Below are 107,285 nucleotides of genomic sequence, written 5' to 3'. Positions count from 1 at the left end.
TCCCCGACGCTCTTCCGTTCTGCGCCCACCCCGTGCGGGGTGGGCGCCGTCGGCCCCCCGGCCGTTGCCGGCCCCCGGTCCTCACTCCCCGGTCGAGAACTCCTCCTCGTAGTCGACGTTCTCGACGATGTGCACGCCCCCGACGTGGACCTCGAAGCTGCTGGTGTACTCCCACTCCCGCTCGTCGGCGGCGGCGGGGACGGCCGACGCGAGGGAGAGCGCGGCGAGGGCGAGGACGGCGGTGACGGCGAGGCGACGCATGGGTTCCTCCACTGTGGTGTGGTGCGGACTGGTGTGGGACGCATTCCACGCCCCGCGCCGGTCACACGGTGGTTCACCCGAACCGGTGGCCGCCCTCGGCCCGTCGGCGCGGCACCGGGTGCGGACCCGGTGCCGTCCGGTAAAGGACTCGCCCGTACCTGTGGCGGCCTCAGTCGCCGCTGGTGTAGCGGATGCGCACCCACAGCGGCAGCACGAACCAGCAGAGCAGGTACCAGAGCAGGACGCCGGAGACGAGCCACGGCACGTACGGGTCGTGGGTGGCCACCCTGAGGATGAGGAACAGCGCCGACGTCAGGGTCGCGAGGAGCAGGATCAGTCCCGTGAAGGTCAGCCGGGACGCCCAGACGACTGCCTGCGGCTTGATGCGCCGGCCGGAAACGATCCGGTGGAACGGGACCGGTCCTATCAGAGCGCCGGTGGCGAGGGACCCGAGGACGACGGTGACGATGTAGATCGTCTTGTCGGTCTGCTCCAATCCCTGGAACAGCGGTGTGAAGGCCACCGTGAGGAGGAATCCCAGGAGGATCTGCACACCGGTCTGGGCGACCCGTATCTCCTGGATGAGTTCCTGCCAGCGCCGGTCCGCGCGTTCGACCTCCGTCTCGGCCCGGCCGTCCGGCCTGTCGTCGGCCCGCTGGCCGGGCACTGCGGCCGTGCCGCCGGCTCTCTCGCCGTACGTCTCCTCGCGCCGCTCGTCCGTCGGCGTCGCGCCGTTCCTTCCGGCGTCCATGGACATCTCCTCCTGCGAAGATCGGTTCGCCGCGCCCGTCGTCCGGAGCGCGGTAGGGGGTCGGGTCGTACCCGTCCCGGGTCAGGTGCGGCGCGGCGCCCACCACCGGCGCCTGCGCCGCGGGTGCACCGCCCTGCCCAGACGGCGGCCCACCAGGGCGTAGCCGAGGAGGGCGCCACCCGTGTTGAGCAGCACGTCGTCGATGTCGAAGGCGCGTCCCGTGATCAGGGCCCCCTGGACCAGCTCGACCAGGAGCATCGTCACCACCGTCAGCAGCGCGATGCGGACGAACCCGCGGGTGCGCGGGGACACGACCGGCAGCAGCAGGCCGAAGGGCACGCCCAGGAGCACGTTTCCGCCGAGCTGCTTGACGGTGTCGCGGAAAGCCGGCTGGGAGAGGTAGGCCCGGATCGAGTCGCCCGGCCGGAGGTTCGTATGGGTGAGCACCTCCGAGGCCGGTGACGGCTGGAGGGTCAGCCGGGCGAGGACGACGCCGAACGCCACCATCGCCGCGAGGGCCAGGACCGTGACGAGGACGCGCATGACGGGGCCCGGCCCGGTTCGCGGGGCCTCCGCCTTCTCCGCGGGCGCCTGTGGAGTCGCTTGCTCCGGCTGCTCGGCCGTGGTGCGGCGCCATCCGATACGCGGCGTCATGAATCCCCCCAACTCCGTACTGCTCCAGGAAGATGCGCGTACCCCGGAAGGACGTTCGGACACGCGTCGGCGCACGGTTCCCCGGTGGGGTCCGTGCGCCGACGGCGGGGCGGTCGACGGGCGTTACGAGGCGTCGCGCACCGATCCGGTGAACTCCGGTCCGGGACGCGGCTCCCAGGTCTCGTCGTAGGTGATCAAGCGGCCGCGGAGGAGCTCCTCGGGTTCCCTCAGCCGGTCCGCGACGGTGGGGACGGTCACCTCCGTGCTCGTCCGCCCCGCGGGGACGGTCACCGGCAGGGACGGCCGGTCCACGACCGAGGAGAGCGGCCGGGCGGGATCGGGGGCCTCGCCGAACAGCTCCTCCAGCCAGCGGCGGTCGACGTCGGCGGTGGACAGCTCCGCGCCGCCGGCGAGGGGCAGCAGGGCGAGCTCGCCGGCGACGTCCGCGTCGGCGGCGGAGGAGAGCGTGACCCTCCAGGTCAGCGCCTTGCCTTCGGTGACGTCGTCCGCGACCGGGGTGAGGGTGACGGTGGGCATGGGGTCGTCGTCGCGTGCGGTCACCCCGCCGTGGTGCGAACCGACGACCGCACCGCGCACCGCCTTCACGAACACCTCCTGCGAACGGTCGTGGCCGTAGCGGTCGTTGCCGCGGACCGCGAAGGGCACGTCGACGGAGCCGCCGCCCGGCCGGACGGTGACGGTCCGGTGGACGACCTCGTCCGTGCCCGGCCGGGGTACGAAGAAGCGGACCTGGCCGCTGCCGCTTCCGGTGACGCGCACCGGGACACGGTAGGTCCGGACTCCGGAGTCCCCCTCGTCGACCGTGAGGCGGCCGATGTCGACGCGGGGCATGAGGGCGGGGCGGACCGCCGGGGTGCCCGGGCGCCACCCCCAGGCGTCCATGAGCCAGGCCCGGCCTTCGCGGCTGCGCGGGGTCAGTTCGAGGGTCGTGACCCGGGTGAGGTCGAGGCCGGTCCGGGCGGCGGCGGACAGCGGGACGCGGATCTCGCGCGCCCAGTGGGAGGCGGTCCGCTCGCTGCCCGGGAGGCCGTCGACGCCGGCCCGGCCCAGCAGGGCACGGCGGCCCGAGGTGTCGACGAGGGCGACGTCGAGCCGCGTGCCGGTGGAGCCGGGCGGGACGATCACGCGCAGGGCCAGGGCTTCGCTGCCGGCGAGGGAGAAGGGGCGCGCGGCGCGTACCGCCGTCGGGGCGCCCGCGTTCGTCCACCGCATCGCGATCGCGTCGCGGCCCGGCTCGGGCGAGGTCTCCCACGAGGCGAAGTGCGGCGACTGGCCGCCCGCGTCCGGCGGAAGGCAGGCGCGGGCCGGGTCGGGGTGGACCTGGGCGCAGGTCCGGCCGCCGGACACGGTGGCCGAGGGGCCGGGCAGGAAGGCCGGGGTGCGGTGGGCGCCGACGGCGTGGGTGAGGACCAGGGCGGGGTCGGCGGAGGGGGCGCGCCGGCCCGTACCGTCGAGCAGCGGACGCACCCGGTCGTCGCCGGCGACGAACAGCCGGGCCGACGCGGCGATGTAGGTGGCGCCGGCGGCCTGCTGCCGTTCGGCGGTGAGCCGGGTCCTCGTCCCCGGCGTGCAGACCGGGTCCGGGGTGTCGTCGGACCAGAAGTCGTCGTCGGCCGGTGCCTGGGCCTGTCCCGGGGTCCACTCGCTGTTGAAGAAGTTGTGGTTGGCGCCGACCATGTAGACCGCGCTGTGCAGCGCGGCGCCGCGGCCGACCCCTCGGGTGCCGTCGACGTAGATCTCGCCCTGGAGGTCGGAGACGTCCCCGTCGCAGCCGGGGAGGATCGTGGTGGAGGGGACGTCGGGGACGGGGTTCTGACCGAAGACGGTGGGGCCGATGAGGACGTTGCCGCGGATGGTCCAGCGCACGGGTCCCCGGTGGCCGTCCTGGTCCGCGGGCGGCGGGTAGAGGCTGTCGAGCGCGGCCCGGTTGACGCCCTCGCCCCCGCGCGAGTGGCCGACGAGCAGCACCCGTGACAGGTCGGCGGGCGAGGCCGCGCGGACGGCGGACGGGGCGCCGGGGCGGCCGGCGGCCCACTGCGCCCAGCGGGACAGATGGAGCCGTACCAGCGACGAGCGGGCCTGCGCTCCCCCGTCCTCGGCGAGGTGGTCCTGGCCGTTGATTCCGTTGGCGGCGATGGAGACCGTCACGTATCCCTGCGAGGCCAGGAGCCGTTGGGCCCGCAGATAGCCCTGGTGGCTGGGGACCGGCCGGGCGCCGGGCGCGCACGGCCAGTCGCCGGTCACCTCTCCGGCGGTGGTGTAGCAGGTCGCGTGCCGGCCGTGGAGGAACAGCGCCAGCGGACGCCGCCCGGGCGCGCCGGCCGGCCCGACCACGGTGGCGCGCATCTCGACGGGGGCGGGGAAGCCCGGCAGGCGCACGGGGTCGAGGGTGTACTCACCGCCGACGGTGCGGAAGCGGCCGGGGAGTCCGGGGTCGACGGGGTGGGCCGGCGCTTGCCCCCGGGGCGTGGCGGGCGGCAGGGCACGCGCGGACGGACGGCGGGGGGCGCCTTCGGCGTCGGCCGCGTCCAGGCGGCGGCCGCCGGCCGTCACGCGCAGCTCCGCGACCGTCCGGATCGGGGTGTCGCCGAGGGTGAGCCGGTACGTCCGCCGGTCACGCGAGGCGGTCGGCCGGCCGAGTGGACGGTCGCCGGCGTGGAACTCGATCCGGGCGTCGCCCATGGGCACCGGCTCGGGCGCGGTCCAGACGAGCTGCCTGTCGGCGCCCGTTCCGGTGAACCGCCAGCCCTCGGGCGGGTTTTCGGCGTGGTACGGGGTCCGGGGCGCTGTCGTGCGGGGCCCGGGGGACGGCTGGGCGTGCGCCGGTCCCGGCGCCGCGGCGGTCAGCGCCAGTAACGCCAGTGCCGTGGTCACCGCGCGTGTGACACGTATCAAAGCGGTCGTCCTCATCGTCGGTCACGTCGAGGCGCGCCGCAGTCGCCCGGGGCGCCTCCTTCGCCTCGGAGGAGGGCAACCGGCGTGCGGGGGTTGCCTGGTGTGACGCGCGAGGTGCGGAAGCGGCCGGGCGGGACGGCGGGGCTCCTTCACCGCCGTCCGGCCCGGGGCGGCGGGGCTCCTTCACCGCCGTCCGGCCCCGGGCGGCCGGTGGCGGGGCGGCCGGCCGCGGTGCGGAGGGCGGGACCGCGAGGCCCCCGCCCCGCACAGGGCGCGTCAGGTGCGGGGCGCGTCAGGCGTACGGGTCGAAGGGGACGGCGGGCGGCTTCGCCTTGGCGAGGTGGGAGGCGAAGTTGCCGTCCTTCAGGCCGAAGACGGCGCTGCCGAAGTCGGCCTGGACGAGCTTGTCCCGCACGGTCGGGGGATAGCCGTTCCAGCCGACCAGGGTGGGGAACTGCCAGACGTGGTCGTGGTTCTCGGGCGGCTCGTCGTTGCCGTTCGCGGCGCGGAAGCAGTGGGTACCGATGCCGTCCTTGTGGTAGACGATCTTGGGGTGGGTGCCGTCCCACCGGATCCGGTCACGCGCGTGGACGGTGAAGGAGCCGTGGGCGGAGGTCGAGACATAGCGGGCCACGCCGTCCTGCACCCACACCACGACGTGCTCCCAGTCGTGACGGTGGCCTCCGAGCCCGCTGCCGGCGACCGCCTGGTCCTTCTCGAAGTACAGGCCGTAGATGATCGCGCACCAGCCGTTGTTGCACGCGGAGCGCGCGTATCCGTTGGTGTTGCGCAGGTCCCCGGCGTCGCGGCACTGCCCGTTGACGGCGCCGGACGGCTTGAGGCCGCCGTTGACGGTCCCGTCGGGTCCGATGGCGGGGGTGGGATAGCAGCCGTCCGTGTCGTAGTCGTAGGCGGGCTGGAAGGTCTGCTCGAGCCCGTCGGCGTTGCCGGGCAGGGACGGTGGGGGCGCGGCGAGCGCGCTGCCGGGTACCGCGAGGACCAGGGTGACGGACGCGCCGAGGGTGAACGCCAGTCTGCGGATCCGCGAACTCGTCTTCAAGCGGGGCCTCCTGAGGAGAACGACAGGGTCGCGGCTGACATGCCCATATCAGCAATGTCGAACCGCGATCCCCGAGCCGTTCTCCCCGGGGGCTCCCCCGGCAGACGGCCGGCCGGTGGCGGCCCCCCGCGGGGCTGCCACCGGCCGGCCGGCGCGGAGCCGTCACATGGGGTCCGTCATGCCGCCCATCTCCGCCTCGCGCTTGCTCTGCTCCTGGAGCCGGCGGGCCCGGTCCTTGAGCCGCTGACGCTCGTCCGGGTCGGTGGCACGGTCGGCGGCCTGCTCCATCTCCTGCGCCTTCTGGCGCAGCTGCTGCACGCGGCCGCCGGACTCTCCTGCAACGCTCATGATCACTCCTGGGATCTGGGGGGTGAGCGGATGCCCTCAGAGAAGCAGCGGCCGTTCACCCGCGCATCCCAGAGCGTCACCCACCGTCATCGCGCCAGGACAGCGGGGGCGCCCGCGGGTGAGGGCCGCCGCCCTCACGCGCCCGCGGGTGAGGGCCGCCGCCGTCAGGCGAAGGCCCTCGCCAGCCGGAGCAGCCCCTCGCCGATCTCCTCGGGCGAGTGCGTCGTGAACGAGAGGCGCACCGCCCCCTTGTCGGGTGCGCCCGAGTAGAACGGCGCCCCCGGCACGTACGCGACCCGGTGGCCGACGGCGGTCGTCAGCAACTCCGTGGCGTCGTACCCCTCCGGGAGGTTCACCCAGACGAACATGCCGCCTTCGGGACGGTTCCACCGGCTGCCCACCGGCAGCGCCGCCGGAAGGCCGGCCAGCAGGGCGTCCCGGCGCTCACGGTAGACGGTGCGCATCGTCCCGATGTGGGCGTCCAGGTCGCTGTCGCGCAGATAACGCGCGGCGGCCGCCTGATCGATGGTGGACGTGTGCAGGTCGGCCGCCTGCTTGGCTATCACGCACGAGCGGCGCAGGGCGGCGGGCGCGCGCAGATGGCCCAGGCGCAGCCCCGGCGCCATGACCTTGGAGAACGAGCCGAGCAGGACGGTGCGGTCGGCCGCCGCGGGGAGGAAGGCGACCGACTGCACCGGGTCACCGTCGTACCGCAGTTCGCCGTACGGGTCGTCCTCGACGATCCAGAAGCCGTGGCGCGCCGCGGCCTCGGCGACGGCGGCGCGGCGGGACCCGGGCAGCGTACGGCCGGTGGGGTTCTGGAAGGTGGGGATGAGGTACAGCATCGTGACCCGCTCCCGTCCGGCGATCTCCTCCAGAGCGGCGGGGATGATCCCGTCGTCGTCGGTCGGCACGGGGACGACACGCGCGCCGGCGAACCCGAAGGTCTGCAGGGCGGCGAGATAACAGGGGTCCTCGACCAGCACGACGGCGCCCGGCTCCAGCAGGGCGGTGGCCATCAGCGTGAGCGCCTGCTGGGAGCCGGTGGTGATCACCAGGTCGTCGGCTTCCGTGGGCAGGCCCCGCACCGTCAGCCGCTCGGCGACGGCGGAACGCAGATCCGCGTCCCCCTCGGTGGTGGAGTACTGCAGGGCTCGCCCCGGGCTGTCCGTCAGGACCCGGTCGTAGGCGGAGCGCAGGCCGGGGACGTCGAAGAGTTCGGGGGCGGGAAGGCCGCCGGCGAAGGAGATGACGTCAGGGCGGGCGGTGAGCGCCAGGATCTCCCGTACGGGCGACGCGGCGACTCCCGCGAATCGGGAGGCGGTCGGAGGCAGGGGCGCGGCGGCGACAAGAGGATGCATGATGCAATCATACGGAGCCGGGCGCCCCGAGGCGGGGTGTCACGGGTTCTACTCCCTTGCGTAGCAGTGGACTTGGTCGGCGCTCCGGCGGAGCACGCGCCTCCGCAACGGCGCCTCCCGCGCGCGGCTGACACCTCGGAGACCGCCGGCCACGGGCCGCGCCGGCGACGCCGGGCCGGATCCGCCGGACGGACCAGCGGACGCCGCCCCCGCCGCGTGCGCGGCGCCCGTCGGGCTGCGCGGGCGGCGGGGCCGTGGTCGGATCTGCTCATGGAGCGAGCAGAAGGCAACGACCGGGCCCCCTCGACGACGGCCGCCCAGCGACGCGCCGCCCGGCTGGCCGTCGCCCAGCGCGCCACCGGACCCGCCGATCTGGCGCGGCTCCTCGACATGCTCGACCTGCGCCAGGGCGACGATCCCCGCTACCTCGGCGACGAGGCCGAGCCCTCGCCGTACACCGCCGATCCGGCGTCGGCCGGTGGTTGTCAGCTCTGACGCGCGGAGGTATATAGGCAGGGTGTCCGACATGTGCATCCCGACGTGTGGGAGGTCAGCATGCCTGCGCACGAGGACGCGCTGCTGCGTCAGGTCCAGGAACGCGGCGCCTACGCCTCACCGGACGAGGCCGAACGCGCCATCCGTGTCGTGCTCGCCCTGCTCGGCGCCCATCTGGTGGGCGAGGTCCGGTCCGAACTGGCCGAGCGGCTCCCCGAGACCGTGGCGACGGTGCTGCTCAACCCCCTCCAGGCACGTGAGCCGCTGCCGCCGGAGAGGTTCGTCCGGGCCACGGCCGCGTGGATCGAGGGGGCCGACGAGACGACGGCGCCGTCCGACGTCCGTGCGGTGCTCGGCGTCGTGGCCGACCTGGCCGGAGACGATCTGATGAGCCGGATCCTCCTCCAGCTGCCCGTCGGCTACGACGTGCTCTTCGGTCGTCCTCAGCCCGTCTGATCGGGCCGGGCGCCGCCCGCGGGCCGCCGAGCGCGATAATGGCTCCAAGGGTCCGGCGGTCCGTGGGGACGGCGGGACGGGGAGGAAACCGGCCGCGACGCTGGAGGTGCCTCCGTGACGAATGCTAGCGATCGGGCGGATGGCGCGGACGCGGCCGGCGGCACGGATCCGCACGACGCCGCCGATCCGCACGACGCCGCCGGTCCGGCGGACGGGACGCCCCGGTACGCCGCCGCGGATCCCGCCGACGGCACGGATACGGCCGGGGGTGCGGCCGCCCCCACCGCACACCCGACCGCCGCCGCGCTGGACCAGGCGCTCGCGCAGGCGGCCCGCAAGACCGGCGCGTCGATCGGCGCCGTCTATCTCCTGGACCCGGACGAGCGGGTCCTGCACCTGGAGACGCTGTGCGGCGCGCCGATGGAGTTCGCCGCTCCTTGGGCACGCGTCCCGATGAACGCCCCCGCCCCGGTGGCCGAGGCCGTGCGCGAGAACCACATGGTCTGGGTGGGCAGCCAGCAGGAGATGGCCCGCTTCTACCCGCGTACGGCCATGGCGCTGCCCTACCCGCTGTCGCTCGCCGCCGCTCCGGTCACCGGCAGTCGGCCCTGGGGGTCACTCCTGCTCATGTGGCCGCCCACCAGGCCCGCGCGCATGAGCCGCCGGGAACGCGGCCACATCGCCTCCCACTGCCGTCGCCTGGCCCGGCTCCTCGACGAGGCCCTCGAGTCCGGCGGACCGGTCGAGGGGGGCGCCGCGCCGCCCCGCGTCATCCCGGTGGAGGCCGGGGGCAGGCCCGCCGGCCCCGCCCGGGCGGCCGCCGACTTCGCCGAGCGGCTGCCGGGCGGTTCCTGTTCGCTGGACCTGGAAGGACGCATCAGCTACGTCACCTCCGGAGGGTGCGAACTGCTGGGCCGCGACGCCGCGCAACTGCTGGGAACCCTGCCGTGGCTGTCCCTCCCGTGGCTCGACGACCCGACCTACGAGGACCGCTACCGCGCGGCGGTGATCAGCCGCGAACCCGTCTCCTTCACGGCCTGCCGCCCGCCCGACCGCTGGCTCGACTTCCATCTCTATCCGGACGCCAGCGGCATCAGCGTGCGGATCGTCCCCACGGGCGCGCAGCCTCCGCCCTCACCGGCCCCGCGGCGTTCGACGCGTACCGCCACGCCCGCCCGCGCGGGGCAGCTCTACCAGCTCATGCACCTGGCCGCCGCCCTCACCGAGGTCGTGGGCGTCCAGGACGTCGTCGACCTGGTCGCCGACCAGATCATGCCGGCCTTCGGCGCGAACGGCCTGGTCCTGTCCGCCGAGGACGCCGGCCGGCTGCGGATCACGGGGCACCGCGGCTATCCCCCCGAGGCCATCGAGCGTCTGGACGGCCTGCCGATGGACACGGAGTTCACGCCGGCTGGGCGCACGCTCTCGACCGGCATCCCCTCGTTCTTCGCCGACCCCGAGGAGCTGCGGCGGATCTACCCGGAGGCGGCCCCGGTCAGCGGCAAGCAGGCATGGGCGTTCCTGCCGCTGATCATCTCCGGCCGGGCGGTCGGCTGCTGCGTCCTGACGTACGACCAGCCCCACGCGTTCTCGGCCGAGGAGCGCGCGCTGATGTCCTCGCTCGCCGGACTCGTCGCGCAGGCTCTGGACCGCGCCCGGCTCTACGACATCAAGCACCAGCTCGCCCACGGCCTCCAGCAGGCGCTGCTGCCGCACACCCTTCCCCTGGTCCCGGGCCTCGATGTCGCCGCCCGGTATCTTCCGGCCACCCGGGGAATGGACATCGGCGGCGACTTCTACGACGTGATCCGGCTCGGCGGCAGCGCCGCCGCGGCCGTCATCGGCGACGTCCAGGGGCACAACGTCGCCGCCGCCGCGCTGATGGGGCAGGTGCGGGCGGGCGTCCACGCCCACGCCACGCTCGGCACCGCTCCCGACATCGTCCTGTCCGCGACCAACCGGCTGCTCACCGACCTCGACCCCGGCCTCTTCACCAGCTGTCTCTACGCCCACCTGGACTTCGCGGAGGGTCATCTGCGGGTCGCGAGCGCCGGCCATCCGCCGCCCCTCCTGCGGCAGCCGGACGGCCGTACGGCTCCCCTGGAGATCACACCCGGCCCGCTCCTGGGCATCGACCCCGACGCGGTCTACCCCGTCGCCGACATCCCGCTGACGCCCGGGCTCGTGCTGGCCTTCTACACCGACGGTCTCGTCGAGACGCCGGGCACCGACAGCGACGAGTCCGTCGCCCGCCTCTCCGCGTGCCTGTCCCGGGCCGCCGACTCGGACCTGGACCTCGTCATCGACACGCTGCTGCGGCAGGTGCGCCCGGCGCGGGACCGCACGGACGACATCGCCCTGCTGCTCCTCCGGACGCAAGGCGGCGCGGGATGACCCTCCCCGAGGAGCGGGCCGGCCGGGGTGGGCGTTCCCGGGCGCGTCGGGCGGGCGAGCGGTTGGCGCGTCCCCGGGAGCGTCCACCGCGGCCGGCCCGGCCACAGGGGCGGCGTCACACCCCGTCGGGCGACTCGTCGAGGGTGAACAGGGCTCCTTCGGGGTCCCGCAGGGTGGCCCTCCGCCCGTCGCCCCACTCGGTGTCGGCGCCGCTGACGACGCTTCCGCCGCGGTCGACGGCCACCGCCCTCGCCGCGTCGAGGTCCCGGACCTTGAAGTGGACGAGCCAGCGGGGACGGCGCTGCGGCTTGGGCGCACCCGCCTCGACCGGCCCGCTGTTGAGCCGCGCGACGGGTTCACCGGCGCGTCGCAGGACGACCTGGTCCTCTTCGTAGAACACGTCGCAGCCGTGGTCCTGGGGCTCGCCCCATCCGAGCACCTCGCCGTAGAAGACCGCGGCGTCGAAGGCGTTCCCGGTGTGCAGCTCCAGCCACGCGGGGGCCGATCCCTCGCCGACACGCCAGTCCGAGTGGACTCCTCCCTCCCAGATGCCGAAGACCGCTCCTTCCCGGTCGGCCACCAGGGCGGCCCTGCCGCGCGGCGGATAGGAGACGGGGCCCACCCCGATCGTCCCGCCTCGCTCGCGCACCCGGGCGACGGCCGCGTCGGCGTCGTCGACCGCGAAGTACGCCGTCCAGGCCACCGGGACGGCCAGCTGTCCGGCGACGGCGCCGATGCCCGCGACGGGCACCCCGTCGCGCTCGGCGACGGAGAAGGCCCGCCCGAAGCTGCCCTGCCGGAAGGTCCAGCCGAGGACCGCGCCGTAGAAGTCCTCCGCCGCCCGCAGGTCCCGCGCCACGAGGCTCAGCCAGCACGGCGCGCCCGGCACCTCCGCGGCCCTCACCACCATGCCCTGCCTCCTTCCGTCACCCGTGCGTCGCACGGGCACCCAGTCCGCCTCGGGTCCCGGGCAATCGGTATGCATCGGCTGCCCCGTCCGCCCTTGGTGCCCCACTCGCGTCGCCTGCCTCGCCCGTGCCCCCGTGGGGGCTTCCCATGCCCGCCCGGGCCGGCTGTCGTCACGAGGGCGTCAGGGGCCGGGCGGACGGAGGGCCGCTCAGGACGTCCGCGGTCCTCGTGGTCACGAAGAGGCGCTGGACCAGTGAGGACGTGACGTTGACGACGCGCAGCGAGGCCCCTCGGGCACGGGCGTACCGGCCGGCCCGGAGCAGGACGGCGAGGCCCGTGCAGTCGCAGAAGGCCACGTCCGTGAAGTCGACGTCGATCAGGCGCGCGCCGTCCGAGAGCGCGGTCGCGAGGGCCTGGCGCAGCTCGGCCACCGTGTCGATGTCGATCTCGCCCGCGACGGTCACGGTGGTGCGGGAGCCGCTCCGGGTGAGCGCGGTCTTCAGCGCGGGTGCGGTGTCCATGGTCGTGGCCTTTCGCTCCGGCCGGCCGTGGTCGTGCGCGGTGGTGTCTCCGTTCTAGCACGTCATCCAAACGACGACAAACAGGGCGTCATCGGACAGATGACGGAGCCGTCCGGGCCGGCTCGCGGCGCCGGCCGTGAAGAGTTCGCGCGGATTTCCTACCGAGGGGTAGGCCGACCCGGGGGCCTTGTTATACGTTCCGTCTAACAGCTTGCTAGATGCGACATCTAACAAGTGCGATGGCATTCGCCGATCTCTCGAGTCAAGGGAGCCGCAGCATGACAAGCAGCACCGTCCGGCCGGGGAACGAGGACCTGCGCCTCGAGCAGGACGTCGCCCGGCGACTGCTCGATTCGGCCGCGAAACTGTCGTACGACCCGGCGGTCGAGGTGGACTGGGACACCCCCCTCGACAAGGACTTCCACGGCGCGAGCCCCGAGTGGAGCACCCTCTACGGCACGGCGTACTGGAACGAACTGACCGACGCGCAGCGCAAGGAGCTGACGCGGCAGGAAGCCGCCTCGGTGGCCAGCACCGGCATCTGGTTCGAGATGATCCTGCAGCACATGGTCCTGCGCGACATGTACACCAAGGACCCCACGGACCCGCGCTTCCAGTGGGCTCTCACCGAGATCGCCGACGAGTGCCGGCACTCCATCATGTTCGCCCGCGGCGCCGCGAAGCTCGGTGCGCCCGCCTACCGGCCGCCCCGGATGGTCGTCGAACTCGGCCGGGCCTTCAAGACGCTCGCGTTCGGCGAGGCGGCGTACGCCGCGATCCTGGTCGCCGAGGAGGTCCTCGACGTCATGCAGCGCGACTGGATGCGCGACGAGCGGGTGGTGCCGTTCGTCCGCACCATCAACAACATCCACGTGGTGGAGGAGTCGCGGCACATGAAGTTCGCCCGCGACGAGACCCGCAAGCGCCTCCGGCACGCCGGTCCGGTGCGCCGGCAGATCCACGCCTTCGTCATCGCGGTCGCCTCGTACTTCATCGTCACCAGCATGGTGAACCGCGACGTCTACGCGAACGCCGGCCTCGACGCGCGGCGCGCCCTCGCCGAGGCGAAGGCCAACGAGCACCACAAGTCCCTCATGCGGTCCAGCTGTTCGGGACTCATGGAGTTCCTGGCGTCCGCCCGCCTGCTCACCAGGCCGGCGCTGGCCTTCTACAAGCGCGCCCACCTGATCTGACCCGGCCCGGGCCGACCGCCCGCACGACCCCACCGCCCCCGACGACGACCCGAGCCGACGGATGACGAGATGACCTACGCCATCACCCAGACCTGCTGCAGCGACGCCACCTGTGTCGCGGTGTGCCCCGTCAACTGCATCCACCCGACCCCGCAGGAGCGCGCGTTCGGCAGTACGGAGATGCTCCACGTCGACCCGAAGACGTGCATCGACTGCGGCGCCTGCGCCGACGCCTGCCCGGTCGACGCGATCTTCCCGGTGGACAGCCTGTCGGGGCCGCAGAAGGAGTACGCCGCGATCAACGCGGCGTACTTCGCGGACAAGGACCCCGAGCCCGTGGACGCGGGTCCCACCTTCCACGCCTGGGGCGGCCCCACCTTCGAGCGGAGCCTGCCGTCCGACTTCGCGCCGATCCGGGTCGCGGTCGTCGGCACGGGACCGGCCGGCATGTACGCCGCCGAGGACCTGCTCCTGCACACCAACGCCGAGGTCACGCTCGTCGACCGGCTGCCGGTGGCCGGCGGGCTCGTGCGGTACGGCGTGGCGCCGGACCACCCCGCGACCAGGAAGGTGGGGGACGCCTTCGCACGCTTCCACACCCATCCCCGGGTGCGGATGCATCTGGGGGTGGAGGTCGGCAGGGACGTCACCGCCGAGGAGCTCGCCGCCCACCACGACGCGGTGATCTACGCCGTCGGCGCCCGCGCCGACCGCAGGCTCGGCATCCCCGGCGAGGACCTCGCAGGCAGCGTCTCGGCGACCGCGTTCGTCTCCTGGTACAACGCCCACCCCGAGGCCGCGCCCGACGCGGTCGACCTCTCGGCCGAGCGGGTCGTGGTGGTCGGGAACGGCAACGTCGCCCTCGACGTGGCCCGCCTCCTCGTCATGGACCCGGCGACCCTCGCCCGCACCGACATCGCCGACCACGCGCTCGCGGCCCTGCGCGCCTCCAGGGTGCGCGAGGTGGTGCTGCTGGGCCGGCGCGGCCCCGAGCACGCGGCGTACACCGCGTCGGAGGCGCTCGCGCTCCGGCATCTGCCCGGGGTGGACCTGGTCGTGGACGACCACGATCCGCGGACCGGCGCGGCGATCGACGCCGCCGAGGACGGCGACAAGGCCGCCCTGCTGCGCGGCGTGACCCGCACGGCGGTGGACTGGTCCCGGCCTCCGGCGCCGGGGCGGCGCCTCGTCCTCCGCTTCCACTCGGCGCCGCTGGAGATCCTGGGCGAGAGCGCGGTCACGGACGTACGGGTGACGGACCGCCAGGCGGAACGCGTCATCCCGGCGGGCATGCTCCTGCGGGCGGTGGGCTACCGCGGTGTGCCGGTGGCGGGACTCCCCTTCGACGAGGCGACCGGCACCGTGCCCCACGAGCGGGGCCGGGTGACCGGACTCCCCGGGACGTACGTCGTCGGCTGGATCAAGCGCGGCCCCTCGGGCGGTATCGGTGCCAACCGGGGCTGCGCCGCGGAGACCGTCGGTACGCTCCTGGCCGACGCGGTGGCCGGCGCCCTTCCCCCGGCCACCCGGACCGCGCGGGCGTTCCGGCGCCTGGCCAGGAGCCGGGCCCGTCACGTCGTCGACGCGCGGGGGCTCGCCGCCATCGACCGCGCCGAGCTGGCCCGTGGCCGCGCGGACGGCCGCCCTCGGGTCAAGCTCGGCACCCTTCCCGAACTGGTGGCGGCTGCGAAGGGCACCCGCGGACGGCTGCGCGGCTGAGGCGCCCCGAAGGAGGTGCCTCGCACCCTTGGCCGGGGGCGCGGGGCCCCGGCCTTGGATAGGGTGCCGTTCGATATCGGCGCGCGGTACGGGGGACACGAGTTGATGAGCGGTCAGCAGCCGGACCGGGGCAGCGCCCCGCAGGTCTTCCAGCCCCTCGGGGGAGACGATCCGGCGACGATCGCCGGATACCGCATCGCGGCCAGACTCGGCGCGGGCGGCATGGGCAAGGTGTACCTGTCGTACACACCCGGCGGCCGGCCCGTCGCGATCAAGGTGATCCGGCCCGAGTTCGGCGAAGACCCCGAGTTCCGGCGCCGGTTCGCCCAGGAGGTGCAGTCGGCGCAGCGCGTGCAGGGCCTGTTCACCGCGCCCGTCATCGACGCCGACACCGACGGCACGCACCCGTGGCTGGCCACCGCGTACGTCCCGGGCCCCTCGCTCGCCGACGCGGTCGTCGCGCACGGCGCGCTGCCCGTCGAGACGGTCCTGCTGCTGATCGCCGGCATGGCCGAGGCGCTGCAGGTCATCCACGGCGCGGGCATCGTGCACCGCGACCTCAAGCCGTCCAACGTGCTCCTCGCGGCCGACGGACCCCGCGTCATCGACTTCGGCATCGCCTACGCCGCCGACGCGACGTCGCTCACCGGCAGCGGGGTCACCATCGGCACGCCGTCCTTCATGGCGCCCGAGCAGGCGGCGGGCCGCAGGGTCACCCCGGCCACCGACATCTTCGCGCTCGGCCAGGTGGCGGCGTACGCGGCGACCGGGACCCCGGCCTTCGGCGAGGGCACCTCCCACGGCGTGCTCTACCGCATCGTCCACGAGGAGCCCGACCTCGGCGCGGTGCCCGGCCGGCTGCGGGAGCTGGTGACCCGCTGTCTCGCCAAGGACCCCGAGGCAAGGCCGGCCATCGCCGAGGTCATCGCCCTGTGCCAGTCCGCCAACGCCGAGACGGTGCTGCGCCGCCCCGAGGACTGGCTCCCGGGCGCGGTCGCCGCCGACATCACCGTACGCGCGGCGGCCCCCGCGCCCGTACAGACCCCGCCGCCGCCCACGGTTGCGCCGACGTCCGCCGCGTACTCGCCCACCGTGCAGGCCGGTCCGGCCGGTCCGGCCGGCCCTCCCCCCGGCTACGGCCCGCCCGTGGCGCACCAGCACCAGCCCCCGCCCCCTTCACCGGCCCCCGCCCGCTGCGCCCCTCCCCCGGCCGGGTACGCGCACGCCTACGCGCCGACCCAGGCGGCCCATCCGGGGCAGCCGGCACCCCTGGCACCGGGGCGGAGCCGGAGCCGGCCGCCCCTCTACGCACCGCCCCCCGCCGCGCGGAACACGGGCGGCAGGACGGCGGCCATCGCGCTCGCCGCGGCGCTCGTCTTCGGTCTCGTCGGCGGCGTGACGGCGTACGCCCTGCTCAAGGACGAGGGTCGCGAGACGGCCCAGGGCGGCGGGACACCGCCGGGGACCGGGGCGGGCAAGGGCGGCGGGCAGACCGTCGGGACCGAGCCGACCGCAAGGCCCGACCCGAAGCCCGACGTCCACAAGGGCATCGACCTGACGGCCGGATACCACCTGACCCTCGGGGACGGCAGCCTGCGTCCCCAGATCGGCGAGGACGGCGGCTACGAACTGTCGTACGACACCGGTGGCTATCTGGACGCCGAGAGCCAGGACGGGAACCTGGTGCTGCTCGACCCCGACCAGGAGGGTTCGCTCGCCACCTGCCGCGCGGAGACCCGGTTCACCAAGGACGTCTACGTCAACAAGCTCTCCGAGGGCCGCCAGGTGTGCGTCACGACCGGCACCGGCCACCTGGGGCTCGTCACGGTGAGGGGCTTCTCCGCCGAGGACTCGCCCAGCACCTATCTGACCCTGGACGTGACCGTCTGGCGCAACGCCGTCGCCTCCGGCGGCTGACCCCTCCGGGGCACCACCGGGACCGGCCGCGGGCCCGCCCTACGGGGCGGGCTTGCGGGCCTCGATGAGGAAGCGCGCCGTGTGGGCCACGAAGGGCCCGTCCGACTCGATCCGGTCGTGCAGCGCGCGCAGCCGGTCGCGGTACGCCTCGACGGTGAAGCCGGGCACCATCCAGATCACCTTGCGCAGGAAGTAGACGACGGCGCCGATGTCGAGGAACTCGGTGCGCAACCGCTCCGAGCGGACGTCGACGACCTCCAGGCCCGCGGCCTCCGCCTCGGCCGCGGCGTCGTCCGGGTGCCGGCCCCGCCGCACCTCCTCGGGCTGTGGCCCCAGGAAGTACTCGACGAGTTCGAACACGCTCGCCGGCCCGACGTGCTGGGAGAGGTAGACGCCGCCCGGACCGAGCACACGGGCGATCTCCCCCCACCACGCCTTCACGGGATGCCGGCTCACGACGAGGTCGAAGGCCCCGTCCGCGAAGGGCAGCGGCGGCTCGTCCGGGTCGGCCACCACCACCGCTCCGCGCGGGTGGAGCAGCGCGGTGGCCTTGGCGACGTTGGGCGGCCAGGACTCCGTCGCCACCATCGTCCTCGGCAGGACGGGGACGCCGGCGAGGACCTCCCCGCCTCCGGTCTGGATGTCGAGCGCCGCCGTGGCACGGGCCAGGCGCTCACCCATCAACCGCTGGTAGCCCCAGGACGGCCGCTCCTCGGTGGCCCTCCCGTCGAGCCAGGAGAAGTCCCACCCGTCCACGGAGACCGTGTCGGCCTCCGCCACCAGTTCCTCGAACGATCGCCGTGTCATCCGGCCATTCTGCCCGGCCCCCCCGCCCTCGGAGGCTTCGGCCCGCCACCGCCCGCGCGACGGCGGCGGCGGGCCGCGTGATCCTCCGCACACGGCCACGGAGACCGCGCGGGCTCGTGTTAGCGTCCCGCCGTGATCTACCAGGCCCTGACCGGACCCGCGCCGCACAGCGCAGTGAGCGGCGGCTGCCCGTACGGCCCGGCCGGCGCCCCGGGTACGGGCGCACCCCCGATCACGGCCCCCGCCTCGGGCCCGGCCTCTTCCCTCGACGGGCACGGACTGCTCGATCTCTTCGGCGACGGCTTCGTCCGCGACCCGTATCCGTGGATGGACACGCTCCGCCGCGAGTCGCCGGTCCACCACGACCCCGGCACCGGTCTGTGGCTGGTCAGCCGGCACGCCGACATCCGGACCGTGCTGCTCGACCAGAAGGCGTTCCTCCCCGACAACGCCCAGCACGCGGTGACCCCCCTCGGCGTCCCGGCGCTGCGGGTGCTCGCGCGCGCCGGCTTCCGGGTGCGTCCGGCCCTGGCCAACAACGGCACCGACAGCCATCCCGGGCTGCGCCGGGTGGTCACCCGCTTCTTCAACGCCCACCGGGTCGCGGCGGCGGTGCCGCTGATCGAGCGGATCGCCGACGAACTGCTCGACGGGGTGCGGGCGCGCCTCGGCGCCACGGGCGGATGCGACCTCTTCTCCGCCTTCGCCCAGGTGCTTCCCTGCCGGGTGATGATGGAACTCCTCGGGGTCGACGCCCTCGACGCGGCGACCCTCGCCCGGTGGAGCGACGCGTCGCTGGAGCTGTTCTGGGGGCGGCCGACTCCCCAGCGGCAGCTCGAACTGGCGGAGCTGGTGGGCGAGTTCCACCAGTGGCTGACCGCGGCGGTGAACGGCGAGGCGGTGCCCGAGGACAGTCTCATGGGCGCCCTGATCCGCCACCGGCTGCCCGACGGACGGCCTCTGGACGTCCAGACCGCCGTCGGGGCCTGCTTCTTCGTCTTCGTCGCGGGCCAGTCGACCACCGGGCAGCTGATCTCCACGGTGCTCCGCGGCGCGCTGGCCGAACCGGGGCTCTGGCCCCGGCCGGCGCACGAGGAGCCGCTGGCACCGGCCTGGGTGGAGGAGGTGCTGCGCCGCGAACCGCCCGTCACCACCTGGCGCCGGGTGACCTCGCGGCCGGTGGAGCTGGGCGGGGTACGGCTGCCCGCCGGCGCCCTCCTGCTGCTGATGCTCATGGGGAGCGGCTCCGACCCGGAGGTCTTCGCCGATCCGGCGCTGATGCGTACGGACCGGGCGGAGGTCCGCCATCACCTCGCCTTCGGGGCGGGCCGTCACCGTTGCCCCGGCGCGTCCCTGGCCCGGACGGAGGCGGCCGTCGCCCTGCGCGCGGCGGCCCGCCGCCTGCCCGCCGTCCGCCTCGCCCCGGCGGACCCGCCCATGCTCGGTCTGCTCTCCTTCCGGGCCCCGCTGCGCATCGACGTGGTGGCCGGACCGGCCTGAGCGGCGGGTGGGGCACGCCACCCGGCACCCCGCCGACGAGCACCACGCCAGGGGTGCCGCCGACGGACGGGCGGACCGGCGCACTTCGGGGCTTCTCTGCCCGGGTGCCGACGGAGGGCCGCGCCGCCGCGCTCCTCCACGGAGGGCGACGGCGAGGCCCACGAGGGGGCCCGCCCCCAGGAGGCGGGCCCGTGTCGCGCTACCGGTCGGCCGTCAGACCGCCCGGGACCGGCGCGTAGCCGGCGGGCCGGGTGGTGAACGTGCCCCGGCCCTGGGTGCGTCCGCGCAGGCGGGACGCGTAGCCGAAGAGCTCGGCCAGCGGGACCGTGGCGGTGACCACCGCGGTCCCGGCCCGTGTGGTGGAGCCCGAGACCCGGCCGCGCCGTGCCGCGAGGTCGCCGAGGACTCCGCCGACCGCGCCGTCGGGCACGGTGACGGTGACCTCGACCACCGGTTCGAGCAGCGTCATCGCGCTGGCCCGCAGGGCTTCACGCAGGGCGAACCGGGCCGCCGTCCGGAACGCCATCTCCGAGGAGTCCTTGGAGTGGGTGGCCCCGTCGGTCAGCGTGACCCGCACCCCGGTCACCGGATGACCGCCGAGGGGGCCCTCCAGCAGCGCGTCACGGCAGCCCGCCTCCACCGCGCGGACGTACTCCTGCGGCACGCGCCCACCGGTGACGGTGGAGCCGAACACGAACCCCTCGGCACCGGCGCCGGCCGCACCGCCGGCCCCGTCGGGCGCTTCCCCCAGCGCTCCGACGTCGAGGACGACATGGGCGAACTGCCCGGCCCCTCCTTCCTGTTTGACGTGCCGGTGGACATGGCCCGACACCCCGCGCACGACGGTCTCGCGGTAGGCCACCCGCGGTCTGCCGACGGCGATGTCGACGCCCTGGGCCCGGCGGATCTTCTCCACCGCGACCTCCAGGTGCAGCTCGCCCAGGCCCGACAGCACGGTCTGCCCGGTTTCCGGGTCGGTCCGGACGGCGAGGGAGGGGTCCTCCTCGGCCAGCCGGGCCAGCGCGGACGCCAGCCGCTCGGTGTCCAGGCTCCGGCGCGCCTCGACCGCGACGGAGACGACCGGCGCCGCCACGGCCGGCGGCTCGAGGAGCAGCGGCGCGTCGGGCGCGCACAGGGTGGCGCCGGGGCGGGCCGCCTTCAGCCCGACGACGGCGACGATGTCACCGGCCCCTGCCCGGTCCACGTCGGTGTTCCGGTCCGCCTGCACGCGCAGGATCCGTCCCACGCGCTCGGTGCGTCGTGCGCCGACGTCGAGCACGGTGTCCCCCTTCCCGATCGTTCCGGCGTAGACACGCAGGTAGGTGAGCCGCCCCGTGGCGGTGGAGTGCACCTTGAACACCAGGGCGGCGAACGGCTCCGCCGGGTCGGCGGCCCGTTCGGTCTCGGCGCCGTCGAGCGTCCCGCGCACCGGTGGGACGTCCAGCGGCGACGGAAGGTACGCCACGACGGCGTCGAGGAGCGGCTCCATGCCCCGGTCGCGGTAGGCCGAGCCGCACAGGACGACCACGCCCTCCCCGCTCCGGGTCAGGTCGCGCAACGCGGTGACCAGGGTCTCCGCGCCGAGCGTCGACTCCGCGCAGAACTCCTCCAGCGCGGCGGGATGGAGTTCGGCCACCGCCTCCTCCAGGGCTCGGCGGCGGCGGAGGGCCTCCTCCCGCAGACCCTCCGGCACGGGGCCCTCGGTGGAGGAGTCGCCGCCGGCGGCCCAGACGAGGGCGCGCAGGCGGAGGAGGTCCACCACGCCGGTGAAGCCGTCCTCCCGGCCGATCGGCAGCTGGACGACCAGCGGGACGGTGTCGAGCCGGTCCCTGATCGAGGCGACCGCGGCGTCGAGGTCGGCGCCCGCCCGGTCCATCTTGTTGACGAAGGCGATCCGCGGCACCCGGTGACGGTCGGCCTGCCGCCAGACCGACTCGCTCTGGGGCTCGACACCCGCGACGGCGTCGAAGACCGCGACGGCGCCGTCGAGAACGCGCAGCGAGCGTTCCACCTCGTCGGAGAAGTCGACGTGCCCGGGGGTGTCGATGAGGTTGATCCGGTGGTGGTCCCAGTCGCAGCTGACCGCCGCCGCGAAGATGGTGATGCCGCGGTCGCGTTCCTGCGGGTCGAAGTCGGTGACGGTCGTGCCGTCGTGGACCTCGCCCCGCTTGTGGGTGGCGCCGGTCAGGTAGAGCATCCGCTCGGTGACGGTGGTCTTGCCGGCATCGACATGGGCGAGGATGCCCAGGTTCCGGACCTGCCGCAGGGAGGTGCCGGTGAAGGTGGTCGTCTGGCGTCGAACGTCGGTACGCACGGCCCAAGGCCTTTCGCTGTCATGGAGAACAGGGCGGCGCGATTCCCGGACGAAGGGGGCCTGAAGCGGTGCCGACGGCGCCCCGGGGCAGGGGCATTCGCTCGTCGGGTCCGCTCGTCCGCGTGACCGCCCGCCGGCTTCGTGCCGGGGGCGTGGACGGGGTCAGGAGTTCGTCACGGGCTTCCGGTGCGGGCCGCGCGGCCGGCACCGGGACGACGAGGACATCAGGATCACGTCGTACCGTGACCGGGGGACGACGACATCGGTGCGGTGGCGCACGGTCGGTCTCCCCTCACTGGTCCCGGCGCGGGCCGGGACGTCGGCGGCGCGTGCCGCGAGTGTAGGGAGTCGGACCGGGACTCGGACACCGGTTTTTCCGGGAAGCCGTAGGGCGGCGACGCGGCGCGGCCGGGAGGAGTCCTGACGGTGGGTCAGGCGACGCGGACGGTCGGCAGGAGAAGGGCCGCCCAGACCGTCTTGCCCCGGGGCGCGGCGGGTTCCCAGGACCAGCTGTCGCTCAGCGCCTCGATCAGGTGCATGCCGCGTCCGCCGGTCCCCAGGTCCTCCACGGGCCGCGGACGGGGCGGTACGGGGCTGGGGTCGGTGACGGCGGCGACGAGGTGGCGCGAGTGCAGCGAGAGCCCCAGCCACACGGGGTACTCGGTCTCCTCCACGGCGCTCTCGGGACAGCCGAGCGCGTGGCGCACCGCGTTGGTGACGAGCTCGGTGACGACGAGCTCCAGGTCCGCCGCCAGCGCGGGCAGGACCCAGCCCTCCAGCGTCAGCAGGACGAACCGTCTGGCACGTGACACGTTCTGCGGGCGTCCGTCGAGTCCGCACGCGGCGAAGCCGAGAGGTAGGTCCGCTTCACCTCGTGCGCGAGCGGACACGGGATCGAGCGCTAAGGCCGACCTGTGAGTGATCACCTGTCATGTCTCCCTGCGAGCCCCGGAGTTCGATGCTGCGGCGGTCTGTGAGGAACGAGTATTGTCGAGGGCACACCGAAAGTGCAATTGCATCTGGGATTGCAGTCGTGCGATCTCGTGGACGGATGTACGGATGCCGTACGGATCAGGAGGGCCCATGGCCGCGGAACTGTTCAACGGGATGAGGGCGAGCGCGCTGGCCCCGGTCAGCTGGGTCAAGAGCCGCCACAGCAACGCCACGGGCAACTGCGTGGAGCTGGCCACCCTCCCCGACGGCGGGGTCGCGCTGCGCAACTCGCGGGACCCCGAGGGGCCCGCGCTGGTCTATACGCGCGACGAGATCGCGGCGTTCATCGCCGGTGCGCGCGACGGGGACTTCGACTTCGCAATCGGCTGAAAACCGCCGCTGCGATCCGCGTCCCTGGCCGGACGTCGCCCCTCCCGGCTAACCTCGTCCCCTCATGAAGATGCGGGAGCGCGTGATGGCCGGAGCCGAACCGAGTTCGCCCCTGTTCGTCCCTTCCATCGGGACGGTCGAGAACAACCCCACCGCACTCAAGCTGATCCTCGGCGGCAAGCTGCGCGAACTGCGCGTGGCGGCGGGCCTCGAACCGGCCGACGTGGACGCGCGGCTGGGCTTCTCCCGTTCCAAGACGAGCCGGATCGAGCTGGGACGGCACGGCTGCAAGCCGGCCGACGCGATGGCGCTTCTCGCGCTGTACGGAGTGACGGACGGCGCCCGCTCGGAGGAGTTCCTCCGGCTGGTCCGGCAGTCTCGGCAGGCCGAGTGGTGGCGGTCCTTCAGCGACGTGCTCTCGGACTTCTTCGCACCGCTGGTCGCCCTCGAAGGGGCGGCGGCGCTGATCCGGTCCTACGAACCGTTCTACGTCCCGGGGCTGCTCCAGACAGCCGCGTACACGCGCGCCGTGGTGCGGTCGGGGCCGGGCCGCCTCCTCCCCCACGAGGTCCAGCGCCGGATCGAGCTGCGCCAGGAGCGGCAGCGGCAGCTCGACAGGCCGGGCGGGCCCCGGCTGTGGGCGGTGATCGACGAGTCGGTGCTGCTGCGGAGCGTCGGCGGCCCGGAGGTCATGCGGGGCCAGCTGGAGCACCTGGTCGACCTGATGGGCCGGTCCCGGGTGACGCTGCAGATCGCGCCGCTCGACGTGACGGCGGCGATCGGCGTCGGTACCGGCGTGACGTATCTGCGGTTCGCGCTGGGCGATCTGAAGGACGCCGTCTACATCGAGCACCTGACGGACAGCACGTTCAGTCAGAAGCCGGCCGACGTGGAGCAGTACCGGGACATGCTCGACCGGCTGAGCGCGTGCGCGCTGACTCCCGCCCAGTCCCTGGAACGGGTCAAGGACCGCCTCGGCCTCCTGTGAGGGCGCGGTCCGGCGGGCGGCCCGGGGCCGCCCGCCGACGTGCGTCACAGCCGGGCGACGCCGCCCCATTCGAGCCATTCGTCGCTGGGCTGCACCGGCGCCAGGTCGCTGTCCGGCCGCCAGGTCGACACCTCCACGAGCCCCGGCGGGAGGATGTCGAGGCCGTCCAGGAAGCCGGCGACCTCGCTCTCCTCACGGACCCGGCCCCAGTGACCGCCGGTGGCCTCCGCCATGAAGTCCGTCACGAACTTCCTGATCTCCGGGCGGTCGCTGACGAGCTGGCACACTACGAGGAAGCTGCCCGGCGCGAGGCGGTCCGCGACCCGGCGTATCAGGCCGGCCGGGTCGTCCTCGTCCGGGATGCAGTGGAGCACCGAGACGAAGAGCGCGGCGACGGGCTGGTCGAAGTCGATCAGACGCCGGGTCTCCTCGTGACCGAAGATCCCGTCGGTGTCCCGCATGTCGGCCTGGATCACGGCCGTCCTGTCGTTCTCCTCCAGCAGGGCCCGCCCGTGGGCCAGGACGATCGGGTCGTTGTCGACGTACACCACCCGTGAGGACGGGTCGACGGCCTGGGCGACCTGGTGCACGTTGTCCTGGGTGGGCAGGCCGGATCCGTGGTCGACGAACTGCCGGATCCCGTACTCGGCCGCGAGCATCCGTACGACACGGCGGAGGAAGTGCCGGTTGTTCACGGCGAGGACCTTGGTGCTGGGAACCTGCTCCAGCAGCTGCTCGCAGGCGTCGCGGTCCGACTGGTAGTTGTCGTCGCCTCCCAGGAAGTAGTCGTACATACGCGCCACACTCGGCACGTTGGTGTCGATGGCGTCCGGGCGCCACGACTTGCCTTGCATCCAGTCCTCACCCGTGTCTTCGCTCGGAGGGAAACCCAGGTCGACCATGCTAGGGACCGCCCGTGGGCCCGGTACAGAAGTCCGCCAGGACCGGCGGCCCGAAGCGCGGGTTCCGGCCAGGGAAGAAACCGAGCCGTACCGGCGCAAACGCTCGTCCTCGGCCGGGGCACGCCCGAGCCGATGCCCCGGGCCGTGGAGCGTCTCGGCCGTCACTCCATCGGCGGGCGGCCCGGGTTTCCGTTTCCCCGATGCGGTTACTGGAGATCCAAGGACTCCCCACCCCGAAGGACGGACACCGTGACCCGACCGAGGATCCTCGTCGTGGGCGCCGGCTTCGCCGGAGTCGCCTGCGTCCGGCGGCTTGAGCGGCGACTGGCCGGCCGGGAGGCCGAGATCTCGCTGCTGACACCCTTCTCGTACCAGCTGTACCTCCCGCTGCTCCCCCAGGTGGCCGCGGGCGTGCTGACACCCCAGTCCGTCGCCGTGTCGCTGCGCCGCAGCGAGCGGCACCGGACCCGGATCATCCCCGGCGGCGCGATCGGCGTGGACGCCAAGGCAAAGGTCTGCGTGGTCCGCACCATCACCGGCGAGATCGTGAACGAGCCGTACGACCACCTCGTCCTGGCGCCCGGCAGCATCACCCGCACCTTCGACATCCCCGGTCTCACCGAGCACGCCCGCGGGATGAAGACCCTCGCCGAGGCGGTCTTCATCCGCGACCACGTGATCGCCCAGCTCGATCTGGCCGACGCGGGCCAGGACGAGGCCGAACGCGCGGCCCGTCTGCAGTTCGTGGTGGTCGGCGGCGGCTACGCCGGAACGGAGACGGTCGCCTGCCTCCAGCGCCTCACCCACACCGCCGTCAAGCGCTACCCCCGGCTGGACCCGAAGCTGATCAAGTGGCACCTGGTGGACATCGCGCCCAAGCTGATGCCCGAGCTGGGCGACAAGCTCGGCAGCGCCGCCCTCGACATCCTCCGACGGCGCGGGATCGAGGTCTCGCTCGGGGTGTCGGTCGCCTCCGTGGACGACAACGACGTCACGCTCACCGACGGCCGGGTGCTGCCCTGCCGCACGCTGATCTGGACGGCCGGTGTCGCCGCCAGCCCGCTGATCGGCACGCTGGAGGCGGAGACGCACAAGGGCCGCCTCGTGGTCGGCGCGGACATGACCGTGCCCGGCCTGGACGGCATCCACGCCCTCGGCGACGCCGCCGCCGTGCCGGACCTGGCCAAGGGCGACGACGCCATCTGCCCGCCGACCGCCCAGCACGCGCTGCGGCAGGGCCGGAAGGTCGCCGACAACCTCGTCGCCGCCCTGCGCGGGCAGCAGACCTTCCCGTACGTCCACAAGGACCTCGGCCTGGTGGTGGACCTGGGCGGCCGGGACGGCGTCTCCAAGCCGCTCGGGGTCGAACTGCACGGCATGCCGGCCCAGGCGGTGGCCCGCGCCTACCACTGGTCGGCGCTGCGCACGAACGTCGCCAAGACCCGTGTGATGACGAACTGGCTGCTCAACGCCGTCGCCGGTGACGACTTCGTACGGACCGGATTCCTGGCGTCCAAGTCCGGGACGCTGCGGGACTTCGAGTACACCGACGCCTATCTGACGCCCGACCAGGTACGGGCCCACACCGCCTCGATGCGGGCGGGCAGCGGCTGATCCGCGTCGCACGGCACCACGATCACCGGTCTCAGAAGACGGAGAGGCCGGTGATCGTGGTGAAACGGTCGAGCGCCGCCACGCCCGCGACGGAGTTGCCCCGCTCGTCGAGGCCCGGGCTCCAGACGCAGAGCGTGCACCGGCCCGGGACGACGGCGATGATGCCGCCGCCCACCCCGCTCTTGCCGGGCAGCCCCACCCGGTAGGCGAAGTCCCCGGCCGCGTCGTAGGTGCCGCAGGTGAGCATCACGGCGTTGACCTGTTTGGCCTGGCTGCGGGTCAGCAGGCGCGATCCGTCGGAGCGGATGCCGTGGCGGGCGAGGAAGCCCGTGGCGAGCGCCAGGTCGGCGCAGGACGCGGCGATCGAGCACTGGCGGAAGTACTCGCGCAGGAGCGTGGGCACCGGGTTCACGATGTTGCCGTAGGACGCCATGAAGTGGGCGAGTGCGGCGTTGCGGTCGCCCCGGTCGGTCTCCGAGGCCGCCACGTCCCGGTCGAAGTCGAGGTCCTCGTTGCCGCTCTCGGCGCGCAGGAAGTCCAGCAGGCAGCCCGAGGCGTCCCCGCTGAGCCGGTGCAGCCGGTCGGTGACGACGAGCGCGCCGGCGTTGATGAACGGATTGCGGGGGATGCCGTTCTCGTACTCCAGCTGGACCAGCGAGTTGAAGGGGTTGCCGGACGGCTCCCGTCCGACGTGCTCCCAGAGGGCGTCTCCCTCGCGGGCCAGACAGAGCGCGAGAGTGAAGGCCTTGGTGACGGACTGCGTGGAGAAGGGCTGCTGCCAGTCCCCCACCCCGTACACCGTGCCGTCGAGCTCGGCCACGGCCATCCCGAAGCGTCCGGGGTCGGCTGAGGCGAGCGCCGGAATGTAGTCGGCGGGCCGGCCACGGCCGCCGAGGCTCTCGATCTCCTCGGCGATGCGCTCGAGGACGGGCATGAAGGACTGCAGCATGATCACCATTGTGCGGTCACTCCGGCCGGAGCGTCCGCCACAGGAAGGTGTGTTCGAGGGCGTCGTTGAAGGCCGTCTGCGCGTGGTCGGCGGCTCCCGCGTGACCGCCGGACAGCGTCTCGTGGAAGAGCACACGGTGACCGAGCTCCCGCAGCCGGGCGGCGGTCTTGCGGGCATGCGCCGGGTGGACGCGGTCGTCCCTGGTCGAGGTGGTGAGCAGCACGGGCGGGTAGGGGCGGTCCGCGCGCAGCCGGTGGTAGGGCGAGAGGCCGGCCAGATGGGGCCGGTCGGCGGGGTCGTCGGGATCGCCGTACTCGGCGGTCCAGCTGGCTCCGGCGAGGAGCCGGTGGAAGCGCAGCATGTCCAGGAGGGGGACGTGGGCCACGATCGCGCCGAACAGCTCGGGGCATGCGACGAGCATGGCGCCCATCAGCAGGCCGCCGTTGCTGCCGCCGGTGATCCCGAGCCGGTCCGGGGTGGTGACGCCGCGGGCGTGCAGGTCGCGGGCGACGGCGGCGAAGTCCTCGAACGCGCGCTGCCGGTGCGCCTTCAGCGCGGCGCGGTGCCAGTCCGGCCCGTACTCCCCTCCGCCTCGGATGCCCGCCACCACGTAGGTGCCGCCGCGCGCCAGCCACGCCCGGCCGCGGACGGCGTCGTAGTGGGGGGTGAGGGCGACCTGGAATCCGCCGTACCCGGTGAGGAGGGTGGGCCCGGGCCGGGCGGAGCCGGACTCCGGGCCGACCACGGTGTAGGGCACGCGGGTGCCGTCGGCGGAGGTCGCGAAGTGGCGGCGGACGGAGAGCCCGGACGTGTCGAACCGTTCCGCCGCCCGCTTGACCGCCTCGCTCTCCGCGCCGATCTCGCCCCGGTACAGGGTGGCGGGCCTGAGGTATCCGGTGATCGCGAGGAAGTACTCGTCGCCGGTGTCGGGGTCGGTGTCCGTGAGGGTGGCGGACGCCATGGGGGGCACCTCCGCCATCGGCCGGCGTTCCCACCCGTCGGGCCCGGGCGTGAGGACGTGCACGCGACCCTCGACGTGGTCGAGGGTCTCCGTGATCAGGTGGTGGCGCGTCCAGGCGTGGCCGATCAGGGCCGTGTGCTCCTCCGGGGCGTGCAGCAGGGCCGGCTCGCGCTCCCCCGCCATGAAGCCCTCGAAGTCGAAGGCGAGCAGGGCGCCGGCCGGGTGTCCCAGCCAGGGGGAGGTGAGGGTGACCAGCAGCCACCGGCGGTGGACGGAGCACTCGGCGTCGTCGGGGACGTCGATCCTCCGGAGCGTGTCCCCCTCGCCCAGCAGAAAGGTCTCCTGGTGCCAGAAGTCCTTGTGGCGGGCCACGAAGTCGCGTTCGAAGCCCGGCGTCGGGTCGTGCCAGGCGGAGACGGAGAGGTCCGTCTCCGCCGCTTCGTAGAGGAGTTCGGCCTCGGCGGGAGGGGTGCCGCGCCGCCAGCGTCGTACCGTACGCGGATAGCCGGCGGCGGTCATCGAGCCGGGGCCGAGGTCGGTACCGAGGTAGAGGTGGTCGCGGTCGATCCAGGAGACGCTGGTCTTGGCCTCGGGGAGCCGGAAGCCGTCGTCCACGAAACGGCGGGTGAGCAGGTCGAACTCCCGCACCACCACGGCGTCCCCGCCCCCGCGCGAGAGGCTCAGGAGCGCGTGCCGGTGCTCGGGGGCCAGCGTCCCCGCGCCGTGCCAGGTCCAGTCCTCGCCCTCGGCCGCGGCCAGGGCGTCCAGGTCGAGGAGGACGTCCCACTCCGGCTCGTCCTTGCGGTACTGCTCCAGCGTGGTGCGGCGCCACACTCCGCGGGTGTGGCCGGCGCTCTGCCGGAAGTCGTAGAGATACGCGCCGCGGCGGCGGGTGTACGGGATCCGGTCGGGCGCGTCGAGGACCTCGCGCAGTTCGGCCGTCATGGCCTGGAACCCGGGATCGGCCGTCAGTTCCGCGACCGTCTCGGCGTTGCGCTCGCGGACCCAGGCCAGCGCCGCTTCCCCCTCGGTCTCCTCGAGCCACAGATAGGGGTCGGCGCCCGCGTCGATGCCGCTGTCGGTGTCGGTGTCGGTCACGCGTCGGCGGGGACGGCAGCGGCCGGGGCGGGGGCGTCGAGTTCCCAGGAGTGGCGCTTGAACTCGCGGAGGAAGTCGGGGTGGTCCTCCCAGTGGCGGGCGACACCGCGCAGCACGTCCCAGTTGTGCTCCAGCGCCTGGTCGATGATGTCCCGGGTGGTCCGGTCGGCGGTGGCCCGCTGCTCGGCGAGGCCCTTGACGGCCGCGGCGGCCCTCACGGTGTTGAGCAGCGCGCGCAGGGAGCGGGAGGTGTCGTCCATTCCGAAGCCGTGCTCGCTGCCGGTCTCGGCGTCGAACAGCGGGCGCAGGCGCGCCTCGATGAACGCGGTGACGCGCTCGAAGTGCTGGGCGTCCATCAGGTCTTCCTCTCCTGGGGCGGGCGCGGGTCGGCCCGCCCTCCCGGGTGGTTCGCGGGTGGGGCACGGCGCGCGGCGGGGGCCGGTTCCCCGGCCGCCGGCGGGCGCGTCGCGATTATCGCGCGTCGCGGCGCGGGCCGGGCGAAGGGGGCCGCCCCGGTCCGGTCGGCGCCGTCGGCCGGTGGACGGGGACCGGGCCGGACGGGAGGTGCCTCACGGGCGGCCGCGAGAGACGGGCGTGGCCCGGAGCGTCCGCTTCGGGGTCGAGCGCACGCCACGCGGGGGTGCCGCGCGGTACCGGCCTCCTGTGCGTGCCCCGGAGCGTGGGCGCCTGGGGCGGGGCCCACGGGTGGGCGCCTCGCGGGATGGGCGCCTCGCTGACGAGCGACGCCGCTGCGCGTCACAGCCGCAGCGGCGTCGCTCGGACGTCGTCCCAGAGGCCGTGCGCCTCCGCCGGGCCCTCGTCGCGGTCGGCGGGGACGGACCAGACATGGACCGGACCGCCGGTCCGGCCGTCGAGCTGCTCCCAGCCGGGGTCCCCGTCGGTGGCGAAGGCGGCCCAGGCGCGGACCATGCGGCGCGAGAGGGCCCGGTCGTCCGCGTCGGCGGGGCCGCCGGTGAGGAAGTCGACGCCGACGGCGTCCAGCGTGCCGAGGGCGAAGGGGACGTCCGCCGCGTGCCAGGCGCGGACCGTGGTCCCGTCGGCGCGGGTGCGGCGGCGGTCGAACCGGGAGAGGCGCGTGCGGCCGCCGGCGCGGGCATGGGACCGCGCGAGGCGCGCGGTGTGAGCGGCGAACAGCGCGTCCCCGGCCAGCGCGAGGTAGATGTCCAGGACCGGCCGGCCCGTCATGAGGGCGCGGTAGCGCTCGACGAGGTCGTCGGGGAGGTCCCAGTGCGCGGTGAAGCGCGCGAGGTCGTCCTCGGTGGTGGCCGGGGGCATGCTGCCGACCTGGTGCATCAGCCAGTACTCCTCGGTGGTGTGACATGCCAGGAGGTCGATGTCGCGGCCGGCGCCGTCGGCGAAGGCGTCGAACGGGTCCGCGGTGAGGAGTTCACCGTCGAGGACCGGTCCGTAGATGACCGTGTCGTAGTGGAGCGGTCCGGAGTCGGGGTCGGCGGCGTACCGCGCCACGACGCGGTCCGAGGCCGCGACGAGCGTCCGGGGGGGCGCGGAGAGCAGGCCCTCGGCGGTGAACGGGACTTCGGCGGCGTCGGCGACCTGTCGCGCGAGGCCCGCGGCGAGGTCCGGCGGGAAGGACGCGTCGGGGACGCTGTGCGCGATGGCGCGGTGGAAGAGGCCGTCGGCTCGTCGGCTGCTCATCAGGCAGGCCACCGCCCCGGCGCCGGCGGACTGCCCGGCGACGGTGACGTCGGCCGGGTCTCCGCCGAAGGCGGTGATGTGGTCGCGTACCCATTCCAGCGCGGCGATCAGGTCGAGCAGTCCGCGGTTGTCGGGGAAGCCGGGCACGTGGCCGAACCCTTCGAAACCGAGGCGGTAGTTGCAGGTCACCACGGTCAGACCGGCGCGGGCGAGGGCGGATCCGTCGTAGTCGGGCTGAGCGGAGGAGCCGAAGGTGTAGGCGCCGCCGTGGATCCAGAACAGCACGGGGAGCGGGCCCTCGGCGTCGTCCGGCGTCCAGACGTTGAGGGTCAGGACGTCCTCGTCGCCCGGGCGCCAGACCGGGGCTCCGGGCAGTTCCGCCGACTGCGGGGCGACGGGCCCGAAGCGCGTGCAGTCCCGTACCCCGTCCCAGGGCTCGACGGGCCGGGGCTCGCGGAAGCGGGCGGCCCCGAAGGGCGGTGCGGCGTAGGGGATTCCCCGCGTGACGCGCAGTCCGTCGGTGATCGTTCCCCCGACCTCGCCGAGCTTCGTCGTCACGGTGGCCCCGGTCGCTGACACACCCACAGATGCTCCCCCATCGGTTCGCGGTCCGGCCGGTCCGTCCGTCCGGCTGCACAGGCTTCCACGGCGCCCACGGCCCGGCAATCGCATAATCCGCCGTCGTCGGTGTTCGCGAGTCGGCCACCTCGGCGCGGGCGCCGGTCGTCGTCCAGACCTCTCGGTACGGCGGCGTGCGAGGGCTCCGACGCGGTACGTCGCCCCGTGCGGCCACGCGGGGCCGCACGGTCACGGCAACGGCCGGTCGCGGTCGCGGTCGCGGCGACAGTGCGGAGGTGCGCTCAGCCCGTCGGGGATCGACCGCACACCGCTCCGCCTTCGGGGAGCCCACGGCCCTCCCCTCCTCGGTGCGAGACGGGCCGGTCCGGCCCCGGGCAGGTCACGGCCTGTCCGGCTGGCCCGCCGCGCGCCGGCGAGCCCGTCCGTCGGCGACGGTGTACGCGAGACCCGGAAGCACCAGCGCCACGCTCGCCCCCAGGGGCACGCCGAACAGCGGCTCCACACCGGCGAGCCGGTCGGTGATCACGAGGGCCGGGAGGCCGGCGACGAGCGCGACCAGCCAGCCCCTTCCCAGGCCCAGGGAGCCTCGGCGCAGCTCGAGCGCGACGGTGACCACGGCGATCGCGGCACAGAAGGCCAGGTGGCCCGCGGCGACATCCACGGCCGGCGTCCACCGGCGCAGGTGGGTGATCAGCAGCAGCACGCCCGCGACGAAGGGGATCATGGCCGCGAGGCGCGCCACGCGCCGGTGCAGCGGCCGGCGGGCGGCGGCCCAGGAGGCGGCGAACGCCTTGACGTCCTCCCCGACCACCTCGCGCGGGGTGCGCCCGGCGGCCTCCGCGTCCTGAAGGTGGGCGGCCAGCTCGGCGAGCATGTCGCGGACGGCCGCGTCGTCGATGCCGCGGTACTCCCAGTTGCTGCGGCACACCGCGAGTACACGTTCGGATGTCATGTGGTCGTCTCCCCCGTCGGTTTCGATGGTGCGGTCAGTCGGCCCGGTCAGGCCGATCCGGCCCGGTCGGGCCTGCCAGGACACGGCCGGCCTGGGCGGCGAAGTCCCGCCAGACGGCTCGCCCGCTGTCCAGTTCGGCGCGGCCCGGCCCGGTGAGCCGGTAGTACTTGCGGGGCGCGCCGCCGCTGGCCGACGGCGCCCGGTAGGACTCGACGAGCCCGGCCCGCTCCATCCGGGCGAGCAGGGGGTAGATGCTTCCCTCGCTCACCGGCTCCAGACCGCTCTCCGCGAGCGCTTCGACGAACTCATAGCCGTACCGTGGTCGTTCGGCGATCAGGGAGAGCAGACAGAGGTCGAACACCCCGCGCAGAAGCTGGCTGCGCCGCTGGTCGCCGGCGCCCGGCAGCTCCTTTGTCATGCGGCGCATGATAGTGAGCGACTACCTTGCGCCACAAGGCACCCTTCTCCCCCCACCCTCGTGGGACATAAAGCACCAAAAGGGATATCAAGGGATATTGATGTCGTTTCCTTTTGAGGTTGCACACTACGGTGAATAACGCATAAAAACCGATATCACTCCCCCGGTGACATGAATCACGCCCCTGCCCGGAACGGCCCCCGGCGACCCGGCGACCCCCTGCTGCCCAAGGGAGTTCGGCCCCGGCCTTCCCCGCGCCGAGGGCCACGTCACACCACGGGCACACATTCTGGAATTACCCGCACGGCCAGGGACTTGTTTCCGTCGACATTTCTCGCCTACGGTCACCTGCATTCGAGCGGATCGCCGAATCCTGCCACCGCCCGAAAGACCAACTATTCACCCGTCGGCAGGAGCGGGGGACCCACCTTTCTCTCCGGTTCGGGATTCCGGATCGGATCGGGGTGAAGTCGCACACGTGCGGCCGGGCATCTCCAGCCCGAACCCGACAGCTCACCCCGCAGGCGCCGGAGAGGAACCCATCATGCCTGCACACGGTAAGCACCGGCGCCCCAAGCACCGTCCCCTGACTCGTGGCCTCGCCCTCGCCGGCACCGGCGGCGCCGCCCTGGCCCTGCCGCTGGTCGCCACCGCCGCCGCTCACGCGACGCCCTCCGCCGCCTCCGGAACGCCCACCGGAATTGTCACGGAGAAGACCGTATCCAGCGCCGTGGAAAAGATCAAAGAATCGATTCCCGCCGCCTCGACCCCGGCGCGTTCCTACACGGTCACGGCCGGTGATTCCCTTTCCCTGATCGCGCACGAGCAGGGCGTACGCGGCGGTTGGAAGGTCCTTTACGACATCAACCGAAGCGTCGTGGGTGACAATCCGTCACTCATCCACCCGGGTCTGGAACTGACGCTCCGGAAGCAGGCGGCCGCGCCCAAGGCGCCTGCCAAGGCCGAGACCACGAGCAAGCCGAAGGCGAAGGCCAAGGCCAAGCCGAAGAGCACGGCGAGCACGAGCGCCGACCGCGCCAGCCGTTCGCAGGACCGCGGCGCCGCGCCCGTCAAGGCGGCGCAGGCGGCCGCCCCCGCCGCCGCGCCGGCCGCTCCGCGCTATACCAACGACCTCGACGGCTGGATCCGCGAGTCGCTGGACATCATGGCCTCGTACGGGATCCCCGGCACCTACGAGGGGATCCAGCGCAACATCATGCGGGAGTCCTCCGGCAACCCGCAGGCCATCAACCTCTGGGACTCCAACGCCCTCAAGGGCACTCCCTCGAAGGGCCTGCTCCAGGTGATCGAGCCGACGTTCCTCGCCTATCACGTCCCCGGTACGTCGATGGACCTCTTCGACCCCGTCGCGAACATCACCGCCGCCTGCAACTACGCGGCCGACCGCTACGGCTCGATCGACAACGTCAACGGCCCCTACTAAACGGCCGGTGAGGACGACGACGGCGAGGACCCGGCCGCTCGGGGGCCGGGACCTCGCCGTCGCCGTGCGCCCCCGGACCGGGCCGTAAGCGGTCTGCGGCATTCCGTCCCACGTGCCGACGGCGGAAGGCAGGATGGGCCCTTCGCAGACCCGTGGCCGGGGAGACCGCGGGTCGTCGCCGAAGGGGGAGACAGTTGAAGAGAAGCATCGCCTGGTGCGCCGGCGCGGTCGCGCTGGCGGCTCTGATCACCGGGGCGGGGCCCGCCACGGCCGACTCCGCGACCGCGCGAGCCGGGATCTGCGAGCCGGGACCGAAGGTCCTGCCCTCGCTCGCGGCCTCGGCGGGCGGCGCGTTCGCCACCGAGGGCGTGCACGACCTCGGGCCCCGCCGCCTCGCCGTCGGCGCGAGCGGCGGCCTGCCCGTGTACTGGACCGGCGACCGGGTCCACCCGGTGCCCCTCCCCGCCGGTTACGACGAGGGGGTCGTCCGCGCGGTCAACCGCAAAGGGCTCATGGCCGGCTGGCTGACGCGGCGGTCCGACCGCACGGTGGCGCTGTTCACCTTCCGCAGGGGCGACACCGCTGTCCGCCTCCTCGGCGAGGGCGGGACGTCGGGACAGGCCGACATCGACGTCAACGACTCCGGGGTCGTGGCGGCCGTCGACACCGACGGCACACCGAAGGCGTGGCGGGGCGGACGCCTGCTGCGCACCCTCGCACTGCCCCCGGACTCCGGTCCCGGCACGATCGTCACCCGCGTCACCGGCATCAACGCGCGCGGGGACGTCGTCGGCGCGGCCGAGCGCTCCTACGAGTCGGAGGAGGGCTTCGCCTTCGCCTCGTTCCCCGTCCTGTGGCCGGCCGACGGGGGCCCGGCGCGGGCGCTGCCGGTGGCCAGGGCGGAGTATCTGGTGCACAACCTGGCGGAGGGCGTGGACGACGCGGGGCGGGTGGCCGGGTACGTCTCCGTCAGCGACCGGTTCGACCCCGACCACCAGCCGTGGGTCTGGACGCCGCCGCACGCGGACCACGGCGGCTCCCCCGGCGTGCTCGCCGGTCAGCGGGAGGGCACCTTCGAGGCGGTCAGCCCGACGACGAACGTCTCCGTCGGCACCGCCATGACCCATGAGGAGGGCGCCCCCCTCAAGCCGTACCAGGCCCAGCTGTGGCCTGGGCAGGGCCCCGTCCGTGCCCTGCCGTCCCTGGCCCCCGACGGCTCCGCGCGCGCCAGGGCCGTGTCGGACGACGACCGGGTGGGCGGCGTGGCCGTGGACGCGGCGGGCACCGCCCGGCCGGTGGTCTGGGGCTGCGCGAGCCGCCAGGCGTACCTGTCGTAGCGGCTTCTCCGGACGCGAACCGCCGCCGCCCGGGTCCGCCGGGCGGCGGCGGTGTCCTCGCGGGTCCTCCCCGTCCTGGCCTCGGCCGCGCGACCGCCGGTGAGGACGGGACGGCCTCAGCGTGCGATGTCGGCCTTCGGGCCCATGACGATGACCGGCTCCTTCGCCGGGTCCAGAGCGCGCAGCAGCTCCGGCATCACCTCACGCGCGAGTGAGACGCATGCCTGGGTCGGCCCGCCGTGGTCGACGTGGATCCACACGCCGCCGCCCTTGGCCGCTCCCAGCGGCCTCCTCTTGTCGAGGGGGGTCGTGCCGGGGATCCGGTTGTAGTCGATGGCGATCACGTAGTCGAAGGAGCCTTCCAGTGGCTCGCCGGCGAAGCCCGTGCCCTGGACCGCGAACTCCTCGTCCTGGTCGTACGGCAGCAGCGAGCCGGGGTCCGGAAGCCTCCCGCCGGCGTCGCCGACGCGGAACACGCCGATCGGCGAGCGCAGGTCACCGGCCACGTGGTCGGCGGTCCAGCCGCGCAGCGCGTTGTGGGCGGGCCACGGTCCGGCGACCCGGTTCCACCGCCTGCCGGCGTCCCGCTCGTAGAGCACGGCCGTGGCCTCGTTGGTGGTCGCCGTCTCTCCCAGCACCACCAGGGCCTGGGTGCTGGCCGCGGGGAGGGCCGCACGGGTGGCCGGGCCGACACCCGGGATGCGGTCGACCCAGGCGGCCTGCGGCCTCGGGGCCGGTCGGTCCTGCGGTACGGAGTCGCGGTCGCCGGGTGGTCCCGCGGCTCCCCTGAGGGGTGCGGGGGGTGGTGCCTCGGTGCAGGCGGCGAGGAGCAGCGCCGCGCACAGGGTGGTCGTCAACGCTCGTAGGGCGGCCTTGCGGACAGGCATGGGACGGCATCCTCCGACGCTGGGGGGGGGGGAGCGGAGCAACGCAGCGATCCGTACCCGCTCCGCCTGCGTCTCCTGCCCCCGGTCCGCACACTCACCCGTCCAGGGCACGCGGCGGCCTGACGGGGCGGCGGAGGGCGGCGGCGTCCCTGTCCGGCCCGGGACGGCGGGCCGGGGCGACGGGCGCCCATCGGGTGCGGGTCAGGCGGCCAGACCCAGTTGCTGGCGGACCACGATCGCGTTGAGGCGGATCGTGTACGGGGCGACGTCCGCGATCCCCAGCGCGCCGACCCGTTCCTTGTCCAGGCCGACGGTCACGTCGATGCAGAAGGCGATCGCGTACATGTACGCGCCCGTCTCCTCGTCCTGCAGGGCGAAGAACAGATCGCGGTAGTAACGGGTGCGCTCCTGTGCCTCCTCGTAGTACGAGAGCCCCGGCTCGCCCTCCTGCGCGGCGAGGCCGGTGAACGCGTGGACGAGTTCCTGCTCGATGGTGTCCCAGAAGGACGCGTCGGCGAACTCCTCCGGGAGCGCCTGGCGCACGGCCTCCTTGAGGGAGAGCACCATGACCAGGACCGGGGCGTTCTCCTGGAGCCCCCAGCCCCGGACCATCTTGACGATGGCGCTGTCCGGTATCGCGGAGGCCGCCTCCCTGATGTTGTCGAAGTCGAAGTTGACGGTCGCCGGGGCGATCGCCTCCTGGAACAGCCGGTCGATGACGCGGGCCTGGTCGATATGGTCCGGGCCCACCTCGATGACGGTCTTGAAAGCTGCGGCCATGCACTCCTCCTGGTGTCGCGGTGATCTGCGGTGATCAAGAGGGGTCAGTATGCCGAGGGGAGGCACGGCGGGGCGACGGCGTCCCGCCGTGCGGACGGCGACGGGGAAGGGCGGCCCTCGTCACCGGGAGAGGTGGTCGGCGAACCAGCGGGCGGCGAGGTCACCGACCCGTTCCAGGGTGCCCGGTTCCTCGAAGAGATGACCGGCGCCGGCGACGACGTCGAGCCGGTTCTCGCAGCGCAGTGCGGCACGTGCCTGCTCGTTCAGGTCGAGGACCAGGGGGTCGGCGCCGCCCACGATCAGGAGGGTGGGGGCGCGGACACCGGCCAGGCGCGGGCCGGCCAGGTCCGGGCGGCCGCCGCGGGAGACGACCGCGGACACCGGGGACGCGGGATCCGCCGCGGCCCACAGGGCGGCGGCCGCGCCGGTGCTGGCGCCGAAGTAGCCGATCCCGAGGGCTTCCGTGCCCGGCCTGTCCCCGAGCCACCTCGTGGCCTGGGCGAGGCGCTCCGCGAGCAGCTCCGTGTCGAAGACGTGGGCACGATCGGCGGCCTCCTCCTCGGTGAGCAGGTCGAAGAGCAGCGTTCCCAGACCGGCGCGGTGCAGCATGTCCGCCACGGCGCGGTTGCGGGGGCTGTGCCGGCCGCTGCCGCTGCCGTGCGCGAAGAGGACGACCCCGGTGGTCCGTTCGGGAACGACCAGCCGGCCCGAGACGGCCGCCGCGCCCAGGGGGATGTGTACGTCGGTGTCCTCCCGCTCGGCCCGGGCGGGAGTGTCCGCCCGCGACCCGCCCGGCGGCCGGTGGCGGGCCAGGCAGGCGAGGACCTCCTCGTCGGCGGTCTGGGCGAAGTCGCCGTAGAACTGGCCGATGGCGTAGAAGCCGTCGGGTTCGTGCACGCAGACCGTCTCGTCCGCCTCGCCGTGAACCCGGTCGGACCATCCGTGGGGGGCGACCGGGACGGCGAGCACGATCCGGGCGGCGCCCCGGGCCCGGACCACGCGGCAGGCCGCCAGCGCGGTGGCGCCGGTCGCCAGTCCGTCGTCCACGACCAGGACGGTACGGCCCTCCAGGGGGACCGGCCGGCGGTCCCCGCGGTAGCGCCGGATCCGCTCCTCCAGGACCGTACGCTCGCGTTCCTCCACCGCGGCGAGGTCGCGCTCGGACGCGCCGGTCCCGTGCAGCACCCGGTCGTTGACGACCCGCACGCCTCCTTCGCCGATGGCTCCCATGGCCAGTTCGGGCTGGAACGGCGCCCCCAGTTTGCGTACGAGGCAGACGTCCAGCGGGGCGCCGAGGGCGTCGGCCACCTGGGCGGCGACCGGCACTCCGCCGCGCGGGAGGGCGAGGATCACGACGTCGCGGCCCTTGAGGTGGTCCAGGCGGGCGGCGAGCTGCCTTCCGGCGTCGGTGCGGTCGGTGAAGTACATGGTGTGCTCGTCTCCCTGGTCTGGAGAGCGGACGGGCGGCGGCCCCCTACGGGGTGGCGGTGAGGGCGCCGTCCGGGGCGAGGACGATCCGGACGCCATGAGGTGCGCTGGTCCGGTGGAGGACGGTGCGCAGCCACCGCGTGTCGTCGTCGGAGGCGTGTTCGAGCCGCATGCGCCGGGCCCGCATCGGGATCAGGCGCACCTCCTGGAGTCCGCCGTCCTCGAGGGCCACCGCGACGAGAGGGAGAAGCCGCAGGTCGTCGCGGTATTCGTGGTATCCGGTGATTCCTTCGTAGTCGTTGATCAGGTCGCCGCAGCCGTGCAGGACGAGCTTGCCCCGGTACACCTCCAGCGGCCGTGGGTGGTGCGAGGAGTGCCCGTGCACGATGTCCGTGCCGCCGTCGATCAGGGCGTGCGCGAAGTCGAGGTCGGCTGCCGGGAGGGCGTAGCCCCAGTTCGAGCCCCAGTGGAGGGACACCACGACGATGTCGCCGGGAGCTTTCTCGTCCCGCAGGCGGGAGGTCAGGCGGGCCGCGGCCTCCCGGCCGGGCGCCGCGGCGAAGTGGACGCCGCCGCGCTCCGCCGTGGCGGCCCAGTCGCGGGGGACGCCGCTGGACGACATGCCGAGGGCGAAGACGAGGACCCGGCCGCCTCCGGGGAGGGGGACGACGGCGGGACGACGTGCCTCGTCGGCGTTCCGGCCCGCCCCGGCCGTGCGCAGGCCGGCGCCGGCGAGGGCGCGCAGGGTGTCGTCCAGGCCGCGGGGCCCGTAGTCGAGGACGTGGTTGTTGGCGAGGACGCACGCGTCGGGGCGGACGGCGACGAGGCTCGGCAGGTTGGCGGGGTGCAGCCGGTAGTGGACGGGCTTGCCGGGCGCGGGATCGCCGCCCGCGGTGACGGCCGTCTCGAGGTTGACGAGGCGGACGTCGGGCGCCTCGGTGTCGAGGGCGCCGAGCGCGTCGCCCCAGGGGTAGGCGAAGCCGGCCGGGCGGGGCACCGGCCCGTTCGCGGCCTCCGCGAGGTCGACGTAGACGCGCGCGTCGCGCACGTACTGCTCGTGGAGGGCCGGATCGACGGGGTGCGGGAGGATCTGGTCGATCCCCCGGCCGAGCATCACGTCTCCGCTGAGGAACAGTCTGACCAGGTCAGTGCCCATACGTCCAGGGTAGACGCCGACGTCCGGCGAGGCGGGCCGCCGTCACCGGCACCCCGCCTCCCCGACGGCCGCCCCCGGGGAGTGTCCGGGAGGTATCGGCGTCCGCCCGCGGCCCGGGCGGGACCTGCCGGACACGACCCAGGGCGTGTTTATGAAGTGGCGCCGGCCGCCCGAAGGGCGGGCCCCGCGGCGTCCGGTGCGTGCGATCGCACGGCGGAGGGCCGCCCTCGTACCGGACGTACGTGAACGATCCCGACAACGCGGCGAGCGTGCGTGCCAGGCGTCGCGGGGCAGGCGGGACTCTCGAAACACGCCCTAGAAGTTGCCGTAGTTGACCTGCCAGGTCGGCAGCCCCATGCGACGCCATACCGCGACCACCCGGTCCCGGTCGTCCAGGGAGACCCGCACGGCGTACCGGTGCCGGACGTGCGCGTCGAAGAGTTCGGCCTTGACGATGTCGTCGGGCCGGCCGTCGTCGGATGCCCGCATCCACAGCTCGTCGTACGGCACGCCGTGGTGTCGCAGCCAGGCCTCCGTCATCGCCCGGTGGTCCTCGTTGCGTCCCGACAGGAGCACGATGGTGTCGCGGTGCGCGTCCTGGAAGGCCCGCAGCGCGTCCCGTACGGATCCGTTGAGCAGGTCGAGGTCGCAGCGGGTGAAGTCGTACGGTCCCCGGTCGCCGCGCAGGGCGAGCGTGCCGTCGATGTCGCACATCACCGCCGACGGCAGCGCCGGGTCGGGCACGTACGGCTCGACGGGCGGCTGGTCGTTCAGCCAGGCGTCGGTGAGGCGCCAGCCGCCCCGGGTCGCCTTGGCGTGCTTGTCGGCCAGGATCCGGATGATCTCCTCGCCGACCGGCCGGGGCCGCTCGCCGTCCCGGCGGACGCACTCCTCGACGGGCACGTGGGTGAAGTCGTGGACCACGAAGGTGGCCCGGCCGGCGACGGCCGCCTTCAGACGCTTGGGGATGTGCGGCGTCAGGTGCGTGTTGTCGACGACGACGTCGAACCCGCCGTCGACGGCGGCGCGCACGGCCGCGTCCTGGATGCCGAGGACGGTCTGCTCGTGCGCGTGCGAGCGGCCCCGTGCGGCGTCGGGCAGGTCGAGCATGGTGCGCAGGTCGTCGAGGTTGACACGGCGCATCCGGCCCTCGGCCCCGGCCTGCAGCTCCCGCGCGGCCGTGGTCTTCCCCGAGGCGGGCAGCCCCGTCATGACGTGTACGACAGGCACGGTTCAGTTCTCCTCGTCGGTCGCGAAGGGGTCGGATGCCTCGGGGCGCACGGCGCGCCAGACGAGGATGTCGGTCGGGCGCCCGTCGAGCCGCAGGAACATCGCCGACCGGACGTCGTGCGGCAGCGTGCGCACGGCGCGGGCGAACGCACCCCGGTCCGCGGCCAGGTGCTCGATGCCGCGGAACGCCTCGTCGATGGCGTGCCGGCGCGCCGCGGCCTCGTCCTCCAGGCGCGCGATCACTCCGCGTACCCAGGTGTCGAACTCGTCCGGTACCTGTTCGAGCAGCGCGTCCAGCGGCCGCCCGCCCGCCGCCCGTACACCGCCGAGTTCGGCGACCGAGCAGCCGAGACCCTGGGCGAGCCGCTTCGCGGAGACCCCGGCGAACCGCTGGACGCCGTGGCTGCGCCAGATGTCCCGGGCGGTGACTCCGGTCAGGACCTTGTGGAGCCGTACGTACTCGGAGAGCTTCGCCTTCGCCCGTACGCCGGAGGCGAAGCGCAGCACGAACCCTTCGGCGTCCGTACCCGTGGCGGCGCGGCCGCCGGGGAGGGTGTTGGACTCCGTCAGCTTGATCAGGTCGGCGAGGTCCATGGCCGGCCAGACCGTGACGACCGACCCGACGCCCTGCCAGTGGGTGGCGGCGTCGGCGAGCGGTATCTCCGTGCCGTCGGCCGCGAAGGCGGCGAGCAGGACGAGGTCCCGGCGGTCGCCGTAGTCGACGACGATACGATTCTGCGGGTAGAGGATCTCCGCGAGGTAGGTCACCCCGGGGACCAGCGCCGCCGTGTCGGCGCCGTCGAGCCGGCGCTGCGCCCAGGTCGCCTGCGCGCTGGTGAAGGAGCCCTTGGAGGCGGCGCGCCACCGGCCCGCGTAGTGGAAGACCACCGCGAGGCTTCCGTCGACCTTGTCGTACACCTCGAACGGCTCGTCCGGCAGCGCGGGCGCGTAGGGCCGGCCGGCCTCGTGCTCACCGATGTTGAAGAACTTCGGCAGCGGGAGGGCGACGATCTCCCCGGTGACGTCGTCGGCCACGAGGCCGCGGCAGCGGGTGGTGACCCGGTTCCAGATCCGCTCGTACTGGCAGGCCCGGGTGTAGGTGTAGATCGACAGCGGCAGCTCGGGGTGCGCCTTGCGCGTGACATGACCGGCGTCGAGCGCGGCGGCCAGTTCCTGGGCGGGCAGCAGTGCGTGAAGAGTCAGGGTCCCCTGGCTCATGGATTCCTCCTGGCGTGTGGTGACTCATTGTCACGTACGGGAGGCCGGGTCCGACACCGAATAAGCCCCGGCCACCGTGGGTGGACGCCTGGCCGGGGAGGACGGGGCGAGGGTTGCGGGGTCAGCCGATCGGTGGACCCCGGGGTCCACCGGCCGGCCGGGCGTCCCCAGCCGCCGAGCCGACGCGGCGGCCGAGAGCCCGGCCGCAGGATGGAGAGCGCGGGACCCCCCACCGGGCCGCCTCCCTGTCCACCGCTTCACGGTCCACCGCGACCAGCCGCCCGCCCGCTCCGGCATCCGTCGGAGCGGCCACCGCCTCCAGGAGGACGTCCATGCATCAGAACGACCGGCTGTCGGCGGCCGCGCGCCACGGGGACACCTCCGGGGTCCGTGACGCGCTCGCCGCGGGCGCGCACGTCGAGTTCCGCGACCACGAGGGGCGTACGCCGCTCCTCCTGGCCGCCCTCGCCGATCATGTGGAGGTCGCGGAGCTCCTGGTCGCGGCGGGCGCCGATCCGAACGCCCGGGACGACGCGGGCGATACGCCGTGGCTGGTCACCGGCGTGACGGGCAGCGTGCCCATGCTGCGCGCCCTGCTCCCCGCCGGGCCGGACCTGAGCGTGACGAACCGGTTCGGCGGCACGTCCCTGATCCCGGCCGCCGAGCGCGGGCACGTCGCCTACGTGCGGGCCGTCCTGCGCGAGACGGACACCGACGTCGACCACGTCAACCGGCTGGGATGGACGGCACTGCTGGAGGCGGTCATCCTCGGCGACGGCGGTCGCGCGCATCAGGAGACGGTCGAACTGCTCGTCACGGCGGGCGCGGATCCGCTGCTCGCGGACCACGACGGCACCACACCGCTCCAGCACGCCCGAAGGCGCGGCTTCGAAGCGATCGCCGGCCTGCTGGCCGCCACCGCCCGGCGGGCGGGCGTCCGATGAGGTCACGTGCTCTCGCGCCCGCCCTCGCCGCCCTGGCCCTGCTCGTCGGTTGCGCGCCGGGCGGATCGGCCGGGAGCGACGGCCGCTCCCCCGCGGCGGCTTCGGCGGGCAGCCGCCCGCCATCGGACGCCGGGCCGTCACCCAGTGCCGCGTCGACCGGCAGGACACCCGACGGGACCCTCCTCGTGGCCGACTTCGGCGCCGACACCGTCACCTTCGTCGACCCGGCCCGGGGTCCGATCGGCTCGGTCACGGTGGGAACCGCGCCGTACGGCGTGGCCGTCGGCGAGGACGGGCGCGCCTGGGTCGCCACGGCGGAGGGCGTCGCCGTGGTGGACACCCGACTCCGTACCCGCGTCGGTCTCGTGCCGTACGCGACGGACACCGGACCCGTCACCACCGGCGAGTACCGCGGCGGCGGCATGGGCATCGCGCTCTCCCCCGACGGCAAGCGCGTGTACGTCGGCGTCAACGTCCCCGGGGGCGAGGGGACGTTGGAGATCGTCGACACGGGGAGCCGTGAGGTGACCGACACCGTGCCCGTCGGGCGGCGCCCCTTCGACGTCGACGTCTCGCGCGACGGTGCCGAGGTGTACGCCACCGACCACGACTCCTTCGACGTGACCGTCGTCCCCACGGACTCGCTCGTGCCGCGGCGCGTCGAGGTCGCGCCGTACGGCACCGAAGGCGGACTCGGCTCCTGGCTCAAGCCGCACTACGCCGTCGTCCGCCCCTCGGACGGCAGGCTGCTGCTCCCCTTCGAGGGCGAGCGCCTGGTGGTGGTGGATCCGCGCACCGGCCGGACGGAGACCGAGCCCATGACGGCGAACACCCACCAGCACGGGGCGACGGTCACGCGCGACGGCACGCTCCTCGTGGTGGGGACCGGCCCGATCGATCCGTCGTCGGACGGCGGGCCGTCGCTCACCGTGCGGGATCCCGGCGGCAAGGAGCGGGTGTACCCCCTGGACGGCGCCCACGAGGACGTCACGGTGTCGGACGACGGCCGGACCGCCTATGTCACCGGCGGCTTCACGCGCGACGGCTACTGGAACGGGATCACCGTCCTCGACCTGGCCACCGGTGACACCCGCCGCCTCGCCGCGGGCGAACGGCCCCTCGGCATCGCGGTGCTCTAGGGAGTGTCCGGGAGGTACGGCGGCCGCCCGAAGGGCGCCGCGGGCCAGGCGAGACGTTCCGGACACGACCCGGGGAGGGCGCCACCGTCCCGCCCCGGGGGGCGTCCGGCACGCACCCCGAGCGGGCCCGTCGGTCCGGTCCCGCAACTGGATCACCCGTCCCTCGCGTCCCTGTATCCGGCTCCTCGGCGCGTACGCCCCACGCCGGGGCCGGCCGAGGACGAGCGCAGCAGGCCGACGGCGGTCCGGGAGGACGGCCGACGGCCGGCGGCGCGTGCGGACGCCGGAGAGGACGCGGGGTGCCTGGGAGAGGAACGATCTTGCGAGAGCGCACGGCCGCCGCACCGGCGGCCCCACGGGCGGCCTCACGGACGCGGCGACGGCGCGGTGCGGTGGCCGCGGCGCTGACGGGGGCGGCCTGTGGTGTGCTGCTGTTCCACTCCTCGCTGCCCCGTCTGCCGGGTGGACCGGTCAGTCTCCTGGAGACCTTCCTGCCGTGGCTGGGCCTCGCCGTGCCGGCCGGGCTCCTCCTGGCCGCCGTGCGGCGCTCGCGGATCGCGGCGGCGGCCTGCCTGGCGCTCGCGGTCGTCTGGGCGGGGGTGTTCCGGGGGACCCTGCTGCCCGCGGACCCCGACACGTACGACATGACGGTCGTGCAGCACAACGTGAGCGACGAGAATCCCGACCCCGGGCGCGTGGCGCGGACCGTCCTCGGCACCGATCCCGATCTCGTCGCCCTCGAGGAACTCACCCCGTCCCGTCTGCCCGCCTTCCGGGCGGCGTTCGCCGGCACCCATCCCCATCACGCGAGCGTCGGCACGGTGGGCCTCTGGTCGAAGTACCCGCTGAGGGACGTCACCCGAGTCGACATCAGGCCACGGGCGGTGGGCCCCGGCTGGGACCGCGGGCTGCGCGCCGTCGTGCGCGGCCCCCGGGGAGACGTGGCGACCTACGTGGCGCACCTGCCGTCGGTCAGGATCCGCCCCACCGAGGGGTACGCCACGGGATGGCGCGACGAGAGCGCCACGCGCCTCGGCCGGGCGCTCGCCGCCGACCGGGCGGCCGCCGTCCTGGTCCTCGGCGACCTCAACGGGACCGTGGACGACCGGGGGCTGCGCCCGGTGACCGGCCTCGTGCGGGGCAGCCGGGACGCGTGGGCGTTCAGCTGGCCCGCGAGCCTGCCCCTGGCGCGCATCGACCACGTCCTGGCCCGTGGCGCGACGGTGGTCGGGACGTGGACGCTGCCGGACACCGGGAGCGACCACCTGCCGGTCGCGGCGCGCGTGCGGTGGTGAGGCGGCCCACCCGTTCAGCGCTCCCGGCTGGCCCGTGGCGGCGCGGGTGTGGAGGCTGGCGTCCGGTACCCCCACCCGCGAGGAGACGGCCGATGCCGGCGACTGCGTACCGTTACGACGACCTGCGCGCCCTGTACCTCAACTGCACGCTGAAGCGCTCCCCCGAGGTGAGCAACACGGAGGGGCTGATCGAGCGCAGCCGGGCCGTGATGGAGGCGCAGGGCGTGGCGACGGCGCTGGTGCGGCCGGCCGACCTCGACATCGCGACCGGGGTGTGGCCGGACATGACAGAGCACGGATGGGAGTCCGACGCCTGGCCGGAGCTGTACGGGCGGGTGATGGACGCGGACATCCTGGTGCTGTGCGGTCCCATCTGGCTCGGCGACAACAGTTCGGTGATGAAGCGCGTCATCGAGCGGCTGTACGCGTGTTCCAGTCTGCTCAACGAGGAGGGCCAGTACGCCTTCTACGGCCGTGTGGGCGGCTGCCTGATCACGGGGAACGAGGACGGGATCAAGCACTGCGCGATGAACGTCCTCTACAGCCTCCAGCACCTGGGCTACGTCATCCCGCCGCAGGCGGACGCGGGCTGGATCGGCGAGGCGGGCCCCGGGCCGTCCTATCTGGACCCCGGTTCGGGCGGTCCCGAGAACGACTTCACCAACCGGAACACCTCGTTCATGGCGTGGAACCTGATGCACCTCGCGGCAATGGTCAAGGCGGCCGGCGGCATCCCCGCGCACGGCAACCAGCGCACCGCCTGGGACGCGGGCTGCCGCGCCGACTTCCCCAATCCCGAGCACCGCTGACACTCCCGTTTGGCTTGTCGGACGATCATCCCTACGATCCGGCAGATGATCACGAGAAAACGGCTGGCGACCGGGGCGTGCGCTCTGCTCGCCGCCCTGGCCGTCGGGCTCGTCCCGTCAGGCGCCGCCGCCGACGAACCGGCGGCCAAGGAATCCCCCAAGGTCGAGCTGGTGCTCGACGTCAGCGGCTCGATGCGGGCGCGCGACATCGACGGCCAGTCCCGGATGGCGGCCGCCAAGCAGGCCTTCAACGAGGTGCTCGACGCGGTACCGGAGGAGGTACAGCTCGGCATACGCACCCTGGGCGCCGACTACCCGGGCCAGGACCGCAAGAAGGGGTGCGAGGACACCCGGCAGCTCTACCCCGTCGGCCCGCTCGACCGGACCGAGGCGAAGACGGCCGTCGCCACGCTCGCGCCCACCGGCTGGACCCCGATCGGGCCCGCCCTGCTGGGCGCGGCCGAGGACCTCAAGGGCGGTGACGCCACCCGCCGGATCGTGCTCATCACGGACGGGGAGGACACCTGCGCCCCGCTCGACCCCTGCGAGGTGGCGCGTGACATCGCCGCCAAGGGCATCCACCTGACCATCGACACCCTCGGTCTGGTGCCGAACGCCAAGATCCGCCAGCAGCTCACCTGCATCGCGGAGGCGACCGGCGGCACCTACACCTCGGTCCGGCACACCGAGGAACTCTCCAAGCGCGTGCGGCAGTTGGTCGACCGAGCGGCCGACCCGGTCGTCACTCCCGTCGCCACCGACGGTACCGGGACGTGCGCCGACGCCCCGACGCTCACGCCCGGCCTCTACACCGACCGCGAGACCTTCGGACAGCACCGCTGGTACCGCGTGGACGTCCTGCCCGGGCAGGAGCTGCGCGCCTCGGTGAGCATCTCCGCCGACCGCGCGGTGAACGACGACTACGGCGTCCTGTTGCGCGCGGTGACCGTGCGCGGCCGGGAGATCGTCCGCGGCTCGGAGGCGGGCGACGGACGGACGGACGTCATCTCGACCGGTCTGCGCTACCCCAAGCCGCCGCTCGAGGATGTCGACGGGGACGTCAAGCCGGCCGCGGAGACCGTGTGTCTCCAGGTCGGCAACTCCTTCTCGGCGCCCCCCTCGGTGAAGACCACGCCCGGAATGCCGATCGAACTGGCCGTCGACGTGGTCGACGCGCCCGACGAGGCGTCCGACGTGGCCGCCTTCGGCCTCGGGCGCGGCTGGTGGCTGCTCGGAGTGCTGGTACCGGCCGGTTTCGTGGGCGGTCTGCTGTGGGGCTGGCTGTCCCGCTGGCGCGTCGCCGTCTGGAGGACCAACTGATGCGTACCGTACGCACGCTGACCACCGTCCTGCTGACCGGCGCCGCTCTCCTCGGCACCCCCGGACTCGCCCTGGCCGACTCCCCGTCCCCGGGCGACGGGGCGGACGCGACGGCCACGCCGACCGACGGGGGCGCCCCCGAGGCGGGTCCGACGGAGGCGGGCACCACCTTCCGCACGGCCGCCCCGTTCCGGCAGGGGCAGCAGGCCACGGCCGAGGCCTCCACGGGCGACTACCTCTACTGGGTGTTCCCCGCCGACAGCGGGCAGCGGCCGACGGTGACGGCCTCGGTGACCCTGCCCGAGCCGGCCGCCCGGCACGGTGCCTCGACCTGGCGCATCGACGTCTACGACGGCCTGCGCCGCCGTCAGCCGTGCATGTACGGCATGCAGTCCCGGGTCGCCGTGCGGGAGGCCGCGACCGTGGAGCTGTCCTGCACGCTGCGCACGGTCCGCTCCTGGGCCGAGACATGGGACGAGGACCCGCTGCCGGGCAGTTACTACGTGCGGCTGACGGTGACCGGTCTTCCGGAGGACGACCTCGGCCAGCCGTTCACGACGAAGGTGCGGGCGGTCTCGGTCGAGCGGGGCGGCGCTGTCGCGGGCGGCGGTTCGCTGGCCGCCCCGCTGGTGCCGGGCGCCACCACCGAGGACGTGGCCGAAGCGGACGCCGACGCGTCCAGGCCGTCGCCGGTCGAGACGCGGGCCCCCGAGGACGGCTGGTCCTCCGGCTGGTGGTCCGACCGCTGGGTGTGGACGGCGGTGGGCGGACTGCTCGGCGCGCTCGCCGGGATCGGCGGCTACTCCCTGACCCGCGGCTCCGGCCGCCCGTCGCGGGTGCCGCCGGCCGCCTGACCGGGGCGCCGCCCGCCGGATGGCCACGGCCCCTCGCGCGGGGGCCGTGGCCCCTTGCGTGGGGGGCCGTGGCCGCCGCTCAGCACGGGGTCGAGCGTGCGCGGCGGGGCCAGCCGTAGGCGTCGATGAACCGGTCGAGCACGGGCGAGCTGCCGGTGGCGAGCAGGACGCAGGCGTCGATGCCGTCGGCGAAGGAGGCCTCGGGCCCGCGGACGGCTCGCGCCATCCGCTCCTGCGAGCTGATGCCGATGAGCCCGCCGTCGACGACGTGCTGCCACACCGCGGCGTACCGCCTGCCGGGCAGGACCAGTTCGGCCGCACCGGCCGAGGGGCGCGGGCCGGGGAACCGCAGGTGCAGTTTGAGCAGCGGGTCGCGGCCGCCCATGCCGGACCAGCCGGTGGCGATCTCCATCCGGCCGTACGTGTCGGCGGCGCCGGCCCGGTCGAGGAGCGCGAACGCCTCCCGCAGTTGCGGTGCGGCGCCGAAGGTCCGCTCGTCCTCGTGGACGTAGACGACGAAGAGCGGGTCCAGGGGTTCGAGGACCGCCCCGACGCCCGCCGCCATGGTGCCGGCGGCGGCGACGAACACCGTTCCCGCCAGGAAGTCCTGACGGTGTCTCGCCTCGTCCTCCGGTGTGAACGACGTCGTGCGCAGCAGGGGCTCGTGAGGGGGCCGTGTCGGCTCGTCCTGGTTCACGGCGGGGACACTTCCCGTCGGCCCCGGGGGTACTCCTCCGGTACGCCCGGGCGCGGCCGTGTGCCTCCGCGCGCCGGGCGCACGGCCTTCGGGAGCGCCTGCCGGCCGACGTGCGCGCTTCCGCGCCCCGCCCGCGCCCACCGTCCGGCGTCACCGTGCCGCGCGGGCGGGACGGGCGCGGCGGGAGGTGTCAGCGCGTGGTCGGGCCGGTCCAGCCGGCGGGCACACGGGCGAGCCGGACGCGCTGCGGGTGGTCGCCGACGGGGACGCTGGCGACCTTGCGGCCGGTGGCGAAGTCGATGGCCGTGACCCGGTCCGCGCCGCTCTCGGAGATGACGCAGGAGCGGCCGTCGCCGCTGACGGTCGCCCAGTAGGGCTTGGACGCCTCGACCAGCGGCCCCTCCTGGAGGGTCGCGCGGTCCACGACGGTGGCGTAGTCGTCCATGGTGCCGGCCACGCACAGACGGCTGCCGTCGGGGCTCATCGACATGCCGTGGTGGCGGGAGTCGTTGACCCAGGCCGTGCGATCGGGGTCGGTCGCGGGGTTCTTGGGGAGTTCCTTGACCCTGGTGATCCGGTCGGCGACGACGTCGTACTCGACGAAGCCGTTGAAGAAGGAGACCTGGAAGTACAGCGTGGACTCGTCGGGGGTGAGGGCCACGGGCCGTACGGCGTCGGACAGGTCCTTCCGGCCGAAGGCGTCGAGGCGTGCGCGCATGTCGACCACGCGTACGGTCTCGAAGGTGCGGGTGTCGACGACGGTGATGCGGCGGTCGCCCTTGGTCCAGTCGAGCCACGGCTCGTCCAGTGCGGTGGTGACCTCGCCGATGGCCATGTTCCAGAGGTACCGGCCGTCGGCGCTGAAGACGTTCTCGTGGGGCTTGTCGCCGGTGGCGAACGAGCCGACCTGCTTGCCGGTGACGATGTCCAGGACGTGCACGGTGTTGGACGTGGAGGCGGAGACGGCGACGCGGGTGCCGTCGGGTGAGACCGCCATGTGGTCGGAGCGGAAGCCCGAGACGGGGAAGCGCCAGTTGATCGCTCCGGTACGCAGGTCGATGGAGACGACGTCGGCGAAGCTGGGGCGGGAGACGACCATGGCCGTGCCGTCGGGCGTGGCGTACATGTCGTCGACCAGCTGGTCGTGTCCCTCGCCGGGTCCCTGCCGCACGCCCAGGAAGAACGCCAGCTTCACGGGGTTGAGGCCGATCTCCCACATCCGCCGCTCGCGGTCGGGGACCACGTCGATCCGGGCGATCCGCCGGAAGTCGCCGCCGGCTTCGATGACGTCGGCCGTGCCGTCCCAGTTGTTGCCGACGAACATGACCTCCCGCAGGCCGGCGGCCGCCGTGGCGCCGGAGCCGCCCGGGGCCGCGGCCACGGTCGAGCCGCTGCCGACGGCCAGCGCGAGGGCGGCGGCGAGGGAGCCGAGCAGGAGGCGGCGTGCGCCGCGGCCCGGGCGGGGAGCAGACATCCGTGTTCCTTCCAGGAGGCCGTCGCGGGGCACCGACGCCCTTGCGGCGAGAGCGAGTTACTCCGAGTAAGTCGAGTTACTCGAAAGTAGGCAGTTGTCGCTCCCGCCACAAGAGTCCGTGCGGAACGCGTCCGCGCGACGCCTGCCGGCGAGTGTCCGGAAAGCACCGGCGACCGCCCGAAGGGCGCGGCCCGGGAAAGACCTTCCGGACACGTCCTAGCGGTCCCGTTCGTAGCGCAGGAGCACCACGCCTGTGCCGAAGGTCCGGGTCCCCACGAGGCGGAGGGAGGTGGGGGTGTCCGTACCGGGGAAGAGGGGCTTGCCGCGTCCCAGAAGGACGGGATGGACGCAGAGGTGGTACCCGTCGATCAGGTCGTGCTCCGCGAACGCGGCCGCCAGGTCCGCCCCGCCGAGCGCCAGATCACCGCCCGGCTCCTCCTTGAGCGCACGGACCTCGTCAGGGTCGACGCTCCGCACGATCGTGGTGTCGCCGTCGGCGTGCTCCAGGGTCGTGGAGTAGACGATCTTGGGTTTCGTGCGCCAGATCTCGGCGAACTCGACCATCTCCGGGGTGCTCGCGGGATCCTTGTCGGCGGTGGGCCAGAAGTCCTGCATCAGCTCGTAGGTCACCCGGCCGTCGATGAAGCCGCCCGCCGCGGCCAGCTCCTCGTTGAAGTGGCGGTGCAGCTCCGCGTCGACCGTGTGCCAGTCGATCGAACGGTCCGGCCCCTCCATGTAGCCGTCGAGCGAGACCGACATGTACAGGATGATCTTTCTCGCCACGGCTCGGTCTCCCTCTCCTCGCTCCGGTCCGGCGCGCACCGCCGACCGCGGTCGTGATCCGGCGCGCGGCCGACAGTAGCCGCACGCCGCGCCGACGGGGGCGTGCCACGCCTCCCGCGTCGGGTGATCCTCCCCATCCCCCCGCTCAATCTCCGGCGGACGGCGGGGAATAGGTGCACAGGCCCGGCAGTTCTGGCCTGGCGTGGCACTCGGCCGCACCCGGTTCGGAAGGAAGCTCCATGAAGATCGGCATCATCGGCGCGGGCAACATCGGCGGCAACCTCACCCGGCGGCTCACCGCACTCGGCCACGACGTGTCCGTCGCCAACTCCCGCGGTCCGCAGACCCTCAGCGCCCTCGCGGAGGAGACCGGGGCGACGCCCGTGCCCGTCTCCGAGGCGGCGCGCGGCGCCGAGGTCGTCGTGGTCACCGTCCCGCTCAAGGCGGTACCCGACCTTCCCGCCGGTCTCTTCGACGGCGCCGCGGACGGATTCGCCGTCCTCGACACCGGCAACTACTACCCCCGTGAGCGGGACGGCCGCATCGCCGCCATCGAGGACGAGGGTCTGACCGAGAGCCGCTGGACCGAGCGGCACGTGGGCCACGCCGTCGTGAAGGCCTTCAACGGCACCTATGCCGCCGACATCCTCGACAAGCCGCGCCCCGCCGGAGACCCGGAGCGGATCGCGCTCCCCGTGGCGGGTGACGACGAGGCGGCCAAGCGGAAGATACGGGCCCTCATCGACGAACTCGGCTTCGACACGGTCGACGCCGGCGGCATCGACGACTCCTGGCGCCAGCAGCCCGACACCCCGGTCTACGGCCTGCGGGGCGGAGTCGAGGCCGTGACGAAGGCCCTCGCGGAGGCCTCGCCGGAGCGCCCCGCGTCCTTCCGCGGCTGACCGGCGGGGCGCCGCGTCCGGGCGCCGGCTCTGCGGAGCACCCGGTCCGAGCAGGTGCGCAGCTGGGAGCGGGAGAGCCTGGCCCGCTGCCCTCCACTGGTGATCAGCGCGTTCACCGGGGCCATCGGGTCGGCGCCGACCGACTTGGCGACCAGGACGCCGACGACCAGGGGAACGATCGCCACGGCCAGCGCCGAGCCGGTCGTCGCGACGTGCTGCATGCGGCGGTTGCGCCGGGTCTCCGAGGTCATGCCCCGATTCCACCAGCGCGGACCGGGGCCGGGTATCGGGCGCCGTACTCAGTTCACGCGTGCGCACCTACTCACGCGGGGACGCGCCAGGCCGTCCGGATCCTCCGCGCGGCCTCGCCGCCAGGCCGGGCGCCGGACCGGCGCGTCCCCTTGGCCGCCCACGACGCGTGGGGTTGCGTGGGCCGTCGACCGTATCGAACCCCGAGCCGAGGAGCACCGCCGTCATGGCCGACTACCGCATCGAGACCGTCCGCAACGGCTACCGCGACTGGACCGCCCGCAACGACCGGGGTGCCGAGGTGCGGATCGGTGCCGCGGACGACGACACCACGCAGCCGTCCTTCACCCCCGTCGAGCTGCTCCTCGCGGCGATGGGCGGGTGCGGCGGTCTCGTCATCGACCGCACGGCGCGCGCGGTGGACCACGACGACCTGCGGATCATGGTGGAGTCGGTCTCGGGCCCGGAGGACGACGGGCGGGTGGGCCGGATCAGGGTCAGTTACGAGTTCGAGCTTCCGGACAGCAATCCGAAGGCCGCCGAGGTCTTCGCCCGCGGCGTGCGGCTGACGCACGAGAAGCACTGCACGGTGAGCAGGACCGTGGAACACGGCGCGACGGTGGAGGCGGTCCTGCCGGACGGCACGATCGGATTGACGGCCGGCTGACGTCGGGGACGGCCGGGGGCCGGACCCTCGCTTCCGAAGTGTCCCGGTTTGGGATCGCGTCAGGGGGTGACACGCAAAGGGTGACGCCAAGGCCATGAAACAAGGAGGAGACGGCCGTGACCCTGGACGGAAAGCGCGTGCTCGTCATGACGACGAACTACGGGACGGAGCAGGACGAACTGAAGAAGCCGGTGGCGGCGCTCCGCGACGCGGGCGCACGGGTGACCGTGGCGGCCCAGAAGGCGGAGCCGGTGGAGACCCTGGTGTCCGACCGCAAGCCGGGCGAGAGGGTGCTTCCGGACACGACGTACGGCGAGATGTCGGCCGACCGTTTCGACGCGGTCGTCATTCCCGGCGGCACCGTCAACGCCGACAATCTGCGGATGGACGAGACGGCGTGCCGGCTGGTGGCGTCGTTCGCCGAGGCGGGCAAGCCGGTCGCGGCGATCTGTCACGGGCCCTGGCTGCTCGTCGAGAGCGGCCTGGTCAAGGGCCGCGAACTCACGTCGTACCCCTCGCTGCGCACCGACGTGACGAACGCGGGCGGCAACTGGGTGGACCGGCAGGTGGCCGTCGATACGTCCGAAGGATTCCGGCTGATCACATCGCGGAATCCCGGCGATCTGGAGCCCTTCTCCGAGGCCATCATCGAGGCCCTCGGGGCGACGGCGTCCTGAGCCGGAATCGTGCGCGAGGACCCCTGCGCCGGCAACTGGTGACCGGACCGTCCTCCACACCCCTCGGACCGGGCCGGGGGCGACGCGGTGTCTGCCGTCGCCCCCGGCCCGCCGACGTCAGCGGGCCGGACGTGCCCGGCGTCCGGCATCCGGCCTCCGGACGAGGCGGGCCGGCAGATACCGGAGGTGGCCGCCGGGTCAGCGCTGCCAGATCTCACGGACCTGACGCAGAGGGTCGCTCTCCACCCGTGCTTCCGCGTCCCAGACCATGGTGGCCCGGTCCGGCACGGCATAGCGCGGCCACTGTTCGCCCGGGTCCCGGTCCCGTACGAACGCGACCCAGGCCCGGTGCATCGCGTCGGCCAGCGCGCGCGGCGGCGCCTCTCCCGCGGCCGCCGTGACGCCCTCGGCATCGAGCAGGTCGAACGCGAACGGCAGGTCGAGACAGTGGAAGGCCATGCCGTTGACGGGGGAAGCCCACCTGAACTCATAGAGCCACGTCGGCCGTTCGCGCTCCGCGCGGGCATCGGCCACGGCCAGGGACGGGGCGCGGAAGGTGGTGTCGGTCAGCGCCTGCCCGAAGAGCCGGTCCTGGCCCTCGTCCCCCGCACCGTCCGCGTACGCCGCGACGAAGCGCTCCACCCCGGCCGCGTCGAGCCCGAGGGCGCCGAGCATCACCGGTACGGGCGGGCCCTCGGGCCCCGGCGCGGGGAAGGCGTTGAACTCGTGCGCGGTGAAGCCGAGCATCAGCGGAACATCAGTGCCCGCGCCGCCGGAGGTGAGCGCCCCGAGGACCGGCGCGGGGATCAGCTCGCCGTCCGCGAACGGCGCCAGCGACAGCAGCGGGGGCAGGCCCGCACGGTCGGGACCGGACTCCCCCAGGCGGCCCTGCAGATCGAGGAGTTCGTCGTCGCTCAGATCGCGCAACGCGGCCGCCGTGGCGGGGACTCCGGTCCGTGAGGTGAAGAGCCGGGACACGGCCCGCGCGACCTCGGGGCCGTCGGGCCGCATCACCGCTCCCGAGACGGAGATCGCCGCGCGGAAGAGCGTCCGGGCCGCGGGCACCGCCAGCAGGGTCTGCACCGCGCCACCGCCCGCCGACTGGCCGGCGATGGTCACCTGGGACGGGTCGCCCCCGAAGCGGGCGATGTTGTCCCTCACCCACTCCAGGGCGGCGATCCAGTCGCGTACCCCGCGGTTGTCCGGTGCGCCGTCGAGATGGAGGAAGCCCTCGATGCCGAGGCGGTAGCCCACGGAGACCAGCACGACACCGTCGCGGTTGAAGGCCGCCCCGTCGTACCAGGGGCTGGCCGCCGAGCCGGCGACGTAACCGCCGCCGTGGATCCAGACGAGGACCGGCAGCGGAGTGGCGGGCTCCGTGGAGGGGGTGAAGACGTTCAGATTGAGCACGCCGGCTCCTGGGACCGACGGCTCGGGGATGGTGGTGACGTCCGCGAAGGGACGGCGCTGCGCCGTCGGGCCGTAGGCGGTGGCGTCGAAGGGCTCGGTCCACGGCTCGGGCGGCACGGGCGCGGCGAACCGCAGGTCCCCGACGGGGGGCCGCGCGTACGGGACACCCAGGAAGCGGATGCTGTCGTCCGCGCGGCGCTCACCGCGCACGGGCCCGCTGCCGGTGGCGACGACCACGGCGTCCGCGCTCCGCGAGGCGGAGGCGGGCGTGGCGGCCGGGGGACGCGGGGAGGTCGGAGCGGACATGGGGAGCCTTCCTGGCCGGACAGCGCGCTGAGGGACGATCGCAAGGTGACACGTGTAACTTGACCATGTCAAGACACCTGTCGTGTGCCGCCTCCTCCGCTCGGGTAAACCGGGTGCGCGAGGCACGAGGAGAGCGGGGGCGGGTGCGTGGGGATGAGCGCTGACACGGCGGTCGGTGTTCTGATCGTGGCGGGTGGTACGGCCCTGATCGCGGTGGGCGTGCTGCGGAGGGGGCGCGCGGTGCAGCCGCTGTCCGCGGAGCGGGCCCGAGCGGTGGCCGAGCGGAGGGCCGCGCGGGCGCTGCTGCGTGCAGCCGATCTGGCGATCGCCACGGCTCGCGGCGCGGCCGGCCCCGGCGAGCCGGCCATCGTGACGGTTGAGGACGTGGTGCGCGTGGCACGGGAGCACTTCGGGCAGGACGACGTCGATCGGCCGCGGGCGGCGGCCGCTCTGCGGTGTCAGTACGAGCGGGGCGACTACGCCGCGGACTGCATGACCGACGCCTACATCTGACAGCCGCACGGCGGGGCGGGTGCACGGCCGGTCGTTCGTCTTCCGGCGCCCGTCGTTTCGGCGTTCCGTTCGTCGCCTCTCGTTCGTCGCCCGTCGTTTCGCCGTTCGCCGTTCGCCGTTCGTCGCCTGTCGCTCGTCGCCCGTCGTTCGGCTCGCGGGCCTCGCGGACATCGAGCTCCCCGGGGACCTCGCGGACCTCGCCGGCTTCCGGCCGTCGGAGCGCCCCGTCAGACCGGAGGCATCGGCGCCCGTACCTCTCCCGCCCCGGCTGCACCCCGCGGCCGTTCACGCGTTCATGGGAGGTCCGGCCCTGTTCCGTACCGCTACCGCCGATCCTCCCGGCCGCGGCACCGCTGCCGCGTGCCGCTGCGGTCCGCACGGCTGCCGTCCGTGCCGCTCACAGCGTGATCCAGTAGCGCCGCTTGAGGCCGATCTCCGTCTGCCGCACGTCCTCCAGGACGCCGCCGTTGCGCTCGATGGTGCGCGCGGACGCGATGTTGTCGTCGTCGCAGGTCAGCAGGAGTCGCTCGATGCCCAGAGCACGGGCCTCGGGGAGCACCGCGCCCAGCGCCCAGGTCGCCAGGCCCCGGCGCCGGGCGGAGGGACGGATGCTGTAGCCGACGTGACCCCCCGCGCGGAGCAGGAAGTCGTTGAGGGTGTGGCGCAGGTCGATGGCCCCCAGATAGGTGTCGTCCTCGACGATCCACCAGTGGGTGGCGTGCACCCAGCCCTCGGCGAGGGGCCGATCCGGGTCCGCCTGTTCACGCAGCCGCCGCACCCAGGCAGAGAAGACGTCGGGGTTCGCGAGGACGTCCTCCCCCGCCAGACGCATGCCGCCGCCGTCCTGCCGGGCTTCGGGACTCCACTCCGCGTGCGCCGTGAGCCAGGAGGTATGGAGGCGTGCCGTGGGGGCGATCAGTTCGGGCATGCGGGCGACGATAACAGGGCAACGCCCCCGTGATCAGCGGATATATCGCGCGGGCCGGCGGCCGGCTGGTCTCCTCCGGTCGCCCCCTGGCGGCGCGCCCTGCCGACGGCCGGGCGGTACACGGCCGTTCACCGGGGCGGCCGGGGGTTCGACGGGCTGGTGCCCGCTCACGGCGGCGGGCCGGTGACCGCACATGGCGACGACCCGTCAGGCCGCTGACGAGGGCTCCCTCCCCCGCTCCCTGCCTCGCCCCTTCCTCCACGAGGTCCACGAACGCTTGAAAGGGACCTCCGGCAAGGGGAGTTCAGCGGACGGTACCCGTCCGCGAGGGTCAGGCTCGCGGTGCCGGCATGGGGGCACGACGCGTCCGGGACCGTCGCACCCGTGCGACGATGCGGGGGCCGCGCCCCTGAACTCCCCCCGGCCCTCGCGGTGGGCTCGCGCACTCGGTCACGACGAACAGGTCCATGGCTGGGGACGTCGAGCGCAGCGGGGCACGGCCGCGCGAGGCGGGGCGCGTCAACCGTCCTTGCGCACCGCGTAGTCGCCGAATCCGGCCCAGTCCACGACCTCGCACGCCTCGTCGCCGAGGACCCATGCGTCGTGGCCCGGAGTGGCCGTGAAGAAGTCTCCCGGGCCCACTTCCTGGGTCTCGCCGTCGTCCATGACGATCTTCATCCGGCCGCCGAGCACATAGCCGACGTGGGACGCCTGGCAACTGTCGGTGCCGGCGATCGGCTTGACGTGCTTCGTCCACTGCCAACCGGGCTCGAACACCGCGCGGCCCACCGGGCCGTGTTCCGTGTTCAGCAGTTCCAGCCGGCCCATTCCGTCTTCGAAGGGGCGGGTCTCGTCTGCGGAGTCGAAGCTCCGGCGCACGATTCCGGTCATGGTCATCCGCCTCCTGGGCGGTGGGACTGAGACCCCCGAGTCCACTTCCAGCCTACGCCCGATGGCCCTCGCCGATACCGCGTTGCCGCTCCGGGTGATCAGCGGTTAGCGTGATCCTCATGACTGCCGGGTCGGCCATGGGCCGCGAGCGAGTAGGGCACCCGGCCATGGCGTGAGCTCCGCCGGACGGGCGCGAGGCCCGCCTCGGCCGTCTCCCCGCGCATGAGGACGTCGCGACCACCGCGACCTCATGCCACCGCGTTGTCCGCGACGTCGCCCGCGACGGGCGCGGCCGGCGCGACGAGACGAAGCCGGCACACCCTCGCCCACCCTCCGAAAGGAACCCCCATGTCTGTCGAGCTCAACCACACAGCCGTCCACGCCCGCGACAAGCACCTCTCCGCACGCTTCCTCGCCACGATCCTCGGTCTGGAGGTCGGCGCCCCCTTCGGGCCCTTCGTGCCGGTCGACACCGGAAACCGGGTCACCCTCGACTTCTACGAGGACCCGGACCTGACGTTCGTCCCCCAGCACTACGCGTTCCTGGTGCCGGACGAGGAGTTCGACACCATGATCGCCCGCCTGGAGGTGGTGGGGGTGACGTACTTCTCGGACCCGCACCACCGGGATCCCGGCCGGGTCAACCACCTCTTCGGCGGCCGGGGCGCCTACTTCGCCGACCCCGACGGCCACAACCTGGAGATCATGACGCGCCCTTACGCCAGGTAGCACGGGGTGCACGCGCATGAGGATACGAAGGCGTGCGCAACCATTCGGCACCCATTCACCGAACGGTCATTCACGTCGCGGTTCTCGCAGTACTTTCGGCGGCTGATTTATGTACGAATCTCCGACCGGACAGATCTACACATAAGGCCCAGATAAGAGCACAATGTAAGCGCGGCACGATGTCGCAAGCATGGTCGGACGTGCATGACGCCAGAAGGAGGCGAGTCGTATGTCTGACGTCTCTCATCGCCCCGGTGATATCAGGGGCCACCCCGACGCACCGGAAATGCGGGACCGTTACTCACGGATGCTCCAGACCCGTGGCGTTACGGCAGTCGAGGAACTGGTGATCCTCGCCGGAGTCTGGTTCGCGATCTCTCCCTTCACGGTGCACTTCGCGGCCGCCGCTCCGGACCTCGCCCTCACCAACCTGATCGTCGGCATCGCCCTCGCGGTCGTCGGCCTGTGCATGTCGATCGCCCCGGAGCGGACGGGAGACCTCAATCTCGCCGTCCTGCTGTTCGGAGTCTGGATGATCATCTCCCCATGGGTGGTCGCCAGGGACGCCGACACCGGCGCGATCGTGAGCAACGTCATCACGGGCGCGTGCGTCTGCCTCTTCGCGCTCACGGCAGGCGGACTGCTGATGAGCAAGCGAAGGACCTGAGGAACTCCTGATCCCCTTCCGAGCGGCGTCGCATCCTCTGGATGCGACGCCGTTCTCGCGCATCGGCCCACAGGCTGCGCAAATCCAGACACATCGCCGCCCAACGCCCCTCTGTAGGTAACGAATTGACCCACGCCGTTTCAGCCACATAAGTTCTGCGTAAGCTTGCTCCACAGGGACAGGCTCCCGCTCGCATCCCAGTCCTTGGGGGGACAAAGTGAACTGGTACCTCGACGTTCTCAAGAAGTACGCGGTATTCAGCGGCCGTGCGCGCCGCAAGGAATTCTGGATGTTCACGCTCTTCAGCGTGCTCATCAGCATCGTGCTCACCATCATCGACAGCGCGCTGGGTATCCAGCTGCTCAGCCTGATCTACTCGCTGGCCGTGCTGATCCCGACGCTCGCGGTCTCCGTCCGCCGGCTCCACGACACGGGCCGCTCCGGCTGGTGGATCCTCATCGGTCTGATCCCGCTCGTCGGCGCGATCATCCTCATCGTGTTCTACGCGAGCGAGGGCAACCAGACCGAGAACGCCCACGGCCCGAACCCGAAGCTCGCGCCCGCGTACTGACCGCAGCGCAGCAGGCAGTGCCCCGAAGCCCCCGGAAGAACTTCTTCCGGGGGCTTCGCGCATGTCCCGTCGGCGCGTGTCCCCTGGACGCCCGTCCCTTGCGCGCATGCCCCGTACGCACCTGCGCCTCCCGGTGCGGCGGGCCCCGCCCGTCGCGCGCATGCCCCGGGCGACCGGCACGGACCAGTGACGGTTCGTAGCATTCGCCTCCTCCGCCTTGTGCACACCGGCACACGACCGGCGTCACCGGCCGCACCTAGCCTCGCCGCATCAGTACGAACGAGGGGCGGTACCGGTGAACTGGCTCATCCACGACTACCGCGAGAGCGATCTCGCCGCGGTCGTCCACCTGATCGACACCACGGCCGGTCTCGGTCAGGAGTCCGTCTTCTCCCTGGCCGAGTGCATCGGCGCCCTGACCTCCCGCCAGCCGGCCGTCGTCGCCGTCCACCAGGGCGTTCCCATCGGGGCCGCCCTGGCCTGCGTGGCGGGCGAACGGGCCTGGGTGATGCGGATCGCCATCTCCTCGGCGTGGCGGGGACGCGGACTGGCCAGCGCCCTGCTGGTCGAGCTGGAGCGGCGGCTCGTCGCGGCGCGGGTGGGGCGGATCGCCTACGTCCTGCCGGAGGAGGACCTGCTCGGCGAGGGGCTCCTCAACGCCGGCTACACCCGTCAGCCCGCCGTCGCCTACTTCGAGAAGGTCGAGCCGCTGCACGGCCCCGCCGCCAACCTCCTCGAAGACCTCGGCGGGCGGCTGCTCCCGGGCGACCTGTGGGGCAAGGTGGCCGGCATGGAGCGGGAGAAGGACCTGATCGAACGACGTGTCGTGCTTCCCCTCGCCGAGCCGGAACGCGCGGCGCGCCACGGAGTGCGTCCGCCGCGTGCGGTGGGCCTCTTCGGCCCCCCGGGAACGGGCAAGACGACCTTCGCGCGGGGCATCGCCTCACGGCTCGGGTGGCCCTTCGTGGAGATCCTGCCCTCCCGGCTCGCCGACGAGGGCAACCTCGCGGCGGCACTGCGCTCCGCCTTCGCGCGCATCGCGGAGCTGGAGCGGGTCCTGGTCTTCATCGACGAGGTGGAGGAGATCGCCCCGGTCCGCTCCGAACCGGCGCAGCCCGGGGGCATGCACGGGGTCACCAACGAACTGCTCAAGCTCATCCCGGGCTTCCGGGAGCGCGACGAACGGCTCCTGGTGTGCGCGACGAATTCGATCCGCTCCCTCGATCCCGCCTTCCTGCGCCCCGGACGCTTCGACTACCTCATCCCGATCGGCACGCCGGACAAGGCGGCACGCACCGCGATCTGGACGCGCTACACCGAGGGCAGGACCGATGTGGACGTCGACGGACTCGTCGCGGCGAGCGAGCTGTTCACTCCGGCCGACATCGAGCACGCGGCCCGGATCGCCGCCCAGAACTCCTTCGAGCGCGACCTGGTGGCGGTCGGGGCGCGGGGCGGTTCCGAGGAACGGGTTCCGGGCGCGAGCACGGCGGACTACCTGGCGGCGATCGCCCAGTGCCGGCCGACGGTGACGCCGGAGATGATCACGCAGTTCGAGTCCGACATCACCACCCACGCGCGCTTCTGACGTCGTCGGCGGGCGGCCGGTCCGTGCGGGGGCCCGCTCGCGCTCCGGGTCCCCGGCGGGTTCGGGTCCGGGTCCCTCGCCGAGGTCAGAGGGGCTCGCGACGCTTGCGGTAGAGGACCTGGTGGGCGTCGTACTCGACGAAGGACTCGGCGTGGGTCATGCCGATCCCCTCCAGGAGCCGCCGGGACCGGTCGTTCGCCTCCTGGGTCACCGCGACCACGCTCGGCGCGCTCTCCAGAGCCCTGCCGACGGCGGCGGCGACGGCCTCGCGGGCGTACCCGTGTCCCCAGTGCTCGGGCAGGAACTGGTAGGAGACCTCGGTCTCCCCGTCCCGGGCGTCCGGCTCCAGCGTGACGAGGCCCAGCAGTGTCCGGTCAGACGTCCGCACCACCGCGTGGACGCCGGGCGCGCCGACGACCCGCCGCTGCCGGATCCGTACGACCTGCTCGGTGACCGGGCCTCCGAGATGGCGGCGGACCAGGGGGTCGGTCCACAACCGCGTCACGGCCGGTACGTCGCCCGCCCGTACGGGCCGCAGCAGCAGACGCTCGGTGGTGAGCGTCGTCCTGTCGGCTCTGTCGCCCGCGGCCGGGGCGGAGGAGGTCGCCATACCCCCGATGATGGCACTCCCCCGCGTCCTCGCGCGCCCGGCCCCGGGCGACGCCGCGGGGTAGGGGCGGGTCAGCGCATCCGGCGCCGCAGTGCGGCGAGCGCCCCGGGCTGACGGCCCGGCACCCTTCCGCGCAAGGCATAGAGGACGGGGCCCAGTTCCCGGGCGCGGGCGACGTCCTCGATCTGCTCCCACTGGTGGTGGGCCCTGTCCACGGCTCCCTCGACATCGGGGTCGCCGGGGCCCTGCCGCAGTCCGAGACGGGCCTGCGCGGCGGAGATCCACAGCTCGCAGCTGCGGGCGGGGTCCCCGGCGAGACGCGCGAGATCGGCCCGGACCTCCATCCAGTGCACGGCCTCCTGCGAGCGTGCCCCGTGCCGTCGCAACGCCTCCCGCTCCCAGGCCGCCGCGACCGCGACGGCCTCCCCGTGCCGTCCCGCCTGGGCGGCGGCGAGGATCTCACGGTGCGGGTCGTGGACCGGCGCGGCCGGGACGTGGGCCGACGCGGCGGGCGCGGATGCCCTTGCGTGGACCGGCGCCTGGGCAGGGGCGGGACCGATGACCGGCGCGTGGGCCGGGGCCGGTGCGCAAGCGGACGCCGGGGCCGGTACGGGACCGGACGCCGGGGCCGGTACGGACGCGCTCCGTACAGGGGCCATGGGCTCGCCGCCCCGCTCAGGGCGGGGCTCGTCCTGATCGGGCCCCGGAGGGGGCACGTCCGCAGCGGCGGCGTCCGCGTGCGCACCGGGCGAACCCGCGCCGCCCCTCGCGGCCTCCGGGGGTGCGGTGGCACGGTCGGCCGGATGGACCCCGACGTCGGGAGGGCCGGCCGGGAGCGCGTCGGCGAGGGCGTGACGGGCTTCGTCCGCCGCCCCGGTGACGGGCCGGACCGCTTCGATCCGCACCGCCGCCGACGGCGGAGACGGCGGGGCGGCGTCCGGCGCCGCCGCCGCGATCGGCGGAAGCGGAGCCGGCGGCGCCGCCGGTTCACCCATCGTCCGCGCCGCCGGTTCGGCCGTCACCGCGGGGGTCGGCGCTCCCGTCGGCGTCGCGGCCTCGGCCGGCCGCTTGACGGGCCAGGTCGCCCCCTTCGTACGGGCCGTGGTGAGCCGCACCGTCCGGCTCGCGGGAACGGGCTGCGCGCCGGCGGACCATCCGGGGGCCGGGGGCAGGGCGCTGCCCGAGGCCGGTGGTGCGAAGGCCACGGGGGCCGGGGCCGGGCCCCCGAGTGGCGTCGGGGTCAGCAGCAGCGCCTCGCCGCCGCCGGCCACGGAGGCGGCCGCCTGCTCGTGGAGGTCGGCGAGCGAGGGGCGGGCGCCCGAGCGCCAGATCGTGGCGAACGCACGGAGATAGTCCGGGGTCACCGGCCCGCCGCGGCGGGGCGCCGGGGCGACACGGCCGTACAGCAGCGGGCCGGGCCCCAGGGAGAGGAGGCCGGGCGCGGCGGTCAGCCGCTGCCAGAGTTCCGGCTCCGCGACCAGGTCCGCCACCACCGTCGTCGTCCCCGGTCCGCGCACCGCGAGTTCGCCCGCCAGCCAGTGCCATGGCAGCCCGGTGTAGCGCAGGGTGGTCGACGTGGTGCGGGCGAGGGCCAGGTGCGGCAGGTGCTGGCGGCGGTCCAGGTGGAGCTGGCCCGCGAGGTAGACCGCCAGCGGTCCCCGGGTCGCGGCCGCCGCCCGCAGCCGGGTCAGGACGGTCTGCGGGTCGAGCGGGTCGGCCAGTTCGACGACCGTCGCCGAGGGCGTGCCGGTCAGCACGCTCGGCGGCACCGCCGCCAGCGCCGGGAGCACGGACGCCGCGTCCATCGCCCGTCCCCGCCCCGTCGGCGCGGCCGCCAGCAGCACCGCCGTCCCCACCGTGTCCACCTCGTCGCTCACCACAGCAGCACCGTAACCCGAGCAGGGGTGGCCGATAATCGGCGGGCCGTTGGCATATGCCAGAAGCACCACCGGATCGAGTGTTGCCAAATCCCTTACGACGTGTGTCGGCCTGTGCAACAGTCGTATCCGGGCCTTGTTTTCCACACCTGGCCGCGCCGCGCCTGTATCGGAGTACGACATGCCGTCCCATCTGTTCGCGGACCGTCCCGCCCAGCCGCCGGAGCCCGGCATGGTGGACGCGTTGATCTCGCAGACCCGCCGTCTGCGCGGAGACGTGGACGCCGTGCGCCGGGACGCGGTCATGGACGAGGACGATCCCCAGAACCGCTGGCAGCGCGCCCTGTGCGACCTCGCCGTGCATCAACTCGACGACCTCGGGGCCCACCTGAGTCAGCTCAAGGTGGGCATGCCCGGGGAGTCGGCCGCCCCGCCGGCCCTCGATGTCCCGGAGAGCGGGGCGGGGGCGGAGCTCGACTCCGAGCCCGGCGCGGCGTACGGCGGCCCGGCCCCGGCGCGCACGGGCTCCCTGCTGAGCCGGGTCGGCAGCGCCGAGTGGAATCTGCTGACCGACGAGGTCAGCTGGTCCGAGGAGCTGTTCCAGATCTTCGGCCGCGTTCCGGAGAGCGGCCCGATGTCCCTCGACGAACTGCCGTCGATGGTGTTCGCCGAGGACCAGCCCATTCTGCAGGCGATGGTGACGGACTGTCTGATCGACGGGAAACCGATCGACGGCGAGTTCCGGATCGTCCGCAGTGACGGCCGGGTCCGCACCCTGCACATGACGGGCGAGCCGGTCCTCGACGCCGACGGGTGCACCGCGTCCATGTGGGCCGTCTTACGGGACGTCAGCGAGCTGCGCCGCAGCGAGCGCGCGGTCCGCGAGTCACGCGACTCCCTCCAGCACCGCCGGCACATCGAGCGCACGGAGCACCGCGTCGCCGTGGAGCTGCAGGAGGCGGTGCTGCCACCCTGGCGTGGTTCGCTCAGCTTCGCCCACGGCGGACCCGGCGCGCCGCTCGACGTGGCCGGTCACTACCTCCCTGCCGCGTCGACCGGTCTGATCGGCGGCGACTGGTACGACGCGCTGGCGCTTCCCGACGGCGACGCCCTGCTGACGGTCGGCGACCTGACCGGGCACGGCGTCTCCGCCACCTCCTCGATGGCCATGCTTCTCGGCGCGCTGCGCGGCATGGCCGTGGCCGGGATCCGGCCGGGTGCCCTGATGGGCCACCTCAACCGGCTCCTGGAGACCGCCGCGCAGCCGGCGCTGGGCAGCGCGATGTGCTGCCGCTACGACCCCGCGCGCCAGACGCTCTCCTGGGCGCAGGCGGGCCACCCCGCCCCGCTGCTCTTCCGCGACGGGACGGGGCGGGCTCTGGCCAGGCCCGACGGCGTGCTGCTGGGTGCGACCACCGGGGCCGCGTACGAGGAGGCCGACGTCCGCCTCCTTCCGGGAGACCTGCTGATACTGCACACGGACGGGCTGACCCGCGGGACGGGCGGCGCCCAGGACGATTCGGGTACGCGGCGTCTCCTCTCCCTCGCGCCACGGCTCGCCGGGGCCCGGGACGCGCAGGACTGCGTACGGTCGGTGGTCGAGGAGTTCGGCGAGGCCCCGCGCGAGGACGACGCCTGCGTGATGGTGGTACGGGTCGGTTAGGCCCGGACGGATCTGTTCCGGATCACGGAACGCGGATCGACAGGGCGGTCACACGGGCTGCGGCCGGGCTGCGGTCGGGCGGCACGCGCCGGCACCTTGGAGGGCATACCGGCCGGTCCGGTGTGCCCTTTCTCCTACGGACCTGAGCCCGCGGGTGCCGCGGGTCGTCTGCGGCGGACCGCCCGGCTCAGACCCCGCCGATCCTCGGGCGCTTCGCCGCGGGCTTGGGCAGGGCGAGAGCGATCTCCTCGCGGAGGTCCTCGATCCTGGCGTAGCCCGCGTACTGCCCGGTCAGCCGGTACATCTCGCGCAGCCGGTCCCAGGTGCGGTGCGAGGACGTGTCGCCCATCGACACCAGCGCCAACCGGGCGTAGCGGTCCGCCTGTTCCGGATCGTCGGCGATGAAGCAGGCCGAGGCGAGGGAGATGTAGTCGAAGAGCTTCGAGCGGTTGTGACCGCTGCGGCGGAGCTCCAGGGCCAGTTTGGCGTGGCGCTGTGCCGGGACCGCGGCGGCGGGGTCGTGCTCGGCGAGCGTGCGGTAGGCGAGGGCCTGCATGCCGTGCATGTCGGCCTCGTCGAAGTTCTGCATCCAGCTGGGCGGCTCGACGTCCGACCGGTCGGAGACGAAGAGTTCCTCCGCCTCGCCGAGGGTGCGCCGCATGGCCTGGCCCTTGCCCATCGACGCCTGCGCCCAGGCCTCGATGGTGTGCAGCATCGCCTGGGTGCGGGGCAGGACCTCCTCACCCGAGCCGGACTTGGCGAGCTTCATCAGGTCGAGGGCGTCGTCCGGCCGGCCCAGGTGGACCATCTGCCGGGCGGCCCGGGACAGTGCCTCGCCGGCCCGGGGCCGGTCGCCGCCCTCGCGCGCCGCGTGGGCGGCGATGACGAAGTACTTCTGTGCGGTGGGTTCCAGGCCCACGTCGTGGGACATCCAGCCGGCGAGGACCGCCAGGTTGGCGGCGACACCCCACAGGCGCCGCTGGAGATGGTCGGGGTGGTGGTAGGCGAGCATGCCGCCCACCTCGTTGAGCTGGCCCACGACCGCCTTGCGCTGGAGGCCGCCGCCCCGGGAGGCGTCCCAGGCGCGGAACACCTCCACCGAGCGTTCCAGCGCGTCGATCTCCTCCGACCCGATGGGGGCGGCCTCGTAGCGGTCGAACCCGGCGGGATCGGCGTGCAGGGGATCGGTGGCCCGGGCAGCGCCGGGCTTGCGTGAGGGGTCGGTGTGCAGCCAGTCGTACATGGCGTTGCTGAGTGCGGAGCCTGCCGCGAGCGCGGCACCCGCGCCCACCAGGCCGCGTCGGTTGAGCATGAGGTCCATTCCCGTGAATTCGGTGAGGACCGCCGCCGTACGCTCGGGCGCCCAGGGCAGCGCGTCAGGGTTGTCGGTGTTCCTGACGTTCTGCCGTCTGCCTGCACGCCCGCGCCGTACGAACCCGAGGTCCTCGATGGTCACGACACGGCCGAGTCGCTCGGTGAACAGCGCTGCCAGCACCCGGGGTACGGGATCGCGCGGGGTCTCCCCCGTGTCGATCCAGCGCCGCACCCGCGAGGTGTCGGTCGCCAGCTGGGGGTGGCCCATGGCCGCCGCCTGCCGGTTCACGAGTCTCGCGAGTTCGCCCTTGGACCAGCCGGTCAGGCCGAAGAGGTCTGCCAGGCGGGTGTTGGTCTGTCCGGTCACGTCAAAGCCCCCAGGTTCTCGGCTGAGTTGACACTAACCCCGTGTCATAGGGCTGGCGACTATTCGCCAGGGTTCGCCAGGGTGCGCCCGATGTTCCGCCACCCGCGCCTGGGTGTCAGGTAGGAACGCGCCACCCCGCCCCGGCAGCCGGCCCTCATTCCCCAGGGTGCGGCCCGGAGGCCGGGCGGGGCGACGCACGCAACTCGTCGGCGCACGAAGGGATCTGTCACCTCCATGTACACAGCATCGTCCTCCGTGTCCGCCCCGCCCCGGCCGCAGCACCGCTCCATGCCGGCCGGCGCCGGACCGTACCTGGCCCCCGCGGCCCCGACGGTCCGGGCGCGACGCTGGGCCGGTGGCGTGACCCCCGCGCCCAGCGGAAGAATCGATCTGTCCGGCCCGCAGGGGGCCCAGGTGCGGATGGCCATCGCCTCCGTCCACCGGATCTGTCCGGAGTTCAATCCCGTGCAGGTGCTGCGCCGCAGCGGCCGGTCGGTCCTCATCGTCGGGACCACCGGGAGGACGACGGCGGTCGCGAAGTGTTTACTGGACCACTCCCCGGCGTGGGTCGAGCGGTTCCAGCACGAAATAGCTTCCTATCGCGCCTTCGTCCGGCACCGGCCACCGGTGCGCGCCCCCCGGCTCATCGCCGCGGATCCGGAGAACTGCACGCTGGTGATCGAGCGGACACCCGGACGGGCGGCGGCGCTGACGCGGCACCCCCTGGAGGCACCGCCCCGGGCGGACGTGCGCGCGGCTCTCGGTGCGATCGCCCGGCTGAACGCCTGGCGTCCGCCGGCCGGGACCTTCGACGCCCCGCTCGACTACGCGTCACGGATCGCCCGCTATCACGAGCTGGGGCTGTTCACCGACCGGGACCGGGACGACCTCCAGAAGCTGTTGCACGGCCTCGCCCAGGCGGGCGGCCGTCAGGGCATGGGGCAGTTCTGCCACGGCGACGCCCTGCTCTCGAACATCCTCCTCTCCCCCACGGGCCCGGTCCTGGTCGACTGGGAGCACGCGGGCTGGTACCTGCCGGGGTACGACCTGGCGACGCTGTGGGCGGTGCTCGGCGACGCCCCGATGGCCCGACGCCAGATCAGTCAGCTCGCGCAGCAGGCCGGGCCGGCGTCCAGGGACGCCTTCCTGGTGAACCTGATGATCGTGCTCACGCGGGAGATCCGTACGTACGAGACGGCGGTGCAGCGCACCATCAAGGAGGCGCCGCCCGCCGGTTCGGTCCCCGTTCCCTCCGGCGCGGTCTCGCCGGGTGAGGAGCAGCGGCTGCTGCTGCGGCGGCTGCACGACGACTGCGCCATGGCGCGGCGGGCCGTGCGCGCCGCGGTCGGCACGCGCTGAGCCGGGCGCCCGCCGACCGACGACTCGGGGGAACGCCCCGCGCGTCCGGTGCCGACACACCGGACGGGCGGGGCATCGTCGTATCGGGCGGAGCTCGGGAGCCCGGACCCCCACCGCGCGACAGCCTCCGCGCCGCACGGCGCGCCGGGACGGCACTGGTCCGCTCCGCTGACCGCCGCACGTCCGCGGCCTCGTGTCCCGAGACCCGGTGACATCACCTCTGACGTGGGACATCCCCTGCCGGAGCGGTGATTGCCGGACCCTCCGGGAGCCGGTGGCGGGGGGCTCGGTCCGTGTGCCCTCCCGTCACCCCCGTTCGAAGGACATCTGCCCGCGGCCGGACGGTCGGTCCTCCACCACCGGCGTGAACGACACCCGTGCCCGGACCTCGACAGGCCGGCGGTCACGGTGACGGAGCGCGGGTGGGGGGGCCGTACCCCGGGCGAGTACCCCTTCGCGCCGGTGTTCGATCCCACGGGACGCCGCGTCGTCCGGGGCCGGGAGGAGTGCCGCGAGATCCGGTTCGGCTCACCGTTTCGCCTTCGTGAAGGCCGCTGACGTGCGGGTTCACCGCGCCCGACCCGCCCGCCGGGCAGGCGGCGGAGGGATGCGGACGGACGGAGCGCCCCACGACACCCCTCGGCGTTCGTATGACTATCTCGGGTGCGGCGTGCGTCGTACGGGTGAGGGGTAAGGCTGGGCCGGGTATCGACCGCTTCACCGAAAGGCCCCGCACGCATGGCTCAGCCCTTCGTACTGCCGGATTTCTACGTCCCGTATCCGGCGCGGCTCAACCCCCATGTGGAGGAGGCCCGTTCGCACACCCGCGAGTGGGCGCGGGCGATGGGGATGCTGGAGGGCTCCGGCGTCTGGGAGGAGCACGACCTCGAGTCCCACGACTACGCGCTGCTGTGCTCCTACACCCATCCGGACTGCGACGCCGAGACGCTGTCCCTGGTCACCGACTGGTACACCTGGGTGTTCTTCTTCGACGACCACTTCCTCGAGGTGTTCAAGCGCCCCCAGGACCGGCCCGGCGGCAAAACGTACCTCGACCGGCTGCCGCTGTTCATGCCGATGGACGCGGCGGAGCTCATGCCGGAGCCGACCAACCCCGTCGAGGCGGGGCTCGCGGACCTGTGGACGCGCACGGTCCCGTCCATGTCGACGGCGTGGAGGGAAAGGTTCGCCGAGTCCACCGAGCACCTGCTGTACGAGTCGCTGTGGGAGCTGGACAACATCAACGAGGGGCGGATCGCCAACCCCCTCGAGTACATCGAGATGCGCCGCAAGGTGGGCGGCGCGCCGTGGTCGGCCGGGCTCGTCGAGTACGCCGCCGGCGCCGAGGTCCCCGAGCAGGTGGCGCGCTCCCGGCCGCTGTGCGTGCTGCGGGACGCCTTCTCGGACGCGGTGCACCTGCGCAACGATCTGTTCTCCTACCAGCGGGAGGTCGAGGACGAGGGAGAGAACAGCAACGGCGTCCTCGTCCTGGAGAAGTTCCTGGGGTGTACGACCCAGGAGGCCGCGGAGGCCGTCAACGACCTGCTGACCTCGCGGCTCCAGCAGTTCGAGAACACCGCGCTCACGGAAGTCCCCGGTCTCTGCCTGGAGAAGGGGCTGACGCCGGCGGAGTGCGCGGCCGTCGCGGCCTACACGAAGGGCCTCCAGGACTGGCAGTCGGGCGGCCACGAGTGGCACATGCGGTCCAGCCGGTACATGAACGAGGGCGCGGACAACGGCCCGTCTCGGCTCTCCGGCGTCCTCGGCACCTCCGCGCTGGACATCAGGAACGTCTTCGGCCGGCCCGCGGCGGCACGGCTGAGGAGCCTCACCCATGTCCCGCACGAGACGGTCGGGGCCTCGGTCCTGCCCGCGTTCGACCTGCCCTTCCCGCTGACGCTGAGCCCCCACCACCAGGAGGCGAAGCGATTGTCCGTGGAGTGGGCCGAGCGGATGGGTCTCCTCGACGACATCTGGGACCGCCCGATGCTGGAGGGATTCGACTTCGCGCTCTGCTCGGCCGGCCTCGATCCCGACGCCACGCCGGAGGAACTGGAGCTCAGCGCGGAGTGGCTGACCTGGGGGACGTACGGGGACGACTACTACCCCCTGGTCTTCGGCCGCCCGCGCGACCTGGCCGGCGCCAAGGAGTGCACCGAACGGCTCAAGGGGTGCGTGCCGGTGGACGATCCGGCGGCCGGGGCGGCACTCGCCGTGACGCCGATGGAGCGCTCACTGGCCGATCTGTGGACCCGCACGACGGCGCCGATGGGGCCGGGCGCCCGGGCGCAGCTGCGCCAGGCGCTGGACCGGATGCTCGACAGCTGGATGTGGGAGTTGCACAACCAGGCGCAGCACCGGGTCCCCGATCCGGTGGACTACCTCGAGATGCGCCACCACACCTTCGGCTCGGACCTGACGATGTCGCTCTGCCGGCTCCGGCACGCACACGACCTCCCCCGAGGGATCTTCCGGTCGGGGACCGTCGCGCGCCTGGAGAAGTCGGCGTCGACGTACGCCTGTCTCGTCAACGACCTGTTCTCGTATCAGAAGGAGATCGAGGTCGAGGGGGAGGTGCACAACGGCGTCCTCGTGGTGCAGAAGTTCTTCGACATCGACTATCCGACCGCCGTGGGGATGATCGACGACCTGATGCGGGGGCGGCTGAACGAGTTCCTGCACGCCAAGGAGCATGAACTCCCCGTCCTGTACGCCGACTTCGGCCTGGGAAGCCAGGGCCGCGCGGCGATGGAGGCGTATGTGCGGGAGCTGGAGGACTGGCTGGCCGGCATCCTCCACTGGCACCGCGAGGTCCGCCGCTACGCGCCCGAGGACGTGCACGCGGGCGGCGGTACGGCGCTGCTGCGCCCGGGCCCGACCGGGATCGGGACATCGGCCGCACGGCTCGCGTCGCTGTTCACCGCCTAGCGGGCGCGGGGGCGCCGGGTCGCTCCGGCGCGCCCCCGCCACGGGGACGGGGGGTGTCAGGCGGGGCGGTGCCCGCGCAGCTGGTCGAGCTCGCGACGCTCACGCTTGGTCGGGCGTCCGGCGCCCCGGTCGCGCACCGCCGCGAGGGCGACGTGCTCGCGCGGTGGCGGCGGCGGGCTGTTGTCGGCATAGGCCTCGGCGGCGACGGGCGGGCCGACGCGCTTGGTGAGCAGCTCCTTCACCTCGACGATCCGCTCCCGGCCGCCGTGGAAGAGGCGGACCTCGTCGCCCGGCTTCACGGGCTGGGCGGGCTTGGCCCGCTCGCCGTTCACCTTGACGTGTCCGGCCCGGCAGGCCGCGGCGGCCTGCGAGCGGGTCTTGGTGAGGCGGACCGCCCAGATCCAGCTGTCGACACGTGCGCTCATCGGCCCCGCCTCTCCCTCAGCCCTGCTGGAACAACTCGGCCGGCAGCGGCTTGAGGAGCGCGTACAGGTCGTCCGTGATCGGCCGGTCCCAACTGGCGATCGTGACCAGGACGTTGTCGCTGCGGTCGAACTGCACGCACGAGATGCGGCTCTCGGAGAGCTTGACCCGGCGGACGATCAGCAGGTTGTCGCCCTGCATGACGGGCATGTCCTCGGTCTCCAGGACCTCGACCGGCTCGTCGTTCTCCAGGGCCGCGAGGAGCTGCGCCACCTCGAAGGGGATCTGCCCGTCGGCCAGCTCGCGCGCCGGGGACCCCTCGGGGAGGTTACCGATGATCATCGCGGGGCCGCGGCCGCCGAAGAGGTCGTAGCGCAGGAAGACGCCCTGGCAGGTGCCGTCGGGGGCGGGGAGGAGACCGGCGCCGAGGTTGCCGGGCCAGTCGCCCGGGTCCATGGCCAGGACGTCGAAGTCCGGGCCCGCGGGAGTGGCGGCGCTGCGGCGGCGGAGGAAGGACATACGGCCATGGTACGTGCCCGGGCGCGCGACACGGAGCGCCGGGGCGGGGTCCGTGGCGAACCCGCCGAAGCCGTCCTGGGCCCGCCCCTCAGGGGCTTCCCGGCGGGTCGCCGCCCGCTCGGCCACCCGCCCGCCGGGCCGCTCCGCGACCCCGGGGGCCCGGGGCCCCGGGCGCGCACCGTCCGGATCCGGGCGACGACGGTCCGTCCTCCCGCCGGAGGGACGGCGCCGGCTCGGGGGGGGTGACCCGGCCAGGCGGGGCCGAGGTCCGCGGAGCGAGCGAGGGGACGGCGGCATGGGCCGGTCCGGTCGCGCGTGCCCGGGCTGGGCCACAGGCCGTGACCGCGGGGCAGGGCGCGCCGGAAGCCGGGAGCCGAAGCCGGGGGCCAGGACCGCGGGCCATGACCGTGGGCACGGGCGCCGGGGGCGGGGCGACGGCGGTCGTGTCCAGCCGGGTGTCCGGGGCACCCGTGACCGGTGGCGAGCGCCGCCCGGATACGGGAGGGCTCCACGGTGCCCGAGGGCCCGCCGCGAGGGCCCGAGGGCGGCGCACGCCCCGCCCACCGGGGGGGCGACGCGGACCTCAGACGGCGGAGTGGGACGCGCGCTCCGACAGTGTCCGCAGCACCGCCAACGCCTCCCGCGCGCGGGCGTGTTCGACGAAGAGGTGATCGTGGTGGAAGCCGGCCAGCACGTTGCAGCTCAGACCCGCGTCGGCGAGTTCACGGGCGACCGCCGCCGTCAGGCCGACGGCGTCCAGGGCGGAGTGAACCCGCAGGGTGATCCAGCCCGCCACGTAGTCGTACTCCAGTGAGGCCGCGTCGGCCTCCTCCTGGCGGACGACGAGGGTGAGCCCCTCGCTCTCGGCGACGGTGGCGACCGGGGCGACGCCCGCCGGGACGGGGCCGGCCACGGTGACGAAGACGTAGCGGCCGGCGTTCAGCTCCGGCCGCATCCCGGCGACGAGCCGGGTCAGATCACGCTCTGCACTCATGATCACCACCCTAGGACGGGCGGGACCGTCGTCAGGTGTGACGGCGTGTCACGTCAGGGCGGGGCGGCGTCACCGGGTCGACCACGAGCCGCCGCCGCTCCGGCCGGGCGGAGGCCCGGCGCCGTAGCCCCCACCACTCCCCGGGCGGACCTCAGGCGGGAGGCCGGTCCCCGACGAGCCACATGGAGAAGAACTGCGCGCCCCCGCCGTACGCGTGGCCGAGCGCCCTGCGCGCCCCGTCCACCTGGTGCGCTCCCGCCTGGCCCCGCACCTGCAGCGCCGCCTCGGCGAAGCGGATCATGCCCGAGGCGCCGATCGGGTTGGTGGAGAGCACCCCGCCCGAGGGGTTGACGGGCAGGTCCCCGTCGAGTTCGGTCACCCCCGCCTCGGTGAGCTTCCAGCCCTCGCCCTCCTCGGCGAAGCCCAGGTTCTCCAGCCACATCGGCTCGTACCAGGAGAACGGGACGTACATCTCCACCGCGTCGATCTCCCGGCGGGGGTCGGTGACGCCCGCCTGCCGGTAGACGTCGGCGGCGCAGTCCCGGCCCGCCCGCGGTGAGACGAAGTCCTTGCCCGCGAAGAGCGTGGGCTCGCTGCGCATCGCGCCGCCGTGCACCCACGCGGGCGGGCGGGGCGCGCGCTCCGCGCCGGACCGGTCGGTCAGGATCATCGCGCAGGCCCCGTCGGAGGACGGGCAGGTCTCGGAGTAGCGGATCGGGTCCCAGAGCATCGGCGACGCCTGCACCTTCTCCAGGGTGATGTCGTGCTCGTGGAGGTGGGCGTAGGGGTTCCTCAGCGCGTTGCGCCGGTCCTTGTACGCGACGAGGGAGCCGACGGTGTCGGGGGCGCCGGTGCGGCGCATGTAGGCGCGGACGTGCGGGGCGAAGAATCCGCCGGCGCCGGCAAGCAGCGGCTGCTGGAAGGGGACGGGCAGGGACAGCCCCCACATGGCGTTGGACTCGGACTGTTTCTCGAAGGCGAGGGTGAGGACCGTGCGGTGGACGCGGGCGGCCACGAGGTTCGCGGCGACCAGGGCGGTCGACCCGCCGACCGATCCGGCCGTGTGGACGCGGAGCATGGGCTTGCCGACCGCGCCGAGGGCGTCGGCGAGGTACAGCTCCGGCATCATCACGCCCTCGAAGAAGTCGGGGGCCTTGCCGATGACGACGGCGTCGACGTCCGCCCACGTCAGCTCGGCGTCCTCCAGTGCCCGCAGGGCCGCCTCGCGGACCAGTCCGGCGATGGAGACGTCCCGGCGGGCGGCGACGTGCTTGGTCTGGCCGATCCCGACGACGGCCACGGGCTCCTTAGGCACGTGCTTCCCCTTCCAGGACGGCGACGAGGTTCTGCTGCAGGCAGGGGCCGGAGGTGGCGTGGGCGAGGGCGCGGTCGGAGTCCCCCCGGTGGATGCGGGCGGCGGCCTCGCCCAGGCGGATGAGCCCGGCGGCCATGACGGGGTTGGCGGCCAGCGCTCCGCCGGAGGGGTTGACCCTCACGCTGTCGTCGAGGTCGAGGGCCTTGCGCAGGACGACCTCCTGCGCGCTGAAGGGGGCGTGCAGTTCCGCCGTGTCGACGGGCCGTTCGAAGGCTCCCGCGCGTTCGGCGGCCAGCCGGGTGGAGGGCGAGTCGGTCAGGTCGCGTACGCCCAGGGCGTGGGCCTCGATCCGGTGGTCCATGCCACGGATCCAGGCGGGGCGGGCGCACAGCTCCCGTGCCCTGTCCCCGGCCGACAGGATCACGGCGGCGGCGCCGTCCCCCACGGGCGGGCAGTCGCCCGCGCGCAGCGGCCGGACGAGGTAGTCGCCCTGGGGGCGGGCGCCGGGCACTTGCGCGTGCGGGTTGGCGGTGGCGTCCCGGCGGTTGCGGGCGGCGATGCCCGCGAGGGCGGGCTCGTCGGTGTCGCCCGCGTCGATCAGCGCCTGGGCCTGGAGCGCGGCGAGGGCGACCGCGTCGGGCCAGAGGGGGGCGAGGTAGTAGGGGTCGAGCTGCCGGGTCAGGACGTCGCGGACCGAGCCGGCCGAGGACTTCCCGTAGGCGTAGACGAGCGCGGTGTCGGCCTCGCCGGTCAGGAGCTTCACCCACGCTTCGTAGAGGGCCCAGGCTCCGTCCGTCTCGACGTGGGACTCGGAGATCGGCGGCCAGGCGCCGACGCCGTCGAGGGCCATGGTGAAGGAGAAGGCGCGTCCGGCGAGGTAGTCGGAGGAGCCGGAACAGGTGAACCCGATGTCGGCGGTCCTCAGGCCGGTCTGCCGCAGGACGTCGTGGAGGACGGGCATGAGCATCTCGACCTCGGAGACCTCGTCCGTGTGCCGCGCGTGGTCGGTCTGGGCGAAGGCGACGATGGCCACCTGCCGGTCGGGCGTCGCTCGCTCGGCGCTCACAGCAGCTCCTTGTACGTGTCGTAGTCGGCGTCGGGCTCGCCGCACGGGCGGTAATGGTCGGGGAAGCGGCCGTCCTCGCTCCAGACGGGCTCGACGCGCAGGCCCATGCGGACCTGGTCGTAGGGGATGCCGCCGATCCGGCCGTGCAGGGCGAGGCCCGCACCGTCCAGGGCGATGTGGGCGTAGACGTACGGGACCTCGATGTCGAGGTTCTTCGCCTTGATGTTGACGATGCAGAAGGTGGTGACGGTGCCTCGTGGACCGACCTCGACCCGGTCGGTGGTGGCGACGCCGCAGGTGGGGCAGGCGCCCCGGGGCGGGATGTAGACCTTGGCGCAGGACGGGCAGCGTTCGCCGACGGTCCGGCGCTCGGCGAGGGCGCGGAGGTAGCCGGTCTGGGCGCGTCCGGGGCTGTACGTGTAGTCCAGGCGGGCCGGTGCGACGATTCCGGTGACGGGGTCGTCGAACCTCCCGTGGTGGGCCCGCGCCTCGGTGGCGGGGTCGCTCGCGTAGGGCTCGAAGCAGGCGATGTCCGTGATCGCGCCGTGCCGGTCGTCGGCCCAGCGGATCCGTACGCGCATCCCGGCGCGGACGGCCTCGGGCCCGGGGGCGTCGAGGGCGTGCAGCAGGGCGGTGTCGGCGCCGTCGAGGCGGACGAGGACCCAGGCGAAGGGGGTCGCCAGCGGCTGGCCGGGGCGGGGCGCGTGGTTCCAGGCCCAGGTGGTGACGGTCCCGGTGGCGGCGATCTCGACCAGTTCGCGGAGTTCGGCGGCGGTGGTCGGGTCGTACTCGACGGGCGGGACCAGGACACGTCCGTCACCGGTCCGCACCCCGAGGACGGTCCGCTCGCGCAGCCCGGTCAGGAAGGCCGACTGGACGGGTCCGAGCGAGCGGGTGAAGGGGAACTCCACGACGAGGAGTGCGCGGAGCATGTCCGGCGCGGGGGTGGCGGTCATGGATGGGGCTCCTTCCGTGGTGGGCGGGCGGCCCGGGCGGCGGCTCGCACGGCTTGCTCCGTCGGCGGCCGCGCGATGCGCTCCGTCGCGGCCGCACGGTTCGCTCCGTCGGCTGTCGGCTGTCGGCTGTCGGCTGTCGGCGGGGTGGCGGCGGGCCGTCGGATCGCCCCGTGCGCCGCCGGTTTGGGGGCGGCGCGCCCGCGAGCGGGCGCGCGCCTTCTCGGCTCCCGGGTCACCGCCGGCGGTACACCGGCTCGCGCTTCTCGGCGAAGGCGCGGGCGCCCTCCTTCGCGTCCGCCGTCTCGAAGACCGGCCACCCCCGCTTGAGTTCGGCCGCCAGCCCTTCGCTCTCGGTCATCTCGGCCGTCTCGTAGACCGACGCCTTGACCGCCTCGACGGCGAGCGGTCCGCAGGCGTTGATCCGCTCGGCGATCTCCAGGGCCTTGTCCAGAGCGCCGCCGTCGGGGACGACCTGACCGACGAGTCCGATCCGGGCCGCTTCCTCCGCGCTGTACGGGCGGCCGGTGAGCAGCATCTCCAGGGCGTGGGTGCGGGCGATCTGGCGGGGCAGCCGGACCGTGGATCCTCCGATCGGGAAGAGCCCGCGCCGCACCTCGAAGAGGCCGAAGGTGGCCGAGGCGCCGGCGACCCGGATGTCAGTGCCCTGCAGGATCTCGGTGCCGCCCGCGACGCAGTGGCCCTCGACGGCGGCGATCACCGGTTTGCGGGGGCGGTGGTGGCGCAGCATCGCCTTCCAGTGCAGGTCGGGGTCGGCGCTCAGCCGGTCCCGGTACCCCTCCCCCGCCATCCCCTTGCCCGCCAGCGCCTTGAGGTCCATCCCGGCGCAGAACGAACCGCCGGCCCCGGTCAGGACGACGGAGCGGACGGTGTCGTCGGCGTCCGCCTCCAGCCAGCCGTCGTACAGCCCGACGAGCATGGGCAGTGAGAGCGCGTTCTTGGCCTCCGGCCGGTCGAGCGTGAGCACGAGTGTGGCGCCTTCGCGCCGCACGCTGAGGTGTTCGGTCCCACCCATGGGCGTCTCCCGTCTCCAGACCTAGAACAGGTTGCAGGAGGCGACGGTCCAGTTCAATAGTTTTCTGACACCCAGTCAGTTTCTTCTGCGGGACCCCTTCCGCCCTCCGCCGGTCGGCGCTCTAATGACCGCCGGGTCAGTTCCGGCCGTGACGATCAGCGGGGTCAGGAGGAACGGTGGAATACAACCTTGCCGACCTGTTCGAATCGGTCGTCGACGTGGTCCCCGACCGCGAGGCGCTCGTGTACGTCGACCACCCGGGCACCGGCTCCGAACGCCGGCTCACCTACGCGCAGCTCGACGCCGCAGCCAACCGCCTCGCCCACCACCTGCTCGACTCGGGCGTCCGGCCGGGCGAGCACCTCGGCCTGCACCTCTACAACGGCGTCGAGTACCTGCAGACCGTGCTGGCCTGCCTCAAGGCGCGGATCGTCCCGGTCAACGTCAACTACCGCTACGTCGAGGAGGAGCTGGTCTACCTCTACCGGGACGCCGACCTGGCCGCGCTCGTGTTCGACTCGGAGTTCACCGACCGGGTCGCCGCCGCCCTGCCGCGGACGGAGAAGCTGCGGCACCTCGTCCGGGTGGGGACCCGGCCCGAGGACGGGGCGGCGGCACCGGGCCCCGCCTGCACGGACTTCACCGACGCCGAGGCCTCCGGCTCGCCGGAGCGGGGCTTCCCGGAGCGGTCGGGCGACGACCTCTTCATCATCTACACGGGCGGGACGACGGGCATGCCCAAAGGCGTCATGTGGCGCCAGGAGGACCTGTTCTTCGCCGGGCTCTTCGGCGGAGAACCGGCGGGCGAGCCCGTGAAGCGCCCGGAGGAGCTGGCGGAACGGGTGGCGGCGCGCGGAGCGGGGATCACCTTCTTCCCCACGCCCCCCTTGATGCACGGCACGTCGACGCTGACCTCGTTCGTCGCCTTCAACTACGGGCAGCGGCTCGTCCTCCACCGGAAGTACGTCCCGGAGGAGGTGCTCCGCACCATCGCCAAGGAGAAGGTCTCCAGCGTGTCGCTGGTCGGCGACGCGATGCTCAGGCCCCTCGTCGACGCCCTGCACGGCCCCCTCGAGGGCACGGACCTGTCGTCGCTCTTCAGCGTCTCCTCGTCCGGAGCGATCATGTCGGACACGGTACGGGCGCAGTTCCAGGCACTCGTCCCCCACGTGCTGCTCCTGAACAACTTCGGTTCCTCCGAGTCCGGTTCGAACGGCAAGGCGACGGACGACTCGGGCCCGGAGAGGGGCTTCCGTCTGGAGGTCAACGAACGCACCCGGGTGGTGGATCCGGTGACGTACGAACCGGTGCCCGTGGGCGTGCCGGGGCGCCTCGCGCAGCGCGGGCACGTGCCGCTCGGCTACTACAACGACCCGGTGAAGACCGCCGAGACCTTCTTCCGGCGGGGCGACGAGCGCTGGGTCCTCCTCGGCGACATGGCGACGGTCGGTGAGGACGGCATCGTGACCGTCCTCGGTCGGGGCTCGCAGTGCATCAACACCGGGGGCGAGAAGGTCTATCCGGAGGAGGTCGAGCAGGCGCTCAAGTCCCATCCGGACGTCTACGACGCCCTCGTCGCGGGAGTGCCGGACGCGAGATGGGGCCACCACGTCGCCGCGGTGGTGCAGCTGCGCGCCGGCGCGGAGGCGCTCGACCTGTCGGCCGTCCAGTCCCACTGCCGCTCCCGGCTGGCCGGCTACAAGATCCCGCGCCGGCTGGTGCTCACCGACAGCATCCAGCGCTCACCGAGCGGCAAGGCGGACTACCGCTGGGCGAGGTCCGTCGCGTCGGCCGAGCACGACGGCAGCTGAGCCGGCGCCGGAGCGATCGCCGGGGGCCGGAGGCCCGGGCGGCAGAGGATCAGGCGGTCAGGACGACCTTGGCCCGCGCGTGTTCCACCTCGAGGTAGCGAATGGCCTCCGCCGCCTCGCCGAGGGGGTAGGTCCGGTCGATGACCGGGGTGAGCCGACCCGTCTCGACCAGCTCGCCGAGCGCCACGAGGTTCTCCGCGCTCGGCGTCGACTCCAGGACGAGGAGCCGATGACCGACGAACGCCGCGACGGCCCGGCCGCGGACGAGGAGCCCCATCGGGCCGAACAGGCTGCCGCCCCGCGAGACGCCGCCCCCGGACAGCACCAGCGTCCCGTCGGGTGCGAGCACGCGGCGGTACGCGGCCAGGGAACGGTTTCCGACCAGGTCGAGCACCACGTCGTAACGCCCGGGGCGGCGCGTGAAGTCGTCCCGGGTGTAGTCGACGACGTGGTCGGCGCCGAGTGATCCGACCAGGTCCGCGTTCCGCGTTCCGCACACGGCGGTGACCTCGGCGCCGAGCGCCTTGCCTATCTGGACGGCGAAGGTCCCCACACCCCCGGACGCGCCGTTGATCAGGATTCTGGCGCCCGGCCCGACCCGCCCCACATCGCGCAGGCCCATGAGGGCGGTGTTGCCGGCCAGCGGCACGGCGGCAGCCTGGGCGAAGGTCAGGCCGGCGGGTATCGGTGCCAGGACGTCCGGCGTGGCGCGCACGTACTGCGCGAACGCCCCCTCGGCCTCGCCGAACACCTCGTCACCGGCCCGGAATCCCCGCACGTCCTTGCCCACCGCCTGCACCACGCCCGCGAAGTCCGTGCCCCGGACCCGCACGCGAGGTCGGCCGAGCCCGAACGCCAGGCGCGCGACGTACGGATCGCCCCGCATGTAGTGCCAGTCCCGCGCGTTGACCGCCGCCGCGCGGACCCGGACGAGGACCTCGTGACCGGCGACGGCCGGCTCCTCGACGTCCCGGTACTCCAGCACGTCGGGCGAGCCGTATCTGTCCTGGACGATCGCCTTCACCGGGCCTCCGTAACGCGCGTCGAGAGTGCGGAAGGGCTCCCGACCGCTCCCCGGGCTCCCCGACCACGGTAGGCGCGGGGGCGCGCCCGGGACATCGGGGACGATCCCTAGGGAGTGCCCGGAAGACATCGACGTCCGCCCGGCGGGGCGGCGGTGCCCCGCACGCCGCACCGGGCCCCGAACTCCCGCGGGCGACCGGGTTCGCCGCATGCGCGACGCGATACCGTGGGACGTCCGTCCCGGAAGAGTACGAAGGAAGCGCACCACCATGTCCGAGACCCTGCGCGGGGACTGCGCGAACTGCTTCGGGCTGTGCTGCGTGGCGCTTCCCTTCGCCCGCTCGGCGGACTTCGCGGTGGACAAGTCCTCCGGCGAGCCCTGCCGGAACCTGCGGGACGACTTCCGCTGCGGGATCCACACCCGGCTGCGGCCGAGCGGCTTCTCGGGCTGCACGGTGTACGACTGCTTCGGCGCCGGCCAGAAGGTCTCGCAGATCACGTTCGGCGGGGTCTCCTGGCGGGAGGCCCCGGAGACGGCGCACCTGATGTACGAGGTCTTCCCCGTGGTGCGGCAGCTCCACGAGCTGCTGCGCTACCTCACCGAGGTCCTCGCGCTGCCCGCCGCGCGCCCGCTGCACGACGAAGCGGCCGAGGCCCTGGCCCGGGTCGAGGAGCTCACCCGGGGCACGGCGTACGAGCTGGAGAAACTGGACGTGGCCGCGGTGCGGGCCCGGGTGAACCCGCTGCTGCTGCAGGCGAGCGCGCTCGTGCGGGCGGCGGCCGGCGGCACGGCCCGGAACCGGCGGGGCGCCGACCTGATCGGGGCACGGCTGCGCGGGGCGAAGCTGCGCGGCGCGGACCTGCGCGGGGCGCTGCTGATCGCGGCGGACCTGAGCGGCGCCGACCTGTCCCTCGCCGACCTGATCGGCGCCGACCTCCGCGACGCCGACCTGTCGGGCGCGGACCTGACCGGCGCGCTCTTCCTCACCCAGCCCCAGCTCAACGCGGCCCGCGGCGACGCCGCCACCCTGCTCCCCGAGGGCTTCGAGCGCCCCTCCCACTGGGCGGGGCGCTGCTGAGAGGCGGCGGAAAGTCCCTGCGGGGCCACCTCCGGTCGGGCGGACGCCGAGCCGTTCCGGCCGTTCAGGGAACGTAGACGTACGGGGTCGTCGTCGTCAGCGGGACGAATCCGAGGCGCTGGAGGATCGGGCGGCTGGTGTCCGCCGCGTCGACCTGGACGTAGGCGTGTCCGTGTTCGGCGGCGATGCGCGTGCGGTGGGCGACGAGCGCGCGGTAGAGGCCCCTGCCGCGCCACGGCGGGACCGTGCCGCCGCCCCAGAGCCCGGCGAAGTCGGTGCCGGGGTAGAGCTCCAGGCGCGCGGCGCTGACGGGCTCGTCGCCCGCCATGGCCAGGACAGCGGTGACGGCGCCCGGTTCGGCGGCGAGCCGGTCCGTGAACTGCCGGCCGAGGGAGGAGCCGTCCCCGCCGAAGGCCCGGTCGTGGACCTCGGTCACGAGGCGCACTCCGGCCGCGTCGGTCACCGGGCGCAGCTCGACGCCGTCGGGCAGCTCGACGGCGGTGGGCAGTGCCGCCGTCTCGGCCACCATCAGGGTCTCCTGGTCCTCGGCGGTGAATCCGGCCGCGCGCAGGCGAACGGCGAGGTCGGCCGGGCCGTCGTGGCCGTACAGCTTCCACTCGAACGCGCGTCGGCCGTGCCGGGTGTAGTGGCGGATCTGCCGGGCGATGACGGCGTCGGCGCCGGTCTCGTCGAGTCCGGACCAGAGGACGCCGTTCCAGGCGTGCTCGGGCCCGGTCTGCCGGACGACCGGGCCGTCCCTTTCGACGCGGCTGCCAGGGCCGTCGGGGCGGGCGCCGAGCCGCAGCTGCCGGTCGTACCGGCGCAGGAGCGCCGGGTAGTGCGAGGAGTCCATGCGGTCACTCCAGCACCGGCCGCCGGAGGCGGGCAAAAGGGTTTCCGGACTGCACCGTCAGCCGCCGGCCGGAGTGGGCCCGACGCCCTGCCGGCGGGTCACGCGTCCAGTGCGTCGCACGGTCGGGCGCCGGCCCGGCGCTCCGCCGCGTCGCGCCGCCCCGGCCTCAGGCCGTGGAGTGGCGCAACGGGGTGAGCTGCTCGATGTCGTAGCGGCGGCGCAGTTCCTCCACCGCCGCGTGGTCGACCTCTCCGCCGGAGCCGAGGATCTCCAGCAGCTCCTCGAAGTACCGCTCGTGGTCCGGGGGCGGGGACGCCTGGAACAGCATCCGCGCGGGCTCGCCCGTCGGGTTGGCGAAGGCGTGGGGGCAGCCGGGCGGCACGAGGATGAGCGTGCCGCGAGTGGCGCGTACGACCCGCTCGCCGGCGGCCGACTCCCAGTCCCGCCAGCGGTCGGGGGTGCGCACCAGGGGCTCGAAGGCGAGCACGTCCAGTTCGCCTTCGAGGACGTAGAACAGCTCCTCGCTGTGGCCGTGGGTGTGGGCGCCCACGTCGAACCCGGGCGGGACCTCGACCTCGAACGTGGAGGCGGTCCGGGTGTGCTCGCCGGTGACCTTGAAGGTGACCCGCTGGGCGGCGGTGGTGAGGGTCTTCCCGTGGCCGGGCGGCACGACGAGCCCCCCGCGCGCCTGAATGGCTGTCATGCGGTCGTACGTCCTCTCGTCGCCGTTCCTTCCCGTGACCGTGCAGGCCCGGTCACCAGGTGACCGGAAGGGTCTCGGGGCCCCGGATCAGGGCGCCGCGCTGCCACTGGATCTGGTCCTCGGGTACGGCGAGGCGCAGGTCGGGGAAGCGTTTCCAGAGGGAGTCGAGGAGGATCTCCGACTCGATGCGGGCCAGCGCGGAGCCCGGGCAGTAGTGGGGCCCGTGGCCGAAGGCGACGTGCGGGTTGTAGTCGCGGTCGAAGTCCAGCCGCTCGGGGTCGGGGAAGACCTCCGGGTCGCGGTTGGCGGTCAGGTAGGAGACGTAGACGGCCTCACCCCGCGGGATCAGCACGCCGCCGACCTCCACGTCCTCCATGGCGATCCGGGACAGACCGACGGCGTTGCGGTGCGGGATGTACCGCAGCAGCTCGTCGACGGCCTGGGGCAGCAGTCCGGGGTCGGCGCGCAGCCGGGCGAGGTGCTCGGGGTGGGTGAGGAGCGCGTACACCATGTTGGCGCTGTTGTTGCGCACCGCGTGCGCTCCGCCGATCTGGATGAGGACGGCGAGGCCGACGGCCTCGTGCTCCTCGAGGGTGGTGTCGCCGACGGCGTCCGCGAGGACGGCGACGAGCGTCTCCTTGTCCGTGCCGTGGCTGCGGCCGATGAGATCGGTGAAGTACTGCCCCATCTCGGCCTTGGCCTTCTCGCTGGCCTCGCGGCCGGCCCCGGCGGAGATGATCGTGTCGGACCAGTGGGCCATCAGCGGCTGGTCGTCCTCCGGCACGCCCATCAGCTCGCTGACCATGGCGAGCGGGAAGGGCCGGTTGACCATCGCCATGAGGTCGGCGGGGGCGCCGTGTTCCTCCACCGCGTTGAGGAGGCGGTCCATGGTGGCCTGCGCGTGGTCGCGCAGGGACCGTAGCGCGCGGGCGCTGAAGGCGCGGGCGACGACTCGGCGCATCCGGGTGTGGTCGGGCGGGTCGGCGAAGCCGACGGCTCCGTCCATGGGGATGAAGTGCGGGGCGAGCCGGGTGACCTGGCGCCCCCAGACGGCCTGCCGGCTGAAGCGGGGGTCGACGGAGACGAACTTGACGTCCTCGTAGCGCGTGACGAGCCAGGCGTGGCCCTCGCCGTTCGGGAGCCGCACGCGGGTGACCGGGTCCTCGTGCAGCAGCCGGGCGAGCAGGGGATCGAAGTCGAGGCCGGTGAGGTCGGGCACGGCCCAGAAATGGACCTGGGGGACGTCGGCGGACTCGGAGGTGACGGTCGTGGTCATGGGGCGGCCTTCGCGGGTGCGGGTGCGTGCGGATCCGGTACTTCCCTGACCCATCCCCCGCTTTTCGCACGCATGCGCACGGAGGCGGTCAAACGCACTCCATTGCGTGATCTTGCGGCGGCTCGGGGCGCGGTCCGCCGCCCGTACACCCGGCCGTGCGCGGCCCCCGGCCGCGCACCACGCGGGCGGGCGCCGAGCGCGGACCCGCAGGCATGCGGACACACGGACACGCATGCGGAAAACTCGTCCCGCCCCCTTGCCAACGACCGGGTGCCGCCGGATTTACTGATCCGGACGGATCAACCGAACGATCGGTCGCCCGTCACGACGGGCGGCCGTCGCCGGGGCGGGCAGCGGGACGGGAGCACGGCGCATGACGGACCTGTGGGACAGCGGCGAGCGGCTGGGACGCGCGGAGCTGGCGGCCCTCCAGCTGGAGCGACTGCGCTCCACCCTCCGCCACGCCTACGAGAACGTGGACTTCTACCGGCGGTCCTTCGACGGCGCCGGAGTGCGTCCCGAGGACTGCCGTTCGCTCGCGGACCTCGCCCGTTTCCCGTTCACGGCCAAGACCGACCTGCGGGACAACTACCCCTTCGGCATGTTCGCCGTGGACCGGTCGCGCGTCAGGCGCGTCCACGCCTCCAGCGGGACCACCGGGCGGCCGACCGTCGTCGGGTACACCGACCGCGACCTGGACGTCTGGGCGGACGTGGTCGCCCGGTCGATCCGCGCGGCCGGCGGGCGCCCCGGGCACCGGGTGCACGTCGCCTACGGCTACGGACTCTTCACGGGCGGGCTCGGCGCGCACTACGGCGCCGAGCGTCTCGGCTGCACCGTCATTCCGGCCTCGGGCGGCATGACGGCCCGCCAGGTCCAGCTGATCCAGGACTTCGAGCCCGAGATCATCATGGTGACGCCCTCGTACATGCTGACGCTGCTCGACGAGTTCGAGCGTCAGGGCGTCGATCCCCGCAGCACCTCGCTCAAGGTCGGGATATTCGGCGCGGAGCCGTGGACCGAGGCGATGCGGCGGGAGATCGAGGAACGGTTCGCCATCGACGCGGTGGACATCTACGGCCTCTCGGAGGTCATGGGCCCCGGGGTGGCGCAGGAGTGTGTCGAGACCAAGGACGGACTGCACGTCTGGGAGGACCACTTCTACCCCGAGATCGTGGACCCGCTCACGGGAGAGGTGCTGCCGGACGGCGAGGAGGGCGAGCTGGTGTTCACCTCGCTCACCAAGGAGGCCATGCCCGTCGTCCGCTACCGCACCCGGGACCTGACCCGTCTGCTGCCCGGCACGGCGCGGGTCTTCCGGCGGATGGAGAAGGTGACCGGCCGCAGCGACGACATGGTGATCCTGCGCGGGGTGAACCTCTTCCCGACCCAGATCGAGGAGATCGTGCTGCGTACGCCGGGGGTCGCGCCGCACTTCCAGCTGCGGCTGACCCGCGAGGGGCGCCTCGACGCGCTGACGGTACGGGCCGAGGCCCGCCCGGAGGCGACGCCCGAGCAGCGCGCGGAGGCGGCACGGGCGATCGCACGGTCCGTCAAGGAGGGGGTCGGGGTCTCGGTGGGGGTCGAGGTGGTCGACCCCGAGACACTGGAGCGGTCGGTGGGCAAGATCAGGCGGATCGTGGACCTCCGGCAGGACGACGGCGGCACGACCCGGACGACGGGCCCGTAGGGAAGCGCCCGGAAGGGGTTCGGGTCGTCCGGAGGGCGTCGCCCGGCCGGGACTCAGGCCGTGTCCGCCCGGGCGGCGAAGCGGTCCCGGAGCTCGCGCTTGAGGATCTTCCCGCTGGCGTTGCGCGGCAGCGCGTCCACGAAGAGGACCTTCTTCGGGGCCTTGAAGTGGGCGAGCTTCGACCGGGCGTGGGCGATGAGTTCGTCCTCGGTGACCTCGGCCTTCGGGACGACGACGGCCGTGACCGCCTCGATCCAGCGCTCGTCGGGGAGTCCCACGACGGCGACCTCGGCGACGCCCGGGTGGGTGTAGAGGGCGTCCTCGACCTGGCGGGAGGCGACCAGCACTCCCCCGGAGTTGATGACGTCCTTCACCCGGTCCACGATCGTGAAGTAGCCCTCGGCGTCCCGGACGGCGAGGTCGCCGGAGCGGAACCAGCCGTGCCGGAACGCCTCCTCCGTCTCCTCCGGCCGGTCCCAGTACCCGTCGCACAGCTGGGGCGAGCGGTAGACGACCTCGCCGGGTGTGCCGTCCGGGACGTCTTCGCCGTCCTCGTCGACGACCCTCGCCTCGACGAAGCGGACGGGCCGCCCGCAGGACTCCATCCGGCCCTCGTGCTCGTCGGGACCGAGCACGGTGGCGAGCGGTCCGATCTCGCTCTGCCCGAAGCAGTTGTAGAAGCGCAGACCCGGCAGACGGTCCCGCAGCCGCTCCAGGACGGGCACGGGCATGATCGAGGCGCCGTAGTACGCCTTGCGGAGGGCCGACAGATCGCGCGCGCCGAAGTCCGGGTGGTTCGACAGGCCGATCCAGACCGTCGGCGGGGCGAAGAGGCTGTCGGCGCGCCCCGTCTCGATCAGATCGAAGAGGACGGCGGGGTCGGGGGCGTCGACGATGGTGTTCTCGGCGCCGACCGCGAGAGAGGGCAGCAGGAAGACGTGCGTCTGCGCGGAGTGGTAGAGCGGCAGCGAGTGGACCGGCCTGTCGTCCTCGTTCAGGTCCAGGGCCTCGATGGCGCTGGCGTACTCGTGGACCAGCGCGCGGTGGGTCATGACCGCGCCCTTCGGCAGGGCCGTGGTTCCCGAGGTGTAGAGCAGCTGCACGTGCTCGCGTGGGTCGCGCTCGGCGTCGTACGCGCCCGGTTCGGCGAGGGCCGCGAGAAACGAGTCGTCCGCGTCCCTCAGCGCCGTCACGGCGAAGCCGTCGGGGACACGGCCGGCCAGGCCCGGGTCGGCCAGGACCAGTGAGCTTCCGGACTGCCCCAGGATGTACGACAGGTCGTCACCGGTCAGGTGGTGGTTGACGGGGACGTGGATCAGGCCCGCGCGCGAGCATGCCAGGAAGGCGATGAGATAGGCGTCGGAGTTGTGGCCGTACGTCGCGACGCGGGCGGACTCCGCCAGTCCGTACCGCTCACGCAGGACGGCGGCGCCGGTGGACACCGCCGCGTCCAGCTCGGCGTAGGTCCAGGAGCGGTCCGCGTACCGCACGGCGATCCGTTCGGGGACACGCTGCGCGCTCATCCGCAGGACACCGTCGACGGTACGGCTCAGGAGTCGTTCCATGCCGGGATCCTCGGTGGGCACGCAGCGGCGGGTCAAGTACCCGGAACCGGATGGCGCGGGTCAGGGGCTGAACGAGAGGAAGACGAACGCGGCGAAGATCGAGAGGTGGACGCCGCCCTGGAGGAGCGTGGCCCGTCCGGGCACCACGGTCAGGGCGCTCACCACGGCGGTGAGCACCAGCAGCACCATGTGGAGGGGCCCCAGGCCGAGCACCAGGGGCCCGGACAGCCAGATCGACGCCAGCGCGATCGCCGGGATCGTCAGACCGATGCTGGCGATCGCGGAGCCGTAGGCGAGGTTGAGGCTGGTCTGCATGCGGTCGCGGCGTGCCGCGCGCACGGCCGCGAGGGTCTCGGGGAGCAGCACCATCAGGGCGATGACGACGCCGACGACCGCCTTGGGCAGGCCGGCGGACTGGACGCCGTCCTCGATGGTCGGCGAGACGAGCTTGGCGTTGCCGACGACGGCGACGAGGGCGAGGACCAGCAGGCCGAGGCTGGCCCAGGTCCGGCGCAGCGTCGGCGGCGCGGCGTGTTCGTCCTCCGACAGCGGCGCCTCCTGGCCGTCGGGCGTGACGGGCAGGAAGTAGTCGCGGTGCCGGAAGGTCTGGACGGCGACGAAGACCCCGTACAGGCAGAGGGAGGCGACGGCGGCGAAGGCGAGCTGGGCGCTGGAGAACTCGGGCCCGGGGTGGCTCGTGGTGAAGGAGGGCAGGACCAGCGTCATCGTCGCGAGGGTGCAGACGGTGGCGAGGGCCCCGCCGGAGCCCTCGGCGTTGAAGACGGCGACGCGGTTGCGCAGGGTGCCGACCAGGACGGAGAGACCGACGATGCCGTTGCACGTGATCATCACCGCCGCGAAGACGGTGTCGCGCGCGTAGGTGGAGGTCTTCTCGCCGCCGCCCGCCATGAGGCTGACGATCAGTCCGACCTCGATGACCGTGACGGCGACGGCCAGGACGAGCGAGCCGAAGGGTTCGCCGACGCGGTGGGCGACGACCTCGGCGTGGTGGACGGCCGCCAGCACGGCGGCGATCAGACAGACGGCGATGAGCGCCACGGCGAAGCCCGGCAGGTCGCGTCCCCACGCGACGCCGAGGGCGACGGCCGCCACGACCGGTCCCCATGTGGTCCACTGCCGTGCAAGACCCGCCGCGCTCGAACTCATGATCAGCATACTGCCACAAAGGGTGTGTACACCGGTCATAAGGTCGGTGGGGCCCGGGCGGACGTCGCCGGGCGGTTCACCCGGCCGGGTCGGCTACATCGCCCGGTCGTGGCCCTCCCAGTACGGCTCGCGGAGCCGCCGCTTGTAGAGCTTGCCGTTGGGGTCCCGGGGCATCGACGTGACGAAGTCCACGGACTTGGGGCATTTGTAGCCGGCCAGGCGCCGGGCGCAGTGGTCGAGGATTCCGGCGGCGAGGGCCTCGTCCGGCTCGTGGCCTTCGGCCGGTTCGACCACGGCCTTGACCTCCTCTCCCCAGTCGGCGTGCGGGATGCCGAAGGCCGCGGCGTCGGCGACGGCCGGGTGGGCGAGGAGGGCCGCCTCGATCTCGGCGGGGTAGATGTTGACCCCGCCGGAGATGATCATGTCGATCTTGCGGTCGCGGAGGAAGAGGTAGCCGTCCTCGTCCAGGACGCCGAGGTCGCCCACGGTGAAGAAGTCGCCGATGCGGCTCTTCGCGGTCTTCGACGCGTCCTTGTGGTAGGCGAAGCCGCCGGTGCTCATCTTCATGTAGACGGTGCCGAGTTCGCCGGCCGGGAGCCGCTCGCCGTCGTCGTCGAAGACGGCCAGCTCACTGATGGGCCAGGCCTTGCCGACCGTGCCCGGCTTCTTGAGCCAGTCCTCGGCGGTGGCGAAGGCGCCGCCTCCCTCGCTCGCGGCGTAGTACTCCTCGACGCATCCTCCCCACCAGTCGATCATGGCCCGTTTCACATGCTCGGGGCAGGGTGCGGCGCCGTGGATGGCGTGACGCATCGACGAGACGTCGTAGCGGTCGCGCGTCTTCGCGGGCAGCGCGAGGAGCCGGTGGAACTGGGTGGGGACCATGTGGGTGTGGGTGCAGCGGTACGCCTCGATCAGGCGCAGCATCTCCTCGGGCGCCCACTTGTCCATGAGGACCAGGGGGTGCCCGATGTGGAGGGCGGCCGCGGCGAACTGGAGGACGGCCGTGTGGTACAGCGGCGAGCAGACGAGGTGGGTGTTGCCGTCGAAGGGCCTGATCCCGAAGATGCCGAGGAAGCCGCCGAGGTAGGTCTCCTCGGGGAGCTTGCCGGGCAGCGGGCGGCGGATGCCGCGCGGGCGGCCGGTGGTGCCGGAGGTGTAGTTCATGACCCAGCCGAGGGTGCGGTCCTCGGGCGCCGACTCGGGGAAGCCCGCGAGGAGTCCGGCGTACGGGCGGAATCCCGGGATCTCGCCGACCGCGTGCCGATGGCTCGCGGGCAGCCCGGCCTCGTCTGCGGCGGCGGCCGCGGCGGCCGCGAAGCGTTCGTGTGCGATGAGCACCTTGGCGCCGGAGTCGGCGACGATCCAGGCGATCTCGGGTCCCACGAGGTGGTGGTTGACGGGTACGAGGTAGAAGCCGGCCTGGGTGGCGGCGAGATGCGCGGTGAGGAACTCCACGCCGTTGGGGAGGACCACGGCGAAGGCGTCGCCGCGTTCCAGGCCCGCCGCGCGCAGTCCGTGGACCAGGCGGTTGGCGTCGGCGTGGAGGCGCCCCGCGGTCCACTCCGTGCCGTCCGGCGCGATGAGAACCGTACGGGTGGGGTCGGCGGCGGCCTGGGACCAGAAACCGTTCGTCTGCTGCGCGTTCACCCCTGGCTCCTTCCGGCGATGCGGTTCAGCCGGTCCATGGCGCGTTCGAAACCGCGGGTGAGATCGTCGAAGACCTGCTGGACGCCGCGCTCGGAGTTCATCCGGCCGACGATCTGCCCGACGGGTGTGCCGAGCAGCGGCTCGACCTCGTGCTTCTGGATACGGGAGACGGCCTCGGCGACCAGCAGGCCCTGGAGGGGCATGGGGAGGGTGCCGGGCCCGTCGGGGTCGTCCCAGGCGTCGGTCCACTCGGTGCGCAGCTGGCGCGCGGGCTTGCCGGTGAGCGCCCGGGAGCGGACGGTGTCGCCGGATCCCGCGGCAAGGAGTTTGGCGGTGAGCGCCCGGGAGTGGAGTTCGGCCTCGGTGGTGGTGAGCCAGAGGGAGCCGAGCCAGACGCCCTGGGCGCCGAGCGCGAGCCCGGCGGCGATCTGTTCGCCGCTGCCGATGCCGCCGGCGGCGAGGACGGGCAGCGGGGAGACGGCGTCGACGACCTCGGGGGTCAGGACCATGGAGGCGATCTCACCGGTGTGGCCGCCCGCTTCGTAGCCCTGGGCGACGACGATGTCGATACCGGCGTCGGCGTGGTGGCGGGCGTGCCGCGCGCTTCCGGCGAGCGCGGCGACCAGGACGTCACGGTCGTGGGCGCGGGCGACGACGTCGGCGGGCGGGGAGCCGAGGGCGTTGGCCAGCAGCTTGATGGGGTAGTCGAAGGCGACGTCGAGCTGGTCGCGGGCGACCTGCTCCATCCAGCCGGTGATGCGCCATCCCGAGGCCTCGCCCTCGGCGAGGGCGGGGACGCCGTGTTCGGCGAGGGTGGTGCGGACGAACTCCCGGTGCCCCTCGGGGATCATCGCCTCCACCTCCGCCTCGCTCACCCCCTCCACCTTCTTGGCCGGCATGACGACGTCGAGGCCGTACGGCAGCCCCTCGGTGTGGTCCTGCATCCAGTCCAGGTCGCGGGCGAGGTCGCCGGGGGCGGTGTAGCGGACCGCGCCGAGGACGCCGAACCCGCCGGCCCTGGTGATGGCGGCGGCCACCGCGGGGAAGGGCGTGAAGCCGAAGATGGCGTGCTCGATCCCCAGGTTTTGGCTCAGCTCCGTCTTCATGGGCGGCAGGATGCCGCAGCGGAACAGCCGAGGGAAGAGCTTTTCTGATGCGGTGTCAGATTCTTTGGGTGCCCGCCCGCTTCCTTGACGCGCCCTCGCCCCGGTAAGAAAGTTTCAGGCGCGAAGGGTGTTCCCGAAGGATTCTTTCAGCGGCGTGGGAGAGGGTAGGGGATGACGGAGGAAACGGCAGAGGGGTCGGTGGGCCGGGGAGTCGGTCGCCGCGCGTTCGGCGGCGGGCTGCTGGCTCTGGGAGGTGCGGTGATGGTCGGCTCGATTCCGGGGGCCGCCGCGGCCTCGGGCCCCGGGCGGGAAAGCGCGGCGTCCGGTCCCGCCCGGGGCGGACGGACCACCCTGCGGCACGGATCCGCCGAGCGGGCCGGACTGCTGCCCGGACATCTCGACCGGCTCGTCACCGACGCCGAGGCCTACCTGGAGCCCTCCCCCGCCCATCCCTGGTACGCGGGGGCCGTGCTGCTCGCGGGGCGGGGCGGTACGGTCGCGCTGCACCGGGCGATCGGCTCGGCCGTCCGTTACGCGCGCTACGACGAGAAGACGGACACCGGCGTCGAACTTCCGGCGGAGCAGCGGATCGCGATGGCCGAGGACACGGTCTTCGACCTCGCTTCCGTCTCCAAACTGTTCACCTCCATCCTCGCGGTCCAGCAGATCGAGCGCGGTGCGCTGGAGCTGGAGGCGAGGGTCACGGCGTACCTCCCCGAGTTCGGCGGCGGCGGCAAGCAGGACGTCACGGTCCGTCAGCTGCTGACGCACACATCGGGGTTCCGTGCCTGGATCCCGCTCTACAAGGAGCCGACCCGGGAAGGGAAGCTGCGCCTGCTGTGGAACGAGGTCCTCGCCGCCGCCCCCGGAACGGCGTACCTCTACTCGGACCTGAACCTGATCTCGCTCCAGCTGGTGCTGGAGGAGATCACCGGTCGCCCCCTGGACGTCCTGCTCCGGGACGAGATCACCGCGCCGCTCGGGATGCACCGCACACGCTTCAACCCGCCCCCCTCCTGGCGGCCGAGGATCGCCGCGACGGAGGACGCCCGGCTTCCCTGGTCCGGACTCGACCGGGGCATGGTGTGGGGCGAGGTGCACGACGAGAACGCGTACGGCCTGGGCGGAGTCGCCGGGCACGCCGGTGTCTTCTCCTGCGCGTGGGACCTCGCCGTCCTGGCCCGCACCCTGCTCAACGGCGGGGCCTACGGGCGCTCCCGGATCCTGGCCCCGGAGTCCGTGGAGCTGATGTTCACCGACTTCAACACCGCGTTCCCGGGGGACGAGCACGGACTCGGATTCGAACTCAACCAGCACTGGTACATGGGCGCCATGGCCACCCCGCGCACGGCCGGCCACACCGGGTTCACCGGTACCAGCCTGGTCCTCGACCCCACCACCGACGCGTTCCTCGTCGTCCTGGGCAACTCCGTCCATCCCGTGCGCACCTGGCGCTCCGGCTCCGCGCCCCGGGTCGCCGCCGCGAACGGCCTGGCGCGTGCCGTGCCTGTCCGCCCGGCACGCGGCAGGACCGCCTGGTTCTCGGGCATGGCGAGCGGCGCGACCGCCACGCTCGCCCTCCCCACGCTGCCGCCCGGAGCCGCGCGTCTGCGGTGCTCCCTGTGGTGGGACACCGAGCCGGGGACGGACGCCGCGTTCCTGGAGGCCTCGCGCGACGACGGCGCGGCCTGGGAGCCGGTGCCGTTCCTCACCGCACGCGAGGGGCAGGAACCGCTGCCCCGGCCCGCGGGTGCGGTGAGCGGCTGGTCCGGTCGGGTCTGGCACGAGGCGACCGCCGACCTCACGGCCTGGGGATCGGCGTCCGTACGGCTGCGCTGGCGGTACACCACGGACCAGCGCTACGTCGGGCGCGGGGTGTACGTCGACGGGCTGCGGGTCGCCGACGGGGCGGGCCGGGTGCTGTTCGACGAGGCGAGGGCGTCGGACGCGTCCGGAATCGAGGCGGTGGGCTGGACCAGGTCGGCGGACTGAACGGGACGGGCCGGGGCCGCGGTCAGGGGCTGGGCCCCGCGACTTGGGCAGGGGCCGCAAGGAGCTGACCGGGCCCGCGGGCAGGGCGGGGGCCGGCCCTCACCGGGGCCGGTCTCTCACCCCTTCTCGGTCGCGGAGAGGAACCGCCCCAGCACCTGGCGGTAATGCTCCGGCTCCTCGGCGGTGGCCAGATGGGCGCTGTCCTCGAAGAGGACCCACGCGGCGCCCGGGACGGCCTCCGCCATGGGCCGGACCAGATCGGGCACGACCACGTCGTACCGCCCGGAGGTCAGCAGCACGGGCAGGTCGAGCTCGCTCAGGCGCTCGCTGACGTCCCACTCCCTCAGGCTTCCGGTGACGTTCCACTCCGGACCCCACAGTGCCGTGTCGACCTCCTCCCGCAGGGTGAGGACGGAACGCACGACGTGCTCGGGCCAGGGGTCCAGGCGGCAGAGCCACCGCTGGTAGAACTCCATGGCGGCGCCGAGGTAGGCGTCGTCGTCGGTCGTGCCCGCCGCCTCGCACCGGTCGATGACCTCCCGTACCCCGGGGGGTAGGGAGTCCTTCAGCCGCCGCGCCTCGGCCGCGTAGGCGGGGGCGTTCGCGATGGGGCTCGCCAGCACGAGGGAGGCCACGCCGGACGGCTTTCGGAGCATGTACTCCAGGAGCACCTGAGTGCCCCAGGAGTGGCCGAGGAGGTGGACACGGTCCAGACCGAGCGCGCGCCGGACGGCGTCGACCTCGGCGACGAAGGTGTCCATCGTCCACAGGGCCGGATCGTCGGGCTGGTCGGACCTGCCGCAGCCGAGCTGGTCGTAGAAGACGACGGTCCGCCCGGCCTCCCCGGTCCGCCCCGGCCCGTCCTCCTCGGCAAGGGCGGCGAGGTCCTCCAGATAGTCGTGCGGAAGTCCGGGCCCGCCGTGCACCACGAGGAGCGGCGGCCTTCCTGACGGCGTCGGCAGGGCACCCACGACCCGGTACCAGGTGTGGTGTCCCCGAAACGGCACGGTGCCCTCGGTGTCGGCCATGGCGCCTCCTGAGAAGATCCGGCGGCAGACGCACCGGCGGCGGAAGATCCGGCAGCCCTTCCATGATGGGCGGGCCGAGGCTGGGGCCGCACGCCGTGGGGCTGCCGCCGGGCTCCGCGGCCGTGCACGGGGGCCGCACGCCGTGGGCCTGCCGCCGGGCTCCGCGGCCGTGCGCGGGAGCCCCACGCCGTGGGCCTACCGCCGTGCGAGGGAGCCCCACGCCGTGGTCAGCCGCCGGGCTCCGCGGCCGTGCGCAGGGCCGACAGGACCGGGCTGATCAGCGGATGGTCCTCCGCCCCGCGCCGTACGGCGGCGAAGACGCGGCGGGTCGGGGCGACGCCGTCCACCGGCCGGATGACGACGTCGGCGAGCTCCATGCCCCGGAGCGCCGAACGCGGCACGAGGGCCACACCGGCCCCGGCCGAGGCGAGCGCGACGACCGCGCGGAAGTCGTCGGAGGAGTGCTCCAGACGCGGGGCGAAGCCCGCGTACTCGCAGGCGAGGACCGTCACGTCGTGGCAGGGATTGCCCGCCGACTGGCCGATCCAGGCGTCCTTGGCGAGATCGGCCAGCGCGACCCGCTCACCGTCGGCGAGCGGGTGGCCGAGGGGCAGTACGGCGTCGAAGGGCTCCGCGTACAGCGGGACGCGGGTCAGCCGGGCGTCGTCCTCGCCGGGCGCGCCCCGGTACTCGACGGCGACCGCCACGTCCACCTGGCGGTCCAGGACCATCATCAGGCTCTCGTCGCCCTCCGCGTCCCGCACCCGGACCCGGATGCCGGGCGAGGTGCGGGCGAGGCCGGTGATCGCCGGGGCGACGACCAGTCCGATGCCGGTGGCGAACGCGGCCACCGTGACCGTACCGGCCTCGCCGGAGCCGTACGCGGCGAGTTCGGACTCGGCCCGCTCCAGCTGGGCGAGGACGGCGTTGGCGTGGTCGAGGAGGATCTCGCCGGCGGGGGTCAGGCGCGCGCCGCGGGCGTTGCGCTCCACCAGCCGGTGGCCGGTCTCCTGCTCCAGGGCGGCGAGTTGCTGGGAGACCGCGGAAGGCGTCAGATAGAGCGCGGCGGCAGCCGCCGTGACCGTGCGGTGGTCGGCCACCGCCCGGAGGATGTGCAGCCGCCGCGCTTCGATCATTCCGCTGGGTCCCGTCCGGTCGGTCCTGCCCGGATCGTCGACCGGGCAGGACCTAGTCTCGCAGGGCCGCGCGGGCGTCGACGAACGCGTCGACCGCGCGGTTCACGTCCTCGGTGGAGTGCGCCGCCGAGAGCTGGACGCGGATGCGCGCCTGGCCCTGCGGGACGACGGGGTACGAGAAGCCGATCACGTACACGCCGCGCTCCAGGAGCAGCTCCGCCATCCGTCCGGCCTCCGCCGCGTCGCCGATCATGACGGGGGCGATGGCGTGGTCGCCGGGGAGGACGTCGAAGCCCTCCTCGGTCATCCGCGAGCGGAAGAGCGCCGTGTTGGCGCGCAGGCGCTCGCGCAGGTCGCCGGCCGACTCCAGCAGGTCGAGGACCTTGAGGGAGCCAGCGGCGATGACCGGGGCGAGGGTGTTGGAGAAGAGGTACGGGCGGGAGCGCTGGCGCAGCAGGGCGACGATCTCGGCGCGGGCGGCGACGTAGCCGCCGGACGCGCCGCCGAGGGCCTTGCCGAGCGTGCCGGTGATGATGTCGACACGGTCCATGACCCCGTGCAGCTCGGGGGTGCCGCGTCCGCCGGGGCCGACGAAGCCGACGGCGTGCGAGTCGTCGACCATGACCATGGCGTCGTGGCGCTCGGCCAGGTCGCAGATCTCGTCGAGCGGCGCGACGTAGCCGTCCATGGAGAACACGCCGTCGGTGACGATCAGCTTGCGCCGGGCACCGCCCTCGGTGGCCTCCTTGAGCTGACGCTCCAGGTCGGCCATGTCGCGGTTGGCGTAGCGGAAGCGGCGGGCCTTGGAGAGCCGGATGCCGTCGATGATGCTGGCGTGGTTGAGGGCGTCGGAGATGACGGCGTCCTCCGGGCCGAGGATCGTCTCGAAGACGCCGCCGTTGGCGTCGAAGCACGAGGAGTAGAGGATCGTGTCCTCCTGGCCGAGGAACGACGACAGCCGGGCCTCCAGCTCCTTGTGCACCTCCTGCGTGCCGCAGATGAAGCGCACGGACGCCATGCCGTAGCCCCAGCGGTCGAGCGCCTCGTGGGCGGCGGCGATGACCTCGGGGTGGTCGGCGAGGCCGAGGTAGTTGTTGGCGCAGAAGTTGAGCACCTCGCCGGGCCGCCCGCCGGAGGTGACGGCGACGGTGGCGGACTGCGGGGTGCCGATGACCCGCTCGGGCTTGTGCAGGCCGGCGGCGCGGATCTCGTCGAGGGTGGTACGGACGTCGTCGCGTACGGAGGAGAACATCGAGGGCTCCTGAGGAGGTGAGAGGCGGGACGGTGCGGGGCGGTCCGGGGGGGGTCCTGTCGGTCAGGCCGCGGACCCGGCGAGATCGACGGCCTAGAGCCCGCTGTCCCAGTCGAGGATGATCTTGCCGCCCTTGCCGGACGCGGCGTCGTCGAAGGCGGCCTCGAAGTCGCGGTAGTCGTACCGGCCGGTGATCACCGGGGAGAGGTCCAGCCCGCCTTCCAGGAGGACGGACATCGCGTACCAGGTCTCGTACATCTCGCGGCCGTAGATGCCCTTGATGGTGATCATGGAGGTGACGATCTTCGCCCAGTCGACGGAGAAGTCCTCCGCGGGCAGACCCAGCATCGCGATCTTGCCGCCGTTGGTCATGTTGGCGACCATGTCGCGCATGGCGCGCGGGTTGCCGGACATCTCCAGGCCGACGTCGAAGCCCTCCTTGAGGCCGAGTGTGCGCTGCCCGTCGGCGATCGTCCCCTCGGCGACGTTCAGGGCCAGCGAGACGCCGGCCTTGCGGGCGAGGTCGAGGCGCTCCTCGCTCACGTCGGTGATGACGACGTTGCGGGCGCCCGCGTGCCTGGCGACGGCCGCGGCCATGATGCCGATCGGGCCGGCGCCGGTGACCAGCACGTCCTCGCCGACGAGCGGGAAGGACAGCGCGGTGTGCACGGCGTTGCCGAAGGGGTCGAAGATCGCGGCGATGTCGAGGTCGACGGGGACCCGGTGCACCCAGACGTTGGACGCGGGCAGGGCGACGTACTCGGCGAACGCGCCGTCGCGGCCGACGCCGAGTCCGACGGTGGCGCGGCAGAGGTGGCGGCGGCCGGCAAGGCAGTTGCGGCACTTGCCGCAGACGAGGTGGCCCTCGCCGCTGACCAGGTCGCCGACGGCGATGTCCGCGACGTCACGGCCCGTCTCGACGACCTCGCCGACGAACTCGTGCCCGAGCGTGAGGGGCGTGGCGATGGTCTTCTGCGCCCAGCCGTCCCAGGAGCGGATGTGCAGGTCCGTGCCGCAGATGCCGGTCCGTCTGACCTTGATCAGGACGTCAGCGGCGCCGATCTCCGGCTCCGGCACGTCCGTGAGCCAGAGTCCCGGCTCCGCCTTCTGCTTGACCAGTGCCTTCAATGCCATGGCTCCCGACGTACGAGTCCTGTGAGTGAGGGGGTCCGGGCGCGGTTTCGCGCCAAGATCCCCGAAGGAGAATCTTCCGTACGCGGGGCCCCCGGTCCATCGAGGTTTTCTTAAGCACGGTCGCAGATCAGCTTCACGTCCCGGTGCGGACGCGCCGACGGGCACCCGCCGGGGACGGCCGGCGGGCGTCGCGAGTCACCGTCCGAGGGCCGCCATCGCCGCGTTGCGTCCGGGGACACCGCTGACTCCGCCGCCCCGCACGGCACCGGCGCCGCACAGCAGCACGTTGGCGTGGGCGGTCTCGACGCCCCACCGGCCCGCGCCGTCGTCCCCGTAGGGAAAGGAGAGGTCGCGGTGGAAGATGTGGCCGCCGGGAAGGCGGAGATCGCGTTCCAGATCGAGCGGTGTCCTCGCCTCGACGCAGGGCCGGCCTTCCGCGTCCAGGGCCAGGCAGTCGGTGATCGGCTCGTCGAGGACGGCGTCGAGCTCCGCGAGGGTCGACTTGAGCAGTTCGGCGCGGGTGGTGTCGTTGTCGGCGGCGAAGAGGCGGGCGGGGGTGTGCAGTCCGAAGAGCGTGAGGGTCTGGTAGCCGCGCGCGGCGAGGTCGCGGCCGAGGATGGTCGGGTCGGTCAGGGAGTGGCAGTAGATCTCGGAGGGCGGGGCGCTCGGCAGCCCGCCTGCGGCGGCCTCGGCGTAAGCGGTGGCGAGCTGCTCGTATCCCTCGGCGATGTGGAAGGTTCCGGCGAACGCCTCGCGGGGGTCGACGGAGCGGTCCCGCAGCCTGGGCAGCCGGGTGAGCAGCATGTTGACCTTGAGCTGGGCGCCCTCGGCGGGCGGCGGGGGCGTCTCGCCCAGGAGGTCGGCGAGGGCCTGCGGGGAGGCGTTCACGAGTGCGTGCTCCGCCTCGACGGTCCCCTCGCCGTCGGCGGTGCGGTAGGTGATCCCGGCCCGCCGGCCGTCGGTCTCGATACGGGTCACCTCGTGGCCGGTGCGGATCTCCGCGCCCGCCGTGCGGGCTGCGTCCGCGAGGGCGTCGGTGAGCGCGCCCATGCCGCCGACGGGCACCTCCCAGTCGCCGGTCCCGCCGCCGATCACGTGGTAGAGGAAGCAGCGGTTCTGCACCAGGGAGGGGTCGTGGGCGTCGGCGAAGGTGCCGATGAGGGCGTCGGTGAGGACGACGCCCCGCACGAGGTCGTCGTGGAAGGTCTCCTCGACGGCGGCGCCGATGGGCCGCTCGAAGAGCATGCGCCAGGCGGTCTCGTCGTCGACGCGGGCGCGCAGTTCGTCGCGGCTCGGCAGCGGTTCGGTGAGCGTGGGGAAGACGCGCTCGGCGACCTGGGCGGTACGGCCGTAGAACGCCTGCCAGGCCTCCCACTCGCGGTCGGAACCGGTGAGCCTGGCGAAGGAGGCGCGGGTGCGGTCGGGGCCGCCGCCGACGAGGAGTCCGCCGTCTCCCCGGGGGGTGTACGAGGAGACGGACCGTTTCCGCACGGCGAACCGGAGGCCCAGCTCGCGCACGATCATCTGCGGCAGGAGCGAGACGAGGTAGGAGTACCGGGAGAGACGGGCGTCCACCCCCGCGAAGGGCCGGGTGGAGACGGCGGCCCCGCCGGTGGAGCCGAGGCGTTCCAGGACGAGGACGGTGCGTCCGGCGCGGGCCAGGTAGGCGGCGGCGACCAGTCCGTTGTGGCCACCGCCGACGATGACGGCGTCGTACGAGCGCTGTGCGGTCATGTCTCTTGCTAGCACGCGGACATCCCGGCGCGGAACCCCGCCCTCCGCCCGGCCGCGCCGGCGGGCGGCGGACGAGAGCGGGCGCGAACGGCCGGGTCAGGGGGGCGGGGGGCGCAGGGCGGCGACGCGGCGGTAGAGGTCGACGGCCTCCGCGTGGCGGCCGAGCCGCTCCAGGCAGTGCGCCTCGTCGTGGCGACCGGTGAGGGTGTCGGGGTGGTCGGCGCCGAGGACCCGCTCACGGACCTCGGCGACCTGGCGGTAGGCGGTCAGGGCCTCCTCCCAGCGGTCCAGCCAGCCGAGGCAGACGGCGACCTCGCGGCGGCTGAGGAGGGAGTCGGGATGCTCGGCGCCGAGGACCCGCTCACGGACGGCGCAGACGTCCCTGGCCTCGGCGAGGGCCTCCTCCCAGCGGGCCAGGCGCCCGAGGTTGACGCCGAGGCCGTGCCGGGCGCGCAGCGTCTCGGGGTCCTCCGGGCCGTGGACGCGGGTGCGGTCCGCCACCAGGTCGCGGTAGAGCTCCAAAGCCTCGGCGCCTCGGCCGAGGCGGCCCAGACAGATGCCCACCTCGTAACGGGCGGCGAGCGTGGCCGGGTGGTCGGGGCCGAGGACGGAACAGCGGGCCGCCTCGACGTCGCGGTAGGTGGACAGCGCCTCGGACCAACGGCCCAGCCGGCCCAGGGTGGAGGCGACCTCGTAGCGGGTCACCAGGGTGTCGGGGTGGTCTGCGCCGAGAAGCCGGGCCCGGGCCTCGGCCACCTCCCGCGCCAGCCGGTACGACTCCTCCGTGCGGCCGAGGCGGCCCAGGTTGAAGGCGAGGTTGTGACGACAGCGCAGGGTGTCGGGGTGGTCCGGGCCCATGGTGCGTTCGCGGGAGGCGAGCACGGCGGCGTAGACCTCGTGGGCCTCGAAGTGCCGCCCGAGCCGCCCCAGGACGTACGCCGTCTCCTGGCGCGCGGCCAGGGTGTCGGGATGGTCGGCGCCGAGCGTGCGCGCGCGGCCCTCGGCGACCCGGCCGAACTCGCGCAGGGCGTCGGCCGGGCGGGAGAGCCTGCTGAGCGTGAAGGCGTACTCGTACCGGCTGGCGAGGGTGTCGGTGTGGTCGGGGCCGAGGACCCGCTCACGGTCCTCCGCCACACGGCGGTGGACGTCCCGCGCCTCGTCCCAGCGCCCGAGCCGGCCGAGACCGAGGCCGGCCCGGTGCCGGCCGGCCAGCACGGCGAGCAGTTCGGCGGGGGCGGCGGGGCGGGCGGGCACGGAGGGCTCCGCCGGCCGCACGGCGGGCAGCGCCGTCGTCCATTCCCCGGTCAGCCCGACGGACGGATCGTAGGCCGGCCTGCGGAGCGCGGCGGAGCCGGCGGTCGCCTTGTGACCGACGGTCATGCCCCGGGTCCAGGAGGGCAGTCGGGAGGACGGGAACGCGGCCCACGGTGTCGCCGTCGCCGTGGCGCCGCCGGTCACGGCCGGGCCGGTGTGAGCGGTCGCGGTCGTGACGGCGGGCGCGGTCGCGGCGGGGGCGTGGACGGCCGCCGGGGCGGGTCCCGTCCGTGCCGTGACGATCCGGCGGCGCAGATCGCCCGCGTCCGTAGGGCGCCCGTCCGGCGTCTTCGCCAGCAGGTCGAGGACGATCCGGTCCAGGTAGTCGGGCAGTTCGGCGCGGTGCGTGCGCAGCGGGCGCGGCGGGGTGTCACGGTGCCCGACGAGGACGGCCCAGGCGTCGTCGAGGTCGAACGGCGGGGCACCGGTGGCGATCTCGTACAGCACGCAGCCCAGCGAGTACAGATCGCTGCGGTGGTCGACCTCGCCGCCGCTGATCTGCTCCGGAGACATGTAGTGCGGCGTCCCCATGGCGATGCCCGTGCCGGTGAGGCGCGAGGTGAAGCCGATGTCGGCGCCGAGGCGCGCTATCCCGAAGTCGCAGATCTTCACGGCCCCGTCGCCGAGCCGCATGATGTTGGCCGGCTTGAGGTCCCGGTGCACGATGCCCTGGCGGTGGGTGTAGGCCAGGGCGTCGGCGACCTGTTCGGCGATGTCGACGACGTCATGGACCGGGAGCGGGTGCTGCTGGTTCTCCTCCAGGAGCTGGCTGAGGTTGTGGCCCTCCAGCAGCTCCATGACCAGGAAGAGCACCCCCTCCGACTCGCCGAAGTCGTGGACGACGGTGACCCCGCGGTGCTGGAGGGAGGCGGCGACCCGCGCCTCGCGCCGGAACCGCTCGCGGAGCACCCGCGTGAAGTCGGGATCCCGCTGAGGCCCCAGCGGCCTGAGGCACTTGACCGCGACGCGGCGCCCGAGCGACTCGTCGGTCGCACGCCACACCTCGCCCATGCCGCCGCGCCCGATCACGTCGTGCAGCCGGTAGCGGCCCTGGATCAGCCTGGTTTCCGCCATCTCGTGCTGTCGCCCCCGTTGATTCGTCGCGCCCTCCCCGGCCTGTCCAGTATGGCGGCCGGTCTGCGGAGTTTGTACGGGGCGGGGGCGCGCGGCACTCGGAAGGAGCCGGGTGGTGAGGTCGCCGTGGCGACGAGAGCGGCCGCCAGGGCGAGGCCGGCGAGCGTGGCGAACAACTCCGGATATCCGCCCAGGGGGACCGCGAGCAAGGCGGCCGCGAAGGGGGCGAGGGCGGAGGCCGTCAGGGAGGGGGCGCCGAGGAGTCCGGAGAGCCGGCCGTAGTGCTCGGTGCCCCAGCGGTCGGTGATCGCGGTGGCCTGGAGGAGGGTGAGGTTGCCGCGGATCATGCCGGCCGCGATCGAGACCGCGATCACCAGGCCGTACGGGCCCGGGGTGACCGCGAGGGCCGCGGTGGTCAGGGCGCCGAGCGCGATGAGCGTCGTGGTGCGGACCGTGGTTCCGGTGGAGCGGGCGAGCGGGGCGTAGAGGGTGCGGCCCGCCGTCTGGCCGGCGCCGCCGAGGCCGAGGGCCCAGGCGGCCTGGGACGTGGTGTAGCCGCGGTCGAGGAGGAGCGGGACCAGGGTGACGACGACGGCGTACATCGCGAAGGACGAGACCGTGAAGGCGACGGCGAGCAGGACGAAGGGCCGGCTGCGGGCGATCACCCCGGGGCCCGCGTCCGTGCCGTCCGGCGCGGGGGGTTCCGGCGGCGGCCAGGGCGCCCTGAGCGCGAGGGCGTGGGCCGGGATGGTGACCACGGCGAGGATCGCGGCCAGCACCAGGTAGGTCCCTCGCCAGGACAGGTGGTCGGCCAGGACGGCGGTGAGCGGCGCGAAGACGGTGGAGGCGAGGCCGCCGGCGAGGGTGACGATCGTCAGGGCGCGGACGTGGTCGGGGGCCCACCAGCGGGTGAGGGCGGCGAAGGCGGGCTGGTAGAAGGTGGCGGCCATGGACAGACCCGCGAGGATCCAGCCGGCGAAGAAGACGGGCAGGTTCGGTGCCAGTGCCACGAGGGTGAGGCTCGCGACGCCGGCCGCGGAGCCCGCCGTCATGACCGCGCGCGGGCCGCGGTGGTCGATCACGCGGCCCACCCTGATTCCGGCGATCGCGGAGATGACCAGGGCGAGCGAGAACGCCGCCGTCGTGGCGCCGGTGGACCAGCCGCTGTCGGCGGTGATCTGCGGGTTCAGGACCGGGAAGGCGTAGTAGACGACGCCCCAGCCGGTGATCTGGGTGGCGCAGAGCGCGGGCAGGACGGCGCGGGGCCGCGACCGGTCCCCTGCTCCGGTCGCGGCCCCGCGGGTGTGGGGGTCGGTCATCGGGAGATCAGCAGCATCCGCCCGCGGCGACCGGTACACGCGGGACGTCGTCGGCGGAGGCGCCCGTGCCGGTGCAGCAGGTGCTGCCCTGTTGCCTGGTGAGGGTGCCGGCGTCCGCCTTGACCACGTACACCTCCCACGGTTCGCGGCCGGGGCCGTGGACCCACACCTTGTCCTGGACGGCGTAGCAACACGTGGTGTCGTTCTCCTCCGTCGTCGCCAGCCCTTCCCCACCCAGGCGGGTGGCGGCGGCGCGGACCGCCTCGGTGGTGTCGACCTCCACGCCGAGGTGGTCCATGCGGGTGTCCTCGGTCTCGGCGCCTTCGATGAGGACGAGCTTGAGCGGCGGTTCCGCGACGGCGAAGTTGGCGTAGCCGTCGCGGAGCTTGGCGGGCTCGGTGCCGAAGAGCTTCGTGTAGAAGGCGACGGATGCCGCCAGGTCGGGAACGCGCAGAGCGAGTTGAACGCGGGACATGGTGTCCTCCGATGTGTGGGTGGGGTGGATGGGCGGGTCAGCAGCCGCCGGAGGCGGCCGTGGCTCCGACGCCGGTCCGGAGCTCCGCCGGGATCGCGCAGCAGCCGCCGTCGGTCGTCGTGTCGGCGGGTCGGTCGAAGAGGCCGGCGCCGCCGCAGACCCCGGTCTCGGGAAGGACGAGCTCGACGCGCTCGGCGGACGCGTGGTCCCCGGCGATCGCGGCGACGACCGAGCGGACCTGTTCGTAGCCGGTGAGCGCGAGGAAGGACGGAGCGCGGCCGTAGGACTTCATGCCGACCAGGTAGACGCCCTCCTCCGGGTGCGAGAGCTCCTTCACTCCGTGCGGGTGGACGGTGCCGCAGGAGTGCTGGTTCGGGTCGATGAGCGGCGCGAGCGCGACGGGGGCCTGGAGGCGCTCGTCGAGGTCGAGGCGCAGCTCGTCGAGGAAGGTCAGGTCGGGGCGGAACCCGGTCAGGACGATGACCTCGTCGACCGGCCCGGTGCGGCGGCCGTCCTCGGCGACCAGGACCAGCCGCTCGCCCTCGCGCTCGATCGCAGCGGTACGGAAGCCGGTGACGGCCTCGGCGTACCCCTCGTCCACCGCTGCCCTGGCGGCGAGGCCGAGGGCGCCGCGAGCCGGCAGCTGATCGGCGCTTCCCCCTCCGAAGGTGGCCCCCGAGACGGCCCGGCGCAGGATCCAGGCGGCACGTGTCCCGCTACCGTCCGCGGAGGTGGCGAGGGCGGCGAGCGAGGCGAGCGTGGTGAAGGCGGAGGCTCCCGAGCCGATGACGGCGGTGCGCCTCCCGGCGTATCGGGCCCGCACGGCGGGGTCGTCGAGGTCGGGGACGCGGTAGGAGACCCGGCCGGCCGCCGCGCGCTCACCGAGGGCCGGGAGGCCGTCCCCGCCGGCCGGGCTCGGGGTCGACCACGTACCGGAGGCGTCGATCACGGCGCGGGCGAGGAACCGCTCCTCGCGTCCGTCGCCGTACCGGACGTGCACGGTGAAGGGCTGCCGCCCCCGGTCGGCATCGACGACGCGGTCGCGGCCGGTACGGGAGACGCCGGTGACCCGGGCGCCGAGCCTGATCCTGTCGCCGAGGACGTCCGCGAGCGGCTGGAGGTAGCCGTCCGCCCAGTCCCCGCCGGTCGGGTACGTGTCCGAGTCGGGCTTGACCCAGCCCGTGGGCGCGAGCAGCTTCTCGGCGACCGGGTCGACGACCTCGCCCCAGGCGGAGAAGAGCCGCACGTGGGACCACTCCCGCACGGCCGCGCCGGCCCGGGCGCCGGCCTCCAGGACCAACGGCTCCAGGCCCCGGTCGACGAGGTGCGCGGCGGTGGCCAGACCGGCGGGGCCGGCTCCGACGACCACCACGGGCAGCTGGTCGGTGGCGGTGATGTTCACGGCTCTTCCCCTTGCTGATTCGACGTTCGTCGATCTCCTGGTCGCCAGCATGGCACCTGATTCGACAAGCGTCAACATAGACATGCATCGAATCCGGGTCGTGGCCGTCGAGCCCGCCGGGCAGCGGGGCAGGGCTCGGGAGGTGCGCCTCGGAGGCCGTTGGTTCGACGTGTGTCAACATAGATACATGTCGAACGTGAAGGCGCTCCCCCTGCTGGAGCCCGAGATAGCGCCCTGCTGTCCGCCGCTGGACGAGCGGCCGCTGACCGCCGAAGAGGCCGCCCGGACCGCGGTCATGTTCAAGGCGCTGGGGGATCCGGTCCGGCTGCGGCTCTTCTCCGCCGTCGCCTCGCACCAGGGCGGCGAGGCATGCGTCTGCGACATCTCCGACGTCGGCGTCTCCCAGCCCACGGTCTCCCACCACCTCAAGAAGCTGAGGGAAGCCGGGCTGCTCACCTCCGAACGGCGCGGCACCTGGGTCTACTACCGCGTCGAGCCCACCGTCCTCGCGGCCATGGGAGCGCTTCTCACCAAGACCGCCTCCGTCTGACCGCGGCCCGAGGACGCCCGCGCGGACAGGAGTGGCACGGCCGCGTGCGCCGACAGGCGGCTACCAGGAGCACGGCTCGTCGCCCGAGGGGTGCCGCGGCGTTCGGAGATCGCCGGGCCGTAGGGAGGCAGGGTGCCCGTCCGGGAGAGCGAGGACGAGATCGCGGCCCGGCCTCTGGAGGAGACCTTCCCCGTGCGCCCCGACGCGAGTGCGCGTCTCCCCCCACCTGGCCCCGGCACCGCGCGATGTGAGAGGCGGCACCGGACGCCGGCCCGGCCGTCCTCGCCGGGGTGCGGGCCGTGCGCGCGGTGGAGCCGGCGGGTGCGACGCGCCGGTCGGGCCGTCACGGATGCCGGTACGGCGCAGGCGGGGACACACGGGAGTCATACGACGAGCACGCGGACCGTCAGGACCGTCGCCACCGGCCGATCCGGCACCGGCCTATCGGCACCACGGACGACCGTCGACCCGTGCCGGTCACCCCTCACCGGTCCTCTCCCAGCCGTCCGTGCCGGGAAGGGGCGCCTGGTCGACGTCGCCCGGGCGGTCCTCTCCCAGCCGTCCGTGCCGGGAAGGGGCGCCTGGTCGACGTCGCCCGGGC

At 73.5% G+C, this 107,285-nt stretch carries 93 protein-coding genes and 1 riboswitch; of the genes, 34 read left to right on the top strand and 59 right to left on the bottom strand.

Annotated features, from left to right (window positions below):
* Positions 1-81 precede the first annotated feature (81 nt).
* The 7 genes from AB0K65_RS19180 to AB0K65_RS19150 form a co-directional block, all read right to left on the bottom strand.
* Positions 82-261, bottom strand: coding sequence for a hypothetical protein (locus AB0K65_RS19180; RefSeq protein WP_365717974.1), 180 nt, complete (start codon positions 259-261; stop codon positions 82-84).
* A 169-nt stretch (positions 262-430) separates the two neighbouring features.
* A complete protein-coding gene (locus tag AB0K65_RS19175; RefSeq protein WP_365717972.1) occupies positions 431-1,012 on the bottom strand; it encodes a DUF6328 family protein in 582 nt (193 codons plus the stop codon).
* A gap of 81 nt (positions 1,013-1,093) precedes the next feature.
* Complete coding sequence (locus AB0K65_RS19170) at positions 1,094-1,666, bottom strand: VanZ family protein (RefSeq protein ID WP_365717970.1); 573 nt, start codon at positions 1,664-1,666, stop codon at positions 1,094-1,096.
* 123 nt (positions 1,667-1,789) lie between these two features.
* A complete protein-coding gene (locus AB0K65_RS19165) occupies positions 1,790-4,597 on the bottom strand; it encodes a hypothetical protein (RefSeq protein WP_365717968.1) in 2,808 nt (935 codons plus the stop codon).
* 277 nt (positions 4,598-4,874) lie between these two features.
* Positions 4,875-5,642, bottom strand: coding sequence for an NPP1 family protein (locus tag AB0K65_RS19160; RefSeq protein WP_365717966.1), 768 nt, complete (start codon positions 5,640-5,642; stop codon positions 4,875-4,877).
* 162 nt (positions 5,643-5,804) lie between these two features.
* Positions 5,805-5,990, bottom strand: a complete 186-nt coding sequence (locus AB0K65_RS19155; protein WP_365717964.1) for a DUF6381 family protein — start codon at positions 5,988-5,990, stop codon at positions 5,805-5,807.
* Between the two features lie 164 nt (positions 5,991-6,154).
* Complete coding sequence (locus AB0K65_RS19150) at positions 6,155-7,351, bottom strand: PLP-dependent aminotransferase family protein (RefSeq protein ID WP_365717962.1); 1,197 nt, start codon at positions 7,349-7,351, stop codon at positions 6,155-6,157.
* A 270-nt stretch (positions 7,352-7,621) separates the two neighbouring features.
* Here AB0K65_RS19150 and AB0K65_RS19145 point away from each other — a divergent pair, with 270 nt between their 5' ends.
* The 3 genes from AB0K65_RS19145 (at position 7,622) to AB0K65_RS19135 (ending at position 10,696) form a co-directional block, all read left to right on the top strand.
* Positions 7,622-7,846 (top strand): hypothetical protein, encoded by a 225-nt coding sequence (locus AB0K65_RS19145; RefSeq protein WP_365717960.1) that lies wholly within the window; start codon positions 7,622-7,624, stop codon positions 7,844-7,846.
* 60 nt (positions 7,847-7,906) lie between these two features.
* A complete protein-coding gene (locus AB0K65_RS19140; RefSeq protein ID WP_365717958.1) occupies positions 7,907-8,302 on the top strand; it encodes a DUF2267 domain-containing protein in 396 nt (131 codons plus the stop codon).
* 306 nt (positions 8,303-8,608) lie between these two features.
* The gene (locus tag AB0K65_RS19135) at positions 8,609-10,696 is read left to right on the top strand and encodes a SpoIIE family protein phosphatase (RefSeq protein ID WP_365717980.1); all 2,088 of its coding nucleotides are present in this window, start codon (positions 8,609-8,611) and stop codon (positions 10,694-10,696) included.
* 115 nt (positions 10,697-10,811) lie between these two features.
* On the opposite strand, the gene AB0K65_RS19130 is transcribed toward AB0K65_RS19135, so the two are convergent.
* Both AB0K65_RS19130 and AB0K65_RS19125 read right to left on the bottom strand, forming a co-directional pair.
* Complete coding sequence (locus AB0K65_RS19130; RefSeq protein WP_365717955.1) at positions 10,812-11,606, bottom strand: VOC family protein; 795 nt, start codon at positions 11,604-11,606, stop codon at positions 10,812-10,814.
* A 169-nt stretch (positions 11,607-11,775) separates the two neighbouring features.
* The gene (locus tag AB0K65_RS19125) at positions 11,776-12,126 is read right to left on the bottom strand and encodes an STAS domain-containing protein (RefSeq protein WP_365717953.1); all 351 of its coding nucleotides are present in this window, start codon (positions 12,124-12,126) and stop codon (positions 11,776-11,778) included.
* A gap of 278 nt (positions 12,127-12,404) precedes the next feature.
* On the opposite strand from AB0K65_RS19125, the gene AB0K65_RS19120 reads away from it, so the two are divergent.
* The 3 genes from AB0K65_RS19120 to AB0K65_RS19110 all read left to right on the top strand — a co-directional run bounded on the left by AB0K65_RS19120 (position 12,405) and on the right by AB0K65_RS19110 (position 16,955).
* Positions 12,405-13,319, top strand: a complete 915-nt coding sequence (locus AB0K65_RS19120) for a diiron oxygenase (RefSeq protein ID WP_365717951.1) — start codon at positions 12,405-12,407, stop codon at positions 13,317-13,319.
* Positions 13,320-13,388: 69 nt separating this feature from the next.
* A complete protein-coding gene (locus AB0K65_RS19115; protein ID WP_365717949.1) occupies positions 13,389-15,038 on the top strand; it encodes an FAD-dependent oxidoreductase in 1,650 nt (549 codons plus the stop codon).
* A gap of 105 nt (positions 15,039-15,143) precedes the next feature.
* Positions 15,144-16,955 (top strand): serine/threonine-protein kinase, encoded by a 1,812-nt coding sequence (locus tag AB0K65_RS19110; RefSeq protein WP_365717947.1) that lies wholly within the window; start codon positions 15,144-15,146, stop codon positions 16,953-16,955.
* A gap of 39 nt (positions 16,956-16,994) precedes the next feature.
* Here the strand turns inward: AB0K65_RS19110 and AB0K65_RS19105 are convergent, their stop codons facing one another.
* The gene (locus tag AB0K65_RS19105; RefSeq protein ID WP_365717945.1) at positions 16,995-17,762 is read right to left on the bottom strand and encodes a class I SAM-dependent methyltransferase; all 768 of its coding nucleotides are present in this window, start codon (positions 17,760-17,762) and stop codon (positions 16,995-16,997) included.
* Between the two features lie 132 nt (positions 17,763-17,894).
* On the opposite strand from AB0K65_RS19105, the gene AB0K65_RS19100 reads away from it, so the two are divergent.
* Positions 17,895-19,262 carry a cytochrome P450 gene (locus tag AB0K65_RS19100; protein ID WP_365717943.1) on the top strand — a complete coding sequence of 456 codons (1,368 nt, stop codon included), beginning with the start codon at positions 17,895-17,897 and terminating at the stop codon, positions 19,260-19,262.
* A gap of 199 nt (positions 19,263-19,461) precedes the next feature.
* Here AB0K65_RS19100 and fusA read toward each other — a convergent pair whose 3' ends face one another.
* Positions 19,462-21,576, bottom strand: a complete 2,115-nt coding sequence (fusA, locus tag AB0K65_RS19095; protein ID WP_365717941.1) for an elongation factor G — start codon at positions 21,574-21,576, stop codon at positions 19,462-19,464.
* Positions 21,577-22,007: 431 nt separating this feature from the next.
* Entirely contained in the window at positions 22,008-22,388 is a 381-nt protein-coding gene (locus AB0K65_RS19090) for an ATP-binding protein (RefSeq protein ID WP_365717939.1), read from the bottom strand.
* 247 nt (positions 22,389-22,635) lie between these two features.
* Between AB0K65_RS19090 and AB0K65_RS19085 the strand changes: the two genes are divergently transcribed.
* Together AB0K65_RS19085 and AB0K65_RS19080 are read left to right on the top strand one after the other, a co-directional pair.
* Complete coding sequence (locus AB0K65_RS19085) at positions 22,636-22,899, top strand: DUF397 domain-containing protein (RefSeq protein WP_365717937.1); 264 nt, start codon at positions 22,636-22,638, stop codon at positions 22,897-22,899.
* A gap of 85 nt (positions 22,900-22,984) precedes the next feature.
* Positions 22,985-23,887, top strand: a complete 903-nt coding sequence (locus AB0K65_RS19080) for a helix-turn-helix transcriptional regulator (protein WP_365717979.1) — start codon at positions 22,985-22,987, stop codon at positions 23,885-23,887.
* A 44-nt stretch (positions 23,888-23,931) separates the two neighbouring features.
* On the opposite strand, the gene AB0K65_RS19075 is transcribed toward AB0K65_RS19080, so the two are convergent.
* On the bottom strand, positions 23,932-24,741 hold the full coding sequence (locus AB0K65_RS19075) for an SAM-dependent methyltransferase (RefSeq protein WP_365717935.1): 810 nt from the start codon (positions 24,739-24,741) through the stop codon (positions 23,932-23,934).
* Positions 24,742-25,038: 297 nt separating this feature from the next.
* Here AB0K65_RS19075 and AB0K65_RS19070 point away from each other — a divergent pair, with 297 nt between their 5' ends.
* Complete coding sequence (locus AB0K65_RS19070) at positions 25,039-26,403, top strand: NAD(P)/FAD-dependent oxidoreductase (protein WP_365717933.1); 1,365 nt, start codon at positions 25,039-25,041, stop codon at positions 26,401-26,403.
* Positions 26,404-26,434: 31 nt separating this feature from the next.
* Here the strand turns inward: AB0K65_RS19070 and AB0K65_RS19065 are convergent, their stop codons facing one another.
* The 6 genes from AB0K65_RS19065 to AB0K65_RS19040 form a co-directional block, all read right to left on the bottom strand.
* On the bottom strand, positions 26,435-27,361 hold the full coding sequence (locus AB0K65_RS19065) for a glutaminase (protein WP_365717931.1): 927 nt from the start codon (positions 27,359-27,361) through the stop codon (positions 26,435-26,437).
* Between the two features lie 7 nt (positions 27,362-27,368).
* The gene (locus tag AB0K65_RS19060) at positions 27,369-29,411 is read right to left on the bottom strand and encodes a prolyl oligopeptidase family serine peptidase (RefSeq protein WP_365717929.1); all 2,043 of its coding nucleotides are present in this window, start codon (positions 29,409-29,411) and stop codon (positions 27,369-27,371) included.
* Positions 29,408-29,767: a hypothetical protein gene (locus tag AB0K65_RS19055; protein ID WP_365717927.1), complete on the bottom strand. Its 360-nt coding sequence runs from the start codon at positions 29,765-29,767 to the stop codon at positions 29,408-29,410. Before AB0K65_RS19055 ends, AB0K65_RS19060 begins: the two co-directional genes overlap by 4 nt.
* A 400-nt stretch (positions 29,768-30,167) precedes the next feature.
* Complete coding sequence (locus tag AB0K65_RS19050) at positions 30,168-31,646, bottom strand: carboxylesterase family protein (protein WP_365717978.1); 1,479 nt, start codon at positions 31,644-31,646, stop codon at positions 30,168-30,170.
* A gap of 400 nt (positions 31,647-32,046) precedes the next feature.
* A complete protein-coding gene (locus AB0K65_RS19045; RefSeq protein WP_365717925.1) occupies positions 32,047-32,619 on the bottom strand; it encodes a hypothetical protein in 573 nt (190 codons plus the stop codon).
* A gap of 34 nt (positions 32,620-32,653) precedes the next feature.
* Positions 32,654-33,037, bottom strand: a complete 384-nt coding sequence (locus AB0K65_RS19040) for a PadR family transcriptional regulator (protein WP_365717923.1) — start codon at positions 33,035-33,037, stop codon at positions 32,654-32,656.
* 354 nt (positions 33,038-33,391) lie between these two features.
* Positions 33,392-33,577: riboswitch (cyclic di-AMP (ydaO/yuaA leader) on the top strand.
* Positions 33,578-33,581: 4 nt separating this feature from the next.
* On the opposite strand from AB0K65_RS19040, the gene AB0K65_RS19035 reads away from it, so the two are divergent.
* Both AB0K65_RS19035 and AB0K65_RS19030 read left to right on the top strand, forming a co-directional pair.
* Positions 33,582-34,481 carry a LysM peptidoglycan-binding domain-containing protein gene (locus AB0K65_RS19035; RefSeq protein WP_365717921.1) on the top strand — a complete coding sequence of 300 codons (900 nt, stop codon included), beginning with the start codon at positions 33,582-33,584 and terminating at the stop codon, positions 34,479-34,481.
* A 194-nt stretch (positions 34,482-34,675) separates the two neighbouring features.
* Positions 34,676-35,818 carry a hypothetical protein gene (locus AB0K65_RS19030; protein ID WP_365717919.1) on the top strand — a complete coding sequence of 381 codons (1,143 nt, stop codon included), beginning with the start codon at positions 34,676-34,678 and terminating at the stop codon, positions 35,816-35,818.
* Between the two features lie 116 nt (positions 35,819-35,934).
* On the opposite strand, the gene AB0K65_RS19025 is transcribed toward AB0K65_RS19030, so the two are convergent.
* The 6 genes from AB0K65_RS19025 to AB0K65_RS19000 all read right to left on the bottom strand — a co-directional run bounded on the left by AB0K65_RS19025 (position 35,935) and on the right by AB0K65_RS19000 (position 42,517).
* Entirely contained in the window at positions 35,935-36,705 is a 771-nt protein-coding gene (locus AB0K65_RS19025; protein ID WP_365717917.1) for a hypothetical protein, read from the bottom strand.
* Positions 36,706-36,906: 201 nt separating this feature from the next.
* On the bottom strand, positions 36,907-37,485 hold the full coding sequence (locus AB0K65_RS19020) for a Type-2Aa cytolytic delta-endotoxin (protein WP_365717915.1): 579 nt from the start codon (positions 37,483-37,485) through the stop codon (positions 36,907-36,909).
* Positions 37,486-37,605: 120 nt separating this feature from the next.
* Entirely contained in the window at positions 37,606-38,913 is a 1,308-nt protein-coding gene (locus AB0K65_RS19015; protein WP_365717913.1) for a phosphoribosyltransferase family protein, read from the bottom strand.
* Between the two features lie 46 nt (positions 38,914-38,959).
* Entirely contained in the window at positions 38,960-40,069 is a 1,110-nt protein-coding gene (locus tag AB0K65_RS19010) for a CapA family protein (protein ID WP_365717910.1), read from the bottom strand.
* Positions 40,070-40,384: 315 nt separating this feature from the next.
* Positions 40,385-41,299 carry an AAA family ATPase gene (locus AB0K65_RS19005; protein ID WP_365717908.1) on the bottom strand — a complete coding sequence of 305 codons (915 nt, stop codon included), beginning with the start codon at positions 41,297-41,299 and terminating at the stop codon, positions 40,385-40,387.
* Positions 41,300-41,302: 3 nt separating this feature from the next.
* A complete protein-coding gene (locus AB0K65_RS19000; protein ID WP_365717906.1) occupies positions 41,303-42,517 on the bottom strand; it encodes an RNA ligase in 1,215 nt (404 codons plus the stop codon).
* A gap of 332 nt (positions 42,518-42,849) precedes the next feature.
* Here AB0K65_RS19000 and AB0K65_RS18995 point away from each other — a divergent pair, with 332 nt between their 5' ends.
* The 6 genes from AB0K65_RS18995 to AB0K65_RS18970 all read left to right on the top strand — a co-directional run bounded on the left by AB0K65_RS18995 (position 42,850) and on the right by AB0K65_RS18970 (position 48,878).
* On the top strand, positions 42,850-43,461 hold the full coding sequence (locus AB0K65_RS18995) for an ankyrin repeat domain-containing protein (RefSeq protein WP_365717904.1): 612 nt from the start codon (positions 42,850-42,852) through the stop codon (positions 43,459-43,461).
* Entirely contained in the window at positions 43,458-44,600 is a 1,143-nt protein-coding gene (locus tag AB0K65_RS18990) for a YncE family protein (RefSeq protein ID WP_365717902.1), read from the top strand. Before AB0K65_RS18995 ends, AB0K65_RS18990 begins: the two co-directional genes overlap by 4 nt.
* Before the next feature lie 320 nt (positions 44,601-44,920).
* Positions 44,921-45,895, top strand: coding sequence for an endonuclease/exonuclease/phosphatase family protein (locus AB0K65_RS18985; protein WP_365717900.1), 975 nt, complete (start codon positions 44,921-44,923; stop codon positions 45,893-45,895).
* Between the two features lie 92 nt (positions 45,896-45,987).
* The gene (locus AB0K65_RS18980; protein WP_365717898.1) at positions 45,988-46,704 is read left to right on the top strand and encodes a flavodoxin family protein; all 717 of its coding nucleotides are present in this window, start codon (positions 45,988-45,990) and stop codon (positions 46,702-46,704) included.
* A gap of 45 nt (positions 46,705-46,749) precedes the next feature.
* The gene (locus tag AB0K65_RS18975; protein ID WP_365717896.1) at positions 46,750-48,024 is read left to right on the top strand and encodes a VWA domain-containing protein; all 1,275 of its coding nucleotides are present in this window, start codon (positions 46,750-46,752) and stop codon (positions 48,022-48,024) included.
* Positions 48,024-48,878, top strand: coding sequence for a hypothetical protein (locus tag AB0K65_RS18970; RefSeq protein WP_365717893.1), 855 nt, complete (start codon positions 48,024-48,026; stop codon positions 48,876-48,878). Before AB0K65_RS18975 ends, AB0K65_RS18970 begins: the two co-directional genes overlap by 1 nt.
* A gap of 79 nt (positions 48,879-48,957) precedes the next feature.
* Here AB0K65_RS18970 and AB0K65_RS18965 read toward each other — a convergent pair whose 3' ends face one another.
* The 3 genes from AB0K65_RS18965 to AB0K65_RS18955 all read right to left on the bottom strand — a co-directional run bounded on the left by AB0K65_RS18965 (position 48,958) and on the right by AB0K65_RS18955 (position 51,832).
* Positions 48,958-49,575 (bottom strand): hypothetical protein, encoded by a 618-nt coding sequence (locus AB0K65_RS18965; RefSeq protein WP_365717891.1) that lies wholly within the window; start codon positions 49,573-49,575, stop codon positions 48,958-48,960.
* A 190-nt stretch (positions 49,576-49,765) separates the two neighbouring features.
* Positions 49,766-51,049, bottom strand: a complete 1,284-nt coding sequence (locus tag AB0K65_RS18960) for a YncE family protein (protein ID WP_365717889.1) — start codon at positions 51,047-51,049, stop codon at positions 49,766-49,768.
* Between the two features lie 216 nt (positions 51,050-51,265).
* Positions 51,266-51,832 (bottom strand): dihydrofolate reductase family protein, encoded by a 567-nt coding sequence (locus AB0K65_RS18955; RefSeq protein WP_365717887.1) that lies wholly within the window; start codon positions 51,830-51,832, stop codon positions 51,266-51,268.
* Positions 51,833-52,029: 197 nt separating this feature from the next.
* Between AB0K65_RS18955 and AB0K65_RS18950 the strand changes: the two genes are divergently transcribed.
* Positions 52,030-52,734 carry an NAD(P)-binding domain-containing protein gene (locus tag AB0K65_RS18950; RefSeq protein ID WP_365717977.1) on the top strand — a complete coding sequence of 235 codons (705 nt, stop codon included), beginning with the start codon at positions 52,030-52,032 and terminating at the stop codon, positions 52,732-52,734.
* On the opposite strand, the gene AB0K65_RS18945 is transcribed toward AB0K65_RS18950, so the two are convergent.
* Complete coding sequence (locus AB0K65_RS18945) at positions 52,650-52,985, bottom strand: hypothetical protein (protein WP_365717885.1); 336 nt, start codon at positions 52,983-52,985, stop codon at positions 52,650-52,652. The two genes, AB0K65_RS18950 and AB0K65_RS18945, sit on opposite strands and share 85 nt — an antisense overlap.
* A 224-nt stretch (positions 52,986-53,209) precedes the next feature.
* Here AB0K65_RS18945 and AB0K65_RS18940 point away from each other — a divergent pair, with 224 nt between their 5' ends.
* Positions 53,210-53,650 carry an OsmC family protein gene (locus AB0K65_RS18940; RefSeq protein WP_365717883.1) on the top strand — a complete coding sequence of 147 codons (441 nt, stop codon included), beginning with the start codon at positions 53,210-53,212 and terminating at the stop codon, positions 53,648-53,650.
* A 116-nt stretch (positions 53,651-53,766) separates the two neighbouring features.
* On the top strand, positions 53,767-54,327 hold the full coding sequence (locus AB0K65_RS18935) for a type 1 glutamine amidotransferase domain-containing protein (RefSeq protein WP_365717881.1): 561 nt from the start codon (positions 53,767-53,769) through the stop codon (positions 54,325-54,327).
* 198 nt (positions 54,328-54,525) lie between these two features.
* On the opposite strand, the gene AB0K65_RS18930 is transcribed toward AB0K65_RS18935, so the two are convergent.
* Positions 54,526-56,043, bottom strand: a complete 1,518-nt coding sequence (locus AB0K65_RS18930) for a carboxylesterase family protein (protein ID WP_365717879.1) — start codon at positions 56,041-56,043, stop codon at positions 54,526-54,528.
* Between the two features lie 153 nt (positions 56,044-56,196).
* Between AB0K65_RS18930 and AB0K65_RS18925 the strand changes: the two genes are divergently transcribed.
* Positions 56,197-56,556: a hypothetical protein gene (locus AB0K65_RS18925; protein ID WP_365717877.1), complete on the top strand. Its 360-nt coding sequence runs from the start codon at positions 56,197-56,199 to the stop codon at positions 56,554-56,556.
* 397 nt (positions 56,557-56,953) lie between these two features.
* Here the strand turns inward: AB0K65_RS18925 and AB0K65_RS18920 are convergent, their stop codons facing one another.
* Positions 56,954-57,484: a GNAT family N-acetyltransferase gene (locus AB0K65_RS18920; protein WP_365717875.1), complete on the bottom strand. Its 531-nt coding sequence runs from the start codon at positions 57,482-57,484 to the stop codon at positions 56,954-56,956.
* 519 nt (positions 57,485-58,003) lie between these two features.
* Positions 58,004-58,375 carry a cupin domain-containing protein gene (locus tag AB0K65_RS18915; RefSeq protein ID WP_365717873.1) on the bottom strand — a complete coding sequence of 124 codons (372 nt, stop codon included), beginning with the start codon at positions 58,373-58,375 and terminating at the stop codon, positions 58,004-58,006.
* A 348-nt stretch (positions 58,376-58,723) separates the two neighbouring features.
* Between AB0K65_RS18915 and AB0K65_RS18910 the strand changes: the two genes are divergently transcribed.
* The 4 genes from AB0K65_RS18910 to AB0K65_RS18895 all read left to right on the top strand — a co-directional run bounded on the left by AB0K65_RS18910 (position 58,724) and on the right by AB0K65_RS18895 (position 61,930).
* Positions 58,724-59,104, top strand: a complete 381-nt coding sequence (locus AB0K65_RS18910) for a VOC family protein (protein ID WP_365717871.1) — start codon at positions 58,724-58,726, stop codon at positions 59,102-59,104.
* Positions 59,105-59,411: 307 nt separating this feature from the next.
* Complete coding sequence (locus AB0K65_RS18905; RefSeq protein ID WP_365717869.1) at positions 59,412-59,771, top strand: SPW repeat protein; 360 nt, start codon at positions 59,412-59,414, stop codon at positions 59,769-59,771.
* A gap of 217 nt (positions 59,772-59,988) precedes the next feature.
* Positions 59,989-60,342 (top strand): DUF805 domain-containing protein, encoded by a 354-nt coding sequence (locus AB0K65_RS18900; RefSeq protein ID WP_365717867.1) that lies wholly within the window; start codon positions 59,989-59,991, stop codon positions 60,340-60,342.
* A 295-nt stretch (positions 60,343-60,637) separates the two neighbouring features.
* A complete protein-coding gene (locus AB0K65_RS18895; RefSeq protein ID WP_365717865.1) occupies positions 60,638-61,930 on the top strand; it encodes a bifunctional GNAT family N-acetyltransferase/ATP-binding protein in 1,293 nt (430 codons plus the stop codon).
* Positions 61,931-62,015: 85 nt separating this feature from the next.
* Here the strand turns inward: AB0K65_RS18895 and AB0K65_RS18890 are convergent, their stop codons facing one another.
* Together AB0K65_RS18890 and AB0K65_RS18885 are read right to left on the bottom strand one after the other, a co-directional pair.
* The gene (locus tag AB0K65_RS18890; protein WP_365717863.1) at positions 62,016-62,540 is read right to left on the bottom strand and encodes a GNAT family N-acetyltransferase; all 525 of its coding nucleotides are present in this window, start codon (positions 62,538-62,540) and stop codon (positions 62,016-62,018) included.
* Positions 62,541-62,611: 71 nt separating this feature from the next.
* Positions 62,612-64,420 carry a hypothetical protein gene (locus AB0K65_RS18885; protein WP_365717861.1) on the bottom strand — a complete coding sequence of 603 codons (1,809 nt, stop codon included), beginning with the start codon at positions 64,418-64,420 and terminating at the stop codon, positions 62,612-62,614.
* A 178-nt stretch (positions 64,421-64,598) separates the two neighbouring features.
* On the opposite strand from AB0K65_RS18885, the gene AB0K65_RS18880 reads away from it, so the two are divergent.
* Positions 64,599-66,080, top strand: a complete 1,482-nt coding sequence (locus tag AB0K65_RS18880; protein ID WP_365717859.1) for a SpoIIE family protein phosphatase — start codon at positions 64,599-64,601, stop codon at positions 66,078-66,080.
* A gap of 187 nt (positions 66,081-66,267) precedes the next feature.
* Here the strand turns inward: AB0K65_RS18880 and AB0K65_RS18875 are convergent, their stop codons facing one another.
* Positions 66,268-67,761, bottom strand: coding sequence for a hypothetical protein (locus AB0K65_RS18875; protein WP_365717856.1), 1,494 nt, complete (start codon positions 67,759-67,761; stop codon positions 66,268-66,270).
* A 234-nt stretch (positions 67,762-67,995) separates the two neighbouring features.
* Here AB0K65_RS18875 and AB0K65_RS18870 point away from each other — a divergent pair, with 234 nt between their 5' ends.
* Positions 67,996-69,120 carry an aminoglycoside phosphotransferase family protein gene (locus AB0K65_RS18870; RefSeq protein WP_365717854.1) on the top strand — a complete coding sequence of 375 codons (1,125 nt, stop codon included), beginning with the start codon at positions 67,996-67,998 and terminating at the stop codon, positions 69,118-69,120.
* 738 nt (positions 69,121-69,858) lie between these two features.
* Complete coding sequence (locus AB0K65_RS18865) at positions 69,859-72,048, top strand: terpene synthase family protein (protein WP_365717852.1); 2,190 nt, start codon at positions 69,859-69,861, stop codon at positions 72,046-72,048.
* 56 nt (positions 72,049-72,104) lie between these two features.
* On the opposite strand, the gene AB0K65_RS18860 is transcribed toward AB0K65_RS18865, so the two are convergent.
* The 7 genes from AB0K65_RS18860 to AB0K65_RS18830 form a co-directional block, all read right to left on the bottom strand.
* On the bottom strand, positions 72,105-72,473 hold the full coding sequence (locus tag AB0K65_RS18860; protein WP_365717850.1) for an RNA-binding S4 domain-containing protein: 369 nt from the start codon (positions 72,471-72,473) through the stop codon (positions 72,105-72,107).
* A gap of 16 nt (positions 72,474-72,489) precedes the next feature.
* Positions 72,490-72,990, bottom strand: coding sequence for a hypothetical protein (locus AB0K65_RS18855; protein WP_365717848.1), 501 nt, complete (start codon positions 72,988-72,990; stop codon positions 72,490-72,492).
* A gap of 583 nt (positions 72,991-73,573) precedes the next feature.
* Positions 73,574-73,984 (bottom strand): ACT domain-containing protein, encoded by a 411-nt coding sequence (locus AB0K65_RS18850; protein WP_365717846.1) that lies wholly within the window; start codon positions 73,982-73,984, stop codon positions 73,574-73,576.
* Positions 73,985-74,135: 151 nt separating this feature from the next.
* Positions 74,136-75,299, bottom strand: a complete 1,164-nt coding sequence (locus AB0K65_RS18845; RefSeq protein WP_365717844.1) for a thiolase domain-containing protein — start codon at positions 75,297-75,299, stop codon at positions 74,136-74,138.
* Entirely contained in the window at positions 75,292-76,365 is a 1,074-nt protein-coding gene (locus AB0K65_RS18840; protein WP_365717842.1) for a thiolase domain-containing protein, read from the bottom strand. The genes AB0K65_RS18845 and AB0K65_RS18840 overlap by 8 nt, the downstream gene beginning before the upstream one ends.
* Positions 76,362-77,321 (bottom strand): OB-fold domain-containing protein, encoded by a 960-nt coding sequence (locus tag AB0K65_RS18835; RefSeq protein WP_365717839.1) that lies wholly within the window; start codon positions 77,319-77,321, stop codon positions 76,362-76,364. The genes AB0K65_RS18840 and AB0K65_RS18835 overlap by 4 nt, the downstream gene beginning before the upstream one ends.
* A 232-nt stretch (positions 77,322-77,553) precedes the next feature.
* Positions 77,554-78,354, bottom strand: a complete 801-nt coding sequence (locus AB0K65_RS18830) for a crotonase/enoyl-CoA hydratase family protein (protein ID WP_365717837.1) — start codon at positions 78,352-78,354, stop codon at positions 77,554-77,556.
* A 176-nt stretch (positions 78,355-78,530) separates the two neighbouring features.
* Here AB0K65_RS18830 and AB0K65_RS18825 point away from each other — a divergent pair, with 176 nt between their 5' ends.
* Positions 78,531-80,165 (top strand): acyl-CoA synthetase, encoded by a 1,635-nt coding sequence (locus AB0K65_RS18825; protein ID WP_365717835.1) that lies wholly within the window; start codon positions 78,531-78,533, stop codon positions 80,163-80,165.
* A gap of 49 nt (positions 80,166-80,214) precedes the next feature.
* Here AB0K65_RS18825 and AB0K65_RS18820 read toward each other — a convergent pair whose 3' ends face one another.
* Positions 80,215-81,189 carry an NAD(P)-dependent alcohol dehydrogenase gene (locus tag AB0K65_RS18820; RefSeq protein WP_365717833.1) on the bottom strand — a complete coding sequence of 325 codons (975 nt, stop codon included), beginning with the start codon at positions 81,187-81,189 and terminating at the stop codon, positions 80,215-80,217.
* 268 nt (positions 81,190-81,457) lie between these two features.
* Between AB0K65_RS18820 and AB0K65_RS18815 the strand changes: the two genes are divergently transcribed.
* Complete coding sequence (locus AB0K65_RS18815) at positions 81,458-82,267, top strand: pentapeptide repeat-containing protein (RefSeq protein ID WP_365717831.1); 810 nt, start codon at positions 81,458-81,460, stop codon at positions 82,265-82,267.
* A 64-nt stretch (positions 82,268-82,331) separates the two neighbouring features.
* Here AB0K65_RS18815 and AB0K65_RS18810 read toward each other — a convergent pair whose 3' ends face one another.
* The 3 genes from AB0K65_RS18810 to AB0K65_RS18800 all read right to left on the bottom strand — a co-directional run bounded on the left by AB0K65_RS18810 (position 82,332) and on the right by AB0K65_RS18800 (position 85,099).
* Entirely contained in the window at positions 82,332-83,120 is a 789-nt protein-coding gene (locus AB0K65_RS18810; protein WP_365717828.1) for a GNAT family N-acetyltransferase, read from the bottom strand.
* Between the two features lie 166 nt (positions 83,121-83,286).
* Positions 83,287-83,823: a cupin domain-containing protein gene (locus AB0K65_RS18805; protein ID WP_365717826.1), complete on the bottom strand. Its 537-nt coding sequence runs from the start codon at positions 83,821-83,823 to the stop codon at positions 83,287-83,289.
* Between the two features lie 52 nt (positions 83,824-83,875).
* Positions 83,876-85,099, bottom strand: coding sequence for a cytochrome P450 (locus AB0K65_RS18800; protein ID WP_365717823.1), 1,224 nt, complete (start codon positions 85,097-85,099; stop codon positions 83,876-83,878).
* A 373-nt stretch (positions 85,100-85,472) separates the two neighbouring features.
* Between AB0K65_RS18800 and paaK the strand changes: the two genes are divergently transcribed.
* The gene (gene paaK, locus AB0K65_RS18795; RefSeq protein WP_365717821.1) at positions 85,473-86,789 is read left to right on the top strand and encodes a phenylacetate--CoA ligase PaaK; all 1,317 of its coding nucleotides are present in this window, start codon (positions 85,473-85,475) and stop codon (positions 86,787-86,789) included.
* 53 nt (positions 86,790-86,842) lie between these two features.
* Here the strand turns inward: paaK and AB0K65_RS18790 are convergent, their stop codons facing one another.
* The 4 genes from AB0K65_RS18790 to AB0K65_RS18775 all read right to left on the bottom strand — a co-directional run bounded on the left by AB0K65_RS18790 (position 86,843) and on the right by AB0K65_RS18775 (position 92,274).
* A complete protein-coding gene (locus AB0K65_RS18790; RefSeq protein ID WP_365717819.1) occupies positions 86,843-88,354 on the bottom strand; it encodes a fatty acyl-CoA synthetase in 1,512 nt (503 codons plus the stop codon).
* 60 nt (positions 88,355-88,414) lie between these two features.
* Positions 88,415-89,521, bottom strand: coding sequence for an ionic transporter y4hA (locus AB0K65_RS18785; RefSeq protein WP_365717817.1), 1,107 nt, complete (start codon positions 89,519-89,521; stop codon positions 88,415-88,417).
* Positions 89,522-89,614: 93 nt separating this feature from the next.
* Positions 89,615-91,168: an acyl-CoA synthetase gene (locus AB0K65_RS18780; protein WP_365717815.1), complete on the bottom strand. Its 1,554-nt coding sequence runs from the start codon at positions 91,166-91,168 to the stop codon at positions 89,615-89,617.
* A complete protein-coding gene (locus AB0K65_RS18775; RefSeq protein WP_365717813.1) occupies positions 91,165-92,274 on the bottom strand; it encodes a nitronate monooxygenase family protein in 1,110 nt (369 codons plus the stop codon). The genes AB0K65_RS18780 and AB0K65_RS18775 overlap by 4 nt, the downstream gene beginning before the upstream one ends.
* 171 nt (positions 92,275-92,445) lie before the next feature.
* On the opposite strand from AB0K65_RS18775, the gene AB0K65_RS18770 reads away from it, so the two are divergent.
* On the top strand, positions 92,446-94,266 hold the full coding sequence (locus AB0K65_RS18770; protein ID WP_365717811.1) for a serine hydrolase: 1,821 nt from the start codon (positions 92,446-92,448) through the stop codon (positions 94,264-94,266).
* Positions 94,267-94,382: 116 nt separating this feature from the next.
* Here the strand turns inward: AB0K65_RS18770 and AB0K65_RS18765 are convergent, their stop codons facing one another.
* From AB0K65_RS18765 to AB0K65_RS18725, 9 genes are all read right to left on the bottom strand, one after another.
* Complete coding sequence (locus AB0K65_RS18765) at positions 94,383-95,294, bottom strand: proline iminopeptidase-family hydrolase (protein WP_365717809.1); 912 nt, start codon at positions 95,292-95,294, stop codon at positions 94,383-94,385.
* Between the two features lie 227 nt (positions 95,295-95,521).
* Positions 95,522-96,430: a LysR family transcriptional regulator gene (locus AB0K65_RS18760; RefSeq protein ID WP_365717807.1), complete on the bottom strand. Its 909-nt coding sequence runs from the start codon at positions 96,428-96,430 to the stop codon at positions 95,522-95,524.
* Positions 96,431-96,482: 52 nt separating this feature from the next.
* The gene (locus tag AB0K65_RS18755; RefSeq protein WP_365717805.1) at positions 96,483-97,682 is read right to left on the bottom strand and encodes a glycine C-acetyltransferase; all 1,200 of its coding nucleotides are present in this window, start codon (positions 97,680-97,682) and stop codon (positions 96,483-96,485) included.
* 93 nt (positions 97,683-97,775) lie between these two features.
* Positions 97,776-98,810 carry an L-threonine 3-dehydrogenase gene (gene tdh, locus AB0K65_RS18750; protein ID WP_365717976.1) on the bottom strand — a complete coding sequence of 345 codons (1,035 nt, stop codon included), beginning with the start codon at positions 98,808-98,810 and terminating at the stop codon, positions 97,776-97,778.
* A 201-nt stretch (positions 98,811-99,011) separates the two neighbouring features.
* Positions 99,012-100,550 (bottom strand): NAD(P)/FAD-dependent oxidoreductase, encoded by a 1,539-nt coding sequence (locus AB0K65_RS18745; protein ID WP_365717802.1) that lies wholly within the window; start codon positions 100,548-100,550, stop codon positions 99,012-99,014.
* Positions 100,551-100,646: 96 nt separating this feature from the next.
* A complete protein-coding gene (locus AB0K65_RS18740) occupies positions 100,647-102,938 on the bottom strand; it encodes a serine/threonine-protein kinase (RefSeq protein ID WP_365717800.1) in 2,292 nt (763 codons plus the stop codon).
* Entirely contained in the window at positions 102,920-104,257 is a 1,338-nt protein-coding gene (locus tag AB0K65_RS18735; RefSeq protein ID WP_365717798.1) for an MFS transporter, read from the bottom strand. Before AB0K65_RS18735 ends, AB0K65_RS18740 begins: the two co-directional genes overlap by 19 nt.
* A gap of 7 nt (positions 104,258-104,264) precedes the next feature.
* Complete coding sequence (locus AB0K65_RS18730; RefSeq protein WP_365717796.1) at positions 104,265-104,732, bottom strand: ArsI/CadI family heavy metal resistance metalloenzyme; 468 nt, start codon at positions 104,730-104,732, stop codon at positions 104,265-104,267.
* Between the two features lie 37 nt (positions 104,733-104,769).
* Positions 104,770-106,134, bottom strand: coding sequence for an NAD(P)-binding domain-containing protein (locus tag AB0K65_RS18725; protein WP_365717794.1), 1,365 nt, complete (start codon positions 106,132-106,134; stop codon positions 104,770-104,772).
* 187 nt (positions 106,135-106,321) lie between these two features.
* On the opposite strand from AB0K65_RS18725, the gene AB0K65_RS18720 reads away from it, so the two are divergent.
* Complete coding sequence (locus AB0K65_RS18720; RefSeq protein ID WP_365717792.1) at positions 106,322-106,684, top strand: metalloregulator ArsR/SmtB family transcription factor; 363 nt, start codon at positions 106,322-106,324, stop codon at positions 106,682-106,684.
* The last annotated feature ends 601 nt before the right edge of the window (positions 106,685-107,285 follow it).

Origin of the sequence: Streptomyces sp. NPDC053755 (genome assembly GCF_040677675.1) — a bacterium.
Lineage (GTDB): Bacteria > Actinomycetota > Actinomycetes > Streptomycetales > Streptomycetaceae > Streptomyces.
Note: the sequence above shows the minus strand (reverse complement) of the source record. Positions and strands in the feature narration are given on the sequence as shown.

Coding starts and splice junctions, on each gene's coding strand:
- AB0K65_RS19150 (WP_365717962.1), bottom strand. CDS start 7,351: ATGCATCCTCTTGTCGCCGCCGCGCCCCTGCCTCCGACCGCCTCCCGA.
- AB0K65_RS19080 (WP_365717979.1), top strand. CDS start 22,985: ATGGCCGGAGCCGAACCGAGTTCGCCCCTGTTCGTCCCTTCCATCGGG.
- AB0K65_RS19045 (WP_365717925.1), bottom strand. CDS start 32,619: ATGACATCCGAACGTGTACTCGCGGTGTGCCGCAGCAACTGGGAGTAC.
- AB0K65_RS19010 (WP_365717910.1), bottom strand. CDS start 40,069: ATGGGCACTGACCTGGTCAGACTGTTCCTCAGCGGAGACGTGATGCTC.
- AB0K65_RS18915 (WP_365717873.1), bottom strand. CDS start 58,375: ATGACCGGAATCGTGCGCCGGAGCTTCGACTCCGCAGACGAGACCCGC.
- AB0K65_RS18740 (WP_365717800.1), bottom strand. CDS start 102,938: ATGGCGGAAACCAGGCTGATCCAGGGCCGCTACCGGCTGCACGACGTG.
- AB0K65_RS18910 (WP_365717871.1), top strand. CDS start 58,724: ATGTCTGTCGAGCTCAACCACACAGCCGTCCACGCCCGCGACAAGCAC.
- AB0K65_RS18970 (WP_365717893.1), top strand. CDS start 48,024: ATGCGTACCGTACGCACGCTGACCACCGTCCTGCTGACCGGCGCCGCT.
- AB0K65_RS19035 (WP_365717921.1), top strand. CDS start 33,582: ATGCCTGCACACGGTAAGCACCGGCGCCCCAAGCACCGTCCCCTGACT.
- AB0K65_RS18850 (WP_365717846.1), bottom strand. CDS start 73,984: ATGAGTGCAGAGCGTGATCTGACCCGGCTCGTCGCCGGGATGCGGCCG.
- AB0K65_RS18890 (WP_365717863.1), bottom strand. CDS start 62,540: ATGGCGACCTCCTCCGCCCCGGCCGCGGGCGACAGAGCCGACAGGACG.
- AB0K65_RS18920 (WP_365717875.1), bottom strand. CDS start 57,484: ATGCCCGAACTGATCGCCCCCACGGCACGCCTCCATACCTCCTGGCTC.
- AB0K65_RS19120 (WP_365717951.1), top strand. CDS start 12,405: ATGACAAGCAGCACCGTCCGGCCGGGGAACGAGGACCTGCGCCTCGAG.
- AB0K65_RS18855 (WP_365717848.1), bottom strand. CDS start 72,990: ATGTCCTTCCTCCGCCGCCGCAGCGCCGCCACTCCCGCGGGCCCGGAC.
- AB0K65_RS18870 (WP_365717854.1), top strand. CDS start 67,996: ATGTACACAGCATCGTCCTCCGTGTCCGCCCCGCCCCGGCCGCAGCAC.
- AB0K65_RS18815 (WP_365717831.1), top strand. CDS start 81,458: ATGTCCGAGACCCTGCGCGGGGACTGCGCGAACTGCTTCGGGCTGTGC.
- AB0K65_RS18765 (WP_365717809.1), bottom strand. CDS start 95,294: ATGGCCGACACCGAGGGCACCGTGCCGTTTCGGGGACACCACACCTGG.
- AB0K65_RS19110 (WP_365717947.1), top strand. CDS start 15,144: ATGAGCGGTCAGCAGCCGGACCGGGGCAGCGCCCCGCAGGTCTTCCAG.
- AB0K65_RS18810 (WP_365717828.1), bottom strand. CDS start 83,120: ATGGACTCCTCGCACTACCCGGCGCTCCTGCGCCGGTACGACCGGCAG.
- AB0K65_RS18865 (WP_365717852.1), top strand. CDS start 69,859: ATGGCTCAGCCCTTCGTACTGCCGGATTTCTACGTCCCGTATCCGGCG.
- AB0K65_RS19145 (WP_365717960.1), top strand. CDS start 7,622: ATGGAGCGAGCAGAAGGCAACGACCGGGCCCCCTCGACGACGGCCGCC.
- AB0K65_RS19125 (WP_365717953.1), bottom strand. CDS start 12,126: ATGGACACCGCACCCGCGCTGAAGACCGCGCTCACCCGGAGCGGCTCC.
- AB0K65_RS18905 (WP_365717869.1), top strand. CDS start 59,412: ATGCTCCAGACCCGTGGCGTTACGGCAGTCGAGGAACTGGTGATCCTC.
- AB0K65_RS18830 (WP_365717837.1), bottom strand. CDS start 78,354: ATGGGTGGGACCGAACACCTCAGCGTGCGGCGCGAAGGCGCCACACTC.
- AB0K65_RS18860 (WP_365717850.1), bottom strand. CDS start 72,473: ATGAGCGCACGTGTCGACAGCTGGATCTGGGCGGTCCGCCTCACCAAG.
- AB0K65_RS18735 (WP_365717798.1), bottom strand. CDS start 104,257: ATGACCGACCCCCACACCCGCGGGGCCGCGACCGGAGCAGGGGACCGG.
- AB0K65_RS18800 (WP_365717823.1), bottom strand. CDS start 85,099: ATGACCACGACCGTCACCTCCGAGTCCGCCGACGTCCCCCAGGTCCAT.
- AB0K65_RS19130 (WP_365717955.1), bottom strand. CDS start 11,606: ATGGTGGTGAGGGCCGCGGAGGTGCCGGGCGCGCCGTGCTGGCTGAGC.
- AB0K65_RS18770 (WP_365717811.1), top strand. CDS start 92,446: ATGACGGAGGAAACGGCAGAGGGGTCGGTGGGCCGGGGAGTCGGTCGC.
- AB0K65_RS19000 (WP_365717906.1), bottom strand. CDS start 42,517: ATGAGCCAGGGGACCCTGACTCTTCACGCACTGCTGCCCGCCCAGGAA.
- AB0K65_RS18760 (WP_365717807.1), bottom strand. CDS start 96,430: ATGATCGAAGCGCGGCGGCTGCACATCCTCCGGGCGGTGGCCGACCAC.
- AB0K65_RS19065 (WP_365717931.1), bottom strand. CDS start 27,361: ATGGTGATCATGCTGCAGTCCTTCATGCCCGTCCTCGAGCGCATCGCC.
- AB0K65_RS19170 (WP_365717970.1), bottom strand. CDS start 1,666: ATGACGCCGCGTATCGGATGGCGCCGCACCACGGCCGAGCAGCCGGAG.
- AB0K65_RS19175 (WP_365717972.1), bottom strand. CDS start 1,012: ATGGACGCCGGAAGGAACGGCGCGACGCCGACGGACGAGCGGCGCGAG.
- AB0K65_RS18975 (WP_365717896.1), top strand. CDS start 46,750: ATGATCACGAGAAAACGGCTGGCGACCGGGGCGTGCGCTCTGCTCGCC.
- AB0K65_RS18925 (WP_365717877.1), top strand. CDS start 56,197: ATGAGCGCTGACACGGCGGTCGGTGTTCTGATCGTGGCGGGTGGTACG.
- AB0K65_RS18775 (WP_365717813.1), bottom strand. CDS start 92,274: ATGAAGACGGAGCTGAGCCAAAACCTGGGGATCGAGCACGCCATCTTC.
- AB0K65_RS19055 (WP_365717927.1), bottom strand. CDS start 29,767: ATGGACGCCCAGCACTTCGAGCGCGTCACCGCGTTCATCGAGGCGCGC.
- AB0K65_RS18745 (WP_365717802.1), bottom strand. CDS start 100,550: ATGACCGCACAGCGCTCGTACGACGCCGTCATCGTCGGCGGTGGCCAC.
- AB0K65_RS18730 (WP_365717796.1), bottom strand. CDS start 104,732: ATGTCCCGCGTTCAACTCGCTCTGCGCGTTCCCGACCTGGCGGCATCC.
- AB0K65_RS18805 (WP_365717826.1), bottom strand. CDS start 83,823: ATGACAGCCATTCAGGCGCGCGGGGGGCTCGTCGTGCCGCCCGGCCAC.
- AB0K65_RS18835 (WP_365717839.1), bottom strand. CDS start 77,321: ATGACCGCCACCCCCGCGCCGGACATGCTCCGCGCACTCCTCGTCGTG.
- AB0K65_RS18960 (WP_365717889.1), bottom strand. CDS start 51,049: ATGTCTGCTCCCCGCCCGGGCCGCGGCGCACGCCGCCTCCTGCTCGGC.
- AB0K65_RS18995 (WP_365717904.1), top strand. CDS start 42,850: ATGCATCAGAACGACCGGCTGTCGGCGGCCGCGCGCCACGGGGACACC.
- AB0K65_RS19105 (WP_365717945.1), bottom strand. CDS start 17,762: ATGACACGGCGATCGTTCGAGGAACTGGTGGCGGAGGCCGACACGGTC.
- AB0K65_RS18790 (WP_365717819.1), bottom strand. CDS start 88,354: ATGGAACGACTCCTGAGCCGTACCGTCGACGGTGTCCTGCGGATGAGC.
- AB0K65_RS18990 (WP_365717902.1), top strand. CDS start 43,458: ATGAGGTCACGTGCTCTCGCGCCCGCCCTCGCCGCCCTGGCCCTGCTC.
- AB0K65_RS18940 (WP_365717883.1), top strand. CDS start 53,210: ATGGCCGACTACCGCATCGAGACCGTCCGCAACGGCTACCGCGACTGG.
- AB0K65_RS18785 (WP_365717817.1), bottom strand. CDS start 89,521: ATGAGTTCGAGCGCGGCGGGTCTTGCACGGCAGTGGACCACATGGGGA.
- AB0K65_RS18930 (WP_365717879.1), bottom strand. CDS start 56,043: ATGTCCGCTCCGACCTCCCCGCGTCCCCCGGCCGCCACGCCCGCCTCC.
- AB0K65_RS19025 (WP_365717917.1), bottom strand. CDS start 36,705: ATGCCTGTCCGCAAGGCCGCCCTACGAGCGTTGACGACCACCCTGTGC.
- AB0K65_RS19040 (WP_365717923.1), bottom strand. CDS start 33,037: ATGACAAAGGAGCTGCCGGGCGCCGGCGACCAGCGGCGCAGCCAGCTT.
- paaK (WP_365717821.1), top strand. CDS start 85,473: ATGACGGACCTGTGGGACAGCGGCGAGCGGCTGGGACGCGCGGAGCTG.
- AB0K65_RS19085 (WP_365717937.1), top strand. CDS start 22,636: ATGCCGTACGGATCAGGAGGGCCCATGGCCGCGGAACTGTTCAACGGG.
- AB0K65_RS19075 (WP_365717935.1), bottom strand. CDS start 24,741: ATGCAAGGCAAGTCGTGGCGCCCGGACGCCATCGACACCAACGTGCCG.
- AB0K65_RS19180 (WP_365717974.1), bottom strand. CDS start 261: ATGCGTCGCCTCGCCGTCACCGCCGTCCTCGCCCTCGCCGCGCTCTCC.
- AB0K65_RS18980 (WP_365717898.1), top strand. CDS start 45,988: ATGCCGGCGACTGCGTACCGTTACGACGACCTGCGCGCCCTGTACCTC.
- AB0K65_RS18755 (WP_365717805.1), bottom strand. CDS start 97,682: ATGTTCTCCTCCGTACGCGACGACGTCCGTACCACCCTCGACGAGATC.
- AB0K65_RS18880 (WP_365717859.1), top strand. CDS start 64,599: ATGCCGTCCCATCTGTTCGCGGACCGTCCCGCCCAGCCGCCGGAGCCC.
- AB0K65_RS19020 (WP_365717915.1), bottom strand. CDS start 37,485: ATGGCCGCAGCTTTCAAGACCGTCATCGAGGTGGGCCCGGACCATATC.
- AB0K65_RS18945 (WP_365717885.1), bottom strand. CDS start 52,985: ATGACCTCGGAGACCCGGCGCAACCGCCGCATGCAGCACGTCGCGACG.
- AB0K65_RS19140 (WP_365717958.1), top strand. CDS start 7,907: ATGCCTGCGCACGAGGACGCGCTGCTGCGTCAGGTCCAGGAACGCGGC.
- AB0K65_RS19165 (WP_365717968.1), bottom strand. CDS start 4,597: ATGAGGACGACCGCTTTGATACGTGTCACACGCGCGGTGACCACGGCA.
- AB0K65_RS18720 (WP_365717792.1), top strand. CDS start 106,322: ATGTCGAACGTGAAGGCGCTCCCCCTGCTGGAGCCCGAGATAGCGCCC.
- AB0K65_RS19115 (WP_365717949.1), top strand. CDS start 13,389: ATGACCTACGCCATCACCCAGACCTGCTGCAGCGACGCCACCTGTGTC.
- AB0K65_RS19015 (WP_365717913.1), bottom strand. CDS start 38,913: ATGTACTTCACCGACCGCACCGACGCCGGAAGGCAGCTCGCCGCCCGC.
- AB0K65_RS19155 (WP_365717964.1), bottom strand. CDS start 5,990: ATGAGCGTTGCAGGAGAGTCCGGCGGCCGCGTGCAGCAGCTGCGCCAG.